This is a genomic window from Bdellovibrio sp. NC01, assembly GCF_006874625.1.
In the GTDB taxonomy this organism is placed as follows: domain Bacteria; phylum Bdellovibrionota; class Bdellovibrionia; order Bdellovibrionales; family Bdellovibrionaceae; genus Bdellovibrio.
Genome location: NZ_CP030034.1, coordinates 3680868 through 3792797, shown reverse-complemented (window position 1 = coordinate 3792797; position 111930 = coordinate 3680868). Strand labels below are relative to the sequence as shown.

Genomic DNA, 111930 nt, shown 5'->3' with positions numbered 1-111930 from the left:
GCGTGCTTTATCCCAGATAGTCACTTTCAAGTTCGCGATACCTTTAGCTGCTGCCGCTGCAGAATCAGCAAGGATTGTCGGAGTCATCAAGTTGCCTGGCATATCGCCCAAGCGACGAGAGAAGTTAACAACGTTACCTAGGATTGTACCTTCAGTGAATGCCGCTTTTGCAGTTTTGTCGCCAGCTTTAGTCACAACGTGGATAGTAAGTTCGTCAGTTGCTTTTTTCTCTTTAGTAGTCGATTTCAATTCGTCGAATACGTATGAAGTCATTACCAAACCTTCAGCAGTTGCTTGAAGGAATGCATTGATATCTTTTTTCGCAGTTGTAATGCCATCGAAGTGCAAAGCAGCTTCTTTAACATTCAATGCTTTAACTGCTTCATAAGCAGAGGCAACCGCTTGACGAACAGTTTCGTGATCGATTTCATTTTCTTTACCAAGACCAACTACGATCACATGGCGGAAGCCAGCGTAGTTCATTTCACGGAAAGTAACAGTCTCTTGGTGCTTACCAGTGATTGTTTTTTCTTCGATTGTTGCAGCCAATTTTTTGTTCAGATCAGAATGAGTCACTTTTGCGAGCTTTTCTTTTTGCGCACTCGCTTTTGAAAACACGACCAAAGCCGGGCATGTCAGTGAATCGATCTCTTTGTTTAACAAGTTGATAGCCATATAAACCCCTTAAAATTATTCAGCTTTATGAAGCAAGGTAAGATGTAACATAGCAGTGTTGAGGGTCAAAGGCTTTTTCGTAAAGTCCTGTTGGAGTATTCCGATAGGTAGCACAGTATAAGACTTTACTTCGGAGCATCGAAGTCGGGTAGACAGCCAACCACAGGAGACAGCAGTGGCACTCATTCCATACGTCATCGAGCAAACTTCAAAGGGTGAAAGATCATATGACATCTATTCACGCCTACTTAAAGACCGTATTGTGATCCTTGGATCACAGGTTACAGACGAAGTTGCTAATGCCATTATCGCGCAATTTCTTTTCCTTGAAGTGGATAACCCTGAAAAGGACATCCATCTTTACATCAACTCTCCAGGTGGTAGCGTTTCTGCTGGTTTGGCGATTTACGATATTATGCAATTCGTAAAATGCGACGTGGCGACGTACTGTATGGGTATGGCGGCAAGCATGGGCTCGCTGTTGTTGACAGCGGGTACAAAAGGCAAACGTTATAGCCTTCCGAACACACGCATCATGATCCATCAACCCCTTCTTTCTGGAGGCGGTTTGTCAGGTCAAGTTACTGATATCGAAATTCATGCGAAAGAACTTCTTCGTACAAAAGAGAAGCTGACTCGCATCTATGAAACGCATACAGGCAAAGACTACCAATTCTTGAGAGAACAGATGGAAAGGGATAACTTTATGGACCCTTACCAAGCTAAAGAATTCGGCTTGCTTGACCACGTCGTTGAATCTCGTAAGGCAAATAAAGGATAAGAGTAGATGAGCACTAAAGATACAAACGGCACATTGAGATGTAGCTTCTGCGGCAAAGGCCAAAAAGAAGTTAAAAAATTGATCGCTGGCCCTGGCGTGTACATCTGCGACGAGTGTATTGATCTTTGCAATGACATTATCGACGAGGAAAAAGAAAGAGAGACGGCGGTAAAAGGTACGTTCAAAGTACCAAAACCATCGGACATCAAAACTTACCTTGATGATTATGTGATCGGTCAAACTCAGGCGAAGAAAACTTTGGCAGTAGCGGTTCACAATCACTACAAGCGTGTAAACGCAATGTCACAAGGTAAAAAATCGGCTGACGTAGAGATGCAAAAATCAAACATCTTGCTTATCGGTCCAACGGGATCTGGTAAGACGTTGCTTGCACAAACGATCGCTAAAATTCTTAACGTTCCATTCGCAATGGCGGATGCAACGACATTGACTGAAGCAGGTTACGTCGGTGAAGACGTAGAGAACGTTGTTCTAAACCTTCTTCAAGCTTCAGACTATGACGTAGAAAAAGCGCAAAAAGGCGTTATCTACGTGGACGAGATCGATAAAATTTCTCGTAAGTCTGAAAACCCATCTATCACGCGTGACGTGTCGGGTGAGGGTGTGCAACAAGCACTTCTAAAAATCTTAGAAGGTACTGTGGCGAATCTTCCTCCGAAAGGTGGTCGTAAACATCCGCAACAAGAGTTTATCCAAGTGGATACAACAAACATCTTGTTCATCGTGGGTGGTGCGTTCGTTGGTTTGGATAAAATCATCGAAAACAGAACATCGAATAAAACGATGGGTATCGCAGCAGATATTCGTACAGCTCAAGAAGTTGAGAAGTCATCGAACTTGCTTGCGAAAGTTGAACCAGACGATTTGTCTAAGTTCGGTTTGATCCCAGAGTTCATTGGTCGTTTGCCTGCAATCGCAGTTCTTGGCCAATTGGATGAAGAAGCGTTGATGGATATTCTTGTGAGACCAAAAAATGCGATCACAAAACAATACCAAAAACTATTCTCGTTCGAAGGTGTTGAATTGAAGTTCACTGATAAAGCTCTTCGTGCTGTGGCACAAATGGCTTTGAAACGTAAGACAGGTGCCCGCGGTCTGCGCGGTGTTCTAGAGACGGCAATGCTCGACATCATGTACGACATTCCATCTAAGTCGAACGTTAAAGAAGTGATCATCGATGAAAACGTGATCAACGACGGTGGCGCTCCGATGGTGGTTTATAAAACTGACGAAGAGATGCAAATCGAAGAAGAAGCTAAAAAGAAAAGTTCAGCTTCTTAATCAAACTGAAAAGTAAAAAGCAAAAAGCCAGAGTTTCAAACCTCTGGCTTTTTTGCGTTTAAAGCGTCGCTACGGGCTACTGTTTTTTCACGTAAGCACTGAGCTTAATTGGTGCCATCGACGTCGTTACTGTGACTGTCGTGCCTTTTACAAGGTCTTCAACAGTTGTGTCGCCGAAGTCTATATTGAAATCGATTTTTTTGTTGCGATCGCTTGGGCAAGTAAAGATGCCTTTAAACGTCTTATTCGCCGCTAGAATCGCATACTCGTTAAGATAGAAGCTATTCGTTAGGTTGTAAGTGCCGTTGCACTCTTCGTCGCTGTGACCGTCTGGATAGGTTCTTTGAATTTCAAACTCACGCGTATTCACCACGCGGAATTTTACATAAACTTTTTGAAAGCCCGCTTTCGCTGTCACGTTGTAACGGCCCACGATATTTCCGGGTGTTAGTTCCGTCGCAAAAGCTGCTGTTGCCGAAAAAAAGATAACTGCTGAAGTTAAAATCGTCTTGAACATAAATTGCATCCTCCGTTGATGAAGCAATTTATAAAAGCGATTGTTGAGCAGGACAAAATAAAACGGGACGGCATGGGTTAATACATGCGCGAGTGTTTTTTTGTGACGATTTGCAAAGACTAGATGGAAAGATTCAGATCAGTTTTCAAAGCTTCATTTAAAGCATTGAAGTCGACGGGCTTACTTAAGAAACGTTGCGCGCCCAAGCTTTCTGCTTTTGTACGGAACTCTGTAGATTCGTACGCACTGACAACATAAAACGGCATGGCTTCATGCATTTTGCGAACCTCTTGCAGAAGTTCAAAGCCGTCCATTTCGGGCATGTTGATGTCTGACATGATCAAATCAACAGGACGAGTGTCGTCTTGCTTTAAATAGTTCAAACAATCTTTTGCGCTTAAAAAAGAAACGAGTTTCAGGTCACCCAAAGATGCAAAGAACTTTTTGAATTTCAGTTTGTATAGAAGATGAGTATCCGCTTCATCATCTACAATCACAATGTGAATCATGCATGCAGTCTTTCGTGAACCAACGGTAAGGTCATTAAGAACTCAGTCCAATGACCAAATTCACTAGTGTACTTTAAAGTACCACCGTGTTTCTGCGCAATATTAAATGCAACAGTAAGACCTAAACCAGCACCTTCGCCAGGAGCTTTTGTGGTCAAGAAAGGATCGAAGATTTTTTCTCCAAGGATGGATGGGATACCAATACCGTTGTCGCGCACAGAAACTTCGACGTTATCGCCACGTACAGACGTTGAAATCACCAATTCGGGTTCAAAATCTTTCTGTGACATAACCTTTTTTTCCAGGGCGTGAATCGAGTTATCAATAATATTTGATAAGGCTCGTTGTAACGAAACCGAGTAGACTTGTGCATTAACATTATCACCAAGGCGATATGTGACCTTTGGAGGCACATAACTTGACCCTAGTGAACGATTGGAAATCGTTTGTTGATAAGCTTTTTTAACAATTTCATTCACATCTGTTGTTTCAAGAACGTCAGAATCGTAACCCGATAGAATCTGCATCGAACGCACGATCTGATCGATACGCTGGCTATGTTTCAAGACCACGCGGCTGACTTCTTTGATTTCTTCAGCGTCCTCGGACTCGGTCAAAAGCTCACTGAAGTTCAAAACGAAGTTCAATGGATTGCGAATTTCATGCGCCACGCTGGCAGTCAAGCTACCCAACGACGCCAAACGTTCTTGTGCCACCAAGGTCGCTTGCATGCGTTTGATTTGGAACATGGCTTTTTCAAGACTTTGATTTTTATTCGTCAATTCGCGCGTGCGATCCGTCACTTTTTGCTCAAGCGCTTGGTTTAGTTGCTCAAGCTTACGATTGGCTTCCAAAAGTTCGACACGGAAAAGGTTGATCGAATCGGCCAGAATATCCAACTCGTCTTTCTCCGCATGGGGAGGACGATTCAGCACCAGATTTTTGTTATCACGGAATCCATTTTTCAAATAATCAGCGATGTGCTTGATGTGCACGACGATGATGCGATTGAAAATGAAGTACAAGCAGAACACAACGACCAAGGTTTTTGCGGCTTGACGGACGAAGATCCAGATCGCCTCATGAAAGTAGCGATCGCGCAGATTTTTTGTGTCCAATTCGACGTCCAAAGTACCTAAAGTTTCGTTCGTATTTTTGTGACGAATCTCAAAACTTTTATGACTTTCCTCTTGCGGATCAGTCTTACCCGTTTCGTAGATAACTTTGTTGTCGGCAGTGAGTTTCAGATAGCTGACACCTTGCAAACGACTTAAACCATCCAGCTGGATTTCCAACAAGCGCGTGTCGTAAGACCACAAGTGCTCGGCCATAGAATCCAGATAAGAATTTTTGATGATGGAAAAGTTGTTTTGCAGTTTATCGAAGTCTTTTTGGTAGTCCAAAATCAACTGTGCAGCAGTTAAAATAAGCGTCGCAAAGGAACTTACGGCCCAAGTAGCTATCAAAAGCTTGAGAGATAATGAATTGGTGCGTACCCAGGGTGATTCGTTGCGTGTCACAGAGCCCTTATCGTGCAAATTGCGGAAAAAAGGGACGAAAATCTTTCTATGCGGTATTACAAATACGAAAGAATCCCATTTCTCGACGCAAATTTGAAAAATTTTCGATTAACATAACGTGCTTTTATACTGCCCGAAATATGAGCAAACCAGTCAAGTGGCAAGGACCAGAAGTAATTTTTTTTGGAATATATTTACTTCCCAGCAATCGTTCACATAGTTAAACTCAGAGTAAGGACTTCGCTAAGGTGAAAAGGAATTAACCTGAATGGATCCTCTTGTGTCCTATACGCAAGAAGCTCGTTAACCCAAGGGAGGGAGAGGATATGAGCGAGGGAAAAGTACAGCAACTACCACTTTTGCCCCTAAGAGACCTCATCATTTTTCCACATATGATGATGCCTTTGTTCGTTGGTCGTGAAAAGAGCATTAACGCTCTTGAAGAGGCCATGAGCAAACAGACCGACATCGTGTTGGCTGCTCAAAAGGACGCTAAAACCAACAATCCAGAAGCGAAAGATATTTTCGCCATCGGTACAGTTGGAACAATCATCCAGCTTCTTCGCTTGCCAGATGGAACTGTAAAAGTTCTTGTAGAGGGCAAACGCCGCGTAAAGATTAAGAATTTCGTGAACAACGACAATTTCTTCGTCGTAGCGGTAGAGAATCTTGATGAAGAGCCAACGAACATCGTTGAAGCGCAAGCTTTGGTTCGTTCGGTCAAAACAACTTTCGAAACTTACGTGAAGTTGAATAAACGTATCCCACCAGAAATTTTGATGCGTGTTTCTACCATCGAAAATCCAGGTGAGCTTGCGGATATCATCGTTGCGCAATTGAACTTGAAACTTGAAGACAAGCAAACGGTTCTTGAGATCATTGATCCAAGCAAACGTCTTGAGCATTTGTTGAACTTGATGACGGGCGAGATCGAAATTCTAGAAGTAGAAAAGAAGATCCGCACTCGCGTGAAGAAGCAAATGGAGCGTTCTCAGAAAGAGTACTATTTGAATGAGCAAATGCAGGCTATTCAAAAAGAACTTGGCGAGAAAGACGACTACCAAGCTGAACTTCAAGATCTTGAAGTAAAATGTAAAAACAAAAAAATGTCTCAAGAAGCTAAAGACAAGGTCATGAAAGAGATTAAAAAACTCAAAATGATGTCACCTATGTCGGCTGAAGCGACAGTTGTTCGTAACTACATCGACTGGATCTTGTCACTTCCTTGGCAGGATTACTCAGAAGAGAAGCACGATCTTAAAAATGCTCAACGCATTTTGGACGACGAACACTGGGGTCTTGAGAAAGTTAAAGACCGTATCTTGGAATACCTAGCTGTTCTTTCGATTTCGAAAGACATGAAAGGCCCTATCTTGTGTCTTGCGGGTCCTCCAGGGGTTGGTAAAACATCACTTGCGAAATCTATCGCAGAATCTTTGAACCGTTCATTTGCGCGTATCTCTTTGGGTGGCGTGCGTGACGAAGCAGAGATCCGCGGTCATAGAAAAACGTATGTTGGTGCGATGCCAGGTAAGATCATCCAAGCTCTTCGCAAAGTGGATAAAGGTAATCCGCTAGTGTTGTTGGATGAAATCGACAAAATGGCGAATGATTTCAGAGGCGACCCATCAGCAGCAATGCTTGAAGTGTTGGACCCTGAACAAAACTCGACATTCCAAGATCACTACTTGGAAGTTGAATACGATCTTTCGAAAGTGATGTTTATCGCGACGGCGAACAGCTTGCACACGATCCCTCGTCCGTTGTTGGATCGTATGGAAATCATCCAGCTTGAAGGTTATATCGAGCAGGAGAAATTCCATATCGCGAAAAACTACTTGGTTCCAAAACAATTGGAAAACCATGGTTTGAAAGACTACAAAGTAACTGTGAAAGATGAAACGATTCGCGACATCATCCGCTACTACACTCGCGAAGCAGGTGTGCGTAACTTGGAAAGACAAGTTGCAAACGTTTGCCGTAAGGTAGCGAAAGATATCGTGATGGGTGAAACAGTTGAAAACTTCAAAGCTGAAGCAACTGCATCTGCTGGTAAGAAAACTGCGGCAGCTGCGAAAAAAGGTGCTAAAGGCGCGAAGACTTCAACGAAAGAAACAACAAGCAAGAAATCTGAAGGTTACGTTGTAACGCCTCAGAAACTTGTTGAGTTGCTGGGCCCGCACAAATTCAAGTTCGGTCAAATCGAGTCGGAAAACGAAATCGGTCTTACGAACGGTATGGCTTGGACAGAAGTTGGCGGTGACTTGTTGGCAGTCGAAGTGAGCGTAGTACCTGGTAAAGGTAAGTTCACAGTGACGGGTCAATTGGGTGATGTGATGAAAGAGTCTTGTGCGGCAGCGATGAGCTACGTACGTTCAAGAGGTCCTTTGTTCGGTTTGGATAAAGAATACTTCTCGAACATCGACGTTCACATCCATTTGCCTGAAGGCGCAGTTCCTAAGGATGGTCCTTCTGCAGGTATCGCATTGACGACATCAATCGTATCAGCGATTACGAAAATCCCTGTGAAACGCACAGTTGCGATGACGGGTGAAGTTTCTCTTCGTGGTAGAGTGATGGCTATCGGTGGTTTGAAAGAAAAAGTTCTTGCAGCTCACCGTGGCGGTATCAAGATGATCATCTGTCCTAAAGAGAATGAAAAAGATCTTAAGGACATCCCTAAGGAAGTGATGAAAGACTTGAAAGTCGTTCTTGTAGACCATGTGGATCAAGTGTTGATCAACGCTTTGGATGTTAAAAATCCAAAAGAGATCTTCAAAATCCAAAAAGAAACTGAGTTCGGAATCAAAGCTCAGTATCAAGGTCAGCAAAACGTTGCTCACCACTAACAATGTGATGAGCGAAATCTAAAAATAGATTCAAAAGGGCCGGTAGAAATACCGGCCCTTTTTTTATTTTAAATTATTGTTCTTGTTGAACGTTATATAGAAGGCGCGCCATTTGTTCCAACGTAACGCCATTGTTGTTTTCAGCATCGATCAATTGTTGCTGACATGATTTTGCGATGAATGCATCCATCGTATCGATATCCACGCCTGCGGCTTGCTTCGCTTTTCCGTCTTGAAGTGCTTCTTTGAAACATGCATGAACGCTCAAGATGCCCTCTGCTTGAGTTTCGCTAGTTACTTGAGATGACGCTAGGCTTGCGTGAGAAACTGAAGAGACAAATAAAAGGCTTAGTAAAATTGCTGACATTTTCACAAGAACTCCCGGGATAAAATGTTGTTATTTGGTTACCGGGAGGCCTTATTTCAATATCAATACCACCGAATATTAACCCCAAATCAAATATACTAGCAGTATTCGTGTTTAGTTTGTTTGCAGGAAGCAATTTAGGCCGGCAAAGCCAGCCCTTGCTCACTGATTGGTTTCTTAATAAAGTCAGCGCATGAATTCTAGCGCAGTCCTTCTTTTAACATCCGCATTCCTGCACGCAGCTTGGAATGCCATCGCAAAACACAGTCGCGACAAAGAGGCATTTTTGTTTTTAGCGATGTCAGTCAGTAACATCGTCGCAGCTGCCATGGTTTTGCAGTCGCAAGTTTTTTTGCCCGGTGAACCGATCATTTGGGCGATTCTTGCGGGAGTTTTTGAGGGAACTTACCTGCTGACCCTGTCTAAAGCTTTAACGCAGAATAATTTGGGGCGCGCTTACGCGATCATGCGTGGCGGAGCGATGTTGGTCGTATGGATTTTCTCAACATTGTTTTTTGGCGAAACGGCAACACTGCTGCAAATGACTGGTGCCGGGGTGATCTTTGCCGGCTTATTGTTGTTAAATATTGGTTCGTCTGTTTCTACACGAAATACAGATGATCAAGGCGTTCCTGTTGAAAAGCCTCTGTGGCAGCGGGTTCCGTGGTCATGGGTGTGTGCCGTTTGTATTGCCGGTTATCACTTAAGTTATCACAAAGCACTTCATCACGGTGCCGAGCCACGCAGTTTATTTGCGGTGGCGATGGTGATCTCGTGGCCGTTCTTGTTGCTAGCGCTTGGAAGAAAACCAAGTGCGCGTGTGAAGAAAGTGTGGCGTGAACAGAAGAAAGGAATTTTCGCTGTCGGTGTTTTTTCTTTTTTGTCGTTCGTGATTTTTTTGTACGGCCTGCAAGTTTCAGCACCGGGTTTTGCGATTTCCCTGCGCAACTCTTCGATCTTTTTTGCGATCCTGTTTTCGTTTTTTCTTAAAGAGTCTTTAACAAGAGTGCAGATCATCGGCGCCCTAACTGTTGGCCTCGGCGCGATTTTTCTGAGCTGGAGTTAGAATAACTCACCCCAGCAAAGCCTCTCTGGCAGGGGCTTTCATTAAATTACTGAAATTGATTCCTATGTTGCTCATTAAATAAGCAACTGCCCGCGTCTTACGTTGACGTATTCCTGACAATCTGACAGAAATCGAACCCCTGCGAGTAATTTAGATTTTGTTTTGGAGTTTTAATATCTTATGAATCAATTCGATCGCGCTTTTGAGCTCGGCAAGCTGTACAGCGATCGTGGAGAATTTGGTCCGGCAATAGACCACCTCCGCGAGGCTTCTGACGGCTATTTCGCTGAGAAAAATTTCTCCCAATACCTCAAGTGCATGAACTTGTTGCTGCGTATTTTTGCCGAGCGCGAGCAATTTGAAGACATCAACTCTACCAAAGAAAAACTCCAAGATTTGGTTTTGAAAGAAGGCTTCGAGCTTAACTCTAAGACTTACTACACACTCGCAGTGTGCGCTTCTTACAAAGGCCAATTGGATACAGCGATGGATTACTTGCAGAAAGCATTGGCTATCGCTCTTGCTTCTGACAGCAAGGAAGACATCTGCCACGCGATCTTTGGTCTTGCGATGTGCTATTCTCACCCAAAAATCGGTCGTCAGTCTGACGCTTTGAAAGAGATCTACAATCTTCAGGTCTTCTTCCAAGTTTACCAAATGCCAGAACTTCAAGCTTCGTCATTGTTGTTGAACGCTGACATCTTGAAACAAATGAAAAAGTACGACGAGACGATTGAGATCTTGTGGCGTGCTTACGACATCATCCGCGAAACTCGTAACGTCGTTATGAGCAACGTTTTGATGGGTGCCTTGGCAGACACTTATTTCGAAATCGGCGATAAAGACATGGCAAGAACTTATATCACTCTTGCTTTGCGCTCTATCGATCAAGAGAATCACCGCAGAACTGCTCGTATGGCCAAAACTTTGGCTGACAAGATCGGCGGCGAAACTCAATCTAACTTCGATCTTATTTTCGATGAAGCAAACCACGCGGTTATCGAAAAGAAAATCGGTCGCATTGACTTTAAAAATCAGTTCATTCTTTTGGATCTTTTGCGCCTGTTCGTTACGAACCAAGGCCAAATTTATTCGAAGGAATTCTTGGTCGAGAATGTTTGGAAGCAACCATATGATCCAGCTATTCACGACAATAAGATTTACGTGACGATCAAACGTTTGCGTAAGTTGATTGAACCTGATTACGAAAAACCAAAGTATATTTTCAGAGCCAAAAACGGATACTACATGAATAAAGCGGCTCGAGTTCATTTCGAGCACTAGGGGGGATTCATGTTTCGTCACATTTTAGCAGCACTTTTTATTTTTGTGAACGTAAGCTCCGCTAAAGCTTACTCAACTTATCAAGCATCATCTTCTTCTTCACAAGCTGACGAAGAACACGTAATGCCTGCTGGTGATGATCGTTGGACTCACTGGCCGTGGAGCTTGGCTCAGCCATTCCCATGGTTGGACATCCAAGGAACTTGGAAAGTTGAACAAGAAGACTACACTTCTTACTTCATCTTCAAAGTCGTTCAGCAGAAAAACGGCCGTAACCAAATCAAGGTTACGCAAATCGACGGTTCAACTTGCCAAGAAATCGGCAGAGGCGTCGGCGTAGAAACTGGAACGAAAGGCCTTGGCAAAGGTGCCTTGGTTTATGCACAGATGACTCGCAAATCGAACGGTAAAACATACCGCTTGAGCCTGACAGCGTTCAAACGCTCTGATTCTCCATTGCCGCCACTTCAAGGCAATGTTTATACAGAGTCGATGATCGTTCTATCTATGGGCGAGATGGATCAGCAAAACCTTGATGACATGGTTCATATGCAAATCATTAAGGTTTCCTCGCAAATGACCCAAAAAACTTGCATCCAAGATGCAAAAAATTAAAAAAGTAAAAAAATAGATTGCAAAGAAGGTAGGACTCTTGTTACACATGGGTCCTTCCAACGATAGGGAGTTAGCTCAGTTGGTAGAGCGCCACCCTTACAAGGTGGATGTCGCAGGTTCGAATCCTGTACTCCCTACCAATTTTCACTTAGAAAATTGGCTCTATCGAAATCAAAACCGCCCATCAGGCGGTTTTTTTGTTTCTACACCTTATCTCCAATCAAATTATTTTCAGGCTGTCTCATTCGTCTGGCTTTGTAGCCTTTTGAATTCCTTTGGCTTTTTAGGTCTTTGGATCATTAGAGCATATTTTACCCGGGTAATATTGATTTTTGAATTATACCCGGGTAATATTAATTCATGCAGGAAACGGGTGGAAGATTTGGTGTCCGCTTAAGAAAGCCACCGAAACATTTTTGAAAGTGAGAAATAAAATGAATAAGAAACTCATAGAAAATTTGTACCAAGCGTGGAATCAAGACGACCCTAAAAAATTCGATGACCTGATTTCTGAATGGTACACGATCTTTAGTGATCCGGGTGATGGCTGGGAAGGAAAGACGCTCGACAAAGACACATACAAAACACGTGTGCAGTTTTCGCGAAAAGCATTTCCTGATCTGAAGTTTTCGGTTTCTCAGCTTATCGAAGAAGGCGATCGTGTCGCAGTTGTTTGGAGTGCAGAAGGCACCCAGCTTGGTGATTTGCCTGGCATTCCTGCCACGAAGAAAAAGCTGACCTTCGCTGGTCAGACCGTCTATCAAATTAAGAACGGTAAGGTCTCGGGACACTGGCAGACAATGGATCGTCTGGGACTTTTCATGCAAACGCGATCATAGTGCGCTTATGGTGGAGCAGCTCAACGTCGAGTGAGCTGCTCTTGAGTAGTTATCTTTTATAACTTTCTTTATTTAAGTTCGTCAGTTTCGCTGGATCTAATAACTCCTTGATTTGTGCTTCACTTAGAATTTTTTGTTCGCGGATAATCTCTAATATACCTTTACCACTTTTGTAGGCCTCTTTAGCTAAGGCCGCTGATTTTTCGTAGCCAATGATAGGGTTCAGCGCTGTGACGATACCAACCGTTGATTCAATATTTTTTTCCAGAACTTTTTCGTTCACCGTAATTCCCGAAATACATTTCGTGTTAAATGTATTGGCACCATTTAGTAAGAGCGTTTGCGATTCCAGCAAAGCCACAACTTCGACGGGTTCATAGGCGTTCAGTTGCAGTTGTCCAGCGTGGGCTGCCACTGTGATACTCGTGTCGTTGCCCATAACTTTAAACGCGATCACGTTAATTAATTCTGGAATTACTGGATTCACTTTGCCTGGCATGATGGAAGAACCCGGTTGCATTGCGGGCAGATTGATTTCGAATAAACCAGCGCGTGGACCTGAAGCGAGTAAAATCAAATCACTCGCAATTTTTGAAAGCTTTACGGCTGTGCTTTTCATCGCTGAAGAATAAGCGACGAAACTTTGTTGATCCCACGTGCCTGTGAATAAATCTTTCGCGGGCACAATGGGTTTATTCACTAACTTCGCTAACTGCGACGCCACAGCTTTCGGATAACCCTTCGGAACGTTGATACCGCTGCCAATGGCGGAAGCACCCATGTTCACAGTATAAAGCTGTTTTTCCGCGTCCTTTAAGAATTCAATTTCTGATTCGATACCAGCCGCGAACGCATGAAATTCTTGGCCAACTGTCATTGGGACGGCGTCTTGCATTTCGGTGCGGCCCATTTTCGTGATTTCTAAAAACTGATTTCCTTTTGTTCTAAAAGCAGCTGCTAGATTCTTTAATTCGCCAATCAGCTTGTCACTTCTCATTAATAAAGCGAGCTTGATCGCCGTTGGATAAACGTCATTAGTGGATTGTGACTGATTTAAATCATCTAAAGGATGAAGATATTGGTATTCTCCTTTCTTGTGTCCCATTTTTTCTAAGCCAATATTCGCTAAGACTTCATTGACGTTCATGTTGGTCGAAGTTCCAGCACCACCTTGAAACCAATCCACCACAAACTGATCGTGATATTTATTTGCGCGAACATCTTCAACGGCTTTTTCAATTGCTGATAAGCGATCCGCCTTCATCACACCTAGTTGTTTGTTGGCTCGCGCAGAGGCAAGTTTGACGATGGCCAAGGCGTTTATGAATTCGGGATATTGATTGATTTTTGTCCCCGATATTTGAAAGTTCTCTAAGGCGCGCGCAGTTTGTACGCCGTAATAGGCATCCGCTGGCAGCTGTTTATCACCAAGGCTGTCTTTTTCTATTCGTCCTGAAGCGGGTGGTTTCGCAGTGTTTTTTGTGTCTGGCAATGCAGAAGCTTCGAAATTTAAAAATAATAAACCGGCAAGAACAATGCATCCTTTAGCTGACTTCATAATTTCTCCCTTGATAGAGATTTTCTTAAGAATCTCTTCAGGTGTCGTGCAAATTATGAATAGAAGGAAAAGCTCTGCAAACAAACAGAGCCCGTAAGAAAGTCGAAATCTGCGAATTGCCAAACTCCTAATGGAAGCAGCAGCGGAAGCTATTGTTGTTCGTCGTCGTGTCGACGCCAACACCTGAGCAAGATCCGTTACCCACCAAAAGAGCCGAGTTGTAAGCCGCCATATCGTAAGCCGACGAGTCTTGCACCCATTGTAGCACTGTCGAGAATCCTGAAATTCCTCCATTGTTACAAGCTACAATCCAGTCGCCTGTTGAACACATTCGCGCGTAACCGCGGCCGCCCGTATTTTTTCCAGCGCAAGTTGTCCAAGCGCTCCAGTATGTTGTTGCAGTCTCTGGCGCTGAAGACACGCAGAAACTATTTGCGCCACCGATAGGACCAACCAGTGTGAAGCCAGATGGGCAACTTGAAATACCGCTGCTACCGATCGGAGTCCATACTCCCGAGTTTGAACAATACACGGGTGCATGTGTCGTCGGATCGTAAGCAAAAGTTCCTTCGCCATTTCCTGCACACGATGCACCTGTCGTCACAGAACCAGGACGAATACCACCATTCACATCTAATTTTGTAGCCGGTGAACCCGTGCCGATACCAACGTTACCCGCAGCCGTTAAGCGCATTGTTTCTGTCGCATCACTGCCGCCGTTATTAGTTAATAAGCGCAAATCCGCTGTCATTTGATTTGTACCAGGAGCAGCCATAGCCACAGCTTGGATCAAAGCACCACGAGTGTAAGCAGAGCCATCATAGCCCTTGAAACTGATATTACCTAAAGCATCGCCATTTTGAATGGCGGCAGGAGTGCCGACAGTACCACGATCTTTATTAAGATAAATATCAGGAGCCGCCGCACTTGCCACAGATCTTGTTTGCGAGAACGTTGCTACAGATCCTTGAAAGTCTAACGGCGCAGTCGGATTCGTTGTGCCGATACCGACGTAACCGTTGCCATCAATACGCATACGTTCAGTCAACGCAGTACCATTACTTGTAAAGAGTTGCAGAGTCTTCGTTGTCGTCGAACCGACAGCAACTCCAGAGACCGCAGATGAAGAAGTGCCCGGAATTGGATTCAGCACCAGTGCCGGGCTTGAAGCACTGATCGCATCACGACCAATATTCCAATGTGGATTCGAATATCCCGCATAAACTTCAGAGATCGCAGCAGAACCACCAGTACCTGACAACTGCACACGCGTTGAAGTCGATCTTCCGGCAATGATATTTCCATTCACCTCAAGAGGCACACCCGGTGTTGATGTACCGATACCAACGTTGCCACCAGAAGGATTGATCAGCACATAACCGTTGCCGGCGTTACTTGTGCCTTTCAGTGTTAACGTTTCACTCGCAGCTGTTCCTCCGGCAAGAGTTTGTCCACTCGAACGTCCTGCAAGAAGAGCGTATTGTGTAAACACGTCACCAGACGCTGCCGTGAACGACGGCACACCAGAACCGTTTGTCGTAAGAATCGCATTGTTCGCAGTTGTAAGACCACCGACAACATTGTTCGCCGAAGAATAAAGCAATTGATTTGCTGTTGTACTATTTGGATAAGCAGCCGTCGTCCATGCGGGACCTGTGACGGTCCAATTCAACATTGAACCGGAAGTGGAACCTGCAACGGATTTTAAATTTCCTGATCCATCAGTAGCCATCGCACTGAAATTAGAAAACGCTGTTGTGTTCGTTGCCAAAGGACCCAATTGAGTCCACGTCATTGCGTTGGAACCACCACCACCAGAAGTCAAAACGTAACCCGAAGTTCCTGCGGTCGCAGGCAAGTTGAAATTATATGCTGATGTTGCGGAATTATTTTTCACCGAAACCAAAGCGCCGCTAGCATTGCCGTTCGCAATATCAACGGAACCACTTGTTGCGCCTGCAGAACCAGCTGCAAATGTATTTGCAGTCACTGAAGTAAGACCACTCAAGGTTGTCGAACTTGCACCTAGATTAATTGCCGTCGTTCCGATCGTGATACTGCTGTTTGCTAAAGCTGCATTCGGAAGTTGTTGGTAAGTGATGGTGTTGGCGCCAGTCACAACAGGAACTGTGTTTGTTGCGGGACTAGTGCCGTAAGCAACGCCATTCACTTTCGTAACGGTCGCTGCGACAGAACCAGGACCATTTGCAGTCACGTCGCCAGTTAAATTCGTGATGGCATTAACTGCCGTGGGAATCGTTGCCCACGAAAGATTTCCTGAAGTATCAGAAACAAGAGCTTGTCCTGCAGAGCCAGCAACAGAAGTCGGCAAGCGTAAAGAATAACTCGTGCCGATCGCGCCTGTAGGACCCGCTAAAGTCACAGTGTTCGTGCCAGAACCTGCTGTGAAAATATCGCCTTTATTCGCAGCGAACGTCAGATCACCACTTACGGTATCGCCAGCTTTATTGACTGGAGTATACCCAAGTGTGCCAGTCACATCCGCAGCCCCGGCCGCCGAAAACGCTGTGCCGTTGCCTTTCACTAAGCCCGATACTGTCGTTGAAAGAGTCAACGCTGGTGTCGTGCCAGCATTGGAAACGGAACCCGCAAGACCATTTGCTGAAACAACTGAAACAGAAGTCACAGTGCCGCTGTTGCCTGCAGGTAAAGTGGCTGGTGCCCACTGTGTACCATTAAATTGCAAAACTTGGTTCGTACTTGGCGCTGTTGTGGCGACCGCTTTACCTTGTAAAGCTCCGACAACTGTTGCGCCTTGGGTGCCAGTGACGTCACCTGATAAACTGCCAGTGAAACCGCTGACTAAAATATTCTGACACGCAAAATTTCCTGAAACAGAATTCCAGTACATTGTTTGCGCCGAAGAGCACGATGCACTTGCCACGTATGAATTGAATGTCGCTTGCGGTAAATAACCAGAAAGCGTTGAAGACAATCCAGACACATCACTTTGAGCGATGCTAGAATTGACCCAGCTTGTGCCGTTGTATTTCAAAAAATTTCCGTTTGTCAGTGAAGTGATCGCAAGTGGCGTACCATTCAGCCCATTCACAGTCGGAGCTGGATAGTTGCCACCAAGATCTCCCGTTGCACTGCCGGCAGGAGCAACACCAGAAATTGTGGTGCTGCTAGCAGCAGTGACGCGACCATAGTTATCAACCGAAAGAACCGGAACTTGAGTCGCCGAACCATAAGTGCCAGCAGTCACACCCGATGTACCAAGTGAAATCGTTCCTGTTGTTGTGATCGTGCCACCAGATAAACCTGTGCCGGCCGTGATGCTCGTAACAGTGCCGCCGCTTGCGCCAGACACTCCAGCGCACGTCATTTGCGAACCATCCCAAGTTAAGAATTGGCCAGCAGCACATGAAGTGGCGCCATTCACTTGCGTTTTCAAAACAAAATCTGTTGCAGGATGTGAACCTAGTTTTTGTGCAGAGTTCGCATAACTCGCAAAAGGCACACTGCGAATTTCATTATCAGGAGTAATCGTCTTCCAACCTGTGCCGTCATAAAAACTTACTCGCAAAAGACGTCCGTCATTTGCAAGGGGGGTATACGGCGAACCGTTCGCTGAACATGTATAACTGTTGCCACTGCTTGTGCAAGAACCGCAAGTGTAAGAGATGCTGTTGTTGAAAACGTCAGTGATTGTCGTAGCACCAGCGCCCGTGATGTATTGAACAGATCCGTTACCAATCGCAAGATCAAACACACCATTAGAATTGGTCATGTCTATGCCATTGTCCTGTTCTTGGTAAATCACGCACTGACCGGAAGGGTCCATGACCTTAATAAGAAAGCTTACGTTATTGTGCTGCAGGGGGGTGCCATCAGATTTAAGGATGCGCCCTTGATAGGTCAAAGAATTCGTCGAAGCCGTCGAAGTCGCAGCCAGAGCCGACCAGCCGACAAGGCTTGCCACAAAAATAACAATTGGTAGTTTTAGCTTTTGAGCTCTCACTTCGTCTCCTTACAGCCATTCCGAAACGGATTAAAATGGGGGCGAAAGCATTCTGGTTAACTCTTCGGAATCCCGTGATTTTTAGGAGAGAAAAGTGAGCAACATTGCAAATTTATTGCTCTAAAAACAGGTTCATCGGCAAGAGCACCTCGTTATTCCCAGACTGAACAAAAAAACGACACTTCGATAATGCTTACATCATTTTCTTATTCTAGGGCGGCAGCCCCGTATTTTTGCTAAAACTACGTCGATTGTTTAATACACGAATATGTTTATGAAGGAGAAACTAATGAAACTACTTATTGCGGTCCTTGCCGTGACTGCCGCTTTCTCTGCGCCTCACACTGCAAAAGCAGAGACTCAAGCAGAGCTTGAAGCACGCTTGATGGTTGAAAAACCTTTTGAAGCTCCAGCTGGACACATCTTTGATGAAGAAGCTTACCTTCGTGGTGAGCTTGCGATTAACCAATTCACAAACGTAGTTGTTGTTAATAAAGCAGCTCGTGGTCCGATGGCGCAAACAGCTCGTTTGTACATCAACCGTCAATTGGTTTTGACGACGAAAGTATCTACGGGTCGTGAAGACGTTGAATACATCAGCACTTTCAAAGGTATCTTCCGTAAAGTGTTCAACCAAAAAGGCACGACGGAATCTCATTGGAGACACACTCTTCGTGGTTTCTATGGCGTGACTCGCGTTATGGATGAAAACTACAAATCTGGCGAAAGCAAAGTGCAAATGCCTTACGCGATCTTCTTTAATGACGTTCACGGTTTGGCTCTTCACCAAGTACCACCAGATTTAATTGGTGGCGAGGCTGCTGGTATCGCGGCTTTGGGTTCACGCGCTTCTTCTGGTTGCGTTCGTGTTAACCAAGATCAAATCATCCAAATCCACAACGCGGTTTTGGCTGCCGATCAAGGTCAAGTACCTGTAATTGACTCTAGAACGGGTCAACAAACTGTAGACCAATACGGTCGTCCTCAATACAAAAACGGTTGGAAAACAATCGTGATCGTAGAGGAATACTAGTCCTTCGCGTCTTGACCCCGCTCTAAAACGGGCATAGGAAAAAGGCTAAGCTTCAAAGGCTTAGCCTTTTTTATTTTGGCCCCGAGGTACCAGATGACATTGAATGAGTTAGTAAAAGTTCCTGAAGAGCAACGCGATCACCAGTGGGAAATCGATTTCTTTATGGCGATTTCTAAGGGCAACTTGAAACTTATCAATGAAGCTCCTCAACAAGGCCCGGATGGTTGGCCTTATCTTTTGACTGAAACTTCTGAAGAGGCGACAGAGCCTGCGCAAAAAATCATGGCGTGGCTTGCAACAAAAGGCGTGGGCCTGGTTGTAAATCCGATGAAGGAATATCCAGACTACGTTTTCACTTACGGTATGATTTGGAATTTCCGCGAAACAGGTTTGTTCTATCAAAATGCTGATGCTGCCCCAGTGGGTGCCTTGCAAATCAACGAAGGTCAGAAATTGCACGCCGGTCCACCGTCGCCGCAATATCTACCTCAGTACGTTCGTAACATTGTAAAAGAATTTTTCCGTGATCAGAGTGTCTTGCGTCCACGCATCCTTGTGATGAGCCAAGATCGCAAGCATTATGATTTAGCCGTGTCGTTGGAGTCTATCGGCAATCCCCCTCAGAAAGAACATCAGGGGATTGCAGAAGCGATTAGCTGGTTCCTTCCTCCGCACTATTCAATCGTGCTTGTTTCAGAAAAAGGATTGCCAGAATTCGTAGATCTTTAATTTCTAATCCAGTTCGCCTGGAGTCGGAAGAAGATCCATCAGACATTCACGCCAGTATTGAGGGGCTTCATCGCTATAATCAACAGCGACATAGAAGCCTTTCTTACCTAGAAGCTGCGTGCGAGTGATCACACCAGAAACTTCCAAGTTCATCTCTTCTAAGTGCATGAACACGCGATCACCAATCAGACAATCCAAGTTCAAATTTTTTCGAAGAGCTGAAGGAATCAAATCTTCACGTGTGATCAAAAGAAGCAAACCTGTTGAAGAAGCTTCTACGATCTCACAGTCTTTTGCGATCTTCGCAAAATCGTCCAATGAAGTTAGATAAGATACATGAATGGGAGAGACTTCTTTCCTTGGAGCCACTCGCTTGTTGGTATTTGTACTTCCCATTTTTCACCTGCCTTAAGTTCCGCTCGTAACAACGTGCTTAATAAACTGATCGGCAGGACTCGACCAAAGTTAAGAGCAAAAAACAAAAAAGCTGAGTGTGTGATGCGGAAGATGAGTGACGACACCAACGCCACTAGAGGGAGATCCGAAGATAGAAGCATTCATGAGTCGGAATGTCTCAAATTGAGAAGCAATATTTTGCCATTCCCCTATAGAAATCTTTGAAACCACCGACGGCTGTTCATAGCTTTTAAGCGCTTTAAACGTGGCTTCTTTCGCCGACCACAGGCTGGCGGCATTTGGAGCCTGGCTGAGTTCTTCGGGGCTAGAAACGCGGGCTATGATCGCCGGTAAAACTCGGGCTGTTAATTCTGCATCAACGCCAATCGGGGATGAACAGGCGGCGATAACTCCTAAACCATTCGTGTGCGATACGGATGTATGTAGCGCAGGATCGGCAGACTTTAAGGCATTCAATTTTTCGTGAATTAAAGTGCGGTGTTCAGGATTGTGACTACCCCAGTTTGTTTCTGCATAAATTTGCAAAGACGGGGAGTTCAGGATTTTACGAAAGGACTCTAACATGTCTTCTGTAATATGCATGTCAGAGCCCTTTAAAAGTTAAACAGTAAATTCAGTCGGCCATTGCACAGGCTTACCGCTTGTGATGTCCATCATGCGATTCAAAGATGTTTGCGCTTTTACACGCAAAGTTTCATCCAATGAAATCGCTGGATTCAAAGTCTCTAAAGCGTGTTTGATTTTTTCCATGTTGTTCATCTTCATGTAGGGGCAGTTGTTGCATGAACAACCTGCATCCAAAACCGGAGCTTGAATCAACTCTACATCCGGACGAAGTTTTTGCATTTGATGGAAAATACCCGTTTCCGTCGCAACGATGAATTTCTTCGCGGGATTTTTTTGCACTTCTTCAAGTAAGCGTGAAGTTGAACCAATCACGCTTGCGTATTGCAGAACGGATTCATCACATTCTGGATGCGCGATAACGACAGCATCGGGATGTTGTTGAATCAATTCATACAAGCGTTTGGCGTTGAATAGCACGTGCACTTCACAGGCACCTTGCCACAATTCAAACGGACGATTTAATTTTTTAGACAACCAACGACCCAAGTGTTGATCCGGTCCAAAAAGAATCTTGCGATCTTTTGGAATCGATTCAATGATCTGTTGGGCGTTTGAAGAAGTGATAATCACGTCAGAGATCGATTTCACTTCCGTACTTGAGTTGATGTAAGTCACAGCGATGCCGTCGGGATGTTGGCGTCTCCACGCAAGATACTTTTCGTAAGGCGCGCCCTTAACTAGTGAACAGCTTGCTTCCATATCTGGAACCAAAACCGTTTTATTTGGATTCATGATCTTCACGGATTCAGCCATGAACACAACACCGGCAAGCAAGATCACTTGCTCTTTTACTTCCTGACCTTTCTTCGCAAGAAAGAAACTGTCACCTACGTGATCAGCAACATCTTGGATGTCGCCATCTTCATAGTAGTGCGCAAGAACGACGGCGTTCTTTTCTTTTTTCAGGCGTTGAATATCGGCAGCAATATCGTAACTCATTTTCGAACCTCTAAAGACCTGCAGCGGTCTTTACATTTAAACTTAAGCATAACCTTAAATTTCGCGAACACCTATAGCATAACCATCCATAGGTCGTAACCTAATTTTCAGAGGGAAAATGAGAGATATTTCAGGCTAGGAAGGACTCCTAAAGAGTCGTTCCGCCTTTTAGAACGTTGATGATTGATTTAGAAACCGTCTTCAATGACTCGAAAACGCCACGGCCTTCAGAAGCGCAGCCTTCAATTTCAGGAGCATTGTAAGGGTTTAGGGCGCTACGAAGCTCTGCCAATGAAGCGACATTTGGCAAATCGCGCTTATTGTACTGCATAATCAAAGGAATTTCGCGAATGTCGTAACCTTGTTGTTCAAGGTTGCGTTCCAAATTGCGAAGAGATTCCAAGTTTTCGTCCATACGTTCGATTTGTGAGTCCGCTACGAAAATAACGCCATCAAGACCCTTCAAGATCAACTTACGAGAAGCATCGTAAACAACCTGACCTGGAACCGTATAAAGATGGAAGCGAGTTTTGAAACCGCGGATATCACCCACGTTCAATGGCAAGAAGTCAAAGAACAGAGTGCGCTCAATGTCTGTGTTCAACGCCACAAGCTTGGATTTTTGATCCTCAGCCGTTTTTTGATAAACCCACTGAATGTTCGTCGTTTTACCACCCAATGACGGGCCGTAATACACGACTTTGCAGTGAATTTCTTTAGCGTTGTAGTTAATAAAGGACATTACAGCTCCACTCTATTTTGCAGGGCACGACCCATAGTTCTATCATCTATGAAATCGATGTCGCTGCCAATAGGAACTCCATGAGCAATGCGAGATAATTTCAAGCCTTTGCCCTGAAGATGCTTAGCTAGGTACAAAATTGTCGTATCGCCCTCAAGATCGGCATCCAAAGCTAAGATAATTTCTTTAATCGCAGGACCGTTACCTTCAAGGCCATCGTTCACGCGAGTAAGCAACTCTTGGATTTTCAAATCTTGGGGACCAATGCCTTCCAATGGAGAGATCGCACCATGCAACACATGATAACGGCCACGGAACGCACCAGATGATTCGATACGGATGATGTCAGCGGGTTCTTCAACCACACACAAACTGTCATCCGCACGAGAAGGATCTTCGCAATAGCGGCAAAGATCTTGATCGGTAAAGTTGAAGCAACGAGGACACTCGTGAACTTCGGCGCGCACTCGCATCAAAGCTTCGCTCAGTTTCGCAGGAAACTCAGCTTCAGATTTAAGAATGAAATAAGCCAAACGCTGCGCCGTCTTCGGCCCGATACCAGGCAGACGACTCAATTCGTGGACTAATTTCTCGAGAGCGCTAATGTGTAACATCGGATTAGAACAATCCTGGGATGTTCATGCCGCCAGTGATTTTTTCCATCTCTTTTGCAGATGTATCACGAGCTGTTTTAACTGCTTCGTTCGTTGCAGAAAGGATCATGTCTTGAAGCATCTCAACGTCGCCAGCTTTCAAAACTTCTGGGTCAATTGTCAAAGAAAGCATCATATGGTCGCCGTTAACTTTTACTTTAACTGCGCCGCCACCTGTAGAGGCTTCGTATTCTTTCGCAGCAAGCTCTTCTTGCGCTTTTTTCATGCGCATTTGCATTTGGTTTGCTTGCTTCATCAATTGGGCCATTCCGCCTGGCATACCCTTCATAAAATACTCCTAATGCTTAACAGTTTTATTATCTTTAGTTTCAACTATGGATTTGATCTGGCCTTTGAAAACTTCTTGAGCCGTCTTCACCATAGGATTCTCGGTGATCTTCGTACGGATTTCATCTTCAGCCATTTGCACTTTCTTTTGTTGCAATGCCTGCGCAGATTCGCCCGTGTGATCGCCCTTCATTAATACTTCAAAAGAATACCCAGCACCCCAGTACGAATCAATAAATCCTTGCAGCTTTTTACGCACCTGAGTGTCAGCCATTTGTTCTTTCAGAAATACCAATTTCGGTGGCACTCCCAGGCTGACTAATTTGCCTTCCTCTTTCACGAATAGAAGGTTTTCGATCTTGGCTGCAAACAACGCGTCGTCTTGTCGTAACAATTCGACAAAGTGGACCCATTTTTCTGAAGGCGTGTTGCCAGTCGCCACTTTCGGAGCTTCTGGTGCCGGAGCCGGTTTCGCAGCTTCAACTTTCGGTGCTTCGTGTTTCACTGCAGGCTTTTGCTCCATGGCTTTTTTCATGGCATCAAGTCCCGCAGGAACTTCAGGAACATTTTGCGATTCTTTTAAACGCTGGTGACCTTTAACAGGGGGAGCTACCGGCGGAACGTAAGGCCGGGCACCACCTGCGCTGTGAGGGCTCGACGAAACACTTCCACCTTGCAACAGACTTTTCAGATCAGTCAGTTTCGGAGCCGAAGCCATACGCAGCAGTACAACTTCAAGAACAATTCGAGGATCTTGCGCACGTGGAATATCCGCGCCACCTTTTAGCGCCATGTCGAAGAGCATGTGAATGTCTTCTTCAGAAGCTTGGGCTGCCATATCGTTCAAAGCTTGCAACTCTGAATCCGGCATTTCTAAAATTGATGTCGCTTGTTTTTCAGAAACTTTCACCAGCAACAAGTTGCGGATCATTTCCAGCAAATCTTGCGAGAATAAGTGCGGCTCAAAGCCCGCATGAGAAATTCTTTCGATCACACGCAAAACCGCTTGAGAATCACGAGCCACCAACGCGCTCATTGTATCAAACAACAAAGCACGATCTGTCAGACCCAGAATTTCAACAACGTTTTCACGAGTCAGCGGACCATTCGCAAAAGTGATCACTTGATCAAGCAAACTTTGCGAGTCACGCATTGAACCGTCACCTTGACGAGCTACAACCCACAACGCGTCTTCATCAGCTTGCACGCCATCTTGATCGCAGATCAATTTCAAGCGTTCCGTGATTTGACGGGTAGAGATGCGGCGGAAATCGAAACGTTGGCAACGAGACAAAATCGTTTGCGGGATTTTATGAACCTCTGTTGTCGCCATGATGAACACAACATGCGCCGGTGGTTCTTCCAAAGTTTTTAACAACGCATTGAAGGCACTTGTAGATAACATGTGCACTTCGTCGATGATGTAGACTTTGTATTTTCCACTTGTCGGCATGAACGCGACAGTTTCACGAAGCTCACGAATAGAGTCGACACCGTTGTTCGATGCACCGTCGATCTCGATCACGTCAACGCTAGAACCCGACGCGATTTCGCGGCACGAGTCACAGACGTTACACGGAACGAAGTTCACTGCATTTGGACAACGAAGGGCTTTTGCCAAGATACGCGCAGAAGAAGTTTTGCCGGTACCACGAGGTCCCGTGAATAAAAGCGCATGAGGCAAACGACCGTTTTTAAGAGCATTCGTCAGAGTTTGGGTAATATGATTCTGTCCGACAACGTCAGTGAAAGATTGTGGACGCCATTTGCGCGCAATCACCTGATAGGACACGATTTACCCCTCGAGAAAAAACAAAGTGGCCGAGCACCCCATATCACATAGTCCCTCGAGTGCCGTTGCTTCCTTCCGGACCTAGCGGGTTTCGTCAAGAGTGCTATTGTATGGGACCCGGCCACTCAGGGGTGTACCCCATCACCCCCCTCAATTCATGCAATAACTCACCGCAAAAACAGAGAAAAGGTGCCTGCCACTTTTTCCGCGAAAGTGCCTGGCACTTTTTTAGGCCCATGGTGCGTCATTTGTAGGATTTTCGAGGAGTTAGCTTACATGAGGTCCATTATGTTAGAGTTAGTTCGCGGAGGCCGAAAATGACCTTGATCGAAAAGCTAAATCAGAAAGATTTTGTCCTGTCGTTAAGCTCAGGATACTTCGGATTTTTCGCTCATTGTGGTTTTGTGAAAGCCGTTTTTGACGAAGGCTTAAAACCAAAAATGCTGACGGGTTCAAGTGCTGGTGCGATCGTCGCTGCGTGTTTGGCTTCGGGCATGACTCCACAAGAAATGGAAAAAGAGTTTCTGCAACTCAACCGCACGAATTATTTCGATCCTTCCGTAGGACTTGGAGTTTTGAAAGGCGAGGCGTTCGAAAGTACGTTGAAAAAATATGTGCACGACGATTTTAAAAACCTCAAATTCCCTCTGAGAATTGCGACTTACAACATTTTGAAAAGAAAAACAGAAATCTTCAGCGAGGGTCCGTTGTCGACGGTGGTGCGCGCTTCATGTTCGATGCCGATTTATTTTCATCCTGTGAAAATTGGCAAACATCATTATTGGGATGGTGGCATCAAAGACAAAATGGGATGGACGGGGATTGCGAAAGACGAAACTGTTTTAGGGCACTGGTTGCCTTCGGGAAAATTCAGCGACTGGTTTGAACAAACGGTCAGTTCCGTGAATAAGCGTGATGGTCACATCTTAAAAATTCAAAACTTACCGCCCACAGGTCCGGGCAATTTTCATAATGGCCCGCAAGCGATCGCCCGCGCTTACGAGGAAACTAAAAAGTTCCTGCATCAGCCTTTGCGCAGTTAATCCCTCGAGTAGATTGCCTATTTTTTAATCAGCCCTAAAAAGACTTCCATTACGCAAGTTTGTTTGGAAAATACCGTTCTATATCAATAGATTAGCTTTCGCGTATTAAATCGATAGTTTTATTTCAAAGGACCATTTATGAAAAGCCTGGCGCTCGTTCTGTTTGGGTTCGTTTTGACGGGTTCACTTGCCCAAGCATCGGTTTGCAAAGACCTAAAACCTTCCACTTCTGACGTCATTTTTTTGGATTATGACGACTGTGAATTTGCGGAAGATCTGTCGCACGTTTTCAACGAAATCAAAGAAACCTTCGGTGGCCCCAACGTCACACTCGTGATCGGAACTGAATCCGATAATGCGGCTTTTGATTTGGGTCACATGATTGAACTTCCGTATCGCATGATTTTTTACGGTCGTTATGGTCAAGAATATCCGGTCCCACGCGCGAATGTTGTAACCGCTGCCGCACATGAATACGGTCATTCGATTTTTCACGAAAGAGTAAAAAAAGAATTTCCACAATTCACAGAACTCGCAAAAGATTTAGCAAATCTTTCGAACGTGAAAGAGGCGTACTATCGCAAGCAAGTTCCGTACAGCAAAGTCGATGAAGCAAATAAAGAAATTGCCAAAGTCACAAACTACGCTGATTTCGTAAACTATCTTTCTGCGTACTCAGAATTTTTTGCCGATGTAATAGCTGTTTATCAGTACGATAGCAAAAGTGCGATGGTGCAGGCACTTTATTACGACGCCATGTCGAAAGAAGAATTCAACTACATCAGCCTTCGCGATTTCGATCATGAACCAAGCATGCGTTACGAAAATCAGTTAAGTGAAGAACATGCAAAGCTTGCGTTCGTGCGTGCGTGGATTGGTAAAAACATGTGGCCTGAAAACCGCGACCAGGCGCGCGTTTACGCCGACAAGATTCTAAATGCGATTATGAAATTAGCAAAAGAAGATATCAAGGCAGGCGTTTCTCCAGAGTACCGCGAAATGAATGATCGTTTGATCGCGGAACTCCAGAAATAATTATTTTTTGCAGAACGGAGCAGACGGGTCTTTCTGACAAAGATAGGCCTTCATCATTTGGCTTTCTGCTTTCACTTCAGAATTTTCCAATTTGATTTTTGCGTTTTCTTCTTTCAGCGAAGCGATCTCGCGATGCACAGCTTGGCTGTCGCTAAACCATCGCGCGTACAAATCTTTCACTGCATTGATGATGACATAAGTAAACGCACCGTAATCAACAGTTTTGATTTCGGTTTTTTCTTTATCATCTGGGTTCAGTTTCACCATTTTGCGTTTTACAAGTGAAGGCGCTGTTTTTTCCAAATCCTGCGCGATCACACCCAATTGAACTTTTCCATCATTCGGCAATTCCGCAAGACCGTTGTAAGTGAAGTTCACAGGGTGAATTCCAAGAAGAGCATCAAGCCCAACATCAAATGTGCGCACATTTTCTTTAATGCGCTGATCGGAAGCACAGTTACCAATCTGACCACCATTATAGTAAACGCAACCGCTCGAAGTGATGTTCTGTGGGAAGACCCAGTTACCGTTCAACTGATATTGAGTACGATCAATCTCTGCCCCGGCGGCAGGGTCGAACCGAACAATTTCAAATTGACCTAACTTACCAGCATCAGGTGAAGTGCGAATCAAAAAGCGATTGTCAGAGCCCGTGACACCGTTTGCTTTCAAGAAAATTCCAGTGTCATAAGCTGAAGCTGCTGCTTTGACTTGGATATAGCTGCGTACGTCTAGCGTCGCTTGCGGAGCTGTCGTGCCGATACCAACGGCCCCTTGAGTTCCATTGGTAGCCATATTCAGAATAAGTGGACGAACGCCCCCGGCATCGCCAGCGACAATCCCAGCATAGCGGCTAGCCGCTGTTGCAGAAGGAGTACCCCATAGTTGAACATTGAGAGATCCCAGTGTGCCATCAGTGCCGACGCCAGCATTGAAAGCTAAGGCTGCAGTTCCGTTGGCAGCAGTTGAGTTTCGCACATCCAACGCAGAATTCGGAGATGTTGTACCGATACCCACGTTACCCGCAGAATCAATACGCATTCTTTCAGTCGCATCACCGGCGCCGTTGTTTGTGTGGAAAGCAAGAGAAGCTTTCAATGACCCAGCAGCCGGAGCCGCTGAAATTAAACTTTGAATCAAAGCACCACGAATATAAGCAGAGCCATCATAACCACGGAAGCTGATGTTACCTAAAGCATCACCACTTTGCGCGACAACAGGAGCACCCACAGCACCACGATCTTTTTGTAAATAAAGATCAGGCCCGCTTGGGGCATTTGTAGAGCGAAGCAAACTTGCTCCGCTGACAGAACCCTGAATGTCTAATGCATAAGAAGGCGTTGTCGTCCCAATACCCAAGTTACCTTTTAAGTAAGAAGGAGCAGGATCGTTCGCATAGAACGCCCACTTATTTGTACCCTGCATGGAAGCAACGTAAACACCATACGCATTCGTGATTGGTCCCGTACCAGAAACTGTTGTATTCGCAACGACACCATAAGCGTTTGTGACAGTTCCCGAACCGGCGTTACGGCCGCTACCTAAAACACCATAACTTGTATCAACGCTACCAGAGCTTGTGTTTGTCGTAACACCGACCAAACCATAAAGCATATTTACATTTGATGTTGAGGCATTAATCGCTGCAACCTCACCACCACGAATTCCGCTGGCAGTTACGTCCAAACCATCTTTCGAATAAGTATTCGTCAGATTCATGGCCCACGTTCCTGTCGTTGAACTCGAAGCAGGATTTGTCGAGTAGCCACCTGAAATTAAACTACCAGCATTCGTTGTTGTCGATCCAATGACTTGCAAGTTTGATGATGGATTTGTTGTCCCGATACCAACATAGCCAGAACTATTAATAAGCATCTTAGTTGAAAGAGAAGCCACCGCATCAGCAGCGACACTTGCCGAAGAGTTAGAAAAACTCAAACTGCCATTGCTGTTATCTTGATAAATGACGGCGCTGTAGCCCGCAGTTTTTTGTTTCCATGCTCCATCATTGTAAGCATTAATACGCAGACCTTGAGTGGAAGTGATGGCACCGGTAACATCCAAAGCTTCTTTCATGGTTGTGTTGCCGATGCCCACCATACCATTTGCGATTCGCATTGCTTCAACGTTATTGCTATAAAACGCCAAAGTACCACTGGCAGAGTTAGAGCCTGGATTGAAGATACCCGTGTCGCCATCGTTACCAAAAGCAATACCGTTCGTAGAACTATCAGCAGCATTCGGCGCACCCATAGCTGCACGGAATCCCGATGCCCACGTCATTCCGCCAACCGCAAGGTTGCCGCCGGCGTTGATGTTGCCACTAACGCCAACACCACCACTGACAACCAGTGCACCTGAAGATGTCGAAGCAGAAGCTTGACCACCAGTTAAAGTCAAAACACTTGGAGAAGTCACAACACCAGTGCCTGAAGCCTGCAACGTGACGTTTTGATTTGTACCACCGGCAGCGACAGTTACTGCACCAGAAGAATTCGTTGTGACATTAGAACCACCCGCAGAAGTCGTTAAACTTACCCAAGCGCCGTTTTGATAAACCTCTGCTAAATTTGTAGAGGTATTGTAGCGAAGCATACCATTCGCACCCGTTGGTTGTTGTGCTGTTGTACCAGCAGGTAAACGAACGGCATCAGTGCGTGAGCCAAGATCCAACGATACAGTCGGAGTCGTGCCGATACCTAATTTACCACCAAGGTAGTTGTTTGAAGTGCCTTGCTGATAAATACCCCAACGATTTGTCGCGGTACCACCAGTTGCATCTGCTGAAATATAAATATCGTAGAAATTCGTAACTGTTCCCGTACGAATATAAGGTTGAAGCTGCAAACCATACACGTTTGTGGTTACCGGTGTTGCGGCAGCGTCGACATTGTTATGACCGTACTGAATGTAGTGGGACATCAATGTGCCTAGCGTCCCGTTATCTCCAGTGCCGCGATTATTTCTAAATGCCGCCGACCATGTCGCAAGACTATTGCCTGACTCCGTAATTCCGTTGGCAATGACTGGCGCACTTGATGATTTTAAAGCTTGAACAAAGTTGTTTCCATTCACTGTTGTGGTGTGTTCATTCAGAACATTCAAAGTTCTCGTACTGTTCGCATCTGAACCCGTCGTTGCAAAACTTCCAGTAAATGTCGCAGGATTGTTATTAACAACCACGTCGAATGGATATTGAGGTGTCGCTGTACCGATACCAATCTCGCCCGTACTTAACACTGTCATGCGCGTGGTATTATTGGTAACAACATTCAGCGAATTCGCATCAGTTGTTCCCAATTTCGCAGTTCCACTAAACGCATTACCACCATTCACAAACACGTCAGTTAAGCCAGCTGCACCAGCAGTCGTAGGATTCGTACCACCAGTCACACGACCATATGCATCCGTCGTCACAGAACGATAAGTTCCTGCCGTACCAACAGTCGGTAAATCACCAGCAGAAATCGCACGGAATGTGGGATTGCCCGCAGAACCATTCGGAGAAGCCAATACTAAGTTTTGCGCTTGCGAACCAAATGCAGAACCAGTGATTGAAATATTCGAACATGTCCAAGTTCCGGTTGGGCTTGAGAATGTTAAAGTCTGATTCGCAGAACAGTTCGCTGGCATTTGCGAAGCTTTCACTAAGCCAGAAGCATCCGTTAGATCCGCAGTCGATAAAGAGGCATTAATCCAACTTGTGCCGTTGTATTTCAAAACATTCGCTAAAGCTAAAGAGGCAATTGAAATTGAAGTGCCATTGATTTTCGCAAGCGTCGGATTTGGATAACTTCCCGAAAGATCACCACCCGCCGTCGCACCGGTTTGCAATGCATTCACAAGGCGCGAGTCATTACCAGCAGCAACAGTGTTTGCAGCGGTACCAACATTCAAAGTCAGTTGGGGAGTCGAAGTTGGATTCGTAATCGTGATGTATGAGTTGCTTGAACTAACATTTGTAACCGTACCGCCCGAAGCACCAGACACGCCACCACAACTTAAAGCAGTTCCATCCCACACTAGGAACGTACCACTCGAACAAACCGGAATTCCTGTTTTTAAAAGAAAATCACTCGCAGAATTTGTTCCCAATTTTTGCGCTGACATCGAGTACGCAGCATAAGGAACGGAACGAATCACAGAATCAGGAGAAATCGTTTTCCAACCTGAACCATCGTAAAAAGAAACACGCAACTTACGTGTCGCTCCGACCGTAGCGGCATAAGTGCTGGAGCCCACAGAGCAAGAATATGTCGAGCCCGATGAAGCACACACACCGCAATCGAAAGTAGAAGAGTTATTGAAAGCATCAAGAACACTTGCAGTACCACTTAATGGAAATTGAATTGTGCCATTGCCAATTGGAACATCGAACACACCACCAGAATTCACCATGCTGTAACCAGTGACTTGTTCTTGATAAATTACGCAGCTACCAGCGGGATCAGTGATTTGAAATAAAAACGAAACGTTTGCGTACTCAAGGGGAGTACCATCTGTTTTTAAAATTCGACCTTGATAAGTAAGTTGAGCAGGGGACGCAAACGCCAAAACGCTTGTTAAAAACAAGATAAAGAAAATCAAGATTTGCTTATTGTAGGTACGTACACGAGTTTGAAAAAGCATACCTAACTTAACGGAATCTTGATGGTTTCTCTGAAGTCTAGCCAGTTGGAAAGTGCTCCAAAATGAAACACTGCTTTGGCACCTCGATTGCTTTTCTATTCCTAAGAACGTCCAGAACGCGAGAATGCACTTCCGTGCAAGATAATGACGTTTTGGGCGCACAGATGTGAGGAATATAAACAATGAAGACACAAAATTATTTATTGGCTGTAGCAGTGATAGTGGGCTTTGCTGCCTGTGCTCCTCGAAAAACAGATGTGCATCTGACAAATAACGTTCTAAAAAACGCGACATTAAAAGATCAGGACGTTCACACTTACATGTGCAAAAGTCCAGCGCAAGCCGTCTGTGTAGACGTGACGTCAGTGATGGGCGATAAAATTAAAAAAGAAGGATTAACTTCAGCGATCGCAGAGCTTCGTAAGAAGTATCCAACGCTGCCACAAAATTTTGATGGCACTGATTCAGCGCTTGATCAACTGTCAGCAGAGTTGAACAAAACTAAAGTTAAAAACGACTTACTACTTCTTGCCGACAAAGCGTATCGCACTATTTACGATTACGATAAAGACGTGATTGAAGCGACCGAGCTTGCACGCAAACTTTTGATTTCAGAAGTTGAGCAATCGAAGTTAAGTGATGAAAATAAGAAAACCTACATCGGCGCATTGAACACAACGGTTGTAATGCCGATCACTGAAGTATTTGAGAACGAATATCTTGGCAAAGAGACGGTTTCAGTTTTAGTAGCGTCAGCGTGCACAGGTTCTGGCCAGAAAGAGTTCACTTATTCAAACCTTCCTAACGGAGGCCCGAATGGCGTTATTTTCATGTGCCCAGGCACATTGTTGCGTGGTGCAGGCAAAGCGAAGGAAGAGCGTATTCAACGTTTGGTATTCTTGTTGGCGCACGAGCTGACTCACCAAATGCAATTCAAAGGTTTGGCATCAGACGACGCTTATGCTTGCCAACAAAACACATTGCCAAACAAGAGTGCTGAATATTTCAAAAGCCGCCAGCAAGAAGCGAATGCAGATATCTGGGCGACACGCGTGTTGATGCGCCAATTGAAATCAGTCACAGATGCAAAAGTGAAAATGCAGAAGGTTGTGCAGTCATTGAATTGGCTGTGCACGATTCAAGATTCTGATGATTCAGAAAAAGCGTATTACTTCACAAATAAAACACGCATCGAAAATGTCTTTAAATTGAAAGAGACTGAAGAACAAATCGCGTGCGGTGGCTCAGCTCCGCGCTGCTAATAAAAAAAGCCTCGAGTTTCCTCGAGGCTTTCCGTGAAAACCAAAATGATTTTTAAAAGTTACATTGAAAGAGCTTTTTTCAAGTTCTCATCAAGTTTGTTCAAGAACGGCTCTGTGTTCATGTATTTATCGGCAGGAACTTTGTCGCCGTAAATGCAAACAGCAAGGTCCTTAGTCATGAAGCCAGCTTCAACTGTTTCAACGCAAACTTTTTCCAAAGTTTGAGCGAATTTAACTAGTTCAGTGTTGCCATCCAAGTTACCACGGTGCTCAAGACCACGAGTCCACGCGAAGATAGACGCGATTGGATTTGTCGAAGTCGGTTTACCTTGTTGGTGCTGACGGTAGTGACGAGTCACTGTACCGTGAGCTGCTTCAGCTTCCATTGTTTTACCATCTGGAGTTACTAGAACTGAAGTCATTAGACCCAAAGAACCGAAACCTTGTGCAACTGTATCTGACTGAACGTCACCATCGTAGTTCTTACAAGCCCATACGAAGTTACCATTCCATTTCAAAGCAGAAGCAACCATGTCGTCGATCAAACGATGTTCGTAAGTGATGCCAGCTGCATCGAATTTCGCTTTGAATTCTTTTTGGTAGATTTCTTCGAAGATGTCTTTGAAGCGACCATCGTACTTTTTCAAGATTGTGTTCTTAGTTGAAAGGTACAAAGGCCATTTCTTTTGAAGAGCCATGTTGAAGCAAGAGTGAGCAAAGCCTTTGATTGACTCGTCAGTGTTGTACATAGTCAATGCAACACCGTCGCCTTTGAAGTTGAACACTTCATAAGTTTGAGTTTCGCCACCGTTTTCAGGTTGGAAAGTCACAGTCAATTTACCTTTACCTTTAGTCACGAAATCTGTTGCACGGTATTGGTCACCGAATGCGTGACGACCGATACAGATTGGTGCTGTCCAGTTAGGAACCAAGCGAGGAACGTTTTTGCAAATGATTGGTTCACGGAAAACTGTACCATCCAAGATGTTACGGATAGTGCCGTTTGGTGATTTCCACATTTGTTTCAAGTTGAACTCTTTAACGCGAGCTTCGTCTGGAGTGATCGTCGCGCATTTGATACCAACGTTGTACTTTTTGATTGCTTCAGCAGAATCAACAGTAACTTGGTCGTTTGTAGCGTCACGATGTTCCATGCCCAAGTCGAAATACTTAATATCGATTTCAAGGTATGGAAGGATCAATTTTTCTTTAATGAATTTCCAGATGATTCTTGTCATTTCATCGCCGTCAAGTTCAACGACGGGATTTGCAACTTTGATTTTTTTCATAGCCGTTCCTTTACGTTTTATATGCCTGGAAAATATAAGACGAAGGGTCCTTTGTGACAAAGGATTTCACGGCCTTTCTGACCTTAAGCCGCGGCTCAGAACACGTGCTTCACAGCGTTAATTGGGCATCTTCGGTACAAGCAGCATATACAAGCCGCTCTCTGGCTGAGAAAGCTCCAAACAACGGCCATAGAACGCGTAAGTAAAGCGATTTACTTTCAGATCCACGGAACAAGTCATCTGGAACTCTTTTTCGTTAATCGTTTTTAGATCCTGAGCAGGCTTAAGTGTTTCGAAGTAACTTTTCCCCAAACGCACAGGCACCGTGATGCGCGCCTGTAAGTTGCGACCGTGCAGATTACAGTCATTGATCACACGCAGACCATCTTTCATGACAACAAAACTCAATAGCGAAGTGAAGCCGCTTTGTGTTTGCAAGATTTCCCAACTCGAATCGATTTTTGGTTCTGGCCCCTTGGCGCCACAAATCGAATAGTCTGTCAGATTGACGACTTTGTTGAGCTCTTCGGCTTTTTGTTCCGAGTTTGCATTTTCAATGGGAGTTTGTGGCGATGTTGGTTCGGAAGACTTACTACCTCCGCGTGAACACGCAGCTACAGTCGCGACGAGTGATCCGATTAACAACAAGCGCATCATAAAAAACTCCTTATCAGAAAGTTTAAGACGCAGGCAGATTCATTCGTGCAAGGATGTGAGTCAACAGCGATAGTATTAAGAAACAGTCGAGTTGATTTCAAAAAAGAAAAGGGCCGAGGAAAACCTCAGCCCTTTTGAATTTAAATTGAATAGACGAAAATTATTGCGGAACCAGAGTGATACGGTTGTTCGTACCCGGTTGCATTAGCACTAAGCAATTCCCGTCGAAGAAGTAGTTTAAACGTTGTGTGGTCAAACTTGCCTCACAAGTCATTTTGAAATTTGGATTTTCGATTTTTTGTTCATCGTAAGCAGGACGCAATGGCTGCACAGTCGTTGAATCATAAGCAGCTGGCGCCATCGCTGTTGCTTTCAACTTCGAGCCGTTCATGTTGCATTCATTGATCAGTTGGATTGAACCGTTTGCGATCACATAAGTAGTTGTAAATTTGAAAGCGCCTTGAGCTTGTTTCATCATCCACGCGCCTTCGATAGTGTGAGGAGCCGGGCTGATGCCGCAAACGTCATAGTTTGTTTCATTCACAAGTGTGCTGTTATTTGGATCGTCTTGTTTTTGTTCGTCTTGAACTTCGCAAGCTGTGATTGAAAGAGCCAATAGGGCGACAAGCAGAATTCTCATGATGCATCCTCCGTGAACAAAATGAATAGACTTAAGCTTTTCGTTTAGCCGTTGCAGAGTCAATACCTCAGTGTGTCGATATAAAAGAAAAAGCGGGGAACGATGTCCCCCGCAAATTAGCGAAGCAAGATTGGGTTCTTTAACTTCGCTTCAAGTGAATGAAGATTAGGTTCAACGGCTTCTGCCGGTGTGCCTGGTAATGAATAGCGCTGAAGACGTGGATTCAAAAACGTCCATCTTGTGATGGCGAGCAAGATCCTCGGTGTGCGATACACCAAAAACAGGAGGAAGCTTGTTATTTGTCCGGCCTTCTTTGCGCTTTCAACAGTCACATCCGCAGAGGTTTCAACGAGCCTCAAAAAAGTTCGCTCGTTCCTATATTCCCATACCTTCTTCTTACGCAATAGAGCGTTCATATAGAGTTCCTCCTGGTGGATAATGCTCGCCGAACGCAAGACCCAAAGGCCGCGGATCAAACGCTTCAGCGAGAGTTGTTATTTGTAAATGTCGTGTGAATTGGACGCGGAAAACGTTTAGAAACGCGATGAACGCGAATACAAGACGTAACAATGCCCAATGCATGTTTTTAAAAATTCAAATTGTGTGGCTTATCTTGATTTATCTTATGAGTCCTTCGACAGAGCCGAAGTGCTTATCGTTACAAGCAAATAGGTAAATTCAGATCAGAGGCCATACCGAGTTGATGTTGGATTCCGACGGAATTTGTTTTTGCTGTAATCATAATGTTAATCATGATGGCCTCCTTTCATTAGAGTTATTTCTAATATCGGAGAGAGTGCTGAAAAAGTAAACTAAAATTTTTGAAATGCGCAAAATTCTTTGCAGTGGCTAGTTCCAAGCTGGAACCGTTCCCGAATTTTCGAAGTAAAAATGTTGGCTATCATAAGAGAAAATTATTTCTTAGTGATCGCTTCGATCAAATCTTTAAAGTACAAAGGCATTTCATTGCGCGGATACCAAGCAAGCGCAACGGGATCATCAAGGAACATTGTTTTATCAAGTACGATTAATGATCCATCTTTAATAAAATCCTGCGCATATTCCGCAGTTAAAACCGAATAACCTGCTCCATGCTGAATCATCGAAGTCAATGCATCGATGTTGTTCGCATAATGTCTTTCCGGACGGGCTTTCTTATTCAATTTATATTTTTTCAGAAGATCAAACGTCACCATGTCGCTGGGATCATGATCGATGATGCATTCTTTTTCTAAGATGTCAGATAGCGAGCGCTTCTTCCATGAAGACGGTCCCACTAAAATATATTTTTCTGGAGCAAGCATTTTTGAATCAAGTTCAAGACCCACTTGATTCGCTGGCATCGCTGCAAGTTGTGCGAAGCCGTTTTTCAATTTGCCGACAATATTATCTGCTTCCGTTAAATCAAAACGCACGCGCAGTTGCGGATGCTTTTTTAAAATTGCACTTACACGCGGAATCACGCGTGAACGCATCAATGTCGATGTGCCGCTGATACACACTTCAATAGTTGCCGCTGATTTTTTACCGGAAAGTTTTGCAAGTGTATCGCCTTCAAGATCACGGGCCGCTTGCACATAACGAAGAAGCGATTCTCCTTCGTTGGTTAAGCGCATGCCTTTTCTAGAGCGAGTAAAAAGGGTGACCCCAAGCTGCTTTTCCAAGCTTCTTATTCTTTGGGTCACCCCTGTTTGGGTGAGATTTACCATTTTTGCAGCTTCCAGGACCGTGCCCTTTTGGACGACGGCCCAGAAAGCTTCTAGGGAAGGGCTCAGTAAACTCATTTAAAATCATAATAAGGTGATATTTATGAATTATACAAATACTTTTTTACAGAATATTTAAGATTTCGAAAAACGCGATCAAGCGGATTCACTTATCCACAGCGGATTTGCAAAACTCTGTGGATAAGTCGGCACACTAGAAGAATTTCGCGCGAATTTGTCTAGTGGTGCTGAGGGAACGAACAAAAACAAATGGAAATACACAACTGAAAGGACAGAAAAATGAAAATGACTATGCTTACTCTAGTGGCGATGTTGATCGGTGGAGCTTCTGCGAACGCAGCTTGGACGGGAACGCGTTTTGGTACTGAGCCTGTTGGCGTGAACTGGACAGTTCACTGTGATGGTCAGGGGGCAACTCTTGATTTTAAATATGATAAAGCAGCTGGAAACTTCGCAAGCTACTCTTATTCGAAAACGGTTGCAGGCCATTGCCCGTCTAGAAATTGCGGAAGTGATGTGACTTACTGGTATGAAAGCAGCACAGATGTCGCGGGCGCAAAAGCGGAGTACACGACAAGCGCAACCAGAGTCGATGTCGTGCACTTTTTGACTTTGACGAATACTCAAGATCCAAGTGCGAATTTCTCTGTACGCTTTACGCAAAACTATGAAAATGACTTCGCGGTTGTTGTGAAAAGCGCAAGCATCGGCGGCGCCGCACTTGCGGTTCAAGATCTTAAATGTGTTCAACAATAATTAGGGATTAATTTTCCACGCGATCTTTTCCAGAGCTTCAACTTCTTCCGCCCAATAGCGGTAAGTGTTGAACTCTGGGAATAGACGCGGAAAGCTTGGATCATCCCAGCGTTTCGCGATCCAGCCTGCATACATTAAGATGCGCAGACCACGAAGCATTGGAATCCACGACCATTGATGATCGGGGAATTCACGCAGCTCTTCATAGCCCGAGATAATTAAATCGCGTTCTTCTGAAATCGCATCTTCATCGCCAGATAAAAGCATCCAGAAATCTTGGATCACCGGACCATTTACAAAATCGTCAAAGTCGACCAAGAAAAATTCCTGACCGTTATTTAGTAAGTTGCCTTTATGACAGTCACCGTGAATACGAATGAATTCCGTCGTATCGAAATTATCATCGATCGCATAAAGGATGTCTTCAGCGGCGGTGTTATAGCGTTTGCGCAATTCCGGTGTGACCCAGTCCTGCAAATTATCTAAAGTCTCCCAACCACCATAATAACTTGTATCAAGCACCGGACGGTGAGGAGCTTCCTTGCGCGCGCCCACATTGTGAACTTGCGCCATCAAGCGGCCGACTTTTTTATAATCGTCACCTAAGAATTCTTGCGGCATACGACCCAAAACTTTCGGGAAGTAGGCGACGTACATGCCATCAACTTCACTTAACGTCGAATCGTGTCCTTGAAACAACGGCGCTACCGCAGGAATGCCTTCGCCCTTTAAAGACAAAAGAAATTCGTGCTCTTCTAAGATAGCCTCTTTGCTCCAACGACCGGGACGATAGAATTTCGCGATAACGTTTTTAGTGTACGAACCTTTTTCGATGGGCTCTTCCAGCTTGATATCGAAAACGCGGTTCTCATAGGAATTAAGTTGGGTGAACTCTCCCGTGGGAAAAAAGCCAGCGTTCTCTGCAGAACGTAGAACTTTCTCAGGATCTAGATTGTAAAAAGAGGAGTTTTTATCCATTTTCACCCACTAAAAAACGTGACCTATGCGTTGAATCTTGCCACTAGAAGCCCAGTAAGTCATTCTTTCTTGCGATGAAGACAGAGAAGGAACATTTTCTTTTTGCTAAATGGCCGGTAGAGGTGCACAGACGCCCTTTCCGTCGCTCTGTCTCGATTTATCTTTATCCCAACAAGCCCATTAAAGTGATGGCTAGCAAATCGACATCACAAAAAGTGATTGTTGATTTCTTAATGGCCAAAAAAGAATGGATCGAAAAGAACTTCGAAAAATTCGCCGATCTTGCAGAGCAGTTTCCGGAAAAGAAAATTAAAGCCTACGAAGACTTCCCGTTCATGGGTAAAGATCGTAAGCTTAAGGTCGTCATCACTTTAAATAAAAAAGCTTTCGTGTCAGTGACAGACGAAGAATTACTTTTGCACATTCCCCGCAATGACTGGAGTGCCAATACGCCCGTGCAAGAACATCCCACGGCACTAAAAGAAATCCGTCACTTCTATAAACGTGAAGCGGTGAAACTTTTAAGCGAGCGTGTGAAATTTTGGTCGCAGCAAATGGGCTTGCAACCCGCACAAGTGAAATTCCGTGAACAACGAACACGCTGGGGCAGTTGTTCGTCTAAAAAGATCATTAATCTGAATTGGCGTTTAATCGTATTTACTCAAGAGATCATCGACTACGTTGTTGTGCATGAACTTGCACACTTGCAGCACATGGACCATTCCAACAGATTCTGGGGCTTGGTTGAAAAGCATCTTGAAAACTACCAAGAGCTGATGACGTCGCTGAAACAATCTCAGCACCTAGTGGAATTTCTGTCAGAGAAATAGTTCGAAAATAAAAAAGGACTCAAGATGAGTCCTTTAAGAAAATCTATTTTAATACAAGCCGTTCTTACTCTTAGCTTGCATCCATTTCATCGCAAGCAAAGATCCCGCGTAACCAACGAAGGCCCCGAAGATCGTATCACTTAAGAAGTGATCGTGGACCACGATGCGTGTACCGCACACGATAACCGCGACTGGAATCCACAGCCAACGCATCTTCGGAAACGCCACACTAAACATCGTTGCAGCAGTAAACATCACTTGCGAATGCCCAGAAGAAAACGAGTGCCAGTGCCAGTGAGGATTAAACGGAATAAAAACGAACGGATCAAAATCCGGAGTCTTATGGGGACGCTGTCTTCCCACCGTAAATTTAATAATATGAGTCATCGCGCCCGAAACCAAAAGTGCGACCAGAAAATTCAATCCCCAACGACGGAAATAATCTACCTTCGCAGAATACTTTTGAAGCGCGGAAATTTTCGGCGCAACAAAACGACAAAAAGCCCACGTTAAAATCGCAATTGCGAAATAATAGTCAGACAAACCCAAATCCGTGATGACTCGGGCGATGGGACGCCATTGATCACGCACTTCAGGAATGCCAAAGAACTGCGAAAGCTTTTGATCAAAGAAATACGCAGCCAAAGCCGCGATGATCAGGGCACTGACGCCGACTTTTAAAAGATGCTTTTTTAGAAGTGAAGGGCTACGCAGAAGCTCGCCGAATTGTTGTACACGCATGTAAATCCTTCCAAGCCGGAGTGTAGAACGGACTTGTATTGCAATACAAGCACTGATGAGGGGTGACGAAAACTGGCCCGAGGCTTGCTATTTGCCTCTGTCGAACCAATCTTGGAGGTTTTCATGTTACCAATGCTGAACAAGCATACATTAATTACGGCTGCTTTGATGGCGTCAATGAGTCTTACCGCATGCGGTAGCAAAAAGGACGTTTTTACTCCACCTGCTAAACAGGGCACAGAGACAAATAACAAAGGTGAAACTCAAACTGGCGGCGAAATCGGCGGCGGTCTTTCTAATCCTGATCAAAACTCAAACGGCAAAAACAATACAGAACCACCACTTCCTTTGCCGGATTATTCTGATCTTCCAAATCCAGGTTCTGGTCAAAAACCACCTGCTCCTCCAGCGCCAGGTGTACCAAGTGCCCCAAGCACACCAGCTCCACTTCCTCCTCCTGTGACAGATACGAAACCGTCTCCGTCATTGGGAACAAATCCACTTCCACCTGATTATCGTTCAAACGATGCATCACAAGTGGGTCGTGATAATTTGACGAAACGTATGACGGGCGGCGTGACTGCTGACGGTTTGGTTTATACGTCTTCGGCAACAGATGAACTTTTAAATTTCCTAAGAGCTCGTAACGAGCGCGTTGATCAATTCACTCGCCAAGCAAACTTGGATGCGGCCGCTTCAGTTCTTTCTGCAAAATTGACTGTTGATGGTTTGTCAGGTGATGCGATCGTCACTTTGAAAATCCAAGAAGGCCGTGACGTTAAAGTTTATAACGTTGCTGGCTCAATGAGCGAAGGCGGCTATTCTTCTGCATTGAAATCTGTTCGCGCAGGTAACGGTGAAAGAACAACAGGCCAACGTTCTCTTGAAGGTACAATCAAATGTTTAGATCTTGATGGTTTGTGTGAGAACACATTCGTAAGATTGAAATTGGGTTCGCAAGGTTCAAGCTCGATCGTAAATGTTGTATTCAGAAACTCTGCGGCTGATTTGTATTTCTCTTTGCCAGGTAAATACTCTGACAATCCAGAATACTTGCAAATGCGTGAATTCATCAGAAACACGATCTTGCAAGCGAACTCTGAAAACAAAATCAAACAAGCTCGTATGAGTTCGTTTGAAGTGATCAATGGTCGTTCAGGTGTTGCTTTGACTTTGAAAGGCTACAACAACGAACTTCTTGGTTTCTCGGGTCCGTTGCTTGCTCCTGAAGCGGGTACGGGTGTGAACATCACTCTTTCTAGAATTGCTAAAGACCAAGATGATTCTTTGGATCTTATCAGCCTTGATAGATCACAATTGAATTACGCAAATTGGATTGGCGATGCTCGTATGGTTGCAAACAATGGTTTGGGCCAAGTGAAACTTGCTTTGAAAATGAGAAAGCGTTCAGCTTACGCACAAGATGCTTTCACAGTGACATTCATGAGAAAGATCAAACCTTTGGTTGATCTGACTGATGACAACTTGAAATAACAACAGAGTTTAATTCTATTATTGGTTCCTCCCAGTATTTGAATTTACCCAGAGCCCACAGACTCCAAGCTGTGGGCTCTTTTTTTTGCCCTCACAGCTCCGAAACGGTTGCAATGTGACCCTAAATGCCCAAAAAATGTTAGGCACGCTGATTGCTTTATGGGATAGCGGGAACGTTATTAAACCATCGGGGGACAGAATGGCTCTAAAAAATAAAATCTTTCTAGCAATCGCACTATCGACAGTTTTGGGAATGGCGACAGCGAAAGCTTATATCGTACCGGGCGGTGGCGGTCAGACACCTCCTCCACAAGGCGGCATTCAACCTTTGCCTCCACAACAACCTCAACAACCGGTTCCTCCACCAATTCCAGCTCCTGGTGATAACGGTGGATATCAAGGTGGTGGCTACCCAGGTGGCGGTTATGGCCCTGGTTACCCAACTCAACCAAGCAACGGTCAAGAAACTCGTTCTATCCAAGTTCGTCGTCGTATCATGAATGAACAATTGCCAATCTTGCGTTTGGCAAACTTGGATCGTGGTTACAATGGTTACATCGTTCAATCTATTACTGTGTATGCTTCTGGCAGTTCGCCTCGTTCAGAAGTGGCTTTGATCATCAACGGTCAACGTGATGCAAATGCTTACAGCCCACGTGGTGCAGTGACTTTGGTTCCACGCTACCGTGCTGAAATCGGTCAAGTTCGTGACATTCAATTGCAAGTTTCTGGTGGTGTAGATCTTGATTCAGTTGTGATCAACATCATGGCGCCAAATGGTGGTGGTTACCCTCCAGGCAATGGCGGTGGCTGGGGTCGTGAAATCACAGTTCCACTTTCAGTTGCACGCAGAATGTTGGGCAACGATCGTTTGGATATCTCTCCATACATCAACATGAACCAATACCGTGGCATGAGAATCACTGCGATCGAAATCGAAGCAGCGGCTTTGTACCAAGTTGGCTTCATCGACGTCTTGATCAACAGCTTCGGTCAAGGTCAGTCTTTGCAAATCGGTAACTACGTTCAAAGATACACTGTTGTTCCGCAAGATGCTGTCATCGGCCAAAGTGCTGCAAGCATCGTGTTGAGCACACGCGGTGACATGGACATCCGCGGGGTGACATTAAGACTACGTCGTTAATCCTTAAAAACTCTTGCTGGGGTTTTGCCGAAAGGGCTTCTGGAGACAGAGGCCCTTTTTTTATGCCTTGCGAAAATAAAGCTGACATGCGCTACGGGAATTATCTTGTTTTGGGCGTTTAAATCAGGTCGAATATTTAGGCGTAAATAGGGAGTGAATTTCTATGCAAAATAATCATCAAGAGTTTGGCAAAGGCAAAGAGAATTCAATGACTTCGCTGGTTCCACCAGTTTTGTCTGATTATATGAACTACCGCCAGTTCTTGGCAGATTTCTATAAGTTCAAACGTCAATCTTCAAAAGGTTCGTTGAGAGCTTATAACTACGCTGTTTTCTCTGCAGCGGCGAACATCAAATCTCCGAACTATTTGAAAATGATCATCGAAGGAAAAAGAAATCTTTCTGACGATATGATCGGCAAATTCGGTAAGGCTCTTGGTTTCAATAAAGAGCAAACTGAAGAATTCCGTCTTCTTGTGCAATTCACTCAAGCGACAGATCCTGCTGATCGCAATATGTACCTGAAAAAATTAAGCGAACACCGTGTGGGCGTGAAATTGAAAACAGGCGAGATCGACCGTAAGAGCTTCGAAAAAGTTCCGAACTGGGTTGCATGGATTATCTATGCGATGGTTGATCAAGAAGGTGTTTCATTCGACAACACAGCGTTGAAGAAACTTCTTCGTGGCAAAGCTTCTGAAGATGAAATTGAAAATGCATTGGCGTCTTTGCTGAACTCTGGCGATCTTCGTCGTGACGAAGTGACAGGGGAGTTGAAGAAAGCACGCAGCCTGACTGAATCTCCGGAAGATATTCCAGTGGCTCTTGTGCGCAAACTGCAATCGCAATTGATGTACTTGGGTCTTGAGTCTTTGTACCAAGATCAACCGACAGATCGCGAGTTCGGTACATTGACGATGTCTTTGACGAAAGCAGAATTTGAAGAAATCAAATTTAAGCTTCGCCAAATGCGTAAGTCGATCAACAAAGACAACTCTATCGCGCGTATGAAATCTAAAGGCGAGCGTGTGTATCAGTTGAACATTCAATTGTTCCCTGTGACAAACGCAGCAGACGGCGTAGCAGTGACTCCGGTAATTCAACCAGCTATCGATATTAAAGTTGATGAGATCGTTGAAACTCAGGTCGCTCAAGCTGAAGTCCAAGCAGAGGTGCAAATGCCTGTTGCTCAAACTCCGGCTCCGACTGCACCTGCAACTGCTGCAACTCCAGCCGCTGCAAACAAAGGTTCAAACGTTAGTTCTCTTGCCGCAACGGCAGCGTCTGCTGCTGATCTTTTCCGCTAATTTTGCTCATTAAAGAGGCTGTCAGATAACACGACAGCCTCTCATATTAATTTAAGATTCTTAAATTTTAGTGTCATTTTTGCCCCATTTTCTGGGTCGCAATGTGGATAACTCTGTGGAAGACCCACATAAATGGTGGATATCTCGACCTTTTGGTGCGAAATGCCTCTTGCTTATGTTAGCGTACTGTTAGGGCGTTGTAACATAACATGCTTAAATTTTGCGCTTTGACGTGCTGAATTTTTGATTGTGGTTTACGCTTTTAAAGTTAAGTTAGTCAGTCGTTTTGAATTCACATTGGGGGCGTACCGGCTTCGACGTGGGTGCTGAAACATAAGGAGCATACCGGGGCGCATGAGGACCTCGTTAAAAACGTGCATTTTGTAATTGGCAACGATTACGCACTTGCAGCTTAATTAGCTCGCACGATCAACCTTGAGGTGATTCCGCTCTTGGATTGATCGTCATTTAGGGATCTCGGCTTCGTTGGTTATCTCCAGCGACGAAGCTTAAATAAAGCTGGGGGTGGGGTCTTACGAATTTTGTTTCTGGAAGTCGTAAGATCAACTTAAAACAGAAACTAAGTATGTAGCGCCTTATCGCGGATCACTTGCGGACGGGGGTTCAATTCCCCCCGCCTCCACCATTTAAAAATAAAAAAACCAACCCAGCGGGGTTGGTTTTTTTATTTTTATCTGTCGAAGCCGAGAGAAGTGAACTCGTACGTGTTCGCTACTGCGAACGGGGTTCATCGACGGCGCACGATGCGCCCTCGAGGGTGCCGAAGGCAGGGCGAAGCCCCGAGAGGCACGACGCCTCGAGCCCCATTCCAGTAAATGTAACTCAACACCAACCCAAGACCGAAGCAAGACGCCCGATCAGGCAAGATATAAACTCGCAACAAATGAAAGCACCAAAACTTTTTATTCTAACGGCACTAACGATGATGGCGTTCGCCGCCAACTCGATATTTTGCAGGCTCGCTTTAAAAGATCCCCAAAACAATCCAGTCAGCTTCACGTTGGTTAGATTGTTTTCCGGTGCCCTTGTTCTGTTATTCTTCCTCATTAAGTTCCGAAGAACAGAAGCTTCACAATCGCGACTGTTGAAATTCACAGCGCCAATAATGCTTTTCTCTTACGCGCTATTTTTTTCTTTATCCTACGTTCAGATCAGCGCAGGTACGGGCGCGCTGATTCTATTCGGCAGCGTACAGCTGACAATGATCGTGGCTTCTTTATTCAAGAAGCAAAAGATGAATCCCTTGCAGTGGTGTGGAGTTTTACTTGCGATGGCAGGTTTAATATATTTACTGCTACCGGGAATTCACACACCACCACTTCACGCGGCCGCCTTCATGGCAATAGCAGGATGTTCATGGGGATTCTATTCTTTAATCGGACAGAAAAATACGAACCCTATATACGCGACTGCACGAAATTTCGTGATGACAGTTCCAGTGGTCGGCATTTTAGCTCTTATTTTTCCAATACAGCTAACGCCACATGGATGGATGTTCGCGATTCTTTCAGGAGGAGTTACTTCCGGCTTCGGCTACGTCTTATGGTATTATGTTCTTAAAGATCTCATCACAAGCACAGCCGCGATCGTACAGTTGAGCGTCCCAGCAATCACCGCATTCGGCGGAGTCTTATTCCTTGGCGAAACCATCCACCAAAGACTCATCATCTCAAGTCTTCTGATATTCGCCGGAATAATCCTAAAAGTTAAAGCCAAAAGCCTCAAAACCTAAACATCCTTAAAATGATTCCGAATATCCTGCAGAAGTTCATTAAGCTGTTCGAGCTGCTTCATCCCAAACTTGTCGATGAAACCCTGATGCAGACCCTTCCATTTTTTCTGGGCATCTTTTGTGACTTCTTTTCCTTTTTCTGTCAGCTCGACAACTTTTGAAAGACCGTCGGCCGGGCTGATTTTCACGAGCTTGCGTCTTGCAAGGACATCTAATGCTCGGTACAGAGTGGTGCGCTCCATATCCAAGTGTTCTGCTAGACGCATTTGTTCGATCGGTTGATAGCGAGAAATATTAATCAAGATCGAGTACTGAACAACGTTAACACCAGCTTCTTCAACTGCGGCATCATACGCACGACCCACTGCTCGAGAAGTCATTTTGATATTTGTGCAGACACATTGAATCGGTTCAAGTTCTTGCGATGATTTGTTCTTCATTTTGTATCTCCATTTCTTGTCAATGACACTCCAACAAGAATCATAAGTGCTCCGGCGTATTGTGCGGGTCCGATCTCTTCATTTGCAATCAGGGCTCCAATGATAAGAGCCATCACTGGCGGAATATAGAAAACAGATGAGGCTGTCACTGCGCCAAGTTTTTCAATAATTCGGTAGTATAAAACAAAGGCAAGTCCGGTGCCTAAAAATCCTAAGCCAACACTTGTCGCAAGAAAGGCTTGCGGGTGTTGAAGAATGATTTCGGCTCCACGCATGGGCACCACTAGGGAAAGTACGATGGCGGCCGCTATGATTTGATAACAAGCTAACGCGAGCGAGCTTAAGTTCAGCGGCGTAATAAATTTCCGCGCATAAATCATCGCAGCTGCATATCCAAGTGAACCAAGAAGCATATATCCAGCACCATAAGCGGCATCATAGGCAGAGTAGTTAAACAAACGATCCAGATGCGCAATGAATGCCACGCCGATAAATCCTAAAAGCAGTCCAATAAACTTTTTAGAATTCATGCGATCAGTTGGCAGAAATAGAGCCGCAAACAGTGCTGTCATAAGGGGAATGATTCCGCTGATCGCACCAGCGGCACCTGATGCCAAAAGTTGTGTTCCTTTAATAAATCCCAAGTAAGGAACGACTACTGCCAAAAGACCCATAGCGAGAAAATGCCGAGAGTGGCGAAGATGCTCGAGCTTTAGAGATTTATTAATTAAACCAAAGGCAATGATCGGCACCATACCGAAGATAATTCGCAGCAAAGCAACTTGCGCCGGTTGAATGACTTGAACGGCCATTTTCATGAAGAGAAAATTAGTGCCCCAGAGCAAGCCTAAAAACCAGTATACGACATAGTTATAATTTAACGTTTTGTTATTACTTCTCATGATGTATATACATCATATATGAAATCAATCATTCTTAATACCAAAAATTTGCTTATTGTCGTAGTTACGGTTTTAACCTCAATGACGTCGTGGGCGGACTCTTACGTGAACGCTAAAACCAAGTATGTCGAGGTGAATGGTTCGAAGATCGCCTACCGCATGTATGGTTCAACATCGGGAACGGGGACGCCGATCTTCTTACTGATGCACACTCGCGGTAATATGGATGGTTGGGATCCGACGTTGCTAGATATTCTTGCTAAAAATCGCCAGGTGATTGCGTTTGATAATCGTGGTGTAGGACTGTCTAGTGGAAATGCGCCCGAATCATTTGCAGAAATGGCGGATGACGCCGCTCTTATTATTAAAGCTCTTGGGTTCAGTAAGGTCGATCTTTTAGGATTTTCGATTGGTGGCGCCATTGCGCAAGAATTGCTCATTCGCCACAATGATCTGATCAGAAAGGCCATCATTGCGGGCTCAAGCGCCAGGGGCGGTGTTGGCGTCAATGATTTGTCAGAAAAATCTAAATCGGTCAGCACGAAAAAAGAATTTACCGATGATGATATTCTCTATGCGTTTTTTGCTCAAACTCCTTCTAGTCAAAAGCTAGGTCGTCAGTACTTGGAAAGAATTAAAATCAGAAAATCTGATTTGGATAAACCAGTTTCAATGCAAGCTGTGAAGGCGCAAGCGATCGCTCGACAAGATTGGGGAACTCAAACTGCAAGTCCTGATAAACGTATGAGCACCGTGAAAAATTCCATTCTGATTGCGAACGGAAAAGATGATATTCGCATGCCGACGATCAATTCCTATAACTTGTTTCAGATAGCACCAAAGGCACAATTGGTTCTTTATCCTGATTCAGGACATGGATTTTTGTTTCAGTACCCAGAGCTTTGTGGTGAAAACTTTGTCGACTTCCTTGATCAGAAAGAGTTTTAAAGCGCCAGTTTTCATTTAAAGGGCAACAGTCACTTGCCCTTGAACTTGCCAGTCATCCTCTTGAGTCGTAAGACTCGATATCTGCCGCTCATTCACAACATCAAACTTCAGAACTAAATTCGGACGGGGAGAGGCGATAACTCCTACTCTCCATTTCCAATTATCAGGCGAAGTGGAATCAAATTCTGTATTATAATGTTCCAAAGAGGCTTCAACACTATAGCCTCGCGTGAGTTCCACCAACGTCTGAAGCATTTCGTAACTACCGACAGTTACTTCGCCATCATCTGCTGTCTTATCTTTAACGAGTCCTCCTTCAAGCATAACGGTTGAGCCCTTTGATAAATCCTGACGGTAAAAGACAGCGAGCAAGTTTTTTTCAAGGACGTCGCTTTTCTCGGTCATGATGGAGGCACCTAATCTTTTTTTCTCTGCAATTTCAAATTCGCCAGAAACGGATAGGCCTTTTTGTTTAAGCGATGATGCTTCGTAGGGATTGCCGAAAAAATAATTAAGTGATGCTTCCCACTTATCTTCCGTTTTTTGCAGAATAAAACCTTCTGAAAAAACACTGCCATCTGAAGTGTCATTTTCAAGATTAAATCCTTGGTAGGTGCTTTGATAAGAAGTGTGATCGATGTTGCGAATGCCAAAAACTTTTTTCATCAGTCCTGCATATAGAGCCCACGTTTTATCCGCTTCGAGGCGTAGATAATATTCCGTCGTAGCGTCTTGTTCCCACGCAACGGCTGCAAGATACTTTCCTTCTTTGTCGATTTGCGCAGTGAAACCGGCTTCGGCCTGCATCTGTTGCAAACTTGAATCGTTAGCAGGACCACTTGAGTACTCCCAGAAGTTAAGACCTCGATAAGTGACATGTGGGATGAGCCATTGTCCAGACTGTAAATTACCATTGAGATCTAAATACTCAGTCTCTTGCTCGTCGCTAATCGAGTCGGAATCATCGCCAACGGAGTCGGCAGAAGCCCACAACTGAGAAGAGATAAAGAAAAGAAGCGCGAACGCCACGAATCGTATTAATCTCATCCTTTGAGCGTCATAAATCTCGATAACACGCTCAAGGGATTTGAATTTTCTTAGCCAAGATACAGCGTTGGCTTATGCAAAATTCCCATGTTGAAAAACTATTCAAAAGGAACTTTGTGACTTGGCTTTCTGGGTTGATTCTATACAATCAACGGCAAAACATCTTGTTAGGATAGTAAATGGATTTGCCTTTTTCTGCCGCTGCCGATCGCAATAAAGAACCGATTCTTGAAGTACTTAAAAAAGTTCTTCGCCCCGACGATCATCGTCTTCTTGAAGTGGGTTCGGGAACGGGCCAGCACGCAGTTTACCTTGCACCATTTTTTCCAAAGATTGAATGGCAACCGACCGAGGTTGCAGAAAACCTTTCGATGTTGCGTGAGCGTATTAAGCAAGCAAATGTTCCGAACATCGCGACGCCGTTTAAGTTGAAAGTCGGTGAAGATGATTTTCCGATTCGCACATTCAATGTGATTCTTACGATCAATACGTTCCACATTATGTCGTGGAAGGAATGTAAGACCTTTATGAAGTTGATCAGCGCACGTTTAGAACAAGGCGATAAAGTTTTGATCTATGGCCCATTTAACTACAACGGCAAATTCACAACACCAAGTAATGAAGAATTCGATAAGTCATTAAAAGAAAACGATCCACAAAGTGGCATCAGAAATTTTGAAGACGTTTTCGCAGCAATGACGAAGAATGATTTTGAACTTATCAACGATTACGAAATGCCTGCGAACAATCGCATGCTTTATTTCCGCAGAATGAAATTCGTGCGCAAGAAGTAATTCCTGCGCACTTGAATCAGAAAACTAAACTTTCGAATAATCCATGTTCCGTAAATCAGTTATCAAATCCGGTCCCGTAGGATTCCAATTCAAAACTCTGCGGGTCTTTTCACTCGAAGCTGGCAGATCTAAGCCTGCAAACATGAACATCCAACCAAAGTGGGCTTCGGCTTCTTTCATCGACAAACCAACTGTCGGAATATTCAAACCTTTACCGATGGTTTCTGCGATTTGTTTTACTGAAACCCCTTCTTCTGCGACGGCATTATAGCGCGCACCTTTTTCTGCTCGTTCAAAAGCAAGTCTGTACAAGTGTGCCACATCTAAAACATGAGCCGCCGCCCAACGATTATTAGCACCCTCAATATAAGCAGAGACTTTTTTCTCGCGCGCTAATTGAACCAAGGGACTGACCAATCCTTGTTTCACAGTATCGTGAACCTGCGGTAAACGCATGACGGAAACATTCACACCTAACTCTAACGCCGCTTGAGCTGCATATTCAGAAGCAATGCGTGGGTTCGGATGATGTTCATCAAAAATATCTTCCAGTGCGGGCTTGCCACCACCTTGGCTGCCGATGCCAACTCCTGAAGTAATGACCAAAGGACGATTTGAACCTTTCAAAGCATCCGCTAACACTTTGATGTTCGCTTTATCTTTTTCGCAGTTCGCGGCGAAATTTGAAAAGTCGTGATCAAATGCACAGTGGATCACACCATCAGATTCCACAGCTCCAGCACGAAGGCTTTCAGGATTATCCAGAGTCCCGCGAAATGGTGTCGCACCAAGAGACGTTAATGTTTTGGCTCCTTCATCAGAACGAGTCAGGCCAATGACTTGATGTCCGCCTTGAATGAGCTCTTTAGTAACGCGTGAACCGATGAAGCCGGTTGCGCCAGTGACGAATACTTTCATAGATATCTCCTGTGTCTGAATGCAGATATCGGACCTGCGATTAAGTCCAGTGTATCAAGTCGGAACTAGCCTTTCTATGCTATCAAATCCATATTTTATGCGATATAGTCTAGTGCATGGAATCTGACACACTCTCTGATGTTTTAATGAAAATGCGCCTTAAATCTTCTGCTGCAGGAATTCTGGATACTGCGGGAAAGTGGGTGGTTGAAAACTCCACGTTTGGAGGTTTCAAATTACAAGTCGTTTTGAAAGGCGATCGCTATTTCGTTGGGGATGGAAAATCAAAAGCTATCCATGTCAAAGCGGGTGATTGTGTTTTGTTGACTGGAAAGAAGCCGCTGATTATCGGCTCCGACCTTGATGCGAAAAAAAGAATTCGCATGGAGGATCTGCATAAGACAAAAACAGGCGGCGTGATGACCATCAATGGTGGTGGAGAGATGCTGTCGATAGGAACTCACTTTGAATTCGAAGGACATTTGCCAAAAGTGTTATTCGAAGGCTTACCAACGTGGATTCACGTCGATGGCAATTCAGATCAAGCGGCTGTTTTACGTTGGAGTGTAGAAAGATTTAAAGCAGAGTTCTTCGGAAAAAATCCAGGACGAGGACTGATCCTGAATCACTTAACACCGATCATGCTGTTGCAAATTCTGCGCATTTACCTAGAGACTTCAAACAAGAAACAACAAAACTGGCTCTTTGCGATTTCTGATCCGCAGCTTTCAAAAGTTTTTGATAAAATGCATTCGCAATATCAAGAACCATGGTCGTTAGAAAGTTTAGCAGAAGTAGCCGGTCTTTCACGTTCCGGTTTTGCATTAGCGTTTAAAAAGAAAGTTGGAATTTCGCCGTTGGATTATCTGACGAACTGGCGAATGCAGATTGCTTGTGACCTACTTCGCACGGAAGGACAAAATGTCTCTTCCGTTGCGGAAGCTATCGGTTATGAATCGGAAAGCGCTTTCAGCGTTGCTTTCAAGCGCGTGATTAAATGTCGTCCGGGGCAATATCAAAGACAAAGCGTTCTTAAATAAACTTTGTCTCTTTCGCCCACATCACAGCGTCTTCACCTGCTGGATTGCGCATCGGAGCTGACGGCTCTGTTACGACTTTCCAGATTTGTTCTGCGACGTCGTTAGCGTGAGTAATCGGCCCCGTGATATTAGCGAAACCCGCCATCACTTGTTGAACTAAATCATTGTAGGCCGCGGGCCCAGTGCCCATACGCTCTTTCGCATTTGCTGCAAAACTTGTTTGTGGGGCAAGGCCTGGCAATACCAAACGCGCGCGTACATTAAACGGAGCCAGTTCCAGAGCGACTGATTCAGTAAAGGCATTGATCGCAGCTTTACTTGCCGTATAAACCGCAAGCAGTGGCAATGATTTCACTGTCACAGTTGACGTGACGTTCACGATCACACCGCTTTTGCGTTCGCGAAATTGTGGAAGAACTGCTTGAGTCATCGCAATGGTGCCGATGGTGTTTGTGTCGAATACTTCACGGATCGACTCCAAAGAAGTTCCTTCTAGCGGACTCAACATGCCGATACCCGCATTGTTAACTAACGCATCAATGGGGCCTGCTTCAGCAATAGCTTTACGAATGCTGTCTTCTTTGCTGACATCAAGAGCAAGAATACGCAGATTTTCAGAGCGGGGAAGGACGTCTTCGCGCGGTGTGCGCATTGTCGCAATGACCTTCCAACCGCGTTCGAGGAAATATTTTGCTGTTTCCAGCCCGAAACCAGATGAGCAACCCGTGATTAATACTGTTTTCATGTGCTATACTCCTTGTAGAATTTAAATGCCGAACACATTTAGATTAAAACACATAATTACGAGACTTTCAAGTTCCGGAACTAATTAGTATCGAATATGGTGATTCTATGAGTGATAACAAGAAGATAGAGAAGTCAAAAAAGAAGATATCTGCTAAAAAGTCTGCAAAAAAGGCAGCAGTGTTGGGTCGCAAACGCGATCCCAAGCTGGATGAGACAATCTTAGAATCCACGCTCGATATCTTGGCAGAGAAAGGTTTCGACAGCATGACGATGGATATGGTTGCAGCGCGCGCGAAATCGGGCAAAGCGACACTCTATCGTCGTTGGCCGTCAAAGCCTGAACTTGTACGTGATGCTTTAATCTTCATGAGTAAAGGTTCAGTCGACATTGAACACTTACCGGATTCTGGAAATTTGAAAGAGGATCTGTTGGCGATCGTAAAACCTTATTCGTCTGAACATGGTCACAGAAAAATCCGTGTCCTTTCAGGCTTAGGTTCTTTCTTTTCAGAACATCAAAAGAATGCGGATGAGGCGATGGCGGGAATTTTCTCTCCATGGACGAATGCGAATCGCACACTGATGCAAAGGGCGATCGCACGCGGAGAGCTTTCAAAAAACGCGAACATCGATCTTGCCTGCGAGATCATTGAAGCAATGACTGCATACAAAACAAATTTCCAAAGAACGATGTTCACGAAAGTGTATTATGGAAAAATTTTGGACCAGATTATTTTGCCTGCGTTAAAAGCATAGAAAATCGTCTGCGCATATAAGTCATAGCACCCTTAAAGAGGTTCAAACCGGAAAACCCAGCGAGCAAAAAGACCATCATGTTATCGCTACTTAAATGTTCCACTTGAACCTCCTCTCGGAAAAATTGACGAAGACTTAGCGAAGACCGCCAGAGCCTTGAATGCGTTCGCCTGTCACCCAGCCTGAATCATCAGAAGCTAAGAACAATGCGATTTTAGCGATGTCGTTCGGTTGACCGATACGGCCCAATGGAGTTTGCGCAACGATTTGTTTTTCCATATCACTACCGATCATACCCAAAGTGATAGAGCCTTCAGTTTCTACACCACCCGGAGCAATGTTATTCACACGGATGTTGCGACCAGCAAGTTCGCGAGCCAAACCGATTGTCATCGTATCAACGGCACCTTTTGTCGCAGCATAGATTGCAGTTCCTGGCAAAGGACTTGTGCTGACGACAGAGCTAACGTTGATAATGCTGCCACCTTCTTTCGAGAAGTATTTCACAGCTTCACGAGTAGAAAGCAGAATGCCTAAAACGTTGGTATTGAACTGGCGATGGAATTCTTCCTCAGTGACTTCTTCGATAGTGCCGAACTTATAAATGCCCGCATTGTTAACTAAGATATCAAGTTTGCCGAAAGCTTGTTTTGCTTGTTCAAAAATTCTTTTAACGTCACCTGCGTTTGCAACGCTACCTTGAACGGCGATGGCTTTACCGTCGTTAGCAATAATCTCTTTAACGACACGGTCAGCGTCTTCTTTGCTTGAAGCATAGTTCACGACCACAGAAGCACCATTTGCTGCATATTCTTTTGCGATAGCAGCGCCAATACCTTTAGAGGCTCCCGTTACGATCGCCACTTTCCCATTTAATTTTTTCACCTTAGAACTCCATTGAAAGCCCGGAATATCCCGGGGTTTTATTGTTCGACACTTAGATAAGTATCGAAATGAAAAAATCTTTGTCAATTCGACAGTTAGATAATTATCGAAGTGTCATGAAAATCCCTAAGGGAAACGAATAGATACAGGCTAAAATTTTTTAGCTGTTTACAGGCTTTATGAATTTCAGGGTGCTAAGAATCGGCCTAAATCTTTGAAAGCTTATCAAGATAAGCATGTAAAACGTCACGCTGAATAGACATGCGCATGAACTTACCTTCGCGTGTGATCTCGACCAGACCTGCGGTTTCAAGCTCTTTAATATGATGGGAAAGAGTCGCGGCGCTAATATCGTGCTCTTCTTGTAAAGCACTGCACGACATTGTGCCGTCATTCTTACAAGAGCCGATTTGTTTTAAGATCATATAACGACGAGGCTCGGCAAGGGCTTTGCCGATTTGTTCGAACTGTTTGTCTGTTAAGCGAACTGCTTTGGACGTCGTCATGGGAACATCATACTCGAAAAGCATGTGTTCTGTCCAGTCACGACGCCCATTGCGCAAACGGTGCATTGTATTTAGAAACCAGGATCAATGCCTTGTCCATTGTCGATGAAGTTCTTTAAGCTCTTTGAGATAAAGAAATCCCAGCCACCCGAACAATCTTTATAGCAGACAAACTTTGGCGTTAGCCCCTGATGTGTGAACTTCACTTCGGTTTCGGTGCCCTTAGGAAGAATCTCAAAAATAATATGAGTCCCTTTCCATTCGTCACGAATAGGACTTTCGATATCAGCTTCCGTAACACGCCAAACAATTCTTTTGTTCGGAGTAAGCTCCGTCACTTTTTGAGTGGTGTTGTGATAGTGCTTATAACGATAGTTGAACTCTGAACCTACTTCGTTCGCATCACCTTGAACAGTGCCAATCCACCAGCCTTTAACATTTTTGATCGCTTCATAAACTTCTGCCGGAGTTTTGTTAACGACGATCGAGGTCCTATAATCTTGATCCTTATTTGTTTCCAATGAACTCATGGTTCCTCTTTTCTTTTTATGTCAGGAAGTGCCGGTAATTCTTTGAATAACAAAATCTATTTCTTAGGCTTCACGAAACGATACGCGAACTGATCCGTTTTGCCACGAATAGCGGGATCGAAGACATTGAGTTTATGATCTTCTTTTCTTTCTAAAGTTTTCGATTCGCCGTCGAAAACGAATCCTACTGCTTCAACTTCTTTACGCACGACTGCGGGATCAATACGGTGCAACTTTTCAACTCCTGCATCGTCAGTACCAGCAGGGGCCACGTGATCAACGATGATCAAGTGCCCACCAGGTTTCAACATTTTGAAAAGAACTTTGTTTGCAGCAATGACATCGAGTTTCGGGAAAAGGCTTTTAACATGTAAATCGTGATAGTTCTGCGAAGTCCAAATAACGTCGACGTTTGTAGCTGGCGCTTCCAGGATCGGAGTCACCTTCACTTCGGCATTTTTTGCTCCAGCGACAGCGCCTTGAGCGCCTTCAACGATTTTGTAAGGAGAACTTTCTAACTCTTTTGGTACGTAAGCAATGACATGACCTTTGGGACCCACAAGCGAAGTGAATAAACGAGTGAAGTATCCTTTGCCCGGAATAAAATCCACAACCGTGTCACCTGATTTAATTTGTGCAAACTGCAGAAGCTCGCGGGGATGACGATTCTCATCAACCTTTTTATCTTCGGCAGGACGAGTAGGGCTGGCAAGCGCCGTATCAATAGCGTCAGCGGCGTAAGCAGATGAAACAGAAGCAAGAATTAGAAAAGCGCAAAAAATATTTTTCATAAGATCTCTTTCTGGTTAGGTAGAAGTAAATTTAAGAACTGTCGGTTAAAAAAGTCTAAGCATCAACGCTTTCACCAATAAGAAACATTTGTACGTCTTCGTCATTCGGCGCAAGGATTCTGCGATCTTTGGCGCAGGCTTGACCGCATTCGGAAGCAAAAGCTTCTTTGAGTGCTGACATAGAATCAAAGTAAAGAGTCGCAATCAGATAAGTATTTTTATCGCCAGAGACAACGGCGATGGGGCCACGGCTGACTTCATAGCGTCTCAGTCCGGGAAGGTTTTTAGCTAAGGGAATGTGAATGTCCCAGTAGTGCTTTTCGAAAGCCTCGATATCCTTTGGAGTCTTGTAGATCACCAGCATCTTTGCCATTGAAACCTCACGTTTGAACCAGGATTCGATATTCACTTGCAAAATGCAAGTGAATTGCTAAAATGTATCAATGAGTAGGAAAAAATTGCGCTCCCACTGTCCCATTAATTTCGTTTTGGAAGCTTTTGGGGACAAGTGGACATTATTGGTGTTACGAGACATCGTTTTTCGCGGGAAAAGCACCTACGGCGAATTTCTGAAATCCGAAGAGGGATTTGCAACCAATATCCTGGCGACTCGTCTAGAGCACTTAGAAGCAGAGCACGTTCTGCAAAAGATCGTCGATCCTGCAGATGCCCGTCGCAGCCAATACATGCTGACCGAGAAGGGTTTAGATCTTATTCCAATCTTATTTGAGATGATGGTGTGGAGTGAAAAATACGATCCAAAATCGGAAGCACGACTTATTCCACGCTTGATGGGTCTTATTAAAAACGACAATCACAAAATTAGTGAAAAGGCCAAAGAGCGCTTGCGCAGAGGCCTTCCGTTGTTTCCGGAATATTTGGGCTAAGCGCAGCCCAAGATCTTAGTTATTTGCAGCGCCAGCTGTAATCCAGTCTTTAATTGCCTTGATCGAAGCACTGCTAAGTTTGCTTGAACCTCGTGGCATGGCGCCGGAATTCACCTCTGTATATAAGGTGCTTGCCCCAGGGTTTTTAGCCGAAACATATTTCATAGTGCCACTGTAAGTCTTAAGGCTACTGTGACAACCCGTACAGCTTACTTGCAAAATATTTTTACTGATATACGAGTAGGTTGCGTTTGGATTTGTAGGAGTCGGCGTAGGCGCAGGTGTAGGACTTGGCGTTGGTGTTGGTAGTGGAGTGGGAGAAGGAGACGGAGACGGAGACGGTGTTGGCGTCGGAGTCGGAGTCACGCCACTGTTATTATTGTCCCCGCCGCTATTCACACCCGCAATCCATTCTTGAATAACTTGCCGATCGGTCGTGCTAAGCGGGTTTCCCGGAGGCATCGAATTACTGACAATCTCGTTGTACAGTAGCGATTGATTGGGATTACCTGGAACGATCAAGCCCGCTGAAACCATATGGGAAATATCGCTTAGACCATAGACATTGCCGGAACCACCAGTGGTACCGTGACAAGATGAACAGTTCGTTTGCAGAATCGTCAAAGCCTGGTCAGTGTAAGGATTCGTCAAACTTTGCGAGCTATTAGATTGAGTGGAAGAACTGCTTTGCCAGTTCGAGCTTAAAGGACCTTGCGAACAAGCTGCAGTCATTACAAGACAGCTTGTCAGCGTAAATAGATATTTCAAATTCATAAAAATCTTTCCGCTATCGGTGACTGATATTGAAAGGAAGTATAGCAAGGAACATGCTATCTCCGAGAGAATTAACGCAATCTAGACTTCGACAAATTGTTGAAGCCATCAACTGCGTCTATGAACTTAGCAAAAGGTTGAGGTTTTCAAAGTGAAGATGAGTTCTCTCATATTTTTAATGCGAGTAGAAATTCATCTCGTCTCAAGAGTAGCATTGACGAAGAATCGCTCTGAAAGAGCAAAGGATTGTTCTATGAAAATTATTTTAGTCACTGCTTCGTTACTATTTTCGTCATTGAGTTTTGCGCAAATGGCGGTTGTGGATGTCAGTTTACGCCCAGCGGGTTCATTCAAAGTAAAAACATCAGATGTAAAAGGTTTTGCTGAAAAGAAAGCAGATCACTTCGAAGCGCACAATATTGTGGTGAATCTAAAAGGTATCCAAACGGGCGTATCACTGCGTGATGAACACACAAAAAAACACTTGGATGTAGAAAAATATCCTGACGCTGTTTTGGTTTCCGCGACAGGAAAAGACGGCAAGGGCGAAGGTGTTTTACGCATTCGCGGGATTGATCACAAAATTCAAGGCAGTTATAAACTTGAAGGATCTAATTTAGTGGCACAGTTTCCTTTGAAACTTTCGGATTATAAAATTGATGGCATTAAGTACATGGGTGTAGGTGTTTCTGACGAAGTAAACTTGCTAGTGACAGTTCCGGTTAAGCAAAATTAAAATCGATACCCTAATCCAATTGACCATAGTGTGGAGGCTTTCACAAAAAGTCCTCCGATTTCTTGGCGAATCAACCAACTTGGTGTGAGCTGATAAGTTAGATCCGCAATAAGGCCATAGTTCACTTGCGCTCCCGACTTTACGTCGGTGACACCAGTTTGCGATGGATAGTCGATTTGGCGATTTAAGACAAGTACTCCGGCTGATGAAGCGACTTGTGTGGAAAAGCGATAAACCCCGCGGTAAGAGGCGCGAATTCCCCACCAGCGCACGTTTCCAGCTTGATAATTTGGAATCGCGCCCAGGTTTGCTTGTCCAAACATTAAACTTCCTTCAGCGACAGCGCCCCAGCGTGGAAGAAAGTAGTGTTCGTATTCACCAGTCAAAGCGTTGCCGATAAAATCGCTATAGGTTTTAGGTTGGGTAGCGGCTGGTTCCACATCAGCAAACTCTTTCCAGCTGATATAAGAAACTTCCACGCGAAAATGATTTGCCATTAAGGCTTGTGCGGGTCGGCGGTGTACAACTTGCTCTTGCGCATGCGCCGTCATGACAAAGACATTGATCACAAAGAATAGAATGAATTTATAAAGACACATGCACTTGTCCTTGAATTTGCCAAGTATCGTCTTGGCTGGATTGACTTGAAAGCTGTCTTTCATTCACAAGATCAAAACGCAGTTCCAATCGCGGCAACGGGAATGCAAGAAGTCCCACCATCCATTTCCAATTATCTGGTGAAGTCGATTTAAACTCTTTGTTGTAGTGTTCTACGGAGGCTTCGATGTTGTATCCACGCGTTAGCTCGACCAGAGTTTGCAACATTTCGTAACTTCCAACCGCATCATCACCACCGTCGGGTTTGTCTTTGATAAGCCCACCTTCAAGCATTAAGGAAGATCCTTTCGATAATCCTTGTCGATAAAAAATCGCGAGTAGGTTTTTTTCCAGCACGTCGCTTTTTTCTGTCATAAAGGAAGCACCAAGACGCTTCTTTTCTGCGATCTCGAATTCTCCTGATAATGAAATTCCTTTTTGTTTAAAAGTGGATTGATCGTAAGGGTTGCCGAAAAAGTAATTCAATGAAGCGTCCCACTTGTCTTCGATCTTTTGCAGAATGATTCCTTGAGAGTAAGCATTGCCATCGGAAGTATCATTCTGAACGTTGAAGCCCTGATACGTCCGCTGGTAAGAGGTATGATTGATATTGCGGATACCAAACACCTTTTCCATCATTCCAACGTAAAGCCACCATGTTTTCACGGCTTCGACTCGGATGTAGTATTCTGTTGCCATGAAACGATCGAGACCTTCAGTGCCTTGACCATATTTTGCGGGATCAACAACGTGTCCCCATGTGGCAGTCGCCAAATATTTTCCCTCTTCATCAACTTGCACGGTAAGGCCGGCTTCGGCTTGCATTTGCAGCCATGTAGATTCGGCGTTAGAGCCGCCGGGGTTAACCCAGTCATTTAACCCACGGTATTTGATATGTGGACGCAACCACAACGGAGTTTGTAAAGAGCCAAAGAATCCTGATTGCGCTGCGATTTGTTCATCAGTCATGGATTTAGGATAAAATGCGCGAGAAGCAATTTCCGCAGACCATAAGGCGCGGCCGTAATCGTTAAGAGGCCCGCCACCATTGCCATTGTAATGACAAGTTAGACACGAGCTGTATCCATACGCGATGAAATCGGGATAGGCTTTCGCTTCACACACGAAGAGAAACAAAAAACACAATGCTGCTAGGGCGCGCAAGTTGTTCATTCCAAGAGGTTCATAAAAAACTGTCGCACGCTCAAGAGATTTGAAATTGTCAGGTTAAGATACAGTTCAAATTAAAGTCGTTTGTGAATTGGCTTCATCCCGTTCGATTCGATCGGTACAGACGTATGCTGATGAATGACTTTCCATTCGCCAGAATTATTCTTGCGAAAATTCACAGTCATGCGTTCATCTAAAAAACGCAGCCGTGTTCCATCCGCCGCATGTCCTGCAAAACGAACAAAACAAGTAAGAATTGCTAGTTCGGCATTTTCCGTAATCTCGATATCAGAAAAAGTAACTACGACGTGTTCATCGCCAAGGGAGCCAAACCATTCTTTGGCCATCACAATAACAGAATCACGTCCCCGCATGCTCCACTCGTCCCACATATCAAAAATGCGAACATCGTCGTCATAGAGACTTGCGAATTCTTCGACATTGGAATTTCTAACGGCACGAGCATATTTTTCTGGAAAATCTTTTGCTGAATTCATACTTAGATTTCCCGGTAAAAAGATGAAACTGTCAATAGGGGAGGGAGGGCAAGTTTCCCTCCACCTTTTAACTGATGGGAATACGCAGGTAGCGCTTGCCGTTTTGATCAGCGGGCGGAAGATTTCCGGCATCGATGTTCACCTGCACTGAAGGCAACAAAAGCTTTGGTGCTGCGAGGGTGCGATCTCTTTCGTTTCTTAGCTTAACGAAGTCCTCGAGTGCCGTAGTTCCTTTAAGTTGAATGTTTTCCTTTTTCTCTTCAGCGATGGTCGACATAAATTTTAGCGCGCGACCGTTGGGAAGGTAATCGTGTCCTGTGTACACCTTCGTGTCCTCTGGTAGCTCATAGATTCTTCCGTGAACGGAGCGATACAAATCTGTCGCACTGCCAGCGGGAAAATCACAGCGACCCGTGCCGTAATCGGGCATAAATAAAGCATCACCAACGAAAACATTTCCATCAATGTAGTAGGAAGCGCAAGCCGGTGTATGGCCTGGAGTAAAAAAGGTTTTGATTTTAATAGAGCCCGCTAAAAATTCTTCCCCATCTTTAATAAGGCGATCAAACTGCGAGCCGTCAGTTTTAAACTCTTCCGGCAAGCCAAAGACGCCTTTAAAGATTTCCTGAACCTTTGTGATCTTTTCGCCAATTGCGATCTGCGCTTCTGGGAAGGCTCTTTTAATTATCTGAGAGCCACTAAGATGATCGGCATGAGCGTGAGTTTCAAGAATGAAGTGCAGACGTAATTCGTGGGCGCGCACAAATTCGATAACAGCTTGAGCTGAAACATCACTGATTTTAGAAGCTGCGGAATCATAATCCATAACCGGATCAATGACGATGGCGTCTTTGGTGTTTTCATCCCATACGACGTAAGTAAGGGTCCATGTATTTTTATCGAAAAATTCTTTGATTTGAATCATAAAAATCTCCTGTTATCTACATCGAAATGTGACGAAGTTGTTCAAGCAAGATGGTTGCTCCAATAATTAAGACGAACCATCCGAATGAAACTTTCAGCTTTTGTTCATTTATTTTATGGGCGATACGCGAGCCGGCAACGATTCCGATCATCGCGGTGCCAGCAATCAAACCTAGGAGCTTCCAATCAACAATGCTCCCCCGTAAAATATCTCCACCGAAGCCGATTAGAGATTGCAGGGCGATAATTGTTAACGAAGTTCCAATGGCAACTCTCATTGTTAGACCGGCCAGCAGAACAAGGGCAGGTATAATCAGAAAACCTCCACCAGCCCCGACGAAACCTGCAATCAATCCGACAACGAAACCTTGAGTTGCGACAAGAATGATGCGCCAATGCTCGTTTTTCGAAGAAGGTGGGTTGGCTTTTCTTCTTTTAATCATCGAGTAAGATGCCGCGATCATAAGGACTGCGAACACGATCATCACAAGGATCTCTTTGGTTAATTCAAGAAATCCGAAACTAAATATCGTGTCAGGAATAAAGGGGATAACTAAACCACGCGATAGATTAACACCAATCACACTGGGTATCGCAAAGGCCATTCCGACCTTAAAATCGAAATCTCCTTTTCGAATATACATAAAACTGCCAACTAGCGCTGTAATTCCGACAACGAAAAGCGAATATCCGGTTGCGATTGTCGGAGTGATATTAAAAAGATAAACCAAAATGGGAACAGTTAATATCGATCCGCCGCCCCCCATTAAGCCCAGAATGATTCCCATCAGAAAACTTGCGATCAATCCGAAAGTTGCCATGTTTGTTACTCCTTGAGCTTTAAGAGAGGTTCAGTTTTTTTGAATAGCAACATACCAACAAGCATGGCGCCGACAAAAAAGACTGCGCGCATATCACCGCTTGCTATAGAAGTAATGCCTGGTCCGGGGCAATAGCCGCCCAACCCCCAACCAATTCCGAATAATAACGAACCGAGCAGCAATCGTGCGGTAATGTCTTTTCGTGTTGGCACGTGCCATTTTGTATCTAAAAGTGGTGACGCTCGTTTCTTAACGATCGGATAACTAATGACGTGAACGCCGATTGCACCAATCATCACAAATAGCAAAGATGGATTCCAGTTCCACGGATCAAGAAAGCCGATGACCTTTTGAGGTTGAGTCATTCCTGAAAGTGCTAGCCCAAAAGCGAAGAGTAGGCCCACTATAAATGCGACGAAACTTTGTTGGGTATTTTTCATAGCGCGCCTCCATTTAAAAATCGCAAAGCTGTGACCGCAAGAAATCCGAATAGTATAAAGGTAGCAGTAGCAATTAAAGATCTTATCGAGAAACGGCTGATTCCGCAGACTCCATGGCCACTGGTGCAACCACTGCCCATGACGGTTCCATAGCCCACAAGAACCCCGGCGATAATGATCTGCAAGAAATTGCGGTTTGATAAATTTGTTAGCAGATCAGGATGAAGAAGGTGAATGATGACGCCACCAATAGTAAGACCGATAAGAAATGCCCATCGCCACATGTTATCCGAGCTTCTGGTTGATATCGCAGAAGAAACTATTCCGCTAATGCCAGTAACTCGTCCGTTAAACAGCAGCATCAACGTGACGGCGACACCTATGATTGCGCCTCCTAGTAAAGGATAAAGAACTAAAGACGGGTCCATTATTTTCCTCCCGCGACAGGCAAATTCAGGTTGTTCCACAAGATCATGCCGCCTTGAAGATTGATCGTGTTGGTGAAGCCCAATTCCATACTCTGCGTAGTTGCTCTTCCCGAGCGGGCTCCGCTACGACAAACGAAGACAATCTGTTCATCTTTGTTTTTGTGATTTGTTAGATATGTATCCAACGCCTGTCCTAATGGGACTAGTTGAGCTTTGGGAATATGTGATAATTCGCCGACGAATTCTTCTGGTTGGCGCACATCTATAAGCGTTACTTTGTCCATTATGGCGGCGAGTTCCTGAGGGGCTATTTCTGGGATGCCATTCGTGTTCATGGTTATTCTCCTTGACTGACACTTTATGTTATTATAATATAATAATATGAAAAAGCAAGGTGACCCAAAAGTCCTGTCCGAAATGAGACAAAAAAGTGAAGAAGTTGCAGCCTTAATGAAGCAGCTTTCACATCCCCAAAGGATGTTAATACTCTGTAGTCTGGCCAGCGGTGAAAAATCTGTAGGCGAGATAGAAGAAGCCTGTGGCGCTTCTCAATCTGCAGTTTCTCAATTCTTAAAGAGTATGCGTTTAGAAGGACTGGTAGAGGCGCAACGCGATGGAAAACAAGTCTACTATAAGATAGTAGATAAAAGAGTTCTTGAGCTGATAAGATCGTTATATAAGATTTTTTGCGAATAGGGACCTATGTTGAAGTGGCTTATTCTTATTTTTGCAATTGCTGGTCAGGCATATTCAGAACCATTGCCTGTTTGTCCTGCGGGGATTTCTATTTTAGACGAGTCTTATCCCGCAAAATTTATTGTCATGTCAGATGCTGCAAATCAAGGCTATCTAGAAGACAAGATGAGCTTGCTTACGAAGGTCATCCCTGAGGTTCTTCAAGATCCAAATATGCATGTTTTGTTGATCGCTAAGAAGAATAACTTCGCGGCATTGCAAAAGAATCTTTCCGAAGAGCAAAAGAAGAGACTACAAAGAATCAGCAAAGTGCCATCAACAAATTGGATGCAGGATCCATGGGTTGTTCAGTTTGATTCAAAAAGTGGTGCGCCGATTTTGCGTCCGCTGCTGAAATATAATGGCAATTTTGATTCTGTTAAACTGCTTCAGGCTCTTAGCAGTGCGATGAAGCCCGAGTTATCCGCGACCATCAGTGCGGGGCTTAGCAATTCCAAGAGTTCTGATGCAATGAGCGGGCAGTATGGTGGCAATTTCTTAGCGATGGGTGCTTTGTGTCTTGTAGGTTCAAGCAACTTGAAAGACCAGTTCGCGCCTATCGCCAAACAGGTCTGTGGATCTGCGACCGTGATGAAAGTACCAACATCATTTTTAAATGTCGGGCACGCTGATGAAGTCGTGAAGGCTTTACCGGTCGTGAAATTGAGTGCGGAATCGTCATGTCCCATGGCCATTATGATTGCAAGTCCGCGCAAAGCAAAGAAGTTGATGCAAGAAAATCCCGACGATGTGCTTTTTGATTTCCGCGATAACAATGGCGAGCCCCTTCGCAAAGAAGACGCCTTAGTGCAATTAGAAGATCGCCGTTATTATCGTATGTTATGTATGCGTATGATGGGAAAGAAGCGAAAAACTCCGACGGCACGTTGGATTGAAGACTCGTTTCCTACAGACGAGGCCACTCAAAATGTGGATTTAGCTCCGTGTCTTTCATTTAAGAATAAAGATTTTCTAAATTTCTTTAAAGAGCACTCAGATTATGAAAAGGCGATGGATCATGTGCAAGAACGCATGGATGGCTTCATTAAAGATCTGACGGCGCAAGTGAAGAAGGATAGACCGCAATGTGCTTTGAATGTCATCGAAGTGCCGCAATATTTCGCTGGTAAAATCCGTCAGACTATCCGTCATGGTTTTAAACCGCGCATTGAATCTGCACAGTCGTTATTTCCCAATCCAAGTAACGGGGAAGTTTTCGGAGATAAATATCTATTACCAGATCCAGTGAATACGAGTTTCAGAAAAGATTTAACACAATCGCTGACAGCTATCGGATTGAAACCAGTTTTCCTCGACACGCACTTTGCTCATCGACTGCAGGGCAATTTTCATTGTTCCGAAAAAACAATTCGTTTATGTAAACCCGCAGTAAAGTGAATCAATCCTCTGCACGTGAGGCCGCAGGGGAAAGGGTTTGTATGACAAATCCTCCGACGCCGTTTAAGACCCAAATTACGCCACAGAAGATAATTACTGTGCGCACCGACAGGCCTTTGATCAACAGCGGTGAAATCAAAGTGAAGAACAAGGTTCCCGCTGACTCGACCGCCATTTTTAAACGAAAGACTTTAGTTAAATCACGCACCGGGAATTTTTTCTGCATTAAATCAATAAAAGCTAAATCGTTCATTGGGCCCGTAAGACCTGCTAACGCGGCTGCGATGATAACAAGTGAAATGGATGGCGCCAGGCCAATCAGCATAAAGCCCAATCCCAACCACATGTAGCCTGAATAAAGCAGATACAATAATCTTTTGCGTGCGCGATTTCCGAAATACAAAGATCCCGCAAAATTTCCTAAACCATAAGAAGCCATCACAAGACCGAAGGCTTTGGCATCTCCATGAGTCATCTCGTGGATCAATAATGGAAAGCCAATCATCAAAGCTAAATTCCACGTGCCAGTCGTAATCGCTTTGGTGAAGAAAATATAACTCATTCCCGTTTTTTCGCGCACGAGTTCAAAACCTGAGGCGATGGTTTTAATAAAACTTGGGCGATGAGTTTGCTCTTCATTTAAATTTGCCGGAATAGATTTTTTGAGCGAGTTCACTGATAACGCCGAAACGATAAACGTCAACGCATCTAATGTGAAAAAGTGAATCATCGGAATGAATGCCGAAAGAAGACCAACAATCGCAGGACCCACCATGCGCGCCATGCGAATCGTTGTGCCCATCAAACCATTCGTTGCTTGCATTGTCTCAGTATCTTTTGCAAGAAGCGGAATCGTTGCTTGCGTCGCAGGATCGAAGAACGCGCTGAGTGCCGATAAAGTTAAAGCCACCGCCCATAACACTGTCAGCGGCAACGGTATAAAGAAAGAAACAACCACAGGAATAAGCACGATGACCGCACGTAACAGATCAACACCGACCATCGTGCGCAGCGGATGCCATTGATCGGCCCACTTGCCACCAATGAAACTTAAAAGCATCAACGCAGCAGTTTGTCCGGCAGCTAAGTAACCTGTGTTCGCTCCCATTAAGCCAACGGCAAACCACGTCAGACCCACACGATAGATCTCATCACCCACTGAAGAACATGCTTGCCCGAACCACAAACGCAGAAGTTGTGGCTGTCGAAGAGCCTTTAACATAATGCTTTTTCCTAAGGCGAACGCCCTGATCTTATTGTACTCGCTTCACAGAGAAATTCATTTGGAATCTTTGCCAATTTCGGTAAAGTGAGGCGATGAGTATATCTGCCAGCGCCTTTTCTTTTGGCTCACTTCATAAATCATGGGACGTGTTTCTTCTGTTTACGATTCCCATTGGTGGGGGCATTCCTGCCGGAGTGGTCTTGGCTCAAAGTAAGGGCATTGGCTGGATTGCGATGTCGATTCTTTATCTTATTTCCGACATTGTGCTGGCGTTTGTTTTTGAGCCAATCATGATGATTTTTGCGAAGCTCGCAAAACGTTCCGCATTTCTGACTCAGTTTATTGAGAACATGAAAACAGTCACAAATAAAACCATCGCATCTTACGGACCCAATCCCGGTCCATTCTTATTGGTATTGATCGCATTTGGCGTAGATCCGATGACTGGTAGAGCAGCCGCATTGGCACAAGGTCATAATTTTATTTCCGGTTGGGCTGTCGCCATTGCCGGTGACATGATGTTTTTCTGGGTGGTGATGGCTTCAACGATCTGGCTCAACAGTATTCTGGGCGATGGCACGTGGACCGCAATCATCATTATGATTTTGATGTTCGCGATCCCGCCGCTAATTCGTAAGATTCGTGTTAAAGAATAGTTACCAATATTTTTCAATGGGTCTGACTTCAATGGATCCACCAAGTTTTGCAGCAGGAATTTGTGCAGCAAGGTTTAATGCTGCCTCTATATTTTCTGCTTCGAATTCAAAGCAACCCGCAACACCCTCAGCTAAATAAGTTCCTTCTTGAACCGTCATTTTGCCATCAACAACTTTGACCGTTTTCGCCGCGGAGGGCACGCCTAAGGGCATTCCGGGTTTTACACCTGGCGTATTGTTGATTTTTCCGTAGTCCGCATAGATCGCTTTTTGTTCATCTTGAGACAATGTATTCCATTTTTCTGTGCCAGGAACTGGTGTTGTGCCTTGATAGATTAAAAGTGCGAATTTCATATATTTCTCCTTTATTCAATGACTTAGACGGGTTGGGAAAGGACAATATATTTATTGTCACAACTTGGTTTCTTCATCCGTCATGCATATGACGAGTGAAGTTTAGAATATGTGACAGGTGGGAAGAAAAAATGCGTGAAAATTATTGGCTGTTAAATAAATTTGAAGAAAGTCGCAGTCACTTAGAAGGTGTTGCATTTCGTTTGTTGGGCTCGAAAGGAGAAGCAGACGATGCCATTCAAGAAGCTTGGATCCGAGTTAATCGCGCTGATACACAAAGCATTGATAATTTTGGTGGCTGGCTGACAACAATCGTTTCACGCATCTGTTTAGATATGCTTCGTTCGCGTAAAATCAGAAAAGAAGAACCTATTCCTGTTAGCTATGAAGAGGCTGTCACAACTCAAAGCCCAGAAGAAGAAATTCTGTTAGCAAATGCCATGGGGCCAGCGTTGGTTGTTGTTCTTGAAACTTTAACTCCACCAGAACGTGTTGCCTTCGTTTTGCATGACCTGTTTGATATAGAGTTTGAGCAAATTGCCAACGTGTTAAATAAATCTGAAGTCGCAACCCGACAGCTTGCGAGTCGAGCACGTACCAAAGTTCGCGGTGCTAAAAGTGAATCAAAGAAAGAAAGCGATCAAAAGATCGTTTCGGCTTTTCTTGCGGCCTCGCGCAGTGGGAATCTTGAAGGCTTGCTGCAATTACTAGATCCGAACATCATTTTGCGCGCAGACGATACGGCAATTACGACAGCAGCAGCTAACAAAGATCGTGGCGCTCCGCAATTCGCAAAAGAATTGCACGGCAAGACAGTTATCGCAGACACCTTTAAGGGACGCGCTGTTGCGGCACAGTTGGCACTTATCAATGGTCAAGCGGGCGCAACTTGGATCGCGGGCGAAAAACCACGCGTCGTATTTACATTTACAATCACTGACGGAAAAATCACAGAAATCGGGGTGATCATGAATCAAGACGATTTAAATGATATCGACGTAAAAGTTCCGAATATATGATAAGCTTCTTTTATGAAACAGAACGCTTACGACAACTCACAATTTTTTTCGAAATACGCGGAACTTCCACGCTCAAAGATGGGACTAGTCGCGGCTAACGAATGGCCTGAGCTCAAAAAGCTTCTTCCCGATTTAAAAGGGCTTAAGGTTTTAGATCTTGGCTGTGGTTACGGATGGCACTGCCGATATTTGAAAGAGAATGGTGCGGCACATGTCATCGGGTTAGACCTTTCTTTCAAAATGTTAGAAAAAGCGCGCCAAGAAAATGGCCTTGATGGTGTCGAGTATATACAAGGTGCCATCGAGGATATCTCATTCAAAGATGCCGAGTTTGATTTGGTATTTAGTTCACTCGCATTCCATTATGTCGAAGATTTTGACCGTGTTTGTAAGACAATTCAGCGCATCTTAAAAAATGGCGGCAAATTTGTTTTTTCGACCGAGCATCCCGTTTTCACGGCCCGAAAAGAACAAGATTGGGCGCGTGATATCAATGGTAAAATTCAACATTGGCCCGTTGATGGCTATCATCAAATTGGAAAACGCCATACCAGCTGGTTGGCGGATGATGTGATTAAATATCACCGCACTTTTTCATCAATTTTAGATTCATTGCTGTCAGCTGGCTTCGAAATTAATAAAATCGCTGAACCCACTTTGACTGAGGACACCTTAAAGCAACATCCTGAATGGAGCGATGAAATTCGCAGGCCCATGTTTCTATTAATTGCCGCAACGAAGAAACCAATATAACTGCGAGATGACATTGTTATAAAATACAAATGGGCAGTAGGCGTATTCGGTCAGAAGATTTTATGCGTAAACATAAAATATCTAGAAGGAGTACGTCATGTCTGAACCTCGCAGTGAAAGTGAAAACCCCGCCATTCCCTCTCCCAAACCAAAAACAGGTCGTCGCCCACGTTCGAATCGTGATTGGTGGCCGAATCAATTAGATCTGTCGGTGTTAAATCAAAATTCTCCGCATATGAATCCGATGGAGAAAACTTTCAAATATTCTGAAGAGTTTAAGAAGCTAGATGTCGAAGCTTTGAAGAAAGACATGTTTAAACTTATGACTGACTCGCAAGAATGGTGGCCTGCAGATTATGGTCACTATGGCCCGTTCTTTATTCGTATGAGCTGGCATGCGGCTGGAACTTATCGTATCGAAGACGGTCGCGGTGGTGGCGGTGACGGTGCCCAAAGATTTGCGCCACTGAATAGCTGGCCCGATAATGCGAACTTGGATAAAGCACGTAGACTGCTATGGCCAATTAAAAAGAAATACGGTCGTAAAGTTTCCTGGGCAGATCTTTTAGTATTTGCTGGCAACTGCGCTTTAGAATCAATGGGCTTTAAAACTTTTGGTTTTGCTTTCGGTCGTGAAGACGTGTGGGAACCAGAAGAAGTTTTCTGGGGTCCCGAAGACACATGGCTTGGCGATGAACGCTACAGCGGTGATCGTGAATTAGCAAATCCATTGGGGGCCGTGCAAATGGGTTTGATTTATGTGAATCCCGAAGGACCGAACGGCAATCCCGATCCAAGTAAAGCCTCAAAAGATATTCGCGAAACATTCGCGCGTATGGCAATGAACGATGAAGAAACGGTGGCGTTGATTGCTGGCGGTCACACATTCGGAAAAACTCATGGCGCTGCAAAAGCAGATCATGTGGGACCTGAGCCCGAAGGTTGTCCAATGCACGCGCAAGGTTTGGGTTGGAAGAACTCTTATAAAACCGGGAAAGGCCCGCATGCTATCACCAGCGGTCTTGAAGGTGCGTGGACAGCGTCACCTACTCAATGGAGTCACGGCTTCTTTAATAACTTACTTAGTTATGAGTGGGAATTATCAAAAAGTCCTGCCGGTGCTCATCAGTGGAAACCAAAAAATAAAGAAGCACAAAACACCGTACCTGATGCGCATGATCCTGACACGAAACATGCTCCGACAATGTTAACGACGGATTTAGCGTTAAATGTTGATCCTGAATACAAAAAGATTTCTGAACGCTTTCACAAAAATCCGCAAGAGTTCGCCGATGCATTCGCGAAAGCATGGTACAAACTTCTTCATCGCGACATGGGACCGATTGCGCGCTATTGGGGACCATGGGTGCCACCACCACAGTTGTGGCAAGATCCGGTTCCTAAAGTAGATCATAAATTAATTGATGCCGCTGATATCAAATCATTAAAGGAAAAAATTCTTGCGTCGGGAATTAATAACTCGCGCTTAATTGCGACGGCGTGGGCTGCGGCCTCTTCTTTCCGTGGAACCGATATGCGCGGGGGAGCAAATGGCGCGCGCTTGCGTTTGTCTCCTCAGCGAAGTTGGGAAGTCAATGAACCGCAAGAATTAGAAAAAGTTCTTCCAGTGCTTGAAAAAATTCAAGGCGATTTCAATAAATCTCATTCAGGAAAGCAAGTGTCTTTGGCTGATGTAATTGTCTTAGGTGGCTGTGCAGCGGTTGAAGCGGCTGCAAAGAATGCGGGACAAAATATCGAAGTTCCATTTTCGCCAGGACGTTCGGATGCGACTCAAGATATGACGGATGTGCATTCGTTTGCGGTGCTTGAACCCAAAGCCGATGGCTTTCGCAATTATGTCGGGCCAAAAACAAAATTATCGCCAGAAACTTTGTTATTGGATCGCGCCAATATGCTGAACCTGACGGCGCCAGAGATGACAGTGCTTCTGGGGGGCATGCGTGCGCTTGATTTAAATTATGGCGGTTCAAAACATGGTGTTTTCACTGAAAAGCCAGGAACCTTGACCAACGATTTCTTCACGAACCTTTTGGACATGAATACCGAATGGAGTCCGTCCTCAAAAGAGGGCATCTATGAAGGTAAAGATCGCAAGACAGGAAAAGTGAAGTGGACAGCGACCGCCGCTGACTTAGTATTCGGTGCCCACGCACAATTACGTGCTTTCGCAGAAGTCTATGCAGCAGATGATGCAAAAGAAAAATTCGTTCGCGACTTCGCATTGGCGTGGCATAAAGTGATGAACCTAGATCGCTTCGACTTAGCCGAGCGTCCGTAAGATTAAATGGTTATTAGAAAACAAAAGGCGGTCAAATTGATCGCCTTTTGTTTTTTTGGTCTGGCATCTTATTGCCGATCACAACGGGATGATTTAATTTTGAGAGTGTCGTTAGAAAAGGATTTTTATGGCTGACAATAAAGCAACTATTCCTGATCACACCGCAGTTCGTACAGCCTTGTGGCGCGCACTTCACACACAAGTCGATGCATATCCTTACGTGCTTGATGATACTGTCGGTTTAAAACTAGTTGGCAGCGATGATAGCTGGAGACAACGTCCTGATATGGCTCCGGGATGGACTCGCGGTTATAGAGCAAGCATTGTTGGTCGCGCTCGTTACATCGAAGATCTTGTGACTGAACAGGCAGAACACGGAATTACTCAATATGTGATTCTTGGAGCAGGCCTTGATACATTTGTGCAACGACGTCCTGACCTTGCGTCTAAAGTTGAAGTTTATGAAATCGATATGCCAGCGACACAAGAATGGAAGCGCCAACGTTTGATGAATACAGGCTATGGGATTTCTAATAACCTCCATTTAGTACCTGTCGATTTCGAAGCCGGCGAATCCTGGAGAGAGAAGTTAGTTCGTCACGGCTTTAAAGCCGATCAACCAGCGATTGTGGTTTCAACGGGTGTTGCGATGTATTTAACTCGTGAAGCAAACTTTAAAAGCTGGCGCGAGATTGCAACCATGGCTCCAGGTTCCATCTTTGCGATGACATTCATGTTGCCGTTAGATCTGCTCGATCCTTTAGAGCGCGAAGATATGGTGAAGGTCAGTGCACGTGCGGCGGCAGCGGGAACTCCGTTCATTAGCTTTTTCCGTCCCACAGAGATATTGGAACTTGCGAAAGAAGCAGGTTTTAAAAAAACGAAAGTCGTTTCTCGCGACGATTTAGTAAAACGTTATTTCGCAGGCAGAACAGACGGTCTAATCCCAGCAACCGGCGAAGAATTCTTAGTCGCTTCAACATAGGAGACGCGATGGACGAACAAGATTTTGAAGGAACCCTTGTTTTAGAAAAGTTATCGGAGATCGGTAAACTTGATGCCTTCTTTGAAGCAATCGATTCTGACGACTTCGATAAAGCAAAATCCCTGATGAAGCGCGCGAATATCGACTTTGAAACCATAGCGATGGTAATGAAAAAGATGCGCGACCCCGACGGCACTCATTAATCCCAGATCGGAGACGGAGTTCTCCGGTTTCGGACGGACAAAACACTTCAGCTTCAATATATCGCATTTGAGTCATCAAAAGTGATGGCACATCCTTAGCTTTATGGATTCTCCAAACAAACCTTCAAAGGAGAAAACATGAACTCAAAAGTATTAAAATCAGCTATTTTCGGGACTCTAAGCCTTCACAGCCTGATCGCTTCTTCTGCGCAAGCAGCATTGAACGACTTCGCGCCTTCTGAAACAAATGAAGAGGTGACTCACGTTCAACAATCGCCAGCTCAAATGGCCGAAAGAATTATTCAAAAGCGTATTGTGGGATTCGATCCAAAACAGGCTGTCGAGACACTTTCTTATCTGAATGAAGCAGGAGTGGAAAGATTTGAAAAAGATGGTTCCGTTCTTGTTACACCCGAAATGATTCAAGACATTATGGAAGTAGCGACCGTCGACGGCATTGAAGTAAGAATTCTTAACGTCGAAGAAGAGTTAGTTCGTGTAAAATTCGCCGCTCATGATTTGAATAAATTTGATCGTACAAAAATTGAGAAAGCACGCCAGCTGGCAGAGCGCTACGTTTTGAAATGCGATATGGATGGAAAATAATTGAATAGATGCGAAGGACCGATTTATGAAAGCTTATAATATTTTTTTAAAAGACGTCGTCCTCCCAAGTTCTAACGATTTGAAAAATCATGCCTCTATAAACGAGTCCTTCGCATCTCGTATTCGTCACATCGAAACTAATGAGAGTAATTTTATCCACTCGTCTGAGTGCTCTGCGACTTCGACGTGGGCATTTACTTCCGTGGAAAAGGAATTTGAAAGCGTTAAGACCGCTTGCAACTTATTAAGTGAACTCCTAAAAAAACGAGTCCAATGTAATGCTTATTGGACACCCGCTCACCAGCAGGGGCTTCCGGCTCATTATGATTTACATGATGTATACGTTATCCAGATCGAAGGCTCTAAAAGATGGAAGACTTGGATGCCATTCCGAAAATCAGCGACATATGAAACTTTGCTCATTGATGAAAAAGAAAATTTACCTAATTGGACAAGTAAGATGCCGGCGAGAAGATTGGTACTTCGGTACCGAGATTGTTTGTATCTTCCAACTGGAATGCCGCATGAATGTATAGCCACTGAAGAAGATTCATTTCACTATTCGTTTGGAATTTACAATGACTAAGCCGGAAATTCATTTAAAGATCAGAAAAGTTCTAGAGAGATTTCAAGCGAACCTGCTCTACTCTTACATTGGGGGCTCATTTAACACGCCCTTTTTTACAAATAGTTCGGACATAGATCTTGTACTTGTTTGGGCCGAGAAACCAAGTTTGCAGATGCGAACAGAAATTCTAGCAGCTCTGACGAATACTTTTTTTGGAAAAACAGAGTGGACTTTCTTCGATGCCAATGAAGTCATCTTGCGCGATGCCTTAAAGTTATCGGACTTTAGAAAAATCGAAATATATCATCATGGTCTTGAGGCGTTTCAAGATCTATTAATTTATCAAGCTATGCAACCCGGTTTGACGTTCAGTATCTTACATCGTCAAGTCGTCTTCGAATCTGTTGACATGAATCTCTTTGTTGAAAGTTATCTTCCTTCCTCGTCTGAAATACAAAATGAAATGAAAGAGAGATTTTTTGCAGTTAAATCTGCTCTTGCGGCGAATGATTCTAATGTACGTATTTTGATTATTGAATTTGTGGCTCTTTCACTTTATGGAGCTATTCCCGCAACGAAACATTTCGATAAAATCGTGTCTTCTCTTCCAGACTTTGAACTATTCCAAAAAGGTGATTATGTGGCTTGGGCCGACCAGACAAACGAGTTTTTAATGAATCTGGCTGAAATAAAACCCGCAGAACTTCTTGCTTCGGAAGAAATTCAGGTAAGAAGACATAATGATGAACACAACGCTGAAGTTCTATCGAGGGTTTTGGCGCAACGTCCACGTCTTGAAAAGTTTCTGTCTTGGCCAAAGAACATTCAAAATTTAGACGATCAAATTCGTTTCGGGGAAAAGGCACGAAAACAGTGGGAAGCTGGTGAAGCCTTCCATTATCAAATATTTTATGAGGATCAATTCGCTGGGGCCGTGTCTATCCATTCTTTAAATATGCCTGACGGAAGTTATGAATTTGGGTATTGGATCGATGAAAAATTTGAAGGAAGAGGTTTCATTCAGAGGACTCTTCATCTTCTGATGGCAGAGATGAAAGACAAGGGCTGGGTGAATGCGAAAATTACTGTGAAAGAAAGCAATATCCGTTCACAGAAAATCCCTCTTAAGCTCGAGATGAGACTTATCTCTGAATATGTTCGCAATAATGAAAGATTTCTAGTCTATTCAGCTTAGGTCTTTTATTCTTATTGCTATGAAAGATAAAAAACTTCTCTTTGTATGCCTGGGAAATATTTGTCGCTCGCCGACGGCGGAAGCTGTTGCGGTGGCGGAGTTAAAAAAGCGTGGACTGAATTGGTTCTGTGATTCTGCGGGAACTTCTGGTTATCATGATGGAGAAAAAGCGGATCCACGGAGTATTTCTCATGCAGCAAAGCGCGGGTATGACGTTACCAGCATTTCCAGAAAAGTGACGGTCGAAGACTTTAAGACATTCGATCATATCTATGCGATGGACCGATCGAACTTAGAAAATCTAAAACGCATTTGCCCACAAGAATATCTGCATAAACTGAGTGTTATCACCGATCACTGCACGATTTTTAAAGTTACTGAAGTTCCCGATCCTTATTTTGGTGGAGCGGACTTATTTGAAAGTGTGATCGATATTCTTGAAGACTCTGTTGGTAACGCAATCGAAAAGATTCAAAATTCTTAGCGCCGGTGTCTTAGCCGGCGCGGATAACATTCTATTTAATTTCTTCAAGTGCGCACGGCGGAAGGCCTGGCTCAAATCTGCCATCTTGGTTCAGCGACGTTGGATTCACGAGACCATTCACCATGTCTGTTTGCTCGAAATGAATTTTATTGCCGGCATGATGATCTAAAGTCATTCTTCCGATGATGTTGCCACCGTTGCTCGTCAAGTCGAAGATATCTCCCATGTCAGAGCTGTTGACATTGTGTGGATCTGAAGAACGATTTTCAGTAACCGTATTATTGGATAATTGAAGAACGTAACCGCTAAAGATGCCGCCTGCATTTTCTGCTGTATTGTTTTTGATTTGATTATTGACCATTCGTAAAGATCCTAAATTGAAAATGGCGCCGCCTGATTTACCGGCGCTATTGTTAACAAACGTCGTATTCTTAACATTCATGCAGCCGGCGTTATTGGCAACCGCGCCACCTTCTTTAGCGGTATTGCTGTCGAAGATGACGTTGTTAAATTTGAGATTTGTCCAAAATGAGTAGATGGCGCCGCCGCGGTACTCGGTAGAATTATTCTTAAAGATCGTGCGCTCGATCACAATTGAAGTCCAAGGCTGCTCAGTTGGATCGTTACTGCTAGTGATGGCGCCGTTCAAAGATTGGTTGTTAGAAATTTCTGAATCGTGAATTTTAACAACGTTACGTGGCCCCACTAGAAGTAAAACAGAGCCCATGGTTTGCGGAATGTAATAGCTTCGGCCGTCGACGTTCATCTGGCTATGTTCTTCGTTAACTTCAATGCTAGTTGTGTTTGCATTGGAGAAGTTCAAATTAGAAAATTCAAGGTTGAGATTACGACCGACCGCTAAGAAAATTCGATTTCTTCCCATACCATCAATCGTTGGGCGATCTTCCTTCGTACGTGCATTGGAAGTGATTGCTACACTTTTTGTTAAAAGAATTTCGCCGTCTTTAATCATAACGCGCGAAACTTTAGAATCGATTTCAACAGTGTCACCCGGTTGTGCAGAGGCCACTGCGGCACGCAAAGAACCAGCCACTGAATCTTCACCTGTAGTTACTTTCAAAACGCTCGCGAAAGCTGAAGTGCTGATAAGTAGGCTTGAAGTTAAAAGTAAATTTTGGATTTTCATAAACTCTCCCGGGATATTTGTTAGTGATGTCTTTAGGTAAAGCATCGGACGTGCCACCTATAAACAGCTCTGTACTCAAATATATGCGTTTTGAGAGCGGAAATGCCGTGATTTCGACAGGCGAATTACCGACATGCTGGTAGCTGCCGAAAGCCCGGCAGAGTGGAAGTTGGTCTCCACAAAGTCGGTAATGTATGCTTGAATTAACTATGCCGTCGCAAATCAGAAATTTTGAAACAGAGAACTTCTATACAATCCATTCTGAAAAAGAATTGATCGAAACTTTTCGACCTAGAGATCAAAAGAAATTAGTTCTGCCAGAGCGCATGGAATATCCGTTGAACATTCGTTCCTATTTTACCTGGAAAGAATCTTCTGGCGTTTACACATATCTGATTTTCAAAGGTAAAAACTGGGACATGCCTCGTGGAGTTGCGTTCAAACGCACAGCCTCTACAGGTGAACCCGTTGGTGGCTTGTGCAGCTGGTGCAATTCCTATGGCACATCAGAAGACATCGGTTTGTTGTCGGTGGCAATGAGCGCTAACGTCAGTACTTCGTATTTCATTTGCCATGACATTAGCTGCATCGAAAAGATTGAAGACATGGCGGATCGTGGTGGTAAAGACCCAGAGAAATACATCACAGATCTTTACACGCGCATGGAAAAGTTGTTTGAAAACATCAGCAACTACAAGCGCGAAGAAGATTAACCGTGCTGCTTGCCCCATTGGGCCATCACTTCTAAAACTTCGTTCAAACTTTTGCCTCTTGCGGTCAGAGAGTACTCCACTTTCGGAGGTATCTGATCGAACACTTCACGCTTAACAATGCGATCCTCTTCAAGCTCGCGCAATTGAATTGTCAAAACACGTGCTGACGGATTTCCCGATAAGCGTTGCAATTCATTAAAGCGTTTTTTGCCCGTTAATAAATTAAATACGATCATCGGTTTCCACTTTCCGCCGATGATTTCAACAATCGCCGTGACCGGGCAAGGTATCACTTTGGACTTTTGGGACTTAGCCTTAACCACTGGAAACTCCTTAGTAATATCAAAAAGTGGGGTACTAACAAAATAGTGCGTACTTACTTAATGTAAGTACCAGGAGTAGTATAGCACTAATTCGATGGTTTGTATCTTATTGCAAAGGAGAATTTATGATCGCAGTGACAGGTGCAACAGGACATTTAGGTAAATTGGTTATTAACGACCTTTTAGAGCGTGGTACGAATCCCAAAACGATCGTCGCGTTAGTTAGAGATAAAAATAAAGCTCAGGATTTAGCTGCTAAAGGAATCGAACTTCGTGTCGGTAACTATGAATCGGTTGAGTCCTTAGAAAAAGCCTTCGCCGGAGTAGATAAACTTCTTTTGATCTCGGGAAGTGAAGTTGGGAAACGCATCGAGCAACATGCCAATGCAGTTGCCGCGGCAAAAAAAGCGGGCGTTAAGTTGATCGCTTATACTAGCATCACTAAAGCTGACACGAGTAAAATGATGTTAGCGACAGAGCACTTGGCGACGGAAAAAGCGATTCAAGCTTCTGGCATTCCCTTCGTGATTCTTCGTAACGACTGGTACTTAGAAAACTACACAGGCAATTTACAAGCGACAATCGCACACGGGGTGGTTGCTGGTGCAACTAAAGGGGCGACATTTAATCCTGCATCACGCGCAGATTATGCGGCTGCGGCCGCTTCAGTTTTATTAGGGGAAGGCAAAACCAACACGATCTATGAACTGTCGGGCAAAGGATTTTCAATGCCTCAGTTTGCAGAAGAGCTTTCAAAAGTCAGTGGTAAAAAAGTCGAATACAAAGACATGCCTGCTGCCGATTACGAAAAGCTTCTTGCAAGTTTCGGTTTGCCAGCACCAGTAGCGCACATGCTTGCTGATTCTGACGAAGGGATTTCTCGTGGAGAATTGGCGATGGAGAAAAATGATCTAGAAAATCTTATTCATCGTCCATTGACGTCATTACAAGCTGTTTTGAAAAACGCACTCGCTTAAATAAAAAAACTCCCTCGATTTTGTCGGGGGAGTTTTCTTTCAGTTACTTTTTAAGAGTCAAACGAACCGGGCAGTGATCCGAGCCCATCACATCAGGACAGTGAGCTGCGGCTTTCAAACGATCCGAAGCTTCCTTATTCACAAGGAAGTAGTCTAAGCGCCAACCCACATTCTTTTCGCGAACTCCGGGGCGATAGCTCCACCATGTGTAGTGATCGGGACCTTTTTCAAATTTGCGAAAACTATCAACCCATTCGTGCTTCGTCAGGAATTGATCAAGCCACGCGCGCTCTTCAGGAAGAAAGCCTGCGTTTTTTGTATTGGTCTTTGGATTTTTAAGATCGATCTCTTTGTGGGCGATATTGAAATCACCACAAATAATAACCTCGCGACCTTTTTTACGTAAAGCTTGTAGGCGTTTTTCCGCAGCCGCACAGAACTCAAGCTTAAAAGGCAAACGCGCATGATCACGTTGCGAATTTGGGAAGTAACTGTTGATCACGGTGATAGGACCGAAATCCGCTTCCAACCAGCGACCTTCTTTATCAAACTTCGGAATTCCTAAACCAACACGAACGTCATCGGGCTCTTTTTTAGAATAAAGAGCTAATCCAGAATACCCAGCCTTTTCGGCATAGGCCCACGCGGAAGAATAGCGGGCGGGATGATAAAACGTTTCATCCTCTTTGATCGCATCTTCGCTAATTTTAATTTCTTGTAGACAGACGACATCGGCTTTTTCTTTTTCAAACCATTCGCGGAAGTTTTTACGATGGACCGAGCGCAAACCATTTACATTCCAAGAGATCAATTTCATGTCTCGACAATAGGCGGAGGCCCCAAAAAACACAAGGCCAGAACTCGGAACGCTGTGTGGCTTTCGGTCTTAAAACTCAATCTGGACGCTCGGTCCAAGATTTGGATGTCGTCGCATATAAAAAACCAATTGGAGATTCAGATATGAAAACAGCACTTAAATTTTTTAATCCCGGGGACCTGGTGCAATGGAATTGGATGGGACGCCCGGTAAAGGGCTTCGTTAAAAAAGTTTACGTTAAGCCCATTGAACGGGAATTTCGTGGCACTTTATTTAAACGAAATGGTTCACCAGAAAGGCCCGCTTATCTTGTTAGGTCGCAAGCGGGCAGCGATGTTTTAAAATCCCACACCGAGTTGACGAAAGCCCGTGCCTAAATCGTGAGGTTGAGTTAGTTTCAACTCATGAGCGAACAATCCGCCTTTTCGAAAAAAGTCATTGAGCTTATTCAACAGGTTCCCAAGGGAAAAGTTGCAACCTATGGACAGATCGCGAAACTTGCAGGAAAACCGCAGGGCTCACGGGGCGTCTCGTGGATTTTGCATTCTTCTTCAAAAGCACACAATCTGCCGTGGCATCGTATTTTAAATGCGAAAGGTAAGATTTCTTTTCCCGAAGGCACAAGTGAATTTAAGCAGCAAAAGAAACTTTTAGAAAAAGAGGGTGTTGAATTCGACGGCGATAACGAAATCGATATGAGCGAATTTCAGTGGACGAAGCAGCCCTCCAAGAAAAAGGCAGCTACAAAATCGCCACGGATGTTTTCCGAGTAGAATGCGATGTTAAAGATCTCACGCATTCTGCACGCAGGCTATGTTTTCGAAAGCGGAGCAACCACGATTGCGTGCGATCCGCTATTTGAGAATCCATTTAGCCGTAATTGTTATGCGTTTCCTGAGGTGCGCTTTGTCCATGAAGAAATAAAACGGCTTAAGTTCGATGCCGTTTTTATTTCGCATTATCATGACGATCACTGCTCGATGGAAAGTTTGAATTACCTGGATCGGTCGACACCGATTTATATGTTCTGCCTTTTTGAAGAGATGTTCACTTTGATCAAGCAATTAGGATTTACGAATGTCTATCCTTTGACTTTGAATCAGGCGGTGACCATTGGGGATATCACGGTCACACCACGGAAAGCTTTAGATGAAGATGTCGATTCGATGTTTCATGTACAAGCGGGTGGTTTGAATGTTCTGAACGTGGTTGATTCATGGATTGATTACGACACTGTCCATACGTTGGGCCAATATAAGTGGGATCTTATCATGTGGCCGTTTCAAACGATGCGCGAAGTGGAAGTGATTGCTCCGAAACACGCAAATCCCGCGGTCTTGTCATTGCCACCGGAGTGGTTGGAACAACTTCAAGAATTGAGACCTAAATATCTTGTTCCAAGTTCTTGTCAGTTCCGTTTCGAAATATGGTCTTGGTATAACAATGCCTTTTTTCCAATTTCCTATAAGCAGTTCTCGACAGAGATAAAGGAAAATCTTCCAAATACTTTCGTGACTCCGATAATGCCGGGAAGAACTTTCGTTTTAAGCAAAGACGGCTTCGTTGAATCAGGAAAACTTTCTTGGGTTCAAGCTAGTGGTGAGCAAAATGTTGATTACGAGTTTAAGGCAGGCCTTATTCCACCTGCGACGGCAGAAATAGCTCGTTACTTTCCAGCATTGTCTGTTGAACAAATGCAAAGAGTGATGACCTTTTGCCAAGAAGAAATCATTTCTCGCCATTTGGAATTGGGTGCTTCCGATGATGAATACTGGCAAGTGCCGCGCCGATGGAAATTATCATTATATGATTCGATGGGTGTCGCGACTGAGTTTAATTTCTTGATTGATGGCGATGAAATGAAACCTGTCGTCGAAATTAATAATCCCGAATGGACGACCGAAGTGCCATTTACTCGTGTTTATGGTGCCCTTGAAAATGGAGAGTCGTTGACCTCGATGTATGTGCGTGTGAACGATGGCGTACCGCCAAATGCGGAAATTGCTGAGGCGAATGTGGTCGATGATCCGCTGTTAAGAGCTTTATACAATGGAGCTTTCGGCAGCTATCAGAAAGCGCAAATGCGAGTTATTAAGAAGGAACTTGGATGACTATAGCGAACAGATTCGTAAGGCGTCTTGCGGTTTATCTGACCGTGAGTACAATCACAATTATTGGTATCGGTATTTTCCAGCAAAAAAGCTTGCGCGAGATTTTAAGAATCAGCAACTTGCGCTCTGAAGCCCGTGATAACGCTTACCAAATTAGCAACTTAGAAAACTTCCTTACCGATGCAGAGACGGGGCAACGCGGTTATCTTTTAACCGGCAATGAAACTTATCTAAATCCATATAAAGAAGCGGTCGAAAAAATTCCTGGCGCCTTTAGAGAGCTTGAATCTCGTTTCACTGATCAGAAAATTTCAACCGAAGAAATTAAACGTGTCGAACAGCTCATGAACAAAAAAATGGAAGAGCTTGCGACAACCATTGAGCTTAAGAAAAAAGGTAAGTCTGCTGAAGCTTTGAAACTAGTCAGCACTGGTGACGGACAAGCCTACATGTGGGAGCTGCGTAACCTGTTGCAGTCACTGGTCGACGAACAATTTAGGGCTGTCACTGATCGCGACACATGGATGGAAAACATTGTGGCGCGTGGGGCTTCGGTATTGTTCCTTGGAAGTATCGTTGAAATAGGTTTTATCTTATTTCTATTTTTCCTTCTGTACCGCAATCAAAAGAAGCGCACTTCAATTTTGCGATCATTAAGTGAAGCAAATGCCTCTTTAGAAAACCAGGGCAAAATTTCCGCGCAAGTTATAGCAATTCAAAATGAAATTGGTTCAGCGGAAGCTCTTGATTCGAAATCCATAATGGATTTGGTTGTTAAGTTATCGGCCCGCCTAACAGGGGCCGACGGCGCGATCATTGAGATTGAAGAAGGTGATGATCTTGTCTATCACCACGTATATGGTGCCGCCACCCCGTTCTTAGGCTTACATATCGCCAAAGTGGGAAGCTTTTCTGGTCTGTGCCTAGAAAAAAATGAAGCCCTAAATTGTGAAGAGTCTGAAGAAGATCCACGCGTCAACATTGAGGCATGTCGTAAAGTGAACGTCCGCTCGATGATTGTGGTTCCGCTGATGCATCACGGAAGAACAATTGGCGTTCTGAAAAACTATTCTTCAAAACCGTATTTCTTTCCTGAAGAAATGTTGAATGCTTTGAAGATTATCACAGGCTTCTTGTCGGGTGAGTTAGCGCGCGCCCAAGAATTTACTGAAAAAGTTAAATTGATCAAAGAGCTTGAACAGGCCCAGGCTGAGCTGAGGGTTTCATCGGAAAAAGCCAACAAAGCAACGCAAGCGAAGTCACGATTTTTGGCTAATATGTCGCATGAAATTCGCACTCCGCTGAATGGTATTCTTGGTATGACAGGTTTGCTACTTGATGGCCACTTGGAGTCAGAGCAACGTGAATACGGTAATGCGATTAAGACATCTGCTGACTCGCTTTTGACTTTGGTGAACGACGTTTTGGATTTCTCGAAAATCGAGTCAGGTCATTTGACGTTTGAACAAGTAAACTTTGATGTTGTCAGCACTTTACAAGATATTCAGAAGTCATTCATTTACTCTGCAAAACAAAAGGACATTAAATTGTCTTTGTCGATCGCGCCGAACTTTCCTGCGTCGGTGAAAGGGGATCCGGGTCGTATTCGTCAGATCTTTGTGAATTTGATCGGTAATGCTTTGAAATTCACAAGTGAAGGTTCCGTGCAAATTAAGGCTTCATGTTTGGCTCAAGATGCCAAAGCTGTACACTTAAAATTTGAAATTATCGACACCGGCATTGGTATTTCGAAAGAGTCGATCGATTCTTTATTTCAAGAGTTTGTCCAAGCTGACGTATCTACAACACGCAAATATGGCGGCACGGGACTTGGTTTGTCGATTAGTAAACGTCTTGCAGAATTGATGTCAGGTGAAATGGGCGTTGTCTCTGAGATCGGTAAAGGATCTAATTTCTGGTTCACAGTTTGTCTACAACCGGGCCAAACTGAAATCGTTCAGACCGAAGTAACGTCTTCACAAGAACAATTCCCAGAGCGTGAAAAACCTTGGCGCATTCTGATCGCCGAAGATAATCAGATCAATCAAGTTATCATTACAAAGATACTTGAGCATTTAGGTTTACGCTGTGATATCGCTGCCAATGGCAAAGAAGTTATCGAAGCTTTAAACAGTCGCCCTTATGATGTCATTTTAATGGATTGTCATATGCCTGAGATGGATGGTTATGAAGCCACTCATTTCATCCGTACAAGTGCGACCATTGTTAATAATAAAATTCCGATCATCGCAATGACTGCAAACGCTATGAAAGAAGATCGTGACAAAACTTTGGCAAGTGGGATGGATGACTTTATTTCGAAGCCTCTTGATAAGAAAAAAGTGCGTGCGATTCTTCTGAAATGGCTTAAGCATGTAGCCGCAGTTTAAAAGCTGCGGCTTATAGTTAATTGTGTTCTACAACTTTCGAAAAAAGCACATTCATTGCATCAAGTCCGTCGCTATCGAATTCTTTTTGAATAGTCTTTTGCGCTTTTTTCCAACCTACCAAACATTTTTCGTAAAGGCTTTCGCCAGCTTTAGTGATCTCTACTTGCAAACCGCGCCCAGCGCCTTCGATGTGCACCCAACCAGCGTCCTCTAACAACTTCAGGTTGCGCGACAGGGTTGAGCGCTCTAAGCGAATCGCGCTCCCAATACGTGCTGGAGAAATAGGGCCCGCTTGAATAATGACAGTCAAGACGTTCAACTGACTGAGGGTCAAATTGTACGGCGCAAGCTCTGCATCATAGATAGCGTTCACAATGCGATTAAGCATGCGCAGTTTAAAGCCAGCACAGCCTTTTTGCACTTCGCGCGCCTGTTTTTTTAATGAAGTGTTCTCGGGTCTCATAATAAAACCTTATCACTGTTGTATATGCAACACAAGGCCTGTAAACGTTCTAGAGCGATAAAACGTCCAGTGACCTATACAAATAGGGCTTTTATGTTGTATATACAACATAAGGATGTGACGCAAAGACGTCTTATTTCAATAAGGAGTTCAATTTATGGTTAAGAAGATCCTGGTCATCGGGGCTACAGGAGCGCAAGGTTCGGCAGTTGTTAGGGCCTTAGCACACGATAAAAAATATGAAGTGGTCATCTTTACGCGCAATCCGTCTTCAGAACATGCGCAGGAACTATTAAGCCTTCCAGGTGTCTCTGCATTTCAAGGGAACACGCTGAACGAAAAAGATATTTATGCGGCCTTCAGACAGGTCGATGGTGTCTATTGCAATCTTGATGGCTTTGCGATTGGTGAAATCAATGAAACTTATTGGGGCATCAGGACTTTTGAAATCGCCATCGAAACTGGCATCAAACATTATGTGTGGGGCAGTCTTGATTATTTAGTTAAAAAGGGCGGTTACAATTCAAAATATCGCTGCGGGCACTATGATGCAAAGGGGCGCGTTGCTGATTTTATTTTGCAGAATAAAACAAAGGCGATGAAAGTTTCTGTTCTGACATCGGGCCCGTATATGGAAATGTTATTTGACGGTGTATTTGTGCCGAAGGTGCAAGAAGATGGCACTCTTGTTTACGCGCATCCGATTGGCAAGGGACACGTGCCGATGGTGCATTTGGAAGATATCGGTAAATATGCGCGCTGGATCTTCGATCACCCGCAAAAATCAGACGGTCTTGATTTAGAGGTCGCGACAGAACATGTCGATTGGAAAAATCTCGTCGATTGTGTTCAACGAGTCACAGGGAAAAAGGCTGTGTTTATTGACTTAAGTTTGCAGGAGTTTTTTGCGAAATCTCCAATGCCAGAAAATGCACCGGCGGCCTGGGCACAAACATCCGACGCTAAAGTGACGACGGGACAAACTTATTGGGAGAATTTTTCAGGCTGGTGGTCCGCATGGCATGATGACATTGTGACTCGTGATTACGAAATGCTGGATAAAATTTTGCCAGATCGTGTGCGCTCTCTGGAAGAGTGGATGCGTAAGGTTAAATACGATGGTGCGTTTCGTTCGGTTTTAAAGGACTTGATTGACCGAAGAAAAGCGGGCACTCGTTAATAATTAGCAAGCCTGACTAAGCACATCTCAGTGCACCGTGCAGTTCTCTTTTGTGAGGAGTAACATGAGCTCATGAATAAAAAACTTATTGAACTGAAAACACCAGAAGGCATTTGCGATACTTACATTTCTTTTCCAGAGGGGAAAAAGAATCTTCCCATCGTGTTGTTGTATATGGATGCGGTGGGTTTGCGCCAACGCATTTACGACATGGCTGATCATATCGCGGAAGCGGGTTACTTCGTGATGGCGCCGAATATTTTTTATCGTACAAAGCGCGTACCGATCGCAGATTACTCTATTTTACCAGCGGGCTTCCCGGAAGTAATCAAAGAGGTTATTGCCATCGCTCATCAGCATCACGTTGATATGGGTAAAAGGGATGTTCAATACTATTTAGATTTCGCGAAAGCACAACCGAACGTGGATTCGAGCAAAATCGGAGCGGTTGGTTACTGCATGGGCGGAGGACTTGCAATTCGTGCGGCAGGAAATTATCCAGAAGAATTCAAAGCGGTAGCAAGTTTCCATGCGGGGGGCTTATGCACAGATCAAGAAACGAGCCCGCACCGTTATTTCCCAAAAATGAAAGCGGAAGTATACATCGGTCACGCCGACCATGATAAATCAATGCCAGCAGAACAAATCACAGCACTTGAAGAAGTTCTGAAGCATGTGAACTTTAAAAATCACTCGATCTTATACAAAGACTGTCATCACGGCTGGACAATGAAAGATCTGCCAGCCTACAACGCGGCCGGCGAGAAAAAACACTTCACCGACCTGCTAGCTCTTTTTAAACGCAACCTTTAAAAGGCGCCGAAAAAGTGTCTGGCACTTTTTCGGGTCTACAGCGCGTTAGCGTTCGACAACTTCTTTTAGGTTTTTGATTCCTTGATTCATTTGATCACCGATCATTTTATCGCAATCGATAAAGACGGTGATCATTTTGCCAAAGAAACCGTTTTCGCCGGACATTGACCATGTAAGTTTTGTGCCTGTGCCTTCTGGAGTCAGACGGTATTCGATCAAATTATCTGCCGGGAATGGCTTTACCATAATAAGTCGCATGTCCACTTCTGTGCTTGGAGTAATTTTCAAAATCTCCAATTTGCCAGAGCCAGCGTCTTTATTGCCATCGAACTCCATCACTGTTCCCACTTTACCGTCGTCGCCGATCACTTTCATTTTCATGTTGGGATCGATACGTTCGAAAGGTGACCACGCATGACCGCCTTGGAAAGTGCTTAAGTACGGAAAGATTTTCTCCGCGGGAGCATTGATCACACCGCTGCGTTCATAATGAAAGTGCGGAGCACGAGTTGCGATGAACACAATAAAAATCACAAGCAATGCGACAACAACCAGTCCAACTATTTTAATCATGTCTTTACCTCTACTTCACAAGGAGTTCGAATTTATCCATCTGCTGCTGCCAGCCCATCTTTGCCAAAATGTACATAAGAGCTGGAATACCATCTTCTTGAACAGTCACTTCAGTTTTGCCACCAACATCTTTGAAAGTCACTGTGACATTAACCGCATCGGGCCAGTGACCTGGCGCTTTCACTTCAGAACCGGGAATGAGGTTTCCGTTTTCATCTGCGAATGAAAGAGTGGCCGCGATTTTTTCTTTTGGAATAATTTGCGTGTACTTACCCGCATTATAAAAAGTCTCACCGCTTGGTGAGCGCATTGCGAATAAAAATGATCCGCCCTCACGGAAGTCATTTTCAATTTTGGGAGCAGTGTAATTTTTTGGTCCCCAGTACTGTTTAATCGATTCCGTGTCATTCCAACGCGTCCACACCGTTTCAAGTGGTGCATTAAAAGTGCGACTGACGACAACTGTTTTAGTCATGCGTCCTGTGATAGCAATGACCAGAAAAATCACGACAGAGATACTGATGATAGTAATGAATGCGGTCTTCATCTTGGCCTACTTGCTTTTCATAACTTCAACAAGTTGCTCGGCGCACGTCGACCAGCCTTGTAGGAATCCCATGTCCTCATGCTTTTTTCTGTCTTCAGCATTTCTATGGCGAGCGATAGCTTTATATTTAGTTCCTTGTGGATGATCTTCAAGAATCAAAACAGCCGTCATGAAGCTGTTTTCAGAAGGGCGGTAGCCTTCCAATAAGGCGTCTGTCCACACAAGACGATGATTTTCGACAACTTCAAGGAAGCAACCGACATTTGGATAATTTTCTCCTTCAGGTGATTGCATGTTCGTGAAGAAATGACCGCCAGGATAAAGATTGATTTTTGCTTCTGTTGTTTTCCATGGCTTAGGACAAAACCATTGCACTAAAATTTCTGGAGTCGTCCACGCTTTCCAAACCTTTTCCTTTGGAAGGGGAAGAATCTTTTCAAGCACTAGATCTAATTCGGGATTGATAGGTGCATCTTGAGGTTTAAGCATGGTTACTCCTAAGTTTAATAAGGTGTTCTTAACATACTATACGGTATGTTAAATTTGAAACTCAATAGAAAAATGAAGGATTTTATGATATTAATGTAGTAATTATAAGATACCGCACGGTATGTGTTGCCGCAAATTAAGACATGGGATGGGTAAGACAATGGAAAGACTGCAAAAAAGAGATGCCGAGAAAACAAGGAAGCATATTCTTGAGGTGTCTTTTCTTGAGATTTATCAGAACAGCTTTCAAGGTGTTAGCGTTGATCAGATCGTAAAAAAGACGAAGATGACGAAAGGTGCGTTCTTTCATCACTTTCCTACGAAGAATGCTCTTGGTTACGCTTATGCAGATGAATTACTGCGCGAGATGATGATGGACCGTTGGATTAAACCTTTGCGTGCATATAAAGATCCGGTGCAGGGAATTCTTCACTGCTTTAAAAAGAATATCGTTGAAATCCCCGAAGAGTTTTTGGGTTGCGGTTGTCCGCTAAATAATCTTTGCCAGGAAATGTCGACAGTCGATCCAAAGTTTCGCGAGATCTTAAGTTCGGTTATGAATATGTGGATCGATGGGACGCGCGAACATCTTGAGCGCGGCAAACAAGAAGGCCATCTTCACAAGAATCTTAATGCCTCTCAGATGGCCCAGTATATCGTTACAGCACAAGAGGGAGCCTACGGTATGGGCAAGACTTTAAGAGATAGAAAAGTCCTGCAATCTCTGCATGCCGCTTTGAAAGAGCATCTCGAGCCTTACCGCATCTAGTGAAGCGCTTGTTCCAATAAAGACTTCGCGACACCTTTTGCGAGTTGCGCGATTTCGGGGTTGCCTTCTGTTTGGCCTCCGACGACAGCTCCTTGGAATAAGATGTGAATCTGCTTTGCAACTTTTTTGGCATCATGGCAGTGAGCCGCTTTGCAAAGGTCATAAATTAATTCATAAAATGCAGAAAAATGCAGAGAGCTTTGTCCCTCAATCGCGTCATGCTTATGTGCATATTCCATCTTCGCATTGATAGCCAAGCAGCCATTAGGATTTCTAGTCGCAACCATTTCACTGAGCCAATCAAAGAGCGCCAAGATTTTTTTTGCAGGAGAAGAATGGTCTGCAAGGTAAGTCTCTAAAGCCTTGAACTGCAAATTGCTATAATGCTCGATAACGGCTTGGATTAATTCCTCTTTAGAAGCGAAATACTTATACAAAGTACGCTTCGAGATCCCGGTCCCGTCTAAGAGCGAGTCCACGCCAGCAGCATGAAATCCTTCTTTGTAAAAAACCTCATAGGCCTTTTGTATGATGGCCTGGCGTTTATCTAAGTTATCGGAATTATTAGTATTTGTATCCATATGAAACATTTTAACCCAAGTCCTTGACGAAGTAAACTGTTTAGTTTACCTTCGATCTTGTGATGTAAACAGATCGGTTTACATAAAAGAGTATTTAAAACCAATATAAGGATGATTTTATGAGCAATAAAAACGGAACAGCAGTTGTAACAGGAGCTTCTTCAGGTATCGGTGCCATTTACGCAGATCGTTTGGCGAAACGTGGCTATAATTTGCTTTTAGTAGCACGCGATGAAGAGCGCATGAAAAAACTCGCAAGCAAATTGACAGCTTCTTATGGAATTGAAGTTGAAATTCTTCGTGCTGATTTAACAAAACACACGGATGTTGTGAAATTGGAAGAGCGTTTAAAAACCGACGCTGCGATTTCGATGCTGGTCAATAATGCAGGTATGGCTTCAGCGGGTCCCATCGCCGCAGCCAATGCAGATACTTTAGAAAATTTAATTAATCTGAATATCACGGCATTAACACGTTTAACGGTTGCAGTTGTGCCAAGCTTCGTAGCCCGTAAAGCGGGCACGATCATCAACATCGCATCTGTTGTGGCGCTAAATCCAGAGTTGATTGGTGCGGCATACAGCGGTAGCAAAGCCTACGTTTTGAATTTCACACAAGCGCTGCAAGCCGAAGTGAAAGATTCAGGTGTGCGAGTGCAAGCGGTTCTTCCTGGGGCAACAAGCACAGAGCTTTGGGATCGTTCCGGTTTCCCACTCAGCCACTTGCCTTCAGAAATGGTGATGTCAGCAGAAGACATGGTCGATGCCGCTCTTGTTGGTCTTGATAAAAATGAACAGATCACGATTCCGTCTTTGCCAGAAGAAAAAGATTGGCAAAACTTTATCAGTGCTCGCCAAGCTTTGGGCCCAAATCTTTCGCGCTCACAACCAGCGGCTCGCTATAAATTAAATTAATGTTTTAGATGCGGGGCTGAAAGGCCCCGTTTCTTTTCTTCCTTCAACGTCTGTGCAAGATGTTGACTTAACTTTTTGGCCAGAACCGCATCGTGCAAGTGAATATAAATTTGCGGATGAGTTTTAACGTCTTCTACCAACCAGTTGCCAGTACCGAGCATAACTTCCTTACGATCCTTCACGATAAATTTAGAATGAGTGAAAAGGTGACTGGGCCCGAAATGCAAATCGCTGATTCCGGCTTGAAGAAGTCGATTTGCGGTATCACGAGTACGGCGCACGTACCAAATCCCAAAGCTATTGTGCTGATGAATAAAACCTGTGATTTTCACGCCACGTTCATGCGCACGAATCAAAGCCTCTTCAATTTCTGTGTGAATAAAGAAGTAAATTGAAAATTCTAAACGCATCTTCGCGGTGTCGATGAGGTTCACTAAAACATCTTTGAAACCACCATCCGCAATCATCGGGGGATCAAGAATGATCCCGCCATGTTTACCACCTTTCCATAAGTGCATAAAGTAAGCGTCGAAACCAGAAGCAGCCTTCGGATCGTCTAAAAGCAAATTTGTCTCGTGATTTTTTGTGATCGATTGTTGCGTCAGATTTGTAGAGCCAAACAACACGTAACGGCCATCAATACAAAATCCTTTTGCATGAGTGGAGCCGTAACGGACTTCAATGCCGGCCTTTTTTAAGAAGTTTGCAGTCACGCGATTGCGATCCGCCGTTTCACGACGACCTTCAATGAACAGACGAATTTTAATTTTATCGCCGTGTTTTTCTTTAATCTGAGCTAGCTTTTCCGCAATTTTATAAGGCGCAGTCTTCGTTGCTAGCACACCCTTGACACTTCCGATCGCAAATGAAAATTGCAAAATATCGATCGTCTTTTTTGCTTTAGATAGAAGTTTTAGCAAAGCCGGCAAAAAGTTTTCGTTAGTAATGAGTTCGGTCTTACTCGCGATTGATTTTTTGGTCGCTTTTTTGCGAGTAGCAGGTCTACGTTCTTTTAAAGGAACGGTTTCTGTGCGCATATTCTTCCCCTAAGAATAGAATAAAATAGGCGCGCAGAAGGACGGTCGAGAAGATGTCTGTACTGTAGTAAAACATGGTGAATAATGTCAGATGTGTTACATCAACACTTAGCTTTTCGTCGCAGCCAACGCGCTTTGAATATCGCTCACAAGATCATTAAAGCGCAATGAGGCTTCGTCACTGTTCGTGGCGCGTAAAATCGCGGACGGGTGCCATGAAATCAAAAGTGTTTTAGCGTAAGCACTATCGGTACGAACTTTGCCACGTTCTTTTTGAATTTGCACCAAGCGACCATACAAAGCTATGCCTGCAGTCGCACCCAAAGCCAAGATCACTTTAGGTTTTACCAATTCAATTTCTTTTTCAAGCCACGGCTTACACGCATGCATCTCTGATCCGGAAGCTTTTTTGTGAATACGTGCTTTGCCACCACCAGCACTGGCATTTGCAGGTGTCCACTTAAAATGTTTAACAGCGTTAGTGAGGTAAATAGATTCGCGCGCAACGCCTGCTTTTTCTAGAGCTTGCGCCAGAACTTGACCCGCAGGCCCCACGAAGGCGCTACCAGACAAATCTTCTTCATCGCCGGGTTGTTCGCCGACGATCATTAATTCCGCATGCAAATTGCCTTCACCAAAAACAGTTTGTGTTGCTTGACTCGCAAGCGGACAAGCATTGCAAGAAAGAGCCGATTTTTTGACTTCACTCCAATCAAAAGTATCAGGCACCTGCGCTAAAAACTTTTCAGTCTGCGACATATTCTGCAAACGTTGGGGCGTTTCGCGAATAAGTTCGTGAATGATTTCCGCTTCAGGAAGACTGGACCAATATTTTGGCGACATTTCCTGCTTCATCATTTTAATTTTCAGACGGGCGGGATTATAGATCGAGCGATAATATGTTTTCCAAACTTCATCGAATGGATCATCATGTTCGAAATCACTTTGGCTCATGCCTTCTGAAAAAGATAAAGTTTCCATATTCCAGTGGGCGGAACCATCCGGAGTAAAAATAGACCAAGGCTTATCACCAAAACGACGTACGAAAAAAGGCGTCGCAAGTTTCACTATATAATGTTCGGCCTTATGCCACGCCACGTAGGTTTCTTGGCCATCAATCACTGCCTTTTTAAAGCGCACGAAGGCATGCATCTTATGAATGTCTTTGCTGACGGACTTGGCAAGCAGTTGGGCTTTATGCACATCTTCGTCCACAACGACATTTAATAATTTTGCATTCTCGTGATTCAAACGGAAAATCAAACGATATAACAAAGCCCAGCGCTGCGGATCGCGAGCACAGGCAACCAATGCTGCAAGCTCCATGAATTCTTTAGGAACCTTTGGTGATGGCAGAGGTTTTAATTCTGAATCAGCAATTGTGAAAAAAGATTGTGTCAGTTCCCACGAAGTTAAGTGAGGTGGAACGCCCTTTTGTAACAACGAGCGTGCCTCGATTCGCCATGTTTCAAAATCCAGTTCCATCAAATTTCTCCAGAGACGGCTGTCTGTTTTATATCAAACAGTGACAACTGAGTGCTTTCTGGGGCGATGTTCTTTTTCAAGTGCTGTGAGTCTAATAAAAACACATCAGGATTATGATCAGAAGTAATTACGAAATACTTCGTTCGTTTCAGTGGCACACGAAGTTTCCCTAAATCCAACAGAGAGATCTTACGATGAGGTCGCATCTGTAAAATACGCTCGACATTGCGAACACCAAGGCCGGGCACGCGCAAAAGCTGTTCGCGTGCCGCAGAATTCACGTCGACCGGAAAATACTGACGATTGCGTAACGCCCACGCCGATTTCGGGTCCATATCCAGTGGCAAATCAGGATTTTCATCATTCACAAGTTCTTGCGCTTCAAAGTTATAAAAACGTAAAAGCCAATCGGCTTGATACAGACGATTTTCACGAACTAATTGCGGTTGCTCCGTTGGTAATAACACATCCGAATGAGGAATCGGGCTGTAAGCTGAATAATAAACACGACGTAAAGCATATTTTCTATAAAGACTTTGTGAGGAATTTAAGATCAAAGAATCCGTGCTGCCAGTCGCGCCTACGATCATTTGTGTCGTTTGACCCGCAGGTGCGAACTTGGGGGCGCGGAAGCGGAAAGATTTTTTCTGTTCCTCTTTGGCTTCACTAACTTTTTCGGCAATTTGATTCATCGAAGTCGTGGCAGACTCAATCGTTTTAGCTGGAGCTAAAATATCCAAATCTTTTTGCACGGGCATTTCAACATTTGCACTGACACGATCGGCCCATAAGCCGGCCTCTTCGATGAGCTCTTGTGAAGAGCCCGCAACGACTTTCAAATGAATGTATCCATTAAAACGATGCACTTGGCGCAAAGTCTTTGCGACCTGGATTAATTTTTCCATCGTCGCATCAGAACTTTCAATAATGCCCGAACTTAAAAACAAACCTTCAATATAATTGCGGCGATAGAATTCTAATGTCAGCGTGACAATTTCGTCTGGTGAAAACTTCGCTCGTTTCACATCGCTCGACACGCGGTTGACGCAGTATTTGCAATCGAAAATGCAAAAGTTCGTCATAAGAATTTTAAGCAAGCTGATGCAGCGACCATCTGGTGCATAGCTATGGCAAATTCCCATGCCCTCGACGTTTCCCATGCCTTTGGCATCACGTTTTCGGTGCGAACCACTGCTAGAGCACGAAGCATCGTACTTTGCTGCATCGGCAAGGATCGAAAGTTTGGACTTTATTAAATTCCAGTCGGGAAGACTCATGAATTTACATATAACTTACACATAAGGTCTTTGCAACTTTTTGCGCGTATCGAGAGAAAAGTCGAGTCAACTTGATCCGCTCAAAGTGCCGTTTAAGTAAACTCGATAAAATATTTTACGTCCTCAAGCTACTAATTTCTTTAACTTTTTTTATAACCAAACTGACCGTTTCAAAATTCCGATTGCGAAGGTTTTAATTAAGGATATATAATATCCTTAATTGGAGGTGAGCCCATGAGCTTACGAGTTAACTACAATCAAGAGTCCCCAGAGTTTGTAAAGAAGATGACAGAGCTTGCAGCTTTAGTAAGAAAATCCGAACTAGGTGCAACGATCATCGATCTTATTGATATTCGCGCTTCACAACTGAATGGCTGTGCATTTTGCATCGACATGCACGTCAAAGAAGCACGTATCCACGGCGAAAGAGATCTTCGCGTTCACCACATCATCGTATGGCGTGAATCAAATCTATTTTCAGAGCGCGAAAGAGCGGCGCTGGAATGGACAGAAGCCGTGACTAAGCTAGGTGAGCATGGTATTTCCGATGAAGTGTACAATCGCGTTAAACAACAATTCTCTGATAAAGATTTGTCTGACTTAACGTTCGCAATTGGTATGATCAATTTCTGGAATCGTCTAAGCGTAAGCTTCAGATCAGTTCCGGGATCTGCCGATAAATTTTTTGGCCTTGATAAGGCGGGAATGAACTAAAGTGATTTTACGAAACCAAGTTGAATGGGCACTACACTGTTGTACTTTTCTGGCGACTTTGCCAGAGGGCGCATACATTGCCACAAAAGACTTGGCAGAGTTTCACGGAGTTCCTAAAGAATATCTCTCTAAGGCCATGCAAGCGTTATCGCAAGCGGGCCTTGTCGATACAACCCTAGGACCGCGCGGAGGTTATCGTCTTGCGCGTCCTGCAACGAAAATTAATTTCTTAGAAATCGTGGAAGCAGTTGAAGGACGTTCCTCAACATTCCAGTGTACGGAGATTCGTAAAAACAATCCGTGCAAACCTGCGAAAACGGTCTTCGCGAAACCCTGCCAGATCGCCAAAGTGATGTACAAAGCCGACGAAGCTTGGCGTAAAGAGCTTGAGGCTGTTTCACTTGCCGATCTCGTCAACCAACTCATGAACGATCTTCCTAAAGATGTGATCGAAAAAAATATTGAGTGGGTCCAGTCTAAAATCACCTAAGTAATCAATTTAAACTATTGAATTCATTCAAGTCTCAGCCTGAACTTTTGGGCCCTAATAATATTATCCGGGTAATATTGACTTTTTTATTTTACCCGGGTAATAATAGTTCATACCGAAGAGGGAAGGGACACTCTGTGGAAAAGACAGCGGCACCAGTTGCCAAGTTTGATAGTTATCAGAAATTTATTATCGCTATCCTAGCGTTCTTGCAGTTCACAATCATTTTGGACTTCATGATCATGTCGCCATTGGGCGCGACGATGATGCCTGCATTGAACATCACGACAGCGCAATTTGGTTTAGTCGTATCGGCTTACGCATTCAGCGCAGGGATTTCAGGCTTTCTTGCGGCGGGCTTTGCGGATCGTTTTGATCGCAAGAACATGTTGATGTTCTTTTATCTGGGCTTTGTCGCAGGAACATTGTTCTGCGCTTTGGCTCCTAATTATGAAATGTTATTAGCAGCTAGAATTATCACGGGCCTTTTTGGTGGTGTGATTGGTTCCATCGTGATGGCAATTACAACGGATATTTTTCCAATGCACATGCGTGGACGTGTGATGGGCTTCTTGCAGACAGCATTTGCTGCCAGCCAGATTTTGGGTTTGCCGTCAGGATTGTTTTTGTCGAATCATTTCGGATGGCACGCGCCGTTTTTGATGATCGTTGCGGTCAGCACCATCGTTGGTTTTATCATTTGGTTTAAGATGAAACCCGTGAATGAGCATTTGCAGTATAAAGTGGATAAACATCCGCTGCATCACTTGCTTGGTACGATCACGAATACACAGTATACGACTTCGTACTTAGCGGTGGCGTTCTTATCAATCGGTGGCTTTATGTTGTTGCCATTCGGTAGTGCCTTCACCGTGAATAATCTTGGAATTGCTCTAGAAAAGCTTCCGATGATTTATCTAATTACTGGATGTTTTTCGATCTTGATCGGGCCTTTGGTGGGTCGACTGTGCGATTCATTCGGTAACTTAAAAACGTTCATCTTTGGATCAATGCTTAGTGCGGTGATGGTTATCATCTATACGCATTTGGGTGTGACACCATTGGCAGCCGTGGTGGTTGTGAATGTGATCATGTTCATCGGGATTTTCTCGCGCATGATTCCAGCCCAAACAATCATGTCGGGTGTGCCAGAGCAAACAAGTCGTGGCGCTTACATGTCAGTCAGTGCTTCGATTCAACAAGTGGCCGGTGGTTTGGCATCAGTTGTGGCGGGGATGATTGTCATGCGTGGTGCTGATGGGAAGCTTGAGCACTTCGACCGTGTTGGTTATGTGATGTTGGGCACGATCTGTATCGCCTTAGGATTGATGATTTTCATTAACAAAGCTGTGCGGGAAAGACGCCAAGCGAATTCCGCAGCTTCATAGAGGTTTTAAAAATGGAAACTCTAAAACAAACTTTCACAGCATTTTCGGGCAGCGACCGAATCACGACGGGTGATATCAAAGACGTTGCGACCGAAGTAAAAGAACATTTAAAAAAAGAAACGCGCACCACAGTTCTGATTTTTAACGATCTCACGGGCGAGCAAGTAGATATCGACTTGCGTGGCACGGCAGAGTCACTGGCGAAAAGATTAGAAGGTCTCTTCCCCTCAGAAGAAGCGGAAGCTGAAGTGGTCAAAGGCCCGGGGCGACCAAAGCTTGGAGTCGTGCCACGCGAAGTGACTCTTCTTCCAGCGCAGTGGGATTGGTTATCACGTCAGCCGGGTGGGGCATCAGTGACGTTGCGTAAGCTTGTTGAAGAAGCACGTAAAAAGAATTTCGCGAAAGACCAAATTCGTATGTCACAAGATGCGACCTATAAGTTCATGCATGTGATGGCGGGTGATTTGCCGAACTATGAAGAGGCTTTACGCGCACTGTACGCCAAAGATAAAGAGAAATTTGCAAAACAAATTTCTGGCTGGCCTAAAGATGTTCGCGATCATGCAAAGAAATTGGCTAAATCTGCATTTGCTGACTAACGTGAGCCCCGTGAAAAACGGGGCTTTTTATTTTGCCTCAAGTTTTGGATTCCACTTCTGATAATCTTTCGGTGGTCCATCATACAAAACAAACTTGCTTCCCCATTTGGAAATTTCACCCGGGGGCTCGGGTGTAAACATATCGATTCCGCCGTGAATAATCGAATCTAAAGAATTTATTTTTACCTCGGACTTAAATAATCCAAGCTTTGCTTGAATCCCCACTTTGCGCCAGAAGACAGTGTTGGACCGAACTAGTCTGACAAATTTATCTTGAACGTTGATTTGTACTAAAATCGTTTGCGCGGATTTCGATAGATTTACTTTTGTCACGGATCCAATCTTCATTCCTCGATATGTGACTGAGTCACCAGGATTTATCGACTCCACGTTGGTGGTTTCAAGATGATAAGGCACAGTATCTTCCAAGGGATCGTTGGATTCGCTTTCCAGTTTTCCTTTAAAAGTTTTGGTCTTAGCACCTTTGCCTGGTTGAGTTGCAATGTAAGGTCCTTGAATGAGCGTTTCTAAACCGCTGATACCTTGGATGCTTACCTTCGGAGTTACGATCCAAAATTTTGTTCCTTCAACAGCGAAATCTTCAGCGTCTTTTTGTAAAGTCGCGTAAGCGATAACTTCCTTATTATCATCAGAGATGCTGACTTTATTGACCATACCTATCGTGACACCACGATAGGTAATGCGAGTACGCTCGGCCTGAATGTTGGCGCCGTCATCGAAGTATATTTTAATTTTTGGCCCGACACCTTCAAAGTATCGCCACATTAAAACCGCCGTAATGATGAAAGCGACTACGGGGAAAAACCAGATATACCATTTTGAAGAAATCTTTTCGATTCCTTCACTGATCGTTTCTTTTTTCATAGGCCTCGTTTCCTAGTGACTCTGTTTCAGATAAGTCGGATTGCAGAAGTTTGGGATCGAAGTAAGCAGATGCCAACATCGTAAAAATGACGACCATTAAAAATAATAACGAGCCTAAGCGCGGCTCTGCGTGGGCCCAGTGGCCCAGCTTAAGAATCGCAACTAAAATTGCTAGAAGAAAAATATCAAGCATTGACCAACGACCAATTGATTCTACGATTTGATAAAGTCTGGTTTTAAATTTGGGATTTTCATGAGTGTGCGCTGTCAGTGCCAAGTAAAACAGAATGAGTAGTTTTAAAAGCGGAATAAGTATACTTGCTAAAAAGATCACAATCGCAATAGGCCACGAGCCCGAGTCGGCAAGCTGTACGATGCCGCCCCAAATAGTTGACGTCGTCTGGCGACCATAAAGCTCTATACTCATGAATGGAAACATATTCGCAGGCACATAAAAAATTAAAGCCGTTAGCGAAAACGCCAGACACAAGGTCGTAGAGTGAGGATTGATCTTCTGTTTACTCATTATGAACATTCTCTTATATCGACTTAATTTCATGGAGGTCCGATGTGAATATGCATGATGTCTGAAGAGCATGAAGCGACTATCTTTGAGCAATAACCTGAATCAAAACGCTTTGCCATTTGTCAGCAATGGAGGTGGGTATGAACTTACAACATCAAGAAGATAAATATTTGGGACGTGAAAGTTCAAAAGTCGACTTTGAAGTTGTAAGATCCAAAGGCAGTTTCGTGATGACAGCGGATGGGCGACGTCTGATTGATTTCAATATGGGCTGGTGCGTAGGAAACTTGGGTTGGTCCCACTATGCGATCGAAGATGCGATGATGCGCTTCAAAGGGCCCGAATACATTGCGACTCATCAACTCTACAAAGGATGGGGAGAGCTTGCGCAGATCTTAGTTAAGATGGCACCGGGGAATATGGGCAAGTGCTTTCGGGCCACTGGCGGCACAGAAGCTGTCGAGATTGCGTTGCAAGCAGCGGTCGCTCATACCGAACGCACCGAGTTTGTTTCCGTCGAGAATGCTTATCATGGTGATTCAATGGCAGCGCGTGCTGTGGGTTCGCCTCCATTTGAAGATTGGAATCCGTTGTTTCGCTGTCACCGAGTTCACCCGCCCTTAGATGGACAGGCTTTGGATCAAGTGGAAAAGTTTTTGCGCACAAAACGTGTTGCCGCTTTTATTATGGAGCCAATCGTTTGCAACTTATGCGTTGAAATTCCCAGTGAAGAATTCATGTCGGGCTTGCAGCAGATGTGTAAGAAGTACGGAACATTGTTAATCATTGATGAAGTTGCAACGGGTTTTGGCAGAACTGGAAAAATGTTTGCAAGTGAACACTACAAATTAAAACCAGACATTATATGTCTTGCGAAAGCCATTACCAGCGGGGTTGCTCCGATGGGTGCGTGCGTGATGACTTCAACAGTTGCAAAATCATATCAAGGTGAGGACATTTCCTTTCCAACTTATGGCTGGCATCCCCGCAGCGTGACTGCAGCGCTTGCGACAATTCGCTATTTTCAATTTCATCAAGAAAACTTGTTCCGTCACGTTGAAAAAGTGAGTGAGTATATCGAAAGAAGATTGAACGCCATGCAGTTTAAACATCACGCCGATATTCGCGTGAAGGGCATGGCGATCGGAGTGAAATTCGAAAGTAAATTCTACGGAGCCCAAATTTGTAAGCGTGCTCTTGAACGTGGTCTGATTTTATCTGAAGCTGACGATGGTTTTACGATGTTTCCCGCTTTGACTGTGGGAAGAAAGACGGCCGCAGAAGCCATGGACATTCTTGAATCTTGTTTAGGAAATCTTCACTGACGTGGATGTACGTCTAGCTAAGTAGCGCCCACAGCAGATTTCCGCTATTCTTAGCTATCCATGTCAGTCTTAAAAAAGCTCAAAGCTATTCATCACAACTTACAGAAATGCAGACAGTGCCCACAGATGTGCGGCACTCCTGTGCATGGGCCTGCCGTGGATACGCGCGTGATGTTGATTGGCCAAGCTCCGGGCGTGCATGAAGCGACGTTTGGAAAACCTTTCGCATACACCGCAGGAAAAACTTTATTTAAATGGATCGAGCAAGGCACAGGGGTTGACGAAGAAAGTTTTCGTGCACAGGTTTATATGGCAGCGGTCGCACGTTGCTTTCCAGGCAAGTCAGGAAAGGGCGACCGTGAGCCTAGTAAAGAAGAAATTGAAATGTGTCGTCAGCATCTAAAGGAAGAAGTGGCAGTGCTGAAGCCACAGTTGATTATTGCTGTCGGCAGAGTCGCAATTACCGAAGTGCTAGGAGCAAAAGTTTTTCCCAAATCAAAAGGCTTATCTGATGTGGTAGGGAAAAAACTAAAAACAAATTTCCATGGTCAAGACGTGGAAGTTATTTGTTTGCCTCATCCCAGTGGAGTTTCGACATGGCCCCATACGGATGAAGGCAAAAAGAAACTTAAGAAAGCTCTAAGCCTGTTGAGTTCACACTCGGCCTGGCAGGAAGGTTTAAGTGAGATTTAAAACTATGCTTATTTCAACAATGCTTTTATTTAAAACAACAACGGGCTGGTCACAAGATTGGCGCACGGCGGATCGCAGTTCAGTGGGTATCGCGCCCACGGCCGCGCAAGACTCGCGTGCGATTGTTCAAGTTTATTCCGCGCGCACTTATGGATGGAAAGGCAATTTAGCCGTGCATTCGTGGGTCGCGATAAAAGAAAAAAATGCCAGTCACTATAGTGTGTATGAGGTCATGGGCTATTACGCCGATCAGGGAATTCCAGTGATTCGCGAAACACATCGCATGCCAGATCAACGTTGGTTCGGTAACGATCCAACATTGCATTTCGATCTGCGTGGTGAAGAAGCAGAAGCCATGATTCCCCACGTGTTGAAAGCGATTGAAACATATCCTTATCCAAATTCGTACCGCATTTACCCAGGACCCAATAGCAACACTTTCGTGTCATGGGTAATGCGTAACACGCCAGGCATGTATGCAACACTGCCAGCAAATGCGATCGGCAAAGATTGGATCGGTAAAGGCCAACCCCTGGGAATCACCGAATCAGGCACGGGTGTGCAAGTGTCGTTATTCGGTCTGTTGGGGGCAACGGTTGGATTAGCAGAAGGACTTGAAGTTAATATTCTTGGAATGAGCTTTGGAGTTGATTTCGCCAGACCGGCGATCAAACTTCCATTCGTAGGACGTTTAGGTTTTAAAGATCGTCAGCTTTTTGCGCCAGAAGATGTAGCGTCGCACACGCCACAAATTCCCGCACAAGTTGAAACGAAGGAGAACTAATGACGTTATATACTGTGGGTTATGAAGGCTGCGATATTGAACAATTCTTAGCAGGATTAAAAGAGCACGAGGTGACCTGTGTTATCGATATTCGCAAAAATCCCGTCAGCAGAAAGAAAGGTTTTTCCAAATCCCGCTTGAAAGAGAATTTGGAAGCGCAAAAAATCGAGTATGTGCATATCGGCGCTTTGGGTGTGCCCTCGGCGTGGCGAAAAAAGCAAAAGGCTAAACTGATTTCGCGCGCTAAAATGTTTGCTGACTATGTCGAAGAAATTATTCCTGAACAAAAGAATGAACTAACAAATATCCTGCAAATCGCTGGCAAGACAAAAAAAGCCGCTTTGTTGTGTTACGAAGCCGACGCCTGTGATTGTCATCGTCATTTTGTGACGGAAGAAATCAAAAAAATGAAGAGGGTCAAGATCATAGATCTGAACGTTCTTCCTGAAGAGGCAAACCTTGGCATGTTCGGCAAGCCCCTTAAGAAAAACAAGAAAGCTGCTTAGTGAGTGGACGAGTCTTCGGCGACTCGTTCGCGCAATTTCACCGGCTCTTCTTTAACAGGCGCTTTCTTGCGCATGCGAATATTTAACATTTCCACACCGATAGAGAACGCCATAGCGAAGTACACATAACCCTTAGGAATGTGCATTTCCATCGATTCAACGATCAATGTAAAACCGATCATCAATAAGAAACTTAAAGCCAGGATCTTTAGTGACGGATGAGAGTCCACGAAATCACTGATCGGTTTCGCAGAGAAAATCATAACCAGTGTCGAAGCGACAACGGCGGCAATCATCACAGAGATCTGATTCACCATACCGACGGCAGTAATCACTGAATCCAGTGAAAATACGATGTCCAAGAGTAGGATCTGGAAAATCACGGCATTGAACGAATGCGCAACTTTATTAGACTGACTGCCTTCGACACCTTCAAGTTTGTGATGAATTTCCAAAGTGCTTTTGACGATCAGGAATAGACCGCCCAATAATAAAATCAAATCGCGACCCGAAATTTCGTGATCGAATACGGCGAACAGTGGTGCGGTTAAACCGATAATCCACGACAACGATAACAAAAGCAAAATTCGCGTGAAGACGGCAAGTCCCAAACCAGTGATGCGTGCTTTGTTTTGTTGTTCCTTAGGAAGTTTTCCCGCCAGGATGGAAATAAAGATGATGTTATCGATACCAAGAACAAGTTCCAGAGCAAACAATGTGAAGAACGCAATCCAGATTTGTGGATTTGACAGCAGTTCCATGAACAGACAACTCCTTGCAGGTGTTATCTAGTTATAATTTGGAATCTGATGTCTGCCTACTGAATTGCGAGTTCACTTCATTAACATTTATGAAAGTGCTGCGAACTTTTTTAGATTTTCGCCGGTCATACGATGAACAGTCCACTCATCCATGGGTTTTGAACCAACTGAAAGATAGAAATCAATCGCAGGTTTATTCCAATCAAGAACGGACCACTCCAAACGACCGCACCCACGATCGACAGCAGTTTTTGCCAGGAAGGCTAACAACTTTTTGCCGTAACCTTTGCCACGATGTTCGGGCAAGACAAACAGATCTTCTAAGTAAATACCGGGAAGACCTAAGAACGTAGAAAAGCTTTGAAAGAAAAGTGCAAAACCGGCTTTAACCCCATTTTCTTCTAAAAAAAGAACCTCGGCCGACTTGTTTTCACCAAACAGATTCTTTTTTAGAATCTCTTCTGTCGCAACGACCTCATGTTCAAGCTTTTCATAAATAGCAAGCTGAGTGATAAAATGAAGGATGTCTTTGCATTCAGAGGCTAAGGCTGGGCGAATAGTCACATTTTTTTGCATATTTTTCCTCGGTACAGAGGGAAAGTGCCAGCCTGACAGCCCTTTGGCAAGTCTGAGATAGCTAAAACGGGGAGCCCATGATAGCTTGCGAGCCTATGGAAAATTGCTGTACTTGCTTAAAACCGAAGGCCACGTTGGTATGTGGTTCATGCGAAAGCGCTGTTTGTAAATATTGTGCTCAATTCTTAGATGAAGCACAGTTTTTATATTTGCCAGAGATCCCAAAAGATCTAAAGCACACAACTTATTGCAACTCATGCTTCGATAGCAAAGTTCAGCCAGCGATCAACGACTATGAAAAAGTCGTCAGAGCGGCGAAGGGTATCATCACATTCTTCACTGCTGACAGCAAAGTGACTCGCAACTTCAAGCGCACAGATAAACCATTCACGGTAAAAGACTGTGCCGAAAAAGAAGAAGTTTTAATGAAGTTGGCGTTCCTGGCTGTGTTGGGTGAATACAACGCCATCATCGACATCGATATTAAGTCAGAAAAAATCCGCAACGGTTCTCGTCAAACAACGAAGTGGAGCGGAACAGCTATGCCCGCTCAAGTCACTTCGAGTCGTCTTCTTTAATTTTTATTCTCTACTGAACGGTGATCCACACATTGGATTTACCGTTGGCGCGCACTAAGCGATTGAACATGTAAGCATTATCTGGATGCATACGAATACAACCGTGAGAAGCGCGCGTTCCAAGTTTAGGCCAATTACCTTTTGGAGTGCCATGAAGTGCGAACCCACCTGTGATAAACACAGCGTAGGGCATATTGCCTAATCCATTCCAGTCGCCACCTGGGTATTTGGCAGAAGAATATCTGTCATAAATACGTCCATCTGGATGTCTGTCAAAGTTAGGTGTACCGTAACCTGACATACCAGTCGATACAGCCCAAGATCCACGAAGACTGCCGTTCACGTACAAGTACATTGTTTGTGTCGACTTAACAACTTGTGCCCACACAGCGCAAGTTTCTCTAGAACACCCACCATAAACGCCGACAATACTGTCAATGAACTCTTCTGGTAAGTGAGCTGATTTACCAGTTTCGCGTTCATAGATGGCGTCGATTTGTTCCAATGTTTGCTCAATGTTTGGATCGAACGGATTGATCTCTTCAAGAACGTTTGTCGTATCTTCGGAATTATTGTCAGCTGCATGAGCCGAGAATGAAAAACCTGTTGAAAGGAAAAAAGCTACAAGCAGAGATGTTAGTTGATGGTTCTTTTTCATGCCACACCTCAAGGGTTAAGGGTTTTACTTGTCATCAGTGTACTCCCGCGTGGACATGGCGATTTCTTTTCCTGGCCCACGTTAGATAACTGACATGTAAAATCCCTCAAAATCCTGCAAGTGCCACAAGACTAAGAGCGAATAAAAAACAAAAAGGAAAGGTTGGTAGCACCACACCACCAACCTCTCCAACCTTCCGACAAGAAGGAACCAATTAACAAACTAACAATTAACGAAGAGAAATTTCCATGCGGTTTACACCAAGGTTCACACCGAAACCTTTTGCGAATTGCAATGAAACTTTCAAGGCCATAGTTGGCAAATCAATACGAGTTGCAGTGATCAAACCAACGCCACCCAATACAGCTGCTTGTGCTTGAGCAACATAGTATGTGCCAAGGATTGATTCAGGGTTTGTGTCAAACAAAGCAATTTCTGCAGCTTGACCTGAAAGTTCCATACGACCGAAAGCCACTTGTGGAGAAAGCGGTTTTGCTTTCATTGTTACACGCACTGGGTAGTGTGCTGTTTGACCTGTAAGGCTTACGCAGTTCAAGTCGCCTTGGCCTTCATAGTGGTAGCTACCTAGGATAACTTTGAAACCTTGTGCTTCACCTTTGAAAGCCAAGTTACAAGCCCATGCTGGTGCTTCAATAGAAGCGTTGGCTGTTGCAGTTCCCAAAACCATCGCGATTGCCAATAATACCTTTTTCATTTCGAACTCCTTTTGAGTTTAGTGTTTTTACTTACCTTTGTTTTCCGCATTGCTTGCGGGTATGGGCCATAAGTACTTCAGGTGTTTTGCGGTGTCTAGGGGGTGGTCGGGACAATCTGTCCCGACATTAAAAATCGGGACAAAGTGTTCCGATATCTTGCATTTAAAACATGTTCGACATATATAAGGTGCATGGAAATCACTGTAAAAAATTTACTGCTATCAGAACTTGCGAAAAGACAGACAAGAAATTCGTCTTACTCTCTTCGTGCGTTTGCTCGCGATCTGAATATTGGCGCTACGACACTTTCAGACGTTCTTGCAGATAAGCGTTCTCTTTCTAAATCAAACTTGGAAAAAGTGATGGAGAGATTGTTTGTTTCTCCTCTAGAAAAAGAAAAGTTGTGGGCAGATTATAAAGATCAATCATCACGTGCAGAAGTTGATGATCGTACTTATCTAGATGAATTAACTTTCCGACTGATCGCGGATTGGCATTACATTGCAATTTTAAATTTAGCGAAGCTTAAAGATAACCAAGCGGATCCGAAATGGATTGCAGATCGGTTAGGAATCAAGAAGGTCGAAGCGAGTGAAGCACTAGAGCGTTTACTCAGTCTTGAGCTGATTAAGAAAAATCGTAATAAGATGGTAAGAACTTCCAAACCCATCGGAACGTCACGCGATATTCCTTCAGCTGCAATTAGAAAGCACCACAATCAGAATTTACATTTGGCAGAGTCATCATTGCATCGTGATCCCGTTAATACGCGGGAATTTGGTTCCATTACGATGCCAGTGAACCCTGAAAAACTGCCACTCGCCAAAGAGCTTTTAACTAAAACTCGTAAAAAGATAGCTGATCTGCTAGAAGACGAGACCGCTACAGAAGTTTATACGCTCTCGTTTCAGTTGTTTCCAATTACGAAGCTAACGTCTTCGACGGAGGATAAAAAATGATCAACGTAAGTCGCCTTCTACTGGCCGTACTTCTTTCTGCTGCAAGTTTCAATGCGTTCGCGCGTCGCGGTGGCGATATGGTGAACAACGGTGGCGGTCTTTCTGAAAAGAACGTGCTTTACGCTTATGAAAAACTCGATAAATACATCGAGCTGTGCTTGAAAACATCGGCGTGCAAACTTACTTCTTCTCAGCGCTACATCCTAGGACAAATTCTTGCGGGTCTTCCTGAAGAAAGAAAAACGCAACAGTTGTTCTTCGCTTCTGAAACGAAATCGCCAGGTTTCTTTATTATCGACGGTTTAGTGCGTGTCGCAAAAACGGGAAGCTCCGTGGGTAGCCCGATCTATATCAACTCCGATCTTCTTTACAGCAAGAATGAGGCAGATCAATACGATCCAACTTCAATTCCAGAAGCAACAGCGATCCTGATTCATGAAATGGGTCATCACTACGGCAACTATACTCATGAAGAATTGGATTTAGTTGGCGTACGCGTATCGATGTTGATGCAGCAGAAGTTTATTTCAACGCCATTGATTCCTTGGACGTCAGAATTTTCTGTCAGCGTGTTTAATCCCAGCTTGAATTCATCGTTTCCAGAAGTTCTATTGAACGTCGGTGATGATGTGATCGACATCAGCAAAATCTATGAAGAAACTGCGATGTGCTACGAAATCACAATTCCAATTCCGATTTTACCTATTCCAGATTTGCAGTTGCTAAGCAAAAAACCAGCAGGTTCTTTATTGCATAATGTGCACTGGGATAAATTGAGCGAGAAAAGCGATACATTGCGCGTGAACGTTATCGGGAATGTTTCCAATAACTGCGTTTATAAAATGGACGTAGGCATCAGAAACAACGACTACAAAGTCTCGATCAATTTCACGGCAAATAAAAAGAACGGCAAATGGGTTATTGATAATAGCTCTGTGCAAATGAATCAGTACCGTGATCCGTGGTATAAAATCATTCGCTTACCGATTCCAATCAAAGGTTTAATTCAATAGTCTTAGAAAACCCGCTCTTGAAGCGGGTTTTTTATTTCCCTTTTTTGCCTGGTCACCACTACAATTCCGATATGGCTAAGGCACTGACAACGCAGGAATTGCGTGCGACGAAAATCAATCGTGAAGAATTCAAAAAAATTGAACGCAATAAGATCGTTTTGTTTTTGGATCGACTTTTAAACAACCACAATTTGGGTGCTATTTTACGAGTTGCCGATGCGGGCCTGGTAGAGAAGGTTCTTAGTTTCGACGCTTTAGCGCGTATTGACGGCAAGAAGGCACTTGCGACGGCGAAGGGTGTTGCAGAGTGGGTGCCTCATGAAATGGTTACTGACGGTCTTTCCGTTCTGAAAAGCTATAAGGCACAAGGTTATAAGTTGCTGGCGCTAGAGCTGTGTGATGATTCAGTCGTTTATTACGACAGCATCTTATCAGAAAAGACGGTTTTAATTATTGGTAGTGAGCTTACAGGAGTGTCGGCAGAATTTTTAGAACTTGCCGATCAGCGTATTTATATTCCCATGGCGGGAATGGCGAATTCGTTAAACGTTGCGACTGCGACTTCCATTGCGCTCTTTGATTTATTACGTCGAAAAACCCAAGGGAAATCGCAGTCGAAATAAGTTTTGCATCCAAACATTTAAACCCAACTCTACTGCGTCGATAGAGTTACTTCTTATCAGTTGCTTCGTTCACTTTATCCTTCGTGTAGTCAGCTCCCTCTTCGACACGATTGCCGGCCTTCTTGGCCATGCATTTCGCATCGTTTTCTGTGCATGTGGCTTCTTGCACTCTGTGGAGACCTTTTTTGCTTTCGCGTTTCACATCGTGAGCTGTTTCTTTGGCTTTCGATGAAACGGTCTCTTCAGCCTGTGCAATTGTCATCACGCTAAGAATTGCCATGATCAATATTAGATTTTTCATCTGCACTTCCTTTCGCATTTGCCTGCATTGTAGGTCTGTACTTTGGATTCGATAATTGTTTTTCTGATGATCTTTGGCAACCAGACGGTAAAAATCTTGCGAACACACAGAATGTCTCTGCGACCCGAAGCGACTAACATAGAACTACGACGGAGAGTGCATATGAAAGTCGTTAAATTTCTATTAGGTTCAGCTCTTGGCGCTATTCTAATTTTGGTTGCGATCGGTTTCTTTCTGCCGTCGCATTGGCGGGTTGAAAGGCATGTTGTGATCAAGGCAACCCCTGATCGTATTTATCCCTACATTGCGAATTTAAAAAACGGCTGGCCACAATTTAGCGCCATCGATCAAGAGGAACGCGATATGAGTTATGAATATCAAGGTCCCGAAGTCGGCGACGGTGCCATTCGCATTCTGCATTCGAAGAGCGGCGGTAACAGAGTTCAGAAAATCACAAAAGCTGATCCTAACAACGGGATCGACTACGAGATCTCGATGCAAGGGGGAGGCTTCGTAATGTATGGCTCGATTAATATGCGACCTGATACCGATGGTACGAAAGTGATTTGGGTTAACGCCGGGGACATGGGCGCAAATCCGATGTACAAAATTATGGGTTATTTGATGGATTCGTTGATGGGCAAAGCCTTGCAAAAAAGCCTGGATAACTTGAAAGAAAAAGTCGAAGGCACGTCAACGAAAACGAACATCTCTTCAAGTGCAGAATAGGGAAGCAAAATCTTATTCCGAGACAGTTAGCCGAAAAATTGATCGCAATTGTGAATCACTCTTAGACAGAGGACGCTCGGACATTGTCAAAATCTTGTGAGTTGTCCAAGAGCAAGTCATAATATCAATTGGTAACGCGAATTAGCTACGGAAGGTTTTGATATGTCTCGTAATTCTGATAAAAACACTTTTTTTATTGTCAGTGGCGATCACGGACGTATTGATTTTATTACTGATACACTCAGTAAAAACTTTGCGAACACTAGCGTGTTTCATGCGTGTGACTGGTTTGACATCAAATACAAACTAGAAAACGTCCGACCGAAGATCATCTTTGTTGATGAATACTTACCGCGCAGTTCGGGTATGGAAATCGTCGCGAAAATCATGAAAGAAAAAACCAATGCTGGCGTGCACATCGTCATCATGTCGTATGTCGCTGACCAGGGCATGTATCCGAATGAATCAAAAACTGGTAGAATCCAGTATCTGACAGAGCCTGATCGTGCTGAAGCAATCATTGATGTTGTCGCGAAAATTATTTCTCCAAAAACAGCACAAAGTGAAAACAAACAAGCGGACTTCCGTTTGGTGCATTTGACGAAGGGTGACGTTCTTTTCAAAGAGGGCGAAAATACACAAGTCGTTTATATCGTGAAGAACGGTACTTTGCGTGCCTATACCGACAGTACGGAAGGCAGTCGTGTGAACTTGGGTGATATCGCCTCGGGTGAGTTCGTGGGCGAGATGGGACACTTTAATCGTGAGCCTCGTTCCGCAACTGTGGAGGCCGTCACCGATGTTGAGCTGATAGAAATTCCTATGAGCTCGCTAGAGAATGTTATTTTCTCGAAGCCTTCCTGGGCGAAAGCTTTGGTTAAGACTCTGGCGCAGCGTCTGAAGAAGGCTAACAAAGCATTGGCGAGTTAGTTCTTTATTGATTCCATTGGCCGCACGGACCTAATTTTAATTTAGTTGATACTCCAAAGGACTCTGTCTACTCTTAGAAGTCGACATCGAAGGAGTCCGTTGCCGTGAAATATCTATTCTTAGCTCTTACTACTACATTTTCCTTTTCAGCTTTTGCCGCAAAAACAGAGACGAAAGAATTCGATGCTAAATACGTAAAGTCTTTGGTTGTTGAAAACATGGCGGGCGTGATCAACATTACTGGTGTCGATAATCCAAAAATGATCGTGGTTGCCGACCAAGAAAAATTTCCTGCGGACTGCCGCATGGAGATTTCGCAAGAAGGCACTGAAGTGACTGTGAAGGTCGATCAAAAAAGCTTCTTGCGCAAAGACTGCGTTGTGAATTTCACAATCAACGTTCCGACAGCAGTGAATATGAACATTCGCCAAGGTTCTGGGAATCTGACTATCATCAACACAAAAGGTGCGATTGATTATAAAGTGGGTGCCGGCGACGTTTCCATCGATTCAGAAATTGAAAAGATCGACGGTAAAATGGGTTCAGGCTCGACGACAGTAAAAGGTTTGAAAGGCGACGCTCATTTCTTTGCAGGAACGGGTGCGCACAAACTGACTTATGCGGTGGCTCCTAAAAAAGGCGAGCTTGAAGTAAAAACAGGAACTGGCGACGCGGATATTTATATGCCGTCGGATTCTAAAGTTTCCATCGATGCGAAAATGGGCGTTGGTAAAACGAACAATGAACTTGGTGAGTCAACTAAGGGCAAATTCAAAATCGTATTTAAAGCCGGTTCCGGTAATTTAAATATTCATAAAAAAGATTAGTACTGCAAATTTGCGGTGCTTATTGCATTCCTGCTTTAGGGGCGTAAGCTTGAAGGTCTCAAGGAGTCTTTATGCTAGCGAAGCGCCCTTTAGGTAAGTCAGGAATTGAAGTCGCCCCTTTCACTCTTGGTGGTAACGTTTTTGGTTGGACCATCGATGAAGCAACCTCTTTCAAAATTCTGGATGCATTTGTTGCTGCCGGTTTCAATTTCATTGATACCGCTGACGTTTATTCACGTTGGAAAGAAGGCAATAAAGGCGGCGAGTCTGAGACAATCATTGGTAAATGGCTAAAGCTTCGTGGTAATCGCGAC

Annotated in this window: 122 protein-coding genes, 1 tRNA gene, 2 other RNA genes and 1 pseudogene (2 of these 126 running past the window's edge); 64 read left to right on the top strand and 62 right to left on the bottom strand. The window is 44.3% G+C overall.

Annotation, left to right across the window (positions count from 1 at the left end):
- A protein-coding gene (locus DOE51_RS18205; RefSeq protein WP_142697944.1) for a leucyl aminopeptidase crosses the window boundary here: on the bottom strand, window positions 1-675 show its start. 834 nt of this gene lie to the left of the window's left edge; only the first 675 of its 1509 coding nucleotides appear in the window; its start codon is at window positions 673-675; the stop codon falls past the left edge of the window.
- Window positions 676-835: 160 nt separating this feature from the next.
- Here DOE51_RS18205 and DOE51_RS18200 point away from each other — a divergent pair.
- Window positions 836-1456 (top strand): annotated as a pseudogene (locus DOE51_RS18200) (ATP-dependent Clp protease proteolytic subunit); the annotation flags it as partial.
- Between the two features lie 6 nt (window positions 1457-1462).
- Window positions 1463-2758, top strand: a complete 1296-nt coding sequence (gene clpX / locus DOE51_RS18195) for an ATP-dependent Clp protease ATP-binding subunit ClpX (protein WP_142697942.1) — start codon at window positions 1463-1465, stop codon at window positions 2756-2758.
- A 76-nt stretch (window positions 2759-2834) separates the two neighbouring features.
- On the opposite strand, the gene DOE51_RS18190 is transcribed toward clpX, so the two are convergent.
- The 3 genes from DOE51_RS18190 to DOE51_RS18180 form a co-directional block, all read right to left on the bottom strand.
- Window positions 2835-3275: a hypothetical protein gene (locus DOE51_RS18190; protein ID WP_246845178.1), complete on the bottom strand. Its 441-nt coding sequence runs from the start codon at window positions 3273-3275 to the stop codon at window positions 2835-2837.
- A 119-nt stretch (window positions 3276-3394) separates the two neighbouring features.
- Window positions 3395-3784: a response regulator gene (locus DOE51_RS18185; RefSeq protein ID WP_142697940.1), complete on the bottom strand. Its 390-nt coding sequence runs from the start codon at window positions 3782-3784 to the stop codon at window positions 3395-3397.
- Complete coding sequence (locus DOE51_RS18180; RefSeq protein WP_246845177.1) at window positions 3781-5250, bottom strand: ATP-binding protein; 1470 nt, start codon at window positions 5248-5250, stop codon at window positions 3781-3783. The genes DOE51_RS18185 and DOE51_RS18180 overlap by 4 nt, the downstream gene beginning before the upstream one ends.
- 380 nt (window positions 5251-5630) lie before the next feature.
- Here DOE51_RS18180 and lon point away from each other — a divergent pair, with 380 nt between their 5' ends.
- Window positions 5631-8153, top strand: a complete 2523-nt coding sequence (lon, locus tag DOE51_RS18175) for an endopeptidase La (RefSeq protein ID WP_142697938.1) — start codon at window positions 5631-5633, stop codon at window positions 8151-8153.
- A 73-nt stretch (window positions 8154-8226) separates the two neighbouring features.
- On the opposite strand, the gene DOE51_RS18170 is transcribed toward lon, so the two are convergent.
- Window positions 8227-8526 carry a hypothetical protein gene (locus tag DOE51_RS18170; protein ID WP_142697937.1) on the bottom strand — a complete coding sequence of 100 codons (300 nt, stop codon included), beginning with the start codon at window positions 8524-8526 and terminating at the stop codon, window positions 8227-8229.
- A gap of 187 nt (window positions 8527-8713) precedes the next feature.
- Here DOE51_RS18170 and DOE51_RS18165 point away from each other — a divergent pair, with 187 nt between their 5' ends.
- From DOE51_RS18165 to DOE51_RS18145, 5 genes are all read left to right on the top strand, one after another.
- Window positions 8714-9586, top strand: a complete 873-nt coding sequence (locus DOE51_RS18165; protein ID WP_142697936.1) for an EamA family transporter — start codon at window positions 8714-8716, stop codon at window positions 9584-9586.
- Window positions 9587-9904: 318 nt separating this feature from the next.
- A complete protein-coding gene (locus tag DOE51_RS18160) occupies window positions 9905-10870 on the top strand; it encodes a winged helix-turn-helix domain-containing protein (protein WP_246845176.1) in 966 nt (321 codons plus the stop codon).
- 9 nt (window positions 10871-10879) lie between these two features.
- Window positions 10880-11485, top strand: coding sequence for a hypothetical protein (locus tag DOE51_RS18155; RefSeq protein WP_246845175.1), 606 nt, complete (start codon window positions 10880-10882; stop codon window positions 11483-11485).
- Window positions 11486-11549: 64 nt separating this feature from the next.
- Window positions 11550-11625: transfer RNA gene (locus DOE51_RS18150), tRNA-Val, on the top strand.
- A 294-nt stretch (window positions 11626-11919) separates the two neighbouring features.
- On the top strand, window positions 11920-12324 hold the full coding sequence (locus DOE51_RS18145) for an ester cyclase (protein WP_142697934.1): 405 nt from the start codon (window positions 11920-11922) through the stop codon (window positions 12322-12324).
- A gap of 49 nt (window positions 12325-12373) precedes the next feature.
- Here the strand turns inward: DOE51_RS18145 and DOE51_RS18140 are convergent, their stop codons facing one another.
- On the bottom strand, window positions 12374-13882 hold the full coding sequence (locus DOE51_RS18140; RefSeq protein ID WP_142697933.1) for an aspartate ammonia-lyase: 1509 nt from the start codon (window positions 13880-13882) through the stop codon (window positions 12374-12376).
- 127 nt (window positions 13883-14009) lie between these two features.
- A complete protein-coding gene (locus DOE51_RS18135) occupies window positions 14010-17867 on the bottom strand; it encodes a hypothetical protein (RefSeq protein ID WP_142697932.1) in 3858 nt (1285 codons plus the stop codon).
- Between the two features lie 289 nt (window positions 17868-18156).
- Here DOE51_RS18135 and DOE51_RS18130 point away from each other — a divergent pair, with 289 nt between their 5' ends.
- Together DOE51_RS18130 and DOE51_RS18125 are read left to right on the top strand one after the other, a co-directional pair.
- Window positions 18157-18900, top strand: a complete 744-nt coding sequence (locus tag DOE51_RS18130; protein ID WP_142697931.1) for a L,D-transpeptidase — start codon at window positions 18157-18159, stop codon at window positions 18898-18900.
- 93 nt (window positions 18901-18993) lie between these two features.
- Window positions 18994-19629, top strand: a complete 636-nt coding sequence (locus DOE51_RS18125) for a hypothetical protein (RefSeq protein WP_142697930.1) — start codon at window positions 18994-18996, stop codon at window positions 19627-19629.
- Window positions 19630-19632: 3 nt separating this feature from the next.
- Here DOE51_RS18125 and DOE51_RS18120 read toward each other — a convergent pair whose 3' ends face one another.
- The 8 genes from DOE51_RS18120 to ffs all read right to left on the bottom strand — a co-directional run bounded on the left by DOE51_RS18120 (window position 19633) and on the right by ffs (window position 25210).
- On the bottom strand, window positions 19633-20025 hold the full coding sequence (locus tag DOE51_RS18120; protein WP_142697929.1) for a hypothetical protein: 393 nt from the start codon (window positions 20023-20025) through the stop codon (window positions 19633-19635).
- A 69-nt stretch (window positions 20026-20094) separates the two neighbouring features.
- Window positions 20095-20628 (bottom strand): 4'-phosphopantetheinyl transferase superfamily protein, encoded by a 534-nt coding sequence (locus tag DOE51_RS18115; RefSeq protein WP_142697928.1) that lies wholly within the window; start codon window positions 20626-20628, stop codon window positions 20095-20097.
- Window positions 20629-20646: 18 nt separating this feature from the next.
- A complete protein-coding gene (gene nadA, locus DOE51_RS18110) occupies window positions 20647-21612 on the bottom strand; it encodes a quinolinate synthase NadA (protein WP_142697927.1) in 966 nt (321 codons plus the stop codon).
- A 148-nt stretch (window positions 21613-21760) separates the two neighbouring features.
- Entirely contained in the window at window positions 21761-22354 is a 594-nt protein-coding gene (locus DOE51_RS18105; RefSeq protein ID WP_011166041.1) for an ATP/GTP-binding protein, read from the bottom strand.
- A complete protein-coding gene (gene recR, locus DOE51_RS18100; protein ID WP_142697926.1) occupies window positions 22354-22968 on the bottom strand; it encodes a recombination mediator RecR in 615 nt (204 codons plus the stop codon). Before recR ends, DOE51_RS18105 begins: the two co-directional genes overlap by 1 nt.
- Before the next feature lie 4 nt (window positions 22969-22972).
- Complete coding sequence (locus DOE51_RS18095) at window positions 22973-23296, bottom strand: YbaB/EbfC family nucleoid-associated protein (RefSeq protein ID WP_142697925.1); 324 nt, start codon at window positions 23294-23296, stop codon at window positions 22973-22975.
- 9 nt (window positions 23297-23305) lie between these two features.
- Complete coding sequence (dnaX, locus tag DOE51_RS18090; RefSeq protein WP_142697924.1) at window positions 23306-25087, bottom strand: DNA polymerase III subunit gamma/tau; 1782 nt, start codon at window positions 25085-25087, stop codon at window positions 23306-23308.
- A 24-nt stretch (window positions 25088-25111) separates the two neighbouring features.
- Window positions 25112-25210, bottom strand: an RNA gene (gene ffs / locus DOE51_RS18085) — signal recognition particle sRNA small type.
- 194 nt (window positions 25211-25404) lie between these two features.
- Here ffs and DOE51_RS18080 point away from each other — a divergent pair.
- Together DOE51_RS18080 and DOE51_RS18075 are read left to right on the top strand one after the other, a co-directional pair.
- Entirely contained in the window at window positions 25405-26130 is a 726-nt protein-coding gene (locus DOE51_RS18080) for a patatin-like phospholipase family protein (protein WP_142697923.1), read from the top strand.
- A 138-nt stretch (window positions 26131-26268) separates the two neighbouring features.
- Window positions 26269-27165, top strand: a complete 897-nt coding sequence (locus DOE51_RS18075; RefSeq protein WP_142697922.1) for a hypothetical protein — start codon at window positions 26269-26271, stop codon at window positions 27163-27165.
- Here DOE51_RS18075 and DOE51_RS18070 read toward each other — a convergent pair whose 3' ends face one another.
- Window positions 27166-31794, bottom strand: a complete 4629-nt coding sequence (locus DOE51_RS18070) for a tail fiber domain-containing protein (protein WP_168196496.1) — start codon at window positions 31792-31794, stop codon at window positions 27166-27168.
- A gap of 182 nt (window positions 31795-31976) precedes the next feature.
- On the opposite strand from DOE51_RS18070, the gene DOE51_RS18065 reads away from it, so the two are divergent.
- Window positions 31977-33056: a hypothetical protein gene (locus DOE51_RS18065; protein WP_168196495.1), complete on the top strand. Its 1080-nt coding sequence runs from the start codon at window positions 31977-31979 to the stop codon at window positions 33054-33056.
- 59 nt (window positions 33057-33115) lie between these two features.
- On the opposite strand, the gene DOE51_RS18060 is transcribed toward DOE51_RS18065, so the two are convergent.
- The 5 genes from DOE51_RS18060 to DOE51_RS18040 all read right to left on the bottom strand — a co-directional run bounded on the left by DOE51_RS18060 (window position 33116) and on the right by DOE51_RS18040 (window position 37426).
- The gene (locus tag DOE51_RS18060; protein WP_142697919.1) at window positions 33116-34345 is read right to left on the bottom strand and encodes an isocitrate dehydrogenase (NADP(+)); all 1230 of its coding nucleotides are present in this window, start codon (window positions 34343-34345) and stop codon (window positions 33116-33118) included.
- A 117-nt stretch (window positions 34346-34462) separates the two neighbouring features.
- Window positions 34463-35002, bottom strand: a complete 540-nt coding sequence (locus tag DOE51_RS18055) for a hypothetical protein (RefSeq protein WP_142697918.1) — start codon at window positions 35000-35002, stop codon at window positions 34463-34465.
- A gap of 160 nt (window positions 35003-35162) precedes the next feature.
- On the bottom strand, window positions 35163-35642 hold the full coding sequence (locus DOE51_RS18050; RefSeq protein WP_142697917.1) for a hypothetical protein: 480 nt from the start codon (window positions 35640-35642) through the stop codon (window positions 35163-35165).
- A 116-nt stretch (window positions 35643-35758) separates the two neighbouring features.
- On the bottom strand, window positions 35759-36058 hold the full coding sequence (locus DOE51_RS18045) for a hypothetical protein (RefSeq protein WP_142697916.1): 300 nt from the start codon (window positions 36056-36058) through the stop codon (window positions 35759-35761).
- A 498-nt stretch (window positions 36059-36556) separates the two neighbouring features.
- Window positions 36557-37426 carry a LysR family transcriptional regulator gene (locus tag DOE51_RS18040; RefSeq protein ID WP_142697915.1) on the bottom strand — a complete coding sequence of 290 codons (870 nt, stop codon included), beginning with the start codon at window positions 37424-37426 and terminating at the stop codon, window positions 36557-36559.
- Window positions 37427-37648: 222 nt separating this feature from the next.
- On the opposite strand from DOE51_RS18040, the gene DOE51_RS18035 reads away from it, so the two are divergent.
- Window positions 37649-38125 carry a hypothetical protein gene (locus DOE51_RS18035; protein WP_142697914.1) on the top strand — a complete coding sequence of 159 codons (477 nt, stop codon included), beginning with the start codon at window positions 37649-37651 and terminating at the stop codon, window positions 38123-38125.
- Here the strand turns inward: DOE51_RS18035 and DOE51_RS18030 are convergent, their stop codons facing one another.
- On the bottom strand, window positions 38126-39103 hold the full coding sequence (locus tag DOE51_RS18030; protein ID WP_142697913.1) for a serine/threonine protein kinase: 978 nt from the start codon (window positions 39101-39103) through the stop codon (window positions 38126-38128).
- Between the two features lie 74 nt (window positions 39104-39177).
- Between DOE51_RS18030 and DOE51_RS18025 the strand changes: the two genes are divergently transcribed.
- Window positions 39178-39933, top strand: a complete 756-nt coding sequence (locus DOE51_RS18025; RefSeq protein WP_142697912.1) for a M48 family metallopeptidase — start codon at window positions 39178-39180, stop codon at window positions 39931-39933.
- Window positions 39934-39981: 48 nt separating this feature from the next.
- Here DOE51_RS18025 and DOE51_RS18020 read toward each other — a convergent pair whose 3' ends face one another.
- Window positions 39982-40674: a phosphatase PAP2 family protein gene (locus DOE51_RS18020; protein ID WP_142697911.1), complete on the bottom strand. Its 693-nt coding sequence runs from the start codon at window positions 40672-40674 to the stop codon at window positions 39982-39984.
- Between the two features lie 123 nt (window positions 40675-40797).
- Between DOE51_RS18020 and DOE51_RS18015 the strand changes: the two genes are divergently transcribed.
- From DOE51_RS18015 to DOE51_RS17995, 5 genes are all read left to right on the top strand, one after another.
- Entirely contained in the window at window positions 40798-42168 is a 1371-nt protein-coding gene (locus DOE51_RS18015; RefSeq protein WP_142697910.1) for a hypothetical protein, read from the top strand.
- A 199-nt stretch (window positions 42169-42367) separates the two neighbouring features.
- Window positions 42368-43312 (top strand): hypothetical protein, encoded by a 945-nt coding sequence (locus tag DOE51_RS18010; RefSeq protein WP_142697909.1) that lies wholly within the window; start codon window positions 42368-42370, stop codon window positions 43310-43312.
- A gap of 163 nt (window positions 43313-43475) precedes the next feature.
- On the top strand, window positions 43476-44618 hold the full coding sequence (locus tag DOE51_RS18005) for a TIGR02147 family protein (protein ID WP_142697908.1): 1143 nt from the start codon (window positions 43476-43478) through the stop codon (window positions 44616-44618).
- A gap of 299 nt (window positions 44619-44917) precedes the next feature.
- Window positions 44918-45264: a transfer-messenger RNA gene (ssrA, locus tag DOE51_RS18000) on the top strand.
- A gap of 258 nt (window positions 45265-45522) precedes the next feature.
- Window positions 45523-46371, top strand: coding sequence for a DMT family transporter (locus DOE51_RS17995; RefSeq protein WP_142697907.1), 849 nt, complete (start codon window positions 45523-45525; stop codon window positions 46369-46371).
- On the opposite strand, the gene DOE51_RS17990 is transcribed toward DOE51_RS17995, so the two are convergent.
- Together DOE51_RS17990 and DOE51_RS17985 are read right to left on the bottom strand one after the other, a co-directional pair.
- Window positions 46368-46811 (bottom strand): MarR family winged helix-turn-helix transcriptional regulator, encoded by a 444-nt coding sequence (locus tag DOE51_RS17990; protein ID WP_142697906.1) that lies wholly within the window; start codon window positions 46809-46811, stop codon window positions 46368-46370. The two genes, DOE51_RS17995 and DOE51_RS17990, sit on opposite strands and share 4 nt — an antisense overlap.
- Window positions 46808-47713 (bottom strand): DMT family transporter, encoded by a 906-nt coding sequence (locus DOE51_RS17985; protein WP_142697905.1) that lies wholly within the window; start codon window positions 47711-47713, stop codon window positions 46808-46810. The genes DOE51_RS17990 and DOE51_RS17985 overlap by 4 nt, the downstream gene beginning before the upstream one ends.
- Window positions 47714-47731: 18 nt before the next feature.
- On the opposite strand from DOE51_RS17985, the gene DOE51_RS17980 reads away from it, so the two are divergent.
- Window positions 47732-48661: an alpha/beta fold hydrolase gene (locus DOE51_RS17980; RefSeq protein ID WP_142697904.1), complete on the top strand. Its 930-nt coding sequence runs from the start codon at window positions 47732-47734 to the stop codon at window positions 48659-48661.
- Window positions 48662-48676: 15 nt separating this feature from the next.
- Here the strand turns inward: DOE51_RS17980 and DOE51_RS17975 are convergent, their stop codons facing one another.
- Window positions 48677-49654 carry a hypothetical protein gene (locus DOE51_RS17975; protein ID WP_142697903.1) on the bottom strand — a complete coding sequence of 326 codons (978 nt, stop codon included), beginning with the start codon at window positions 49652-49654 and terminating at the stop codon, window positions 48677-48679.
- Window positions 49655-49887: 233 nt separating this feature from the next.
- Between DOE51_RS17975 and DOE51_RS17970 the strand changes: the two genes are divergently transcribed.
- Window positions 49888-50502 (top strand): DUF938 domain-containing protein, encoded by a 615-nt coding sequence (locus tag DOE51_RS17970; protein WP_142697902.1) that lies wholly within the window; start codon window positions 49888-49890, stop codon window positions 50500-50502.
- 24 nt (window positions 50503-50526) lie between these two features.
- Here the strand turns inward: DOE51_RS17970 and DOE51_RS17965 are convergent, their stop codons facing one another.
- Window positions 50527-51420, bottom strand: coding sequence for an SDR family oxidoreductase (locus DOE51_RS17965; RefSeq protein WP_142697901.1), 894 nt, complete (start codon window positions 51418-51420; stop codon window positions 50527-50529).
- A gap of 116 nt (window positions 51421-51536) precedes the next feature.
- Here DOE51_RS17965 and DOE51_RS17960 point away from each other — a divergent pair, with 116 nt between their 5' ends.
- Window positions 51537-52460, top strand: coding sequence for an AraC family transcriptional regulator (locus DOE51_RS17960; protein WP_142697900.1), 924 nt, complete (start codon window positions 51537-51539; stop codon window positions 52458-52460).
- Here DOE51_RS17960 and DOE51_RS17955 read toward each other — a convergent pair.
- On the bottom strand, window positions 52453-53205 hold the full coding sequence (locus DOE51_RS17955; protein WP_142697899.1) for an SDR family oxidoreductase: 753 nt from the start codon (window positions 53203-53205) through the stop codon (window positions 52453-52455). The two genes, DOE51_RS17960 and DOE51_RS17955, sit on opposite strands and share 8 nt — an antisense overlap.
- Window positions 53206-53312: 107 nt before the next feature.
- Here DOE51_RS17955 and DOE51_RS17950 point away from each other — a divergent pair, with 107 nt between their 5' ends.
- The gene (locus tag DOE51_RS17950; protein WP_142697898.1) at window positions 53313-53963 is read left to right on the top strand and encodes a TetR/AcrR family transcriptional regulator; all 651 of its coding nucleotides are present in this window, start codon (window positions 53313-53315) and stop codon (window positions 53961-53963) included.
- Between the two features lie 135 nt (window positions 53964-54098).
- On the opposite strand, the gene DOE51_RS17945 is transcribed toward DOE51_RS17950, so the two are convergent.
- The 5 genes from DOE51_RS17945 to DOE51_RS17925 all read right to left on the bottom strand — a co-directional run bounded on the left by DOE51_RS17945 (window position 54099) and on the right by DOE51_RS17925 (window position 57048).
- Window positions 54099-54848, bottom strand: coding sequence for an SDR family NAD(P)-dependent oxidoreductase (locus DOE51_RS17945; RefSeq protein ID WP_142697897.1), 750 nt, complete (start codon window positions 54846-54848; stop codon window positions 54099-54101).
- Between the two features lie 206 nt (window positions 54849-55054).
- On the bottom strand, window positions 55055-55354 hold the full coding sequence (locus tag DOE51_RS17940) for a helix-turn-helix transcriptional regulator (protein ID WP_142698350.1): 300 nt from the start codon (window positions 55352-55354) through the stop codon (window positions 55055-55057).
- Between the two features lie 71 nt (window positions 55355-55425).
- Window positions 55426-55884: an SRPBCC domain-containing protein gene (locus DOE51_RS17935; RefSeq protein ID WP_142697896.1), complete on the bottom strand. Its 459-nt coding sequence runs from the start codon at window positions 55882-55884 to the stop codon at window positions 55426-55428.
- 56 nt (window positions 55885-55940) lie between these two features.
- Entirely contained in the window at window positions 55941-56675 is a 735-nt protein-coding gene (locus DOE51_RS17930) for a class I SAM-dependent methyltransferase (protein ID WP_142697895.1), read from the bottom strand.
- A 55-nt stretch (window positions 56676-56730) separates the two neighbouring features.
- Window positions 56731-57048: an EthD family reductase gene (locus DOE51_RS17925; RefSeq protein ID WP_142697894.1), complete on the bottom strand. Its 318-nt coding sequence runs from the start codon at window positions 57046-57048 to the stop codon at window positions 56731-56733.
- Between the two features lie 70 nt (window positions 57049-57118).
- Here DOE51_RS17925 and DOE51_RS17920 point away from each other — a divergent pair, with 70 nt between their 5' ends.
- Window positions 57119-57562, top strand: coding sequence for a helix-turn-helix domain-containing protein (locus tag DOE51_RS17920; protein ID WP_142697893.1), 444 nt, complete (start codon window positions 57119-57121; stop codon window positions 57560-57562).
- A gap of 15 nt (window positions 57563-57577) precedes the next feature.
- Here DOE51_RS17920 and DOE51_RS19255 read toward each other — a convergent pair whose 3' ends face one another.
- Window positions 57578-58336, bottom strand: coding sequence for a hypothetical protein (locus DOE51_RS19255; RefSeq protein ID WP_210415546.1), 759 nt, complete (start codon window positions 58334-58336; stop codon window positions 57578-57580).
- A gap of 253 nt (window positions 58337-58589) precedes the next feature.
- Between DOE51_RS19255 and DOE51_RS17910 the strand changes: the two genes are divergently transcribed.
- Window positions 58590-59072 carry a YceI family protein gene (locus DOE51_RS17910; protein WP_142697892.1) on the top strand — a complete coding sequence of 161 codons (483 nt, stop codon included), beginning with the start codon at window positions 58590-58592 and terminating at the stop codon, window positions 59070-59072.
- Here DOE51_RS17910 and DOE51_RS17905 read toward each other — a convergent pair.
- The 8 genes from DOE51_RS17905 to DOE51_RS17870 form a co-directional block, all read right to left on the bottom strand.
- Complete coding sequence (locus DOE51_RS17905) at window positions 59069-59671, bottom strand: porin family protein (RefSeq protein WP_142697891.1); 603 nt, start codon at window positions 59669-59671, stop codon at window positions 59069-59071. The genes DOE51_RS17910 and DOE51_RS17905 overlap by 4 nt on opposite strands.
- Window positions 59658-60842: a hypothetical protein gene (locus tag DOE51_RS17900; protein ID WP_142697890.1), complete on the bottom strand. Its 1185-nt coding sequence runs from the start codon at window positions 60840-60842 to the stop codon at window positions 59658-59660. The genes DOE51_RS17905 and DOE51_RS17900 overlap by 14 nt, the downstream gene beginning before the upstream one ends.
- A 71-nt stretch (window positions 60843-60913) precedes the next feature.
- Window positions 60914-61336 (bottom strand): nuclear transport factor 2 family protein, encoded by a 423-nt coding sequence (locus DOE51_RS17895; protein ID WP_168196493.1) that lies wholly within the window; start codon window positions 61334-61336, stop codon window positions 60914-60916.
- Window positions 61337-61403: 67 nt separating this feature from the next.
- Window positions 61404-62261, bottom strand: a complete 858-nt coding sequence (locus tag DOE51_RS17890) for an MBL fold metallo-hydrolase (protein WP_142697888.1) — start codon at window positions 62259-62261, stop codon at window positions 61404-61406.
- Between the two features lie 16 nt (window positions 62262-62277).
- A complete protein-coding gene (locus DOE51_RS17885; RefSeq protein WP_142697887.1) occupies window positions 62278-63081 on the bottom strand; it encodes a sulfite exporter TauE/SafE family protein in 804 nt (267 codons plus the stop codon).
- Window positions 63082-63086: 5 nt separating this feature from the next.
- A complete protein-coding gene (locus DOE51_RS17880; protein WP_142697886.1) occupies window positions 63087-63521 on the bottom strand; it encodes a YeeE/YedE family protein in 435 nt (144 codons plus the stop codon).
- The gene (locus DOE51_RS17875) at window positions 63518-63949 is read right to left on the bottom strand and encodes a YeeE/YedE family protein (protein WP_142697885.1); all 432 of its coding nucleotides are present in this window, start codon (window positions 63947-63949) and stop codon (window positions 63518-63520) included. The genes DOE51_RS17880 and DOE51_RS17875 overlap by 4 nt, the downstream gene beginning before the upstream one ends.
- Window positions 63949-64284, bottom strand: coding sequence for a rhodanese-like domain-containing protein (locus DOE51_RS17870; RefSeq protein ID WP_142697884.1), 336 nt, complete (start codon window positions 64282-64284; stop codon window positions 63949-63951). Before DOE51_RS17870 ends, DOE51_RS17875 begins: the two co-directional genes overlap by 1 nt.
- 46 nt (window positions 64285-64330) lie before the next feature.
- On the opposite strand from DOE51_RS17870, the gene DOE51_RS17865 reads away from it, so the two are divergent.
- A complete protein-coding gene (locus DOE51_RS17865) occupies window positions 64331-64645 on the top strand; it encodes a helix-turn-helix transcriptional regulator (RefSeq protein WP_210415545.1) in 315 nt (104 codons plus the stop codon).
- A 6-nt stretch (window positions 64646-64651) separates the two neighbouring features.
- Window positions 64652-66082 carry a protein-arginine deiminase family protein gene (locus DOE51_RS17860; protein ID WP_142697883.1) on the top strand — a complete coding sequence of 477 codons (1431 nt, stop codon included), beginning with the start codon at window positions 64652-64654 and terminating at the stop codon, window positions 66080-66082.
- Between the two features lies 1 nt (window position 66083).
- Here DOE51_RS17860 and DOE51_RS17855 read toward each other — a convergent pair whose 3' ends face one another.
- Window positions 66084-67304, bottom strand: coding sequence for an MFS transporter (locus DOE51_RS17855; RefSeq protein WP_142697882.1), 1221 nt, complete (start codon window positions 67302-67304; stop codon window positions 66084-66086).
- Window positions 67305-67399: 95 nt separating this feature from the next.
- Between DOE51_RS17855 and DOE51_RS17850 the strand changes: the two genes are divergently transcribed.
- Window positions 67400-67963, top strand: coding sequence for a hypothetical protein (locus DOE51_RS17850; RefSeq protein WP_210415544.1), 564 nt, complete (start codon window positions 67400-67402; stop codon window positions 67961-67963).
- On the opposite strand, the gene DOE51_RS17845 is transcribed toward DOE51_RS17850, so the two are convergent.
- Window positions 67964-68317 (bottom strand): YciI family protein, encoded by a 354-nt coding sequence (locus DOE51_RS17845; protein WP_142697881.1) that lies wholly within the window; start codon window positions 68315-68317, stop codon window positions 67964-67966. It lies immediately after the preceding gene.
- A 131-nt stretch (window positions 68318-68448) separates the two neighbouring features.
- Here DOE51_RS17845 and DOE51_RS17840 point away from each other — a divergent pair, with 131 nt between their 5' ends.
- The 9 genes from DOE51_RS17840 to DOE51_RS17800 all read left to right on the top strand — a co-directional run bounded on the left by DOE51_RS17840 (window position 68449) and on the right by DOE51_RS17800 (window position 76429).
- Window positions 68449-69336 (top strand): sigma-70 family RNA polymerase sigma factor, encoded by an 888-nt coding sequence (locus DOE51_RS17840; RefSeq protein WP_142697880.1) that lies wholly within the window; start codon window positions 68449-68451, stop codon window positions 69334-69336.
- A 12-nt stretch (window positions 69337-69348) separates the two neighbouring features.
- Entirely contained in the window at window positions 69349-70089 is a 741-nt protein-coding gene (locus tag DOE51_RS17835; RefSeq protein WP_142697879.1) for a class I SAM-dependent methyltransferase, read from the top strand.
- A 97-nt stretch (window positions 70090-70186) separates the two neighbouring features.
- Window positions 70187-72388: a catalase/peroxidase HPI gene (katG, locus tag DOE51_RS17830; RefSeq protein WP_142697878.1), complete on the top strand. Its 2202-nt coding sequence runs from the start codon at window positions 70187-70189 to the stop codon at window positions 72386-72388.
- Window positions 72389-72515: 127 nt separating this feature from the next.
- A complete protein-coding gene (locus tag DOE51_RS17825; RefSeq protein WP_142697877.1) occupies window positions 72516-73373 on the top strand; it encodes a class I SAM-dependent methyltransferase in 858 nt (285 codons plus the stop codon).
- An 8-nt stretch (window positions 73374-73381) separates the two neighbouring features.
- On the top strand, window positions 73382-73576 hold the full coding sequence (locus DOE51_RS17820) for a hypothetical protein (protein ID WP_142697876.1): 195 nt from the start codon (window positions 73382-73384) through the stop codon (window positions 73574-73576).
- 138 nt (window positions 73577-73714) lie between these two features.
- Window positions 73715-74182: a hypothetical protein gene (locus DOE51_RS17815; RefSeq protein WP_142697875.1), complete on the top strand. Its 468-nt coding sequence runs from the start codon at window positions 73715-73717 to the stop codon at window positions 74180-74182.
- 25 nt (window positions 74183-74207) lie between these two features.
- Window positions 74208-74768 (top strand): JmjC domain-containing protein, encoded by a 561-nt coding sequence (locus tag DOE51_RS17810; protein ID WP_142697874.1) that lies wholly within the window; start codon window positions 74208-74210, stop codon window positions 74766-74768.
- A 154-nt stretch (window positions 74769-74922) separates the two neighbouring features.
- Window positions 74923-75945, top strand: a complete 1023-nt coding sequence (locus tag DOE51_RS17805) for a GNAT family N-acetyltransferase (RefSeq protein ID WP_168196492.1) — start codon at window positions 74923-74925, stop codon at window positions 75943-75945.
- 19 nt (window positions 75946-75964) lie between these two features.
- Entirely contained in the window at window positions 75965-76429 is a 465-nt protein-coding gene (locus tag DOE51_RS17800) for a low molecular weight protein-tyrosine-phosphatase (protein ID WP_142697872.1), read from the top strand.
- A 31-nt stretch (window positions 76430-76460) separates the two neighbouring features.
- Here the strand turns inward: DOE51_RS17800 and DOE51_RS17795 are convergent, their stop codons facing one another.
- Entirely contained in the window at window positions 76461-77576 is a 1116-nt protein-coding gene (locus DOE51_RS17795; protein ID WP_168196491.1) for a hypothetical protein, read from the bottom strand.
- Window positions 77577-77770: 194 nt separating this feature from the next.
- On the opposite strand from DOE51_RS17795, the gene DOE51_RS17790 reads away from it, so the two are divergent.
- Window positions 77771-78289, top strand: coding sequence for an FBP domain-containing protein (locus DOE51_RS17790; protein WP_246845173.1), 519 nt, complete (start codon window positions 77771-77773; stop codon window positions 78287-78289).
- Here DOE51_RS17790 and DOE51_RS17785 read toward each other — a convergent pair.
- Window positions 78286-78612: a helix-turn-helix domain-containing protein gene (locus DOE51_RS17785; RefSeq protein ID WP_142697870.1), complete on the bottom strand. Its 327-nt coding sequence runs from the start codon at window positions 78610-78612 to the stop codon at window positions 78286-78288. The genes DOE51_RS17790 and DOE51_RS17785 overlap by 4 nt on opposite strands.
- Window positions 78613-78737: 125 nt before the next feature.
- On the opposite strand from DOE51_RS17785, the gene DOE51_RS17780 reads away from it, so the two are divergent.
- Window positions 78738-79589, top strand: coding sequence for an SDR family oxidoreductase (locus DOE51_RS17780; protein ID WP_142697869.1), 852 nt, complete (start codon window positions 78738-78740; stop codon window positions 79587-79589).
- Window positions 79590-79632: 43 nt separating this feature from the next.
- Here the strand turns inward: DOE51_RS17780 and DOE51_RS17775 are convergent, their stop codons facing one another.
- The gene (locus DOE51_RS17775) at window positions 79633-80406 is read right to left on the bottom strand and encodes an exodeoxyribonuclease III (RefSeq protein WP_142697868.1); all 774 of its coding nucleotides are present in this window, start codon (window positions 80404-80406) and stop codon (window positions 79633-79635) included.
- Window positions 80407-80549: 143 nt separating this feature from the next.
- Here DOE51_RS17775 and DOE51_RS17770 point away from each other — a divergent pair, with 143 nt between their 5' ends.
- From DOE51_RS17770 to DOE51_RS17755, 4 genes are read left to right on the top strand one after another with little or no spacing between them, the layout of a single operon-like run.
- Window positions 80550-80783: a DUF2945 domain-containing protein gene (locus DOE51_RS17770; protein ID WP_142697867.1), complete on the top strand. Its 234-nt coding sequence runs from the start codon at window positions 80550-80552 to the stop codon at window positions 80781-80783.
- A 27-nt stretch (window positions 80784-80810) separates the two neighbouring features.
- Window positions 80811-81179 carry an MGMT family protein gene (locus DOE51_RS17765; protein WP_142697866.1) on the top strand — a complete coding sequence of 123 codons (369 nt, stop codon included), beginning with the start codon at window positions 80811-80813 and terminating at the stop codon, window positions 81177-81179.
- A 6-nt stretch (window positions 81180-81185) separates the two neighbouring features.
- Window positions 81186-82517 carry an MBL fold metallo-hydrolase gene (locus DOE51_RS17760; protein WP_142697865.1) on the top strand — a complete coding sequence of 444 codons (1332 nt, stop codon included), beginning with the start codon at window positions 81186-81188 and terminating at the stop codon, window positions 82515-82517.
- A gap of 44 nt (window positions 82518-82561) precedes the next feature.
- Window positions 82562-84907, top strand: coding sequence for a CHASE3 domain-containing protein (locus DOE51_RS17755; protein WP_210415543.1), 2346 nt, complete (start codon window positions 82562-82564; stop codon window positions 84905-84907).
- A gap of 16 nt (window positions 84908-84923) precedes the next feature.
- Here DOE51_RS17755 and DOE51_RS17750 read toward each other — a convergent pair whose 3' ends face one another.
- On the bottom strand, window positions 84924-85370 hold the full coding sequence (locus DOE51_RS17750; RefSeq protein WP_142697863.1) for a MarR family winged helix-turn-helix transcriptional regulator: 447 nt from the start codon (window positions 85368-85370) through the stop codon (window positions 84924-84926).
- 157 nt (window positions 85371-85527) lie between these two features.
- On the opposite strand from DOE51_RS17750, the gene DOE51_RS17745 reads away from it, so the two are divergent.
- Both DOE51_RS17745 and DOE51_RS17740 read left to right on the top strand, forming a co-directional pair.
- Window positions 85528-86550 carry an NmrA/HSCARG family protein gene (locus DOE51_RS17745; protein WP_142697862.1) on the top strand — a complete coding sequence of 341 codons (1023 nt, stop codon included), beginning with the start codon at window positions 85528-85530 and terminating at the stop codon, window positions 86548-86550.
- A 72-nt stretch (window positions 86551-86622) separates the two neighbouring features.
- Window positions 86623-87363, top strand: coding sequence for a dienelactone hydrolase family protein (locus tag DOE51_RS17740; protein ID WP_142697861.1), 741 nt, complete (start codon window positions 86623-86625; stop codon window positions 87361-87363).
- Between the two features lie 45 nt (window positions 87364-87408).
- Here DOE51_RS17740 and DOE51_RS17735 read toward each other — a convergent pair whose 3' ends face one another.
- The 3 genes from DOE51_RS17735 to DOE51_RS17725 are packed head-to-tail and all read right to left on the bottom strand — an operon-like array spanning window position 87409 to window position 88972.
- Window positions 87409-87936, bottom strand: a complete 528-nt coding sequence (locus DOE51_RS17735) for an SRPBCC family protein (protein ID WP_142697860.1) — start codon at window positions 87934-87936, stop codon at window positions 87409-87411.
- A gap of 10 nt (window positions 87937-87946) precedes the next feature.
- Window positions 87947-88483 (bottom strand): SRPBCC domain-containing protein, encoded by a 537-nt coding sequence (locus tag DOE51_RS17730; protein WP_142697859.1) that lies wholly within the window; start codon window positions 88481-88483, stop codon window positions 87947-87949.
- A gap of 6 nt (window positions 88484-88489) precedes the next feature.
- A complete protein-coding gene (locus tag DOE51_RS17725) occupies window positions 88490-88972 on the bottom strand; it encodes an SRPBCC family protein (RefSeq protein WP_142697858.1) in 483 nt (160 codons plus the stop codon).
- A 214-nt stretch (window positions 88973-89186) separates the two neighbouring features.
- On the opposite strand from DOE51_RS17725, the gene DOE51_RS17720 reads away from it, so the two are divergent.
- Window positions 89187-89741, top strand: coding sequence for a TetR/AcrR family transcriptional regulator (locus tag DOE51_RS17720; protein WP_168196490.1), 555 nt, complete (start codon window positions 89187-89189; stop codon window positions 89739-89741).
- Here the strand turns inward: DOE51_RS17720 and DOE51_RS17715 are convergent.
- On the bottom strand, window positions 89738-90322 hold the full coding sequence (locus DOE51_RS17715; protein WP_168196489.1) for a TetR/AcrR family transcriptional regulator: 585 nt from the start codon (window positions 90320-90322) through the stop codon (window positions 89738-89740). The two genes, DOE51_RS17720 and DOE51_RS17715, sit on opposite strands and share 4 nt — an antisense overlap.
- 119 nt (window positions 90323-90441) lie before the next feature.
- On the opposite strand from DOE51_RS17715, the gene DOE51_RS17710 reads away from it, so the two are divergent.
- A complete protein-coding gene (locus tag DOE51_RS17710) occupies window positions 90442-91236 on the top strand; it encodes an SDR family oxidoreductase (RefSeq protein ID WP_142697855.1) in 795 nt (264 codons plus the stop codon).
- Here the strand turns inward: DOE51_RS17710 and DOE51_RS17705 are convergent.
- From DOE51_RS17705 to DOE51_RS17695, 3 genes are all read right to left on the bottom strand, one after another.
- A complete protein-coding gene (locus tag DOE51_RS17705; protein ID WP_142697854.1) occupies window positions 91233-92273 on the bottom strand; it encodes a phosphatidylserine/phosphatidylglycerophosphate/cardiolipin synthase family protein in 1041 nt (346 codons plus the stop codon). The genes DOE51_RS17710 and DOE51_RS17705 overlap by 4 nt on opposite strands.
- A gap of 108 nt (window positions 92274-92381) precedes the next feature.
- Window positions 92382-93758, bottom strand: a complete 1377-nt coding sequence (locus DOE51_RS17700; RefSeq protein WP_142697853.1) for a UdgX family uracil-DNA binding protein — start codon at window positions 93756-93758, stop codon at window positions 92382-92384.
- On the bottom strand, window positions 93758-95035 hold the full coding sequence (locus DOE51_RS17695; RefSeq protein ID WP_142697852.1) for a putative DNA modification/repair radical SAM protein: 1278 nt from the start codon (window positions 95033-95035) through the stop codon (window positions 93758-93760). Before DOE51_RS17695 ends, DOE51_RS17700 begins: the two co-directional genes overlap by 1 nt.
- A 234-nt stretch (window positions 95036-95269) precedes the next feature.
- On the opposite strand from DOE51_RS17695, the gene DOE51_RS17690 reads away from it, so the two are divergent.
- The 4 genes from DOE51_RS17690 to DOE51_RS17675 all read left to right on the top strand — a co-directional run bounded on the left by DOE51_RS17690 (window position 95270) and on the right by DOE51_RS17675 (window position 98226).
- On the top strand, window positions 95270-95749 hold the full coding sequence (locus DOE51_RS17690) for a carboxymuconolactone decarboxylase family protein (protein WP_142697851.1): 480 nt from the start codon (window positions 95270-95272) through the stop codon (window positions 95747-95749).
- A gap of 1 nt (window position 95750) precedes the next feature.
- Complete coding sequence (locus DOE51_RS17685; protein ID WP_142697850.1) at window positions 95751-96239, top strand: Rrf2 family transcriptional regulator; 489 nt, start codon at window positions 95751-95753, stop codon at window positions 96237-96239.
- Window positions 96240-96376: 137 nt separating this feature from the next.
- A complete protein-coding gene (locus DOE51_RS17680) occupies window positions 96377-97627 on the top strand; it encodes an MFS transporter (protein ID WP_142697849.1) in 1251 nt (416 codons plus the stop codon).
- An 11-nt stretch (window positions 97628-97638) separates the two neighbouring features.
- Window positions 97639-98226 (top strand): DUF2239 family protein, encoded by a 588-nt coding sequence (locus DOE51_RS17675; RefSeq protein WP_142697848.1) that lies wholly within the window; start codon window positions 97639-97641, stop codon window positions 98224-98226.
- A 27-nt stretch (window positions 98227-98253) separates the two neighbouring features.
- Here DOE51_RS17675 and DOE51_RS17670 read toward each other — a convergent pair whose 3' ends face one another.
- On the bottom strand, window positions 98254-99111 hold the full coding sequence (locus DOE51_RS17670; RefSeq protein WP_142697847.1) for an MlaD family protein: 858 nt from the start codon (window positions 99109-99111) through the stop codon (window positions 98254-98256).
- Window positions 99089-99637, bottom strand: a complete 549-nt coding sequence (locus tag DOE51_RS17665; protein WP_142697846.1) for a paraquat-inducible protein A — start codon at window positions 99635-99637, stop codon at window positions 99089-99091. The genes DOE51_RS17670 and DOE51_RS17665 overlap by 23 nt, the downstream gene beginning before the upstream one ends.
- A gap of 140 nt (window positions 99638-99777) precedes the next feature.
- Here DOE51_RS17665 and DOE51_RS17660 point away from each other — a divergent pair, with 140 nt between their 5' ends.
- From DOE51_RS17660 to DOE51_RS17645, 4 genes are all read left to right on the top strand, one after another.
- A complete protein-coding gene (locus tag DOE51_RS17660) occupies window positions 99778-100962 on the top strand; it encodes an aspartate aminotransferase family protein (RefSeq protein WP_142697845.1) in 1185 nt (394 codons plus the stop codon).
- Between the two features lie 156 nt (window positions 100963-101118).
- A complete protein-coding gene (locus tag DOE51_RS17655) occupies window positions 101119-101655 on the top strand; it encodes a uracil-DNA glycosylase family protein (protein ID WP_210415542.1) in 537 nt (178 codons plus the stop codon).
- Window positions 101645-102439 carry a DUF3750 domain-containing protein gene (locus tag DOE51_RS17650; protein ID WP_246845172.1) on the top strand — a complete coding sequence of 265 codons (795 nt, stop codon included), beginning with the start codon at window positions 101645-101647 and terminating at the stop codon, window positions 102437-102439. The genes DOE51_RS17655 and DOE51_RS17650 overlap by 11 nt, the downstream gene beginning before the upstream one ends.
- Entirely contained in the window at window positions 102439-102945 is a 507-nt protein-coding gene (locus DOE51_RS17645) for a DUF488 family protein (RefSeq protein WP_142697843.1), read from the top strand. Before DOE51_RS17650 ends, DOE51_RS17645 begins: the two co-directional genes overlap by 1 nt.
- On the opposite strand, the gene DOE51_RS17640 is transcribed toward DOE51_RS17645, so the two are convergent.
- Complete coding sequence (locus DOE51_RS17640) at window positions 102942-103706, bottom strand: TerC family protein (RefSeq protein WP_142697842.1); 765 nt, start codon at window positions 103704-103706, stop codon at window positions 102942-102944. The two genes, DOE51_RS17645 and DOE51_RS17640, sit on opposite strands and share 4 nt — an antisense overlap.
- An 87-nt stretch (window positions 103707-103793) precedes the next feature.
- On the bottom strand, window positions 103794-104282 hold the full coding sequence (locus DOE51_RS17635; RefSeq protein ID WP_142697841.1) for a GNAT family N-acetyltransferase: 489 nt from the start codon (window positions 104280-104282) through the stop codon (window positions 103794-103796).
- A gap of 95 nt (window positions 104283-104377) precedes the next feature.
- On the opposite strand from DOE51_RS17635, the gene DOE51_RS17630 reads away from it, so the two are divergent.
- Entirely contained in the window at window positions 104378-104860 is a 483-nt protein-coding gene (locus DOE51_RS17630) for a hypothetical protein (RefSeq protein WP_142697840.1), read from the top strand.
- 10 nt (window positions 104861-104870) lie between these two features.
- Here DOE51_RS17630 and DOE51_RS17625 read toward each other — a convergent pair whose 3' ends face one another.
- Both DOE51_RS17625 and DOE51_RS17620 read right to left on the bottom strand, forming a co-directional pair.
- On the bottom strand, window positions 104871-105518 hold the full coding sequence (locus tag DOE51_RS17625) for a L,D-transpeptidase (protein WP_142697839.1): 648 nt from the start codon (window positions 105516-105518) through the stop codon (window positions 104871-104873).
- Between the two features lie 229 nt (window positions 105519-105747).
- A complete protein-coding gene (locus DOE51_RS17620) occupies window positions 105748-106233 on the bottom strand; it encodes a hypothetical protein (RefSeq protein ID WP_142697838.1) in 486 nt (161 codons plus the stop codon).
- A 192-nt stretch (window positions 106234-106425) separates the two neighbouring features.
- Here DOE51_RS17620 and DOE51_RS17615 point away from each other — a divergent pair, with 192 nt between their 5' ends.
- The 3 genes from DOE51_RS17615 (at window position 106426) to DOE51_RS17605 (ending at window position 108829) form a co-directional block, all read left to right on the top strand.
- Window positions 106426-107193 (top strand): DUF4423 domain-containing protein, encoded by a 768-nt coding sequence (locus DOE51_RS17615; RefSeq protein ID WP_142697837.1) that lies wholly within the window; start codon window positions 106426-106428, stop codon window positions 107191-107193.
- Window positions 107190-108206 carry a hypothetical protein gene (locus DOE51_RS17610; protein ID WP_142697836.1) on the top strand — a complete coding sequence of 339 codons (1017 nt, stop codon included), beginning with the start codon at window positions 107190-107192 and terminating at the stop codon, window positions 108204-108206. Before DOE51_RS17615 ends, DOE51_RS17610 begins: the two co-directional genes overlap by 4 nt.
- Before the next feature lie 71 nt (window positions 108207-108277).
- Window positions 108278-108829 (top strand): RNA methyltransferase, encoded by a 552-nt coding sequence (locus DOE51_RS17605; protein WP_142697835.1) that lies wholly within the window; start codon window positions 108278-108280, stop codon window positions 108827-108829.
- A 46-nt stretch (window positions 108830-108875) separates the two neighbouring features.
- Here DOE51_RS17605 and DOE51_RS17600 read toward each other — a convergent pair whose 3' ends face one another.
- Window positions 108876-109130 (bottom strand): hypothetical protein, encoded by a 255-nt coding sequence (locus DOE51_RS17600; protein ID WP_142697834.1) that lies wholly within the window; start codon window positions 109128-109130, stop codon window positions 108876-108878.
- A 162-nt stretch (window positions 109131-109292) separates the two neighbouring features.
- Between DOE51_RS17600 and DOE51_RS17595 the strand changes: the two genes are divergently transcribed.
- The 4 genes from DOE51_RS17595 to DOE51_RS17580 all read left to right on the top strand — a co-directional run.
- Window positions 109293-109859 (top strand): SRPBCC family protein, encoded by a 567-nt coding sequence (locus DOE51_RS17595; protein ID WP_168196488.1) that lies wholly within the window; start codon window positions 109293-109295, stop codon window positions 109857-109859.
- Window positions 109860-110021: 162 nt separating this feature from the next.
- Window positions 110022-110789 carry a cyclic nucleotide-binding domain-containing protein gene (locus DOE51_RS17590; RefSeq protein WP_142697832.1) on the top strand — a complete coding sequence of 256 codons (768 nt, stop codon included), beginning with the start codon at window positions 110022-110024 and terminating at the stop codon, window positions 110787-110789.
- 104 nt (window positions 110790-110893) lie between these two features.
- Window positions 110894-111616 carry a DUF4097 family beta strand repeat-containing protein gene (locus DOE51_RS17585; protein ID WP_142697831.1) on the top strand — a complete coding sequence of 241 codons (723 nt, stop codon included), beginning with the start codon at window positions 110894-110896 and terminating at the stop codon, window positions 111614-111616.
- Between the two features lie 71 nt (window positions 111617-111687).
- Window positions 111688-111930 carry the 5' end (the start) of an aldo/keto reductase gene (locus tag DOE51_RS17580; RefSeq protein WP_142697830.1) on the top strand. Its footprint extends 711 nt past the window's final position, so 243 of the gene's 954 nt are visible here — the first part of the coding sequence; its start codon is at window positions 111688-111690; its stop codon lies beyond the right edge, outside the window.

Bases quoted from the DNA above. Each gene is read 5' to 3' on its own strand.
- clpX (WP_142697942.1), top strand. From the start codon at position 1,463: ATGAGCACTAAAGATACAAACGGCACATTGAGATGTAGCTTCTGCGGC.
- DOE51_RS18190 (WP_246845178.1), bottom strand. From the start codon at position 3,275: ATGTTCAAGACGATTTTAACTTCAGCAGTTATCTTTTTTTCGGCAACA.
- DOE51_RS18185 (WP_142697940.1), bottom strand. From the start codon at position 3,784: ATGATTCACATTGTGATTGTAGATGATGAAGCGGATACTCATCTTCTA.
- lon (WP_142697938.1), top strand. From the start codon at position 5,631: ATGAGCGAGGGAAAAGTACAGCAACTACCACTTTTGCCCCTAAGAGAC.
- DOE51_RS18165 (WP_142697936.1), top strand. From the start codon at position 8,714: ATGAATTCTAGCGCAGTCCTTCTTTTAACATCCGCATTCCTGCACGCA.
- DOE51_RS18160 (WP_246845176.1), top strand. From the start codon at position 9,905: ATGAACTTGTTGCTGCGTATTTTTGCCGAGCGCGAGCAATTTGAAGAC.
- DOE51_RS18155 (WP_246845175.1), top strand. From the start codon at position 10,880: ATGTTTCGTCACATTTTAGCAGCACTTTTTATTTTTGTGAACGTAAGC.
- DOE51_RS18145 (WP_142697934.1), top strand. From the start codon at position 11,920: ATGAATAAGAAACTCATAGAAAATTTGTACCAAGCGTGGAATCAAGAC.
- DOE51_RS18140 (WP_142697933.1), bottom strand. From the start codon at position 13,882: ATGAAGTCAGCTAAAGGATGCATTGTTCTTGCCGGTTTATTATTTTTA.
- DOE51_RS18130 (WP_142697931.1), top strand. From the start codon at position 18,157: ATGAAACTACTTATTGCGGTCCTTGCCGTGACTGCCGCTTTCTCTGCG.
- DOE51_RS18125 (WP_142697930.1), top strand. From the start codon at position 18,994: ATGACATTGAATGAGTTAGTAAAAGTTCCTGAAGAGCAACGCGATCAC.
- DOE51_RS18120 (WP_142697929.1), bottom strand. From the start codon at position 20,025: ATGGGAAGTACAAATACCAACAAGCGAGTGGCTCCAAGGAAAGAAGTC.
- DOE51_RS18115 (WP_142697928.1), bottom strand. From the start codon at position 20,628: ATGCATATTACAGAAGACATGTTAGAGTCCTTTCGTAAAATCCTGAAC.
- nadA (WP_142697927.1), bottom strand. From the start codon at position 21,612: ATGAGTTACGATATTGCTGCCGATATTCAACGCCTGAAAAAAGAAAAG.
- DOE51_RS18105 (WP_011166041.1), bottom strand. From the start codon at position 22,354: ATGTCCTTTATTAACTACAACGCTAAAGAAATTCACTGCAAAGTCGTG.
- recR (WP_142697926.1), bottom strand. From the start codon at position 22,968: ATGTTACACATTAGCGCTCTCGAGAAATTAGTCCACGAATTGAGTCGT.
- DOE51_RS18095 (WP_142697925.1), bottom strand. From the start codon at position 23,296: ATGAAGGGTATGCCAGGCGGAATGGCCCAATTGATGAAGCAAGCAAAC.
- DOE51_RS18080 (WP_142697923.1), top strand. From the start codon at position 25,405: ATGACCTTGATCGAAAAGCTAAATCAGAAAGATTTTGTCCTGTCGTTA.
- DOE51_RS18075 (WP_142697922.1), top strand. From the start codon at position 26,269: ATGAAAAGCCTGGCGCTCGTTCTGTTTGGGTTCGTTTTGACGGGTTCA.
- DOE51_RS18070 (WP_168196496.1), bottom strand. From the start codon at position 31,794: ATGCTTTTTCAAACTCGTGTACGTACCTACAATAAGCAAATCTTGATT.
- DOE51_RS18065 (WP_168196495.1), top strand. From the start codon at position 31,977: ATGAAGACACAAAATTATTTATTGGCTGTAGCAGTGATAGTGGGCTTT.
- DOE51_RS18060 (WP_142697919.1), bottom strand. From the start codon at position 34,345: ATGAAAAAAATCAAAGTTGCAAATCCCGTCGTTGAACTTGACGGCGAT.
- DOE51_RS18055 (WP_142697918.1), bottom strand. From the start codon at position 35,002: ATGATGCGCTTGTTGTTAATCGGATCACTCGTCGCGACTGTAGCTGCG.
- DOE51_RS18050 (WP_142697917.1), bottom strand. From the start codon at position 35,642: ATGAGAATTCTGCTTGTCGCCCTATTGGCTCTTTCAATCACAGCTTGC.
- DOE51_RS18045 (WP_142697916.1), bottom strand. From the start codon at position 36,058: ATGAACGCTCTATTGCGTAAGAAGAAGGTATGGGAATATAGGAACGAG.
- DOE51_RS18040 (WP_142697915.1), bottom strand. From the start codon at position 37,426: ATGAGTTTACTGAGCCCTTCCCTAGAAGCTTTCTGGGCCGTCGTCCAA.
- DOE51_RS18035 (WP_142697914.1), top strand. From the start codon at position 37,649: ATGAAAATGACTATGCTTACTCTAGTGGCGATGTTGATCGGTGGAGCT.
- DOE51_RS18030 (WP_142697913.1), bottom strand. From the start codon at position 39,103: ATGGATAAAAACTCCTCTTTTTACAATCTAGATCCTGAGAAAGTTCTA.
- DOE51_RS18025 (WP_142697912.1), top strand. From the start codon at position 39,178: ATGAAGACAGAGAAGGAACATTTTCTTTTTGCTAAATGGCCGGTAGAG.
- DOE51_RS18020 (WP_142697911.1), bottom strand. From the start codon at position 40,674: ATGCGTGTACAACAATTCGGCGAGCTTCTGCGTAGCCCTTCACTTCTA.
- DOE51_RS18015 (WP_142697910.1), top strand. From the start codon at position 40,798: ATGTTACCAATGCTGAACAAGCATACATTAATTACGGCTGCTTTGATG.
- DOE51_RS18010 (WP_142697909.1), top strand. From the start codon at position 42,368: ATGGCTCTAAAAAATAAAATCTTTCTAGCAATCGCACTATCGACAGTT.
- DOE51_RS18005 (WP_142697908.1), top strand. From the start codon at position 43,476: ATGCAAAATAATCATCAAGAGTTTGGCAAAGGCAAAGAGAATTCAATG.
- DOE51_RS17995 (WP_142697907.1), top strand. From the start codon at position 45,523: ATGAAAGCACCAAAACTTTTTATTCTAACGGCACTAACGATGATGGCG.
- DOE51_RS17990 (WP_142697906.1), bottom strand. From the start codon at position 46,811: ATGAAGAACAAATCATCGCAAGAACTTGAACCGATTCAATGTGTCTGC.
- DOE51_RS17985 (WP_142697905.1), bottom strand. From the start codon at position 47,713: ATGAGAAGTAATAACAAAACGTTAAATTATAACTATGTCGTATACTGG.
- DOE51_RS17980 (WP_142697904.1), top strand. From the start codon at position 47,732: ATGAAATCAATCATTCTTAATACCAAAAATTTGCTTATTGTCGTAGTT.
- DOE51_RS17970 (WP_142697902.1), top strand. From the start codon at position 49,888: ATGGATTTGCCTTTTTCTGCCGCTGCCGATCGCAATAAAGAACCGATT.
- DOE51_RS17965 (WP_142697901.1), bottom strand. From the start codon at position 51,420: ATGAAAGTATTCGTCACTGGCGCAACCGGCTTCATCGGTTCACGCGTT.
- DOE51_RS17960 (WP_142697900.1), top strand. From the start codon at position 51,537: ATGGAATCTGACACACTCTCTGATGTTTTAATGAAAATGCGCCTTAAA.
- DOE51_RS17955 (WP_142697899.1), bottom strand. From the start codon at position 53,205: ATGAAAACAGTATTAATCACGGGTTGCTCATCTGGTTTCGGGCTGGAA.
- DOE51_RS17950 (WP_142697898.1), top strand. From the start codon at position 53,313: ATGAGTGATAACAAGAAGATAGAGAAGTCAAAAAAGAAGATATCTGCT.
- DOE51_RS17940 (WP_142698350.1), bottom strand. From the start codon at position 55,354: ATGACGACGTCCAAAGCAGTTCGCTTAACAGACAAACAGTTCGAACAA.
- DOE51_RS17935 (WP_142697896.1), bottom strand. From the start codon at position 55,884: ATGAGTTCATTGGAAACAAATAAGGATCAAGATTATAGGACCTCGATC.
- DOE51_RS17930 (WP_142697895.1), bottom strand. From the start codon at position 56,675: ATGAAAAATATTTTTTGCGCTTTTCTAATTCTTGCTTCTGTTTCATCT.
- DOE51_RS17925 (WP_142697894.1), bottom strand. From the start codon at position 57,048: ATGGCAAAGATGCTGGTGATCTACAAGACTCCAAAGGATATCGAGGCT.
- DOE51_RS17920 (WP_142697893.1), top strand. From the start codon at position 57,119: ATGAGTAGGAAAAAATTGCGCTCCCACTGTCCCATTAATTTCGTTTTG.
- DOE51_RS19255 (WP_210415546.1), bottom strand. From the start codon at position 58,336: ATGAATTTGAAATATCTATTTACGCTGACAAGCTGTCTTGTAATGACT.
- DOE51_RS17910 (WP_142697892.1), top strand. From the start codon at position 58,590: ATGAAAATTATTTTAGTCACTGCTTCGTTACTATTTTCGTCATTGAGT.
- DOE51_RS17905 (WP_142697891.1), bottom strand. From the start codon at position 59,671: ATGTGTCTTTATAAATTCATTCTATTCTTTGTGATCAATGTCTTTGTC.
- DOE51_RS17900 (WP_142697890.1), bottom strand. From the start codon at position 60,842: ATGAACAACTTGCGCGCCCTAGCAGCATTGTGTTTTTTGTTTCTCTTC.
- DOE51_RS17895 (WP_168196493.1), bottom strand. From the start codon at position 61,336: ATGAATTCAGCAAAAGATTTTCCAGAAAAATATGCTCGTGCCGTTAGA.
- DOE51_RS17890 (WP_142697888.1), bottom strand. From the start codon at position 62,261: ATGATTCAAATCAAAGAATTTTTCGATAAAAATACATGGACCCTTACT.
- DOE51_RS17885 (WP_142697887.1), bottom strand. From the start codon at position 63,081: ATGGCAACTTTCGGATTGATCGCAAGTTTTCTGATGGGAATCATTCTG.
- DOE51_RS17880 (WP_142697886.1), bottom strand. From the start codon at position 63,521: ATGAAAAATACCCAACAAAGTTTCGTCGCATTTATAGTGGGCCTACTC.
- DOE51_RS17875 (WP_142697885.1), bottom strand. From the start codon at position 63,949: ATGGACCCGTCTTTAGTTCTTTATCCTTTACTAGGAGGCGCAATCATA.
- DOE51_RS17870 (WP_142697884.1), bottom strand. From the start codon at position 64,284: ATGAACACGAATGGCATCCCAGAAATAGCCCCTCAGGAACTCGCCGCC.
- DOE51_RS17865 (WP_210415545.1), top strand. From the start codon at position 64,331: ATGAAAAAGCAAGGTGACCCAAAAGTCCTGTCCGAAATGAGACAAAAA.
- DOE51_RS17860 (WP_142697883.1), top strand. From the start codon at position 64,652: ATGTTGAAGTGGCTTATTCTTATTTTTGCAATTGCTGGTCAGGCATAT.
- DOE51_RS17855 (WP_142697882.1), bottom strand. From the start codon at position 67,304: ATGTTAAAGGCTCTTCGACAGCCACAACTTCTGCGTTTGTGGTTCGGG.
- DOE51_RS17850 (WP_210415544.1), top strand. From the start codon at position 67,400: ATGAGTATATCTGCCAGCGCCTTTTCTTTTGGCTCACTTCATAAATCA.
- DOE51_RS17845 (WP_142697881.1), bottom strand. From the start codon at position 68,317: ATGAAATTCGCACTTTTAATCTATCAAGGCACAACACCAGTTCCTGGC.
- DOE51_RS17840 (WP_142697880.1), top strand. From the start codon at position 68,449: ATGCGTGAAAATTATTGGCTGTTAAATAAATTTGAAGAAAGTCGCAGT.
- DOE51_RS17835 (WP_142697879.1), top strand. From the start codon at position 69,349: ATGAAACAGAACGCTTACGACAACTCACAATTTTTTTCGAAATACGCG.
- katG (WP_142697878.1), top strand. From the start codon at position 70,187: ATGTCTGAACCTCGCAGTGAAAGTGAAAACCCCGCCATTCCCTCTCCC.
- DOE51_RS17825 (WP_142697877.1), top strand. From the start codon at position 72,516: ATGGCTGACAATAAAGCAACTATTCCTGATCACACCGCAGTTCGTACA.
- DOE51_RS17820 (WP_142697876.1), top strand. From the start codon at position 73,382: ATGGACGAACAAGATTTTGAAGGAACCCTTGTTTTAGAAAAGTTATCG.
- DOE51_RS17815 (WP_142697875.1), top strand. From the start codon at position 73,715: ATGAACTCAAAAGTATTAAAATCAGCTATTTTCGGGACTCTAAGCCTT.
- DOE51_RS17810 (WP_142697874.1), top strand. From the start codon at position 74,208: ATGAAAGCTTATAATATTTTTTTAAAAGACGTCGTCCTCCCAAGTTCT.
- DOE51_RS17805 (WP_168196492.1), top strand. From the start codon at position 74,923: ATGCGAACAGAAATTCTAGCAGCTCTGACGAATACTTTTTTTGGAAAA.
- DOE51_RS17800 (WP_142697872.1), top strand. From the start codon at position 75,965: ATGAAAGATAAAAAACTTCTCTTTGTATGCCTGGGAAATATTTGTCGC.
- DOE51_RS17795 (WP_168196491.1), bottom strand. From the start codon at position 77,576: ATGAAAATCCAAAATTTACTTTTAACTTCAAGCCTACTTATCAGCACT.
- DOE51_RS17790 (WP_246845173.1), top strand. From the start codon at position 77,771: ATGCTTGAATTAACTATGCCGTCGCAAATCAGAAATTTTGAAACAGAG.
- DOE51_RS17780 (WP_142697869.1), top strand. From the start codon at position 78,738: ATGATCGCAGTGACAGGTGCAACAGGACATTTAGGTAAATTGGTTATT.
- DOE51_RS17775 (WP_142697868.1), bottom strand. From the start codon at position 80,406: ATGAAATTGATCTCTTGGAATGTAAATGGTTTGCGCTCGGTCCATCGT.
- DOE51_RS17770 (WP_142697867.1), top strand. From the start codon at position 80,550: ATGAAAACAGCACTTAAATTTTTTAATCCCGGGGACCTGGTGCAATGG.
- DOE51_RS17765 (WP_142697866.1), top strand. From the start codon at position 80,811: ATGAGCGAACAATCCGCCTTTTCGAAAAAAGTCATTGAGCTTATTCAA.
- DOE51_RS17760 (WP_142697865.1), top strand. From the start codon at position 81,186: ATGTTAAAGATCTCACGCATTCTGCACGCAGGCTATGTTTTCGAAAGC.
- DOE51_RS17750 (WP_142697863.1), bottom strand. From the start codon at position 85,370: ATGAGACCCGAGAACACTTCATTAAAAAAACAGGCGCGCGAAGTGCAA.
- DOE51_RS17745 (WP_142697862.1), top strand. From the start codon at position 85,528: ATGGTTAAGAAGATCCTGGTCATCGGGGCTACAGGAGCGCAAGGTTCG.
- DOE51_RS17740 (WP_142697861.1), top strand. From the start codon at position 86,623: ATGAATAAAAAACTTATTGAACTGAAAACACCAGAAGGCATTTGCGAT.
- DOE51_RS17735 (WP_142697860.1), bottom strand. From the start codon at position 87,936: ATGATTAAAATAGTTGGACTGGTTGTTGTCGCATTGCTTGTGATTTTT.
- DOE51_RS17730 (WP_142697859.1), bottom strand. From the start codon at position 88,483: ATGAAGACCGCATTCATTACTATCATCAGTATCTCTGTCGTGATTTTT.
- DOE51_RS17725 (WP_142697858.1), bottom strand. From the start codon at position 88,972: ATGCTTAAACCTCAAGATGCACCTATCAATCCCGAATTAGATCTAGTG.
- DOE51_RS17715 (WP_168196489.1), bottom strand. From the start codon at position 90,322: ATGGATACAAATACTAATAATTCCGATAACTTAGATAAACGCCAGGCC.
- DOE51_RS17710 (WP_142697855.1), top strand. From the start codon at position 90,442: ATGAGCAATAAAAACGGAACAGCAGTTGTAACAGGAGCTTCTTCAGGT.
- DOE51_RS17705 (WP_142697854.1), bottom strand. From the start codon at position 92,273: ATGCGCACAGAAACCGTTCCTTTAAAAGAACGTAGACCTGCTACTCGC.
- DOE51_RS17700 (WP_142697853.1), bottom strand. From the start codon at position 93,758: ATGGAACTGGATTTTGAAACATGGCGAATCGAGGCACGCTCGTTGTTA.
- DOE51_RS17695 (WP_142697852.1), bottom strand. From the start codon at position 95,035: ATGAGTCTTCCCGACTGGAATTTAATAAAGTCCAAACTTTCGATCCTT.
- DOE51_RS17690 (WP_142697851.1), top strand. From the start codon at position 95,270: ATGAGCTTACGAGTTAACTACAATCAAGAGTCCCCAGAGTTTGTAAAG.
- DOE51_RS17675 (WP_142697848.1), top strand. From the start codon at position 97,639: ATGGAAACTCTAAAACAAACTTTCACAGCATTTTCGGGCAGCGACCGA.
- DOE51_RS17670 (WP_142697847.1), bottom strand. From the start codon at position 99,111: ATGAAAAAAGAAACGATCAGTGAAGGAATCGAAAAGATTTCTTCAAAA.
- DOE51_RS17665 (WP_142697846.1), bottom strand. From the start codon at position 99,637: ATGAGTAAACAGAAGATCAATCCTCACTCTACGACCTTGTGTCTGGCG.
- DOE51_RS17660 (WP_142697845.1), top strand. From the start codon at position 99,778: ATGAACTTACAACATCAAGAAGATAAATATTTGGGACGTGAAAGTTCA.
- DOE51_RS17645 (WP_142697843.1), top strand. From the start codon at position 102,439: ATGACGTTATATACTGTGGGTTATGAAGGCTGCGATATTGAACAATTC.
- DOE51_RS17640 (WP_142697842.1), bottom strand. From the start codon at position 103,706: ATGGAACTGCTGTCAAATCCACAAATCTGGATTGCGTTCTTCACATTG.
- DOE51_RS17635 (WP_142697841.1), bottom strand. From the start codon at position 104,282: ATGCAAAAAAATGTGACTATTCGCCCAGCCTTAGCCTCTGAATGCAAA.
- DOE51_RS17630 (WP_142697840.1), top strand. From the start codon at position 104,378: ATGGAAAATTGCTGTACTTGCTTAAAACCGAAGGCCACGTTGGTATGT.
- DOE51_RS17625 (WP_142697839.1), bottom strand. From the start codon at position 105,518: ATGAAAAAGAACCATCAACTAACATCTCTGCTTGTAGCTTTTTTCCTT.
- DOE51_RS17620 (WP_142697838.1), bottom strand. From the start codon at position 106,233: ATGAAAAAGGTATTATTGGCAATCGCGATGGTTTTGGGAACTGCAACA.
- DOE51_RS17615 (WP_142697837.1), top strand. From the start codon at position 106,426: ATGGAAATCACTGTAAAAAATTTACTGCTATCAGAACTTGCGAAAAGA.
- DOE51_RS17610 (WP_142697836.1), top strand. From the start codon at position 107,190: ATGATCAACGTAAGTCGCCTTCTACTGGCCGTACTTCTTTCTGCTGCA.
- DOE51_RS17605 (WP_142697835.1), top strand. From the start codon at position 108,278: ATGGCTAAGGCACTGACAACGCAGGAATTGCGTGCGACGAAAATCAAT.
- DOE51_RS17600 (WP_142697834.1), bottom strand. From the start codon at position 109,130: ATGAAAAATCTAATATTGATCATGGCAATTCTTAGCGTGATGACAATT.
- DOE51_RS17595 (WP_168196488.1), top strand. From the start codon at position 109,293: ATGAAAGTCGTTAAATTTCTATTAGGTTCAGCTCTTGGCGCTATTCTA.
- DOE51_RS17590 (WP_142697832.1), top strand. From the start codon at position 110,022: ATGTCTCGTAATTCTGATAAAAACACTTTTTTTATTGTCAGTGGCGAT.